General features: G+C 69.4%; 105 protein-coding genes and 1 tRNA gene (2 of these 106 cut by a window edge). 53 read left to right on the top strand and 53 right to left on the bottom strand.

Annotated elements, in window-relative coordinates; all coding sequences use genetic code 11:
* The 3 genes from FHW79_RS16645 to FHW79_RS16635 form a co-directional block, all read right to left on the bottom strand.
* Window positions 1-432, bottom strand: partial view of a TfuA-like protein gene (locus FHW79_RS16645; RefSeq protein WP_183179955.1) — the 5' portion only. 336 nt of this gene lie to the left of the window's left edge; the window shows 432 of its 768 coding nt (coding positions 1-432); the start codon lies at window positions 430-432; its stop codon lies off the left edge, out of view.
* Window positions 433-473: 41 nt separating this feature from the next.
* On the bottom strand, window positions 474-1736 hold the full coding sequence (locus tag FHW79_RS16640) for a YcaO-like family protein (protein WP_183179954.1): 1263 nt from the start codon (window positions 1734-1736) through the stop codon (window positions 474-476).
* Window positions 1737-1912: 176 nt separating this feature from the next.
* Window positions 1913-2107, bottom strand: a complete 195-nt coding sequence (locus tag FHW79_RS16635; RefSeq protein WP_183179953.1) for a hypothetical protein — start codon at window positions 2105-2107, stop codon at window positions 1913-1915.
* 243 nt (window positions 2108-2350) lie between these two features.
* On the opposite strand from FHW79_RS16635, the gene FHW79_RS16630 reads away from it, so the two are divergent.
* Window positions 2351-2659, top strand: coding sequence for a ribbon-helix-helix domain-containing protein (locus tag FHW79_RS16630; RefSeq protein WP_183179951.1), 309 nt, complete (start codon window positions 2351-2353; stop codon window positions 2657-2659).
* 42 nt (window positions 2660-2701) lie between these two features.
* Here the strand turns inward: FHW79_RS16630 and FHW79_RS16625 are convergent, their stop codons facing one another.
* Window positions 2702-5737, bottom strand: coding sequence for an adenylate/guanylate cyclase domain-containing protein (locus FHW79_RS16625; RefSeq protein ID WP_183179950.1), 3036 nt, complete (start codon window positions 5735-5737; stop codon window positions 2702-2704).
* Between the two features lie 360 nt (window positions 5738-6097).
* On the opposite strand from FHW79_RS16625, the gene FHW79_RS16620 reads away from it, so the two are divergent.
* Window positions 6098-6172 (top strand) — tRNA-Gly (locus FHW79_RS16620).
* A gap of 145 nt (window positions 6173-6317) precedes the next feature.
* Here FHW79_RS16620 and FHW79_RS16615 read toward each other — a convergent pair.
* Both FHW79_RS16615 and FHW79_RS16610 read right to left on the bottom strand, forming a co-directional pair.
* Window positions 6318-7325 carry an inorganic phosphate transporter gene (locus tag FHW79_RS16615; RefSeq protein ID WP_183179949.1) on the bottom strand — a complete coding sequence of 336 codons (1008 nt, stop codon included), beginning with the start codon at window positions 7323-7325 and terminating at the stop codon, window positions 6318-6320.
* 4 nt (window positions 7326-7329) lie between these two features.
* Window positions 7330-7983: a DUF47 family protein gene (locus FHW79_RS16610; RefSeq protein ID WP_183179948.1), complete on the bottom strand. Its 654-nt coding sequence runs from the start codon at window positions 7981-7983 to the stop codon at window positions 7330-7332.
* 238 nt (window positions 7984-8221) lie between these two features.
* Between FHW79_RS16610 and FHW79_RS33275 the strand changes: the two genes are divergently transcribed.
* From FHW79_RS33275 to FHW79_RS16595, 3 genes are all read left to right on the top strand, one after another.
* On the top strand, window positions 8222-9268 hold the full coding sequence (locus FHW79_RS33275) for a hypothetical protein (RefSeq protein WP_348984182.1): 1047 nt from the start codon (window positions 8222-8224) through the stop codon (window positions 9266-9268).
* A 71-nt stretch (window positions 9269-9339) separates the two neighbouring features.
* Window positions 9340-9837: a ribonuclease E activity regulator RraA gene (rraA, locus tag FHW79_RS16600; RefSeq protein WP_183179947.1), complete on the top strand. Its 498-nt coding sequence runs from the start codon at window positions 9340-9342 to the stop codon at window positions 9835-9837.
* A 44-nt stretch (window positions 9838-9881) separates the two neighbouring features.
* Window positions 9882-10415, top strand: coding sequence for an AAA family ATPase (locus FHW79_RS16595; protein WP_183179946.1), 534 nt, complete (start codon window positions 9882-9884; stop codon window positions 10413-10415).
* Window positions 10416-10422: 7 nt separating this feature from the next.
* On the opposite strand, the gene FHW79_RS16590 is transcribed toward FHW79_RS16595, so the two are convergent.
* The 4 genes from FHW79_RS16590 to FHW79_RS16575 all read right to left on the bottom strand — a co-directional run bounded on the left by FHW79_RS16590 (window position 10423) and on the right by FHW79_RS16575 (window position 13118).
* A complete protein-coding gene (locus tag FHW79_RS16590) occupies window positions 10423-10713 on the bottom strand; it encodes a hypothetical protein (protein WP_183179945.1) in 291 nt (96 codons plus the stop codon).
* A 124-nt stretch (window positions 10714-10837) separates the two neighbouring features.
* Window positions 10838-11269, bottom strand: a complete 432-nt coding sequence (locus tag FHW79_RS16585) for a DUF2023 family protein (protein WP_247884424.1) — start codon at window positions 11267-11269, stop codon at window positions 10838-10840.
* Window positions 11248-11730 (bottom strand): flavodoxin FldA, encoded by a 483-nt coding sequence (gene fldA, locus FHW79_RS16580; protein WP_103041405.1) that lies wholly within the window; start codon window positions 11728-11730, stop codon window positions 11248-11250. Before fldA ends, FHW79_RS16585 begins: the two co-directional genes overlap by 22 nt.
* A 182-nt stretch (window positions 11731-11912) precedes the next feature.
* Complete coding sequence (locus FHW79_RS16575) at window positions 11913-13118, bottom strand: MFS transporter (RefSeq protein ID WP_183179944.1); 1206 nt, start codon at window positions 13116-13118, stop codon at window positions 11913-11915.
* A 123-nt stretch (window positions 13119-13241) separates the two neighbouring features.
* On the opposite strand from FHW79_RS16575, the gene FHW79_RS16570 reads away from it, so the two are divergent.
* Entirely contained in the window at window positions 13242-14042 is an 801-nt protein-coding gene (locus FHW79_RS16570; RefSeq protein WP_183179943.1) for a helix-turn-helix transcriptional regulator, read from the top strand.
* Window positions 14043-14203: 161 nt separating this feature from the next.
* Here the strand turns inward: FHW79_RS16570 and acnB are convergent, their stop codons facing one another.
* Window positions 14204-16789: a bifunctional aconitate hydratase 2/2-methylisocitrate dehydratase gene (acnB, locus tag FHW79_RS16565; protein ID WP_183179942.1), complete on the bottom strand. Its 2586-nt coding sequence runs from the start codon at window positions 16787-16789 to the stop codon at window positions 14204-14206.
* Window positions 16790-17244: 455 nt separating this feature from the next.
* Here acnB and FHW79_RS16560 point away from each other — a divergent pair, with 455 nt between their 5' ends.
* The 5 genes from FHW79_RS16560 to FHW79_RS16540 all read left to right on the top strand — a co-directional run bounded on the left by FHW79_RS16560 (window position 17245) and on the right by FHW79_RS16540 (window position 21863).
* Window positions 17245-18936: a DUF2491 family protein gene (locus FHW79_RS16560; RefSeq protein WP_247884423.1), complete on the top strand. Its 1692-nt coding sequence runs from the start codon at window positions 17245-17247 to the stop codon at window positions 18934-18936.
* Window positions 18937-18975: 39 nt separating this feature from the next.
* Complete coding sequence (locus FHW79_RS16555) at window positions 18976-19401, top strand: DUF350 domain-containing protein (protein ID WP_183179941.1); 426 nt, start codon at window positions 18976-18978, stop codon at window positions 19399-19401.
* Window positions 19402-19432: 31 nt separating this feature from the next.
* Window positions 19433-20203: a hypothetical protein gene (locus tag FHW79_RS16550; RefSeq protein ID WP_183179940.1), complete on the top strand. Its 771-nt coding sequence runs from the start codon at window positions 19433-19435 to the stop codon at window positions 20201-20203.
* Window positions 20204-20311: 108 nt separating this feature from the next.
* On the top strand, window positions 20312-20479 hold the full coding sequence (locus FHW79_RS16545) for a hypothetical protein (protein WP_014197640.1): 168 nt from the start codon (window positions 20312-20314) through the stop codon (window positions 20477-20479).
* A 124-nt stretch (window positions 20480-20603) separates the two neighbouring features.
* Window positions 20604-21863 carry a pitrilysin family protein gene (locus FHW79_RS16540; RefSeq protein ID WP_183179939.1) on the top strand — a complete coding sequence of 420 codons (1260 nt, stop codon included), beginning with the start codon at window positions 20604-20606 and terminating at the stop codon, window positions 21861-21863.
* A 135-nt stretch (window positions 21864-21998) separates the two neighbouring features.
* Here the strand turns inward: FHW79_RS16540 and FHW79_RS16535 are convergent, their stop codons facing one another.
* Window positions 21999-23012 carry a DUF2125 domain-containing protein gene (locus tag FHW79_RS16535; RefSeq protein WP_183179938.1) on the bottom strand — a complete coding sequence of 338 codons (1014 nt, stop codon included), beginning with the start codon at window positions 23010-23012 and terminating at the stop codon, window positions 21999-22001.
* Window positions 23013-23120: 108 nt separating this feature from the next.
* On the opposite strand from FHW79_RS16535, the gene FHW79_RS16530 reads away from it, so the two are divergent.
* From FHW79_RS16530 to FHW79_RS16510, 5 genes are all read left to right on the top strand, one after another.
* Window positions 23121-23759, top strand: a complete 639-nt coding sequence (locus FHW79_RS16530) for a gamma-glutamylcyclotransferase (protein WP_183179937.1) — start codon at window positions 23121-23123, stop codon at window positions 23757-23759.
* 175 nt (window positions 23760-23934) lie between these two features.
* A complete protein-coding gene (locus FHW79_RS16525; protein WP_183179936.1) occupies window positions 23935-25878 on the top strand; it encodes a M1 family aminopeptidase in 1944 nt (647 codons plus the stop codon).
* A gap of 106 nt (window positions 25879-25984) precedes the next feature.
* Window positions 25985-26617 (top strand): SH3 domain-containing protein, encoded by a 633-nt coding sequence (locus FHW79_RS16520; RefSeq protein WP_247884422.1) that lies wholly within the window; start codon window positions 25985-25987, stop codon window positions 26615-26617.
* A 123-nt stretch (window positions 26618-26740) separates the two neighbouring features.
* A complete protein-coding gene (gene hypD, locus FHW79_RS16515; RefSeq protein ID WP_183179935.1) occupies window positions 26741-27880 on the top strand; it encodes a hydrogenase formation protein HypD in 1140 nt (379 codons plus the stop codon).
* A 143-nt stretch (window positions 27881-28023) separates the two neighbouring features.
* On the top strand, window positions 28024-29112 hold the full coding sequence (locus FHW79_RS16510; protein ID WP_040135044.1) for a TRAP transporter substrate-binding protein: 1089 nt from the start codon (window positions 28024-28026) through the stop codon (window positions 29110-29112).
* Window positions 29113-29171: 59 nt separating this feature from the next.
* Here the strand turns inward: FHW79_RS16510 and FHW79_RS16505 are convergent, their stop codons facing one another.
* Window positions 29172-29384 (bottom strand): hypothetical protein, encoded by a 213-nt coding sequence (locus FHW79_RS16505; protein WP_183179934.1) that lies wholly within the window; start codon window positions 29382-29384, stop codon window positions 29172-29174.
* A 258-nt stretch (window positions 29385-29642) separates the two neighbouring features.
* On the opposite strand from FHW79_RS16505, the gene FHW79_RS16500 reads away from it, so the two are divergent.
* The gene (locus FHW79_RS16500; protein ID WP_035678364.1) at window positions 29643-29876 is read left to right on the top strand and encodes a hypothetical protein; all 234 of its coding nucleotides are present in this window, start codon (window positions 29643-29645) and stop codon (window positions 29874-29876) included.
* Here the strand turns inward: FHW79_RS16500 and FHW79_RS16495 are convergent.
* Window positions 29867-30631 carry a glycosyltransferase family 2 protein gene (locus FHW79_RS16495; protein WP_183179933.1) on the bottom strand — a complete coding sequence of 255 codons (765 nt, stop codon included), beginning with the start codon at window positions 30629-30631 and terminating at the stop codon, window positions 29867-29869. The two genes, FHW79_RS16500 and FHW79_RS16495, sit on opposite strands and share 10 nt — an antisense overlap.
* An 82-nt stretch (window positions 30632-30713) precedes the next feature.
* Here FHW79_RS16495 and FHW79_RS16490 point away from each other — a divergent pair, with 82 nt between their 5' ends.
* Complete coding sequence (locus FHW79_RS16490; RefSeq protein WP_183179932.1) at window positions 30714-32387, top strand: tetratricopeptide repeat protein; 1674 nt, start codon at window positions 30714-30716, stop codon at window positions 32385-32387.
* Window position 32388: 1 nt separating this feature from the next.
* Here FHW79_RS16490 and FHW79_RS16485 read toward each other — a convergent pair whose 3' ends face one another.
* The 3 genes from FHW79_RS16485 to FHW79_RS16475 form a co-directional block, all read right to left on the bottom strand.
* Window positions 32389-32634, bottom strand: a complete 246-nt coding sequence (locus FHW79_RS16485) for a hypothetical protein (RefSeq protein WP_183179931.1) — start codon at window positions 32632-32634, stop codon at window positions 32389-32391.
* 114 nt (window positions 32635-32748) lie between these two features.
* On the bottom strand, window positions 32749-34911 hold the full coding sequence (locus FHW79_RS16480) for a tetratricopeptide repeat protein (RefSeq protein WP_183179930.1): 2163 nt from the start codon (window positions 34909-34911) through the stop codon (window positions 32749-32751).
* Between the two features lie 45 nt (window positions 34912-34956).
* A complete protein-coding gene (locus FHW79_RS16475; protein WP_183179929.1) occupies window positions 34957-35508 on the bottom strand; it encodes an RT0821/Lpp0805 family surface protein in 552 nt (183 codons plus the stop codon).
* A 151-nt stretch (window positions 35509-35659) separates the two neighbouring features.
* On the opposite strand from FHW79_RS16475, the gene FHW79_RS16470 reads away from it, so the two are divergent.
* The 5 genes from FHW79_RS16470 (at window position 35660) to FHW79_RS16450 (ending at window position 39877) form a co-directional block, all read left to right on the top strand.
* On the top strand, window positions 35660-37276 hold the full coding sequence (locus tag FHW79_RS16470) for an acyl-CoA synthetase (protein ID WP_183179928.1): 1617 nt from the start codon (window positions 35660-35662) through the stop codon (window positions 37274-37276).
* A gap of 184 nt (window positions 37277-37460) precedes the next feature.
* Window positions 37461-38204, top strand: a complete 744-nt coding sequence (locus tag FHW79_RS16465; protein WP_183179927.1) for a sulfite exporter TauE/SafE family protein — start codon at window positions 37461-37463, stop codon at window positions 38202-38204.
* A gap of 92 nt (window positions 38205-38296) precedes the next feature.
* Window positions 38297-39001: an ABC transporter ATP-binding protein gene (locus FHW79_RS16460; protein ID WP_183179926.1), complete on the top strand. Its 705-nt coding sequence runs from the start codon at window positions 38297-38299 to the stop codon at window positions 38999-39001.
* Between the two features lie 92 nt (window positions 39002-39093).
* A complete protein-coding gene (locus FHW79_RS16455; RefSeq protein WP_183179925.1) occupies window positions 39094-39498 on the top strand; it encodes a MerR family transcriptional regulator in 405 nt (134 codons plus the stop codon).
* Window positions 39458-39877 carry a carboxymuconolactone decarboxylase family protein gene (locus FHW79_RS16450; protein WP_183179924.1) on the top strand — a complete coding sequence of 140 codons (420 nt, stop codon included), beginning with the start codon at window positions 39458-39460 and terminating at the stop codon, window positions 39875-39877. Before FHW79_RS16455 ends, FHW79_RS16450 begins: the two co-directional genes overlap by 41 nt.
* 3 nt (window positions 39878-39880) lie before the next feature.
* Here FHW79_RS16450 and FHW79_RS16445 read toward each other — a convergent pair whose 3' ends face one another.
* Together FHW79_RS16445 and FHW79_RS16440 are read right to left on the bottom strand one after the other, a co-directional pair.
* Complete coding sequence (locus FHW79_RS16445; protein WP_035678432.1) at window positions 39881-40159, bottom strand: GNAT family N-acetyltransferase; 279 nt, start codon at window positions 40157-40159, stop codon at window positions 39881-39883.
* 43 nt (window positions 40160-40202) lie between these two features.
* Window positions 40203-40835 (bottom strand): trimeric intracellular cation channel family protein, encoded by a 633-nt coding sequence (locus FHW79_RS16440; protein ID WP_114858027.1) that lies wholly within the window; start codon window positions 40833-40835, stop codon window positions 40203-40205.
* Window positions 40836-41004: 169 nt separating this feature from the next.
* On the opposite strand from FHW79_RS16440, the gene FHW79_RS16435 reads away from it, so the two are divergent.
* Complete coding sequence (locus FHW79_RS16435) at window positions 41005-41703, top strand: pirin family protein (protein ID WP_183179923.1); 699 nt, start codon at window positions 41005-41007, stop codon at window positions 41701-41703.
* Window positions 41704-41739: 36 nt separating this feature from the next.
* On the opposite strand, the gene FHW79_RS16430 is transcribed toward FHW79_RS16435, so the two are convergent.
* From FHW79_RS16430 to FHW79_RS16420, 3 genes are read right to left on the bottom strand one after another with little or no spacing between them, the layout of a single operon-like run.
* Complete coding sequence (locus tag FHW79_RS16430; protein ID WP_183179922.1) at window positions 41740-42300, bottom strand: hypothetical protein; 561 nt, start codon at window positions 42298-42300, stop codon at window positions 41740-41742.
* A 58-nt stretch (window positions 42301-42358) separates the two neighbouring features.
* The gene (locus FHW79_RS16425) at window positions 42359-42784 is read right to left on the bottom strand and encodes a hypothetical protein (protein ID WP_183179921.1); all 426 of its coding nucleotides are present in this window, start codon (window positions 42782-42784) and stop codon (window positions 42359-42361) included.
* A gap of 14 nt (window positions 42785-42798) precedes the next feature.
* A complete protein-coding gene (locus tag FHW79_RS16420; RefSeq protein ID WP_145679287.1) occupies window positions 42799-43638 on the bottom strand; it encodes a TIGR02587 family membrane protein in 840 nt (279 codons plus the stop codon).
* Between the two features lie 163 nt (window positions 43639-43801).
* Between FHW79_RS16420 and FHW79_RS16415 the strand changes: the two genes are divergently transcribed.
* From FHW79_RS16415 to cueR, 3 genes are all read left to right on the top strand, one after another.
* Window positions 43802-44008 carry a heavy metal-associated domain-containing protein gene (locus FHW79_RS16415; protein WP_183179920.1) on the top strand — a complete coding sequence of 69 codons (207 nt, stop codon included), beginning with the start codon at window positions 43802-43804 and terminating at the stop codon, window positions 44006-44008.
* Between the two features lie 78 nt (window positions 44009-44086).
* The gene (locus tag FHW79_RS16410; RefSeq protein WP_183179919.1) at window positions 44087-46486 is read left to right on the top strand and encodes a heavy metal translocating P-type ATPase; all 2400 of its coding nucleotides are present in this window, start codon (window positions 44087-44089) and stop codon (window positions 46484-46486) included.
* Between the two features lie 11 nt (window positions 46487-46497).
* Window positions 46498-46947 (top strand): Cu(I)-responsive transcriptional regulator, encoded by a 450-nt coding sequence (cueR, locus tag FHW79_RS16405; RefSeq protein WP_183180022.1) that lies wholly within the window; start codon window positions 46498-46500, stop codon window positions 46945-46947.
* An 84-nt stretch (window positions 46948-47031) separates the two neighbouring features.
* Here the strand turns inward: cueR and FHW79_RS16400 are convergent, their stop codons facing one another.
* On the bottom strand, window positions 47032-47997 hold the full coding sequence (locus FHW79_RS16400; RefSeq protein ID WP_183179918.1) for an NAD-dependent epimerase/dehydratase family protein: 966 nt from the start codon (window positions 47995-47997) through the stop codon (window positions 47032-47034).
* Window positions 47998-48001: 4 nt separating this feature from the next.
* Window positions 48002-48652, bottom strand: coding sequence for an ABC transporter substrate-binding protein (locus FHW79_RS16395; RefSeq protein WP_247884421.1), 651 nt, complete (start codon window positions 48650-48652; stop codon window positions 48002-48004).
* Window positions 48653-48823: 171 nt separating this feature from the next.
* Between FHW79_RS16395 and FHW79_RS16390 the strand changes: the two genes are divergently transcribed.
* Window positions 48824-49918, top strand: a complete 1095-nt coding sequence (locus FHW79_RS16390) for a sulfotransferase (protein WP_183179917.1) — start codon at window positions 48824-48826, stop codon at window positions 49916-49918.
* Between the two features lie 118 nt (window positions 49919-50036).
* Window positions 50037-51077 (top strand): hypothetical protein, encoded by a 1041-nt coding sequence (locus FHW79_RS16385; protein ID WP_348984181.1) that lies wholly within the window; start codon window positions 50037-50039, stop codon window positions 51075-51077.
* Here FHW79_RS16385 and FHW79_RS16380 read toward each other — a convergent pair.
* Entirely contained in the window at window positions 50989-53676 is a 2688-nt protein-coding gene (locus FHW79_RS16380; protein ID WP_183179916.1) for an MMPL family transporter, read from the bottom strand. The genes FHW79_RS16385 and FHW79_RS16380 overlap by 89 nt on opposite strands.
* A gap of 172 nt (window positions 53677-53848) precedes the next feature.
* On the opposite strand from FHW79_RS16380, the gene shc reads away from it, so the two are divergent.
* The 3 genes from shc to FHW79_RS16365 are packed head-to-tail and all read left to right on the top strand — an operon-like array spanning window position 53849 to window position 56914.
* Window positions 53849-55780 carry a squalene--hopene cyclase gene (shc, locus tag FHW79_RS16375; RefSeq protein WP_183179915.1) on the top strand — a complete coding sequence of 644 codons (1932 nt, stop codon included), beginning with the start codon at window positions 53849-53851 and terminating at the stop codon, window positions 55778-55780.
* Window positions 55781-55804: 24 nt separating this feature from the next.
* Window positions 55805-56200, top strand: coding sequence for a DUF2141 domain-containing protein (locus FHW79_RS16370; protein ID WP_348984179.1), 396 nt, complete (start codon window positions 55805-55807; stop codon window positions 56198-56200).
* Between the two features lie 9 nt (window positions 56201-56209).
* Window positions 56210-56914, top strand: a complete 705-nt coding sequence (locus FHW79_RS16365; protein WP_183179914.1) for a hypothetical protein — start codon at window positions 56210-56212, stop codon at window positions 56912-56914.
* Here FHW79_RS16365 and hpnH read toward each other — a convergent pair.
* Together hpnH and FHW79_RS16355 are read right to left on the bottom strand one after the other, a co-directional pair.
* Window positions 56855-57982 (bottom strand): adenosyl-hopene transferase HpnH, encoded by a 1128-nt coding sequence (gene hpnH, locus FHW79_RS16360; protein WP_183179913.1) that lies wholly within the window; start codon window positions 57980-57982, stop codon window positions 56855-56857. The two genes, FHW79_RS16365 and hpnH, sit on opposite strands and share 60 nt — an antisense overlap.
* 215 nt (window positions 57983-58197) lie before the next feature.
* On the bottom strand, window positions 58198-58812 hold the full coding sequence (locus FHW79_RS16355; protein ID WP_183179912.1) for a hydrolase: 615 nt from the start codon (window positions 58810-58812) through the stop codon (window positions 58198-58200).
* Window positions 58813-59109: 297 nt separating this feature from the next.
* Between FHW79_RS16355 and FHW79_RS16350 the strand changes: the two genes are divergently transcribed.
* Window positions 59110-59544 (top strand): response regulator, encoded by a 435-nt coding sequence (locus FHW79_RS16350; protein WP_183179911.1) that lies wholly within the window; start codon window positions 59110-59112, stop codon window positions 59542-59544.
* A gap of 140 nt (window positions 59545-59684) precedes the next feature.
* On the opposite strand, the gene FHW79_RS16345 is transcribed toward FHW79_RS16350, so the two are convergent.
* Both FHW79_RS16345 and FHW79_RS16340 read right to left on the bottom strand, forming a co-directional pair.
* A complete protein-coding gene (locus FHW79_RS16345; RefSeq protein WP_183179910.1) occupies window positions 59685-60548 on the bottom strand; it encodes a hypothetical protein in 864 nt (287 codons plus the stop codon).
* Window positions 60548-61063: a hypothetical protein gene (locus tag FHW79_RS16340; RefSeq protein WP_183179909.1), complete on the bottom strand. Its 516-nt coding sequence runs from the start codon at window positions 61061-61063 to the stop codon at window positions 60548-60550. The genes FHW79_RS16345 and FHW79_RS16340 overlap by 1 nt, the downstream gene beginning before the upstream one ends.
* 335 nt (window positions 61064-61398) lie before the next feature.
* Between FHW79_RS16340 and FHW79_RS16335 the strand changes: the two genes are divergently transcribed.
* The 4 genes from FHW79_RS16335 to FHW79_RS16320 all read left to right on the top strand — a co-directional run bounded on the left by FHW79_RS16335 (window position 61399) and on the right by FHW79_RS16320 (window position 65893).
* Window positions 61399-62511, top strand: a complete 1113-nt coding sequence (locus FHW79_RS16335; protein WP_183179908.1) for a cobalamin-dependent protein — start codon at window positions 61399-61401, stop codon at window positions 62509-62511.
* A 39-nt stretch (window positions 62512-62550) separates the two neighbouring features.
* A complete protein-coding gene (locus FHW79_RS16330; RefSeq protein ID WP_183179907.1) occupies window positions 62551-63735 on the top strand; it encodes a HAMP domain-containing sensor histidine kinase in 1185 nt (394 codons plus the stop codon).
* Between the two features lie 133 nt (window positions 63736-63868).
* Window positions 63869-64561 (top strand): exopolysaccharide biosynthesis protein, encoded by a 693-nt coding sequence (locus FHW79_RS33270; RefSeq protein ID WP_183179906.1) that lies wholly within the window; start codon window positions 63869-63871, stop codon window positions 64559-64561.
* Between the two features lie 27 nt (window positions 64562-64588).
* Entirely contained in the window at window positions 64589-65893 is a 1305-nt protein-coding gene (locus tag FHW79_RS16320) for a hemolysin family protein (RefSeq protein ID WP_183179905.1), read from the top strand.
* Between the two features lie 22 nt (window positions 65894-65915).
* On the opposite strand, the gene rodA is transcribed toward FHW79_RS16320, so the two are convergent.
* Together rodA and FHW79_RS16310 are read right to left on the bottom strand one after the other, a co-directional pair.
* Window positions 65916-67088 carry a rod shape-determining protein RodA gene (gene rodA / locus FHW79_RS16315; RefSeq protein ID WP_183179904.1) on the bottom strand — a complete coding sequence of 391 codons (1173 nt, stop codon included), beginning with the start codon at window positions 67086-67088 and terminating at the stop codon, window positions 65916-65918.
* Window positions 67089-67226: 138 nt separating this feature from the next.
* The gene (locus FHW79_RS16310) at window positions 67227-69830 is read right to left on the bottom strand and encodes a TIGR02302 family protein (protein WP_183179903.1); all 2604 of its coding nucleotides are present in this window, start codon (window positions 69828-69830) and stop codon (window positions 67227-67229) included.
* Between the two features lie 278 nt (window positions 69831-70108).
* On the opposite strand from FHW79_RS16310, the gene FHW79_RS16305 reads away from it, so the two are divergent.
* Window positions 70109-70591 (top strand): hypothetical protein, encoded by a 483-nt coding sequence (locus tag FHW79_RS16305; RefSeq protein WP_183179902.1) that lies wholly within the window; start codon window positions 70109-70111, stop codon window positions 70589-70591.
* 33 nt (window positions 70592-70624) lie between these two features.
* Here the strand turns inward: FHW79_RS16305 and FHW79_RS16300 are convergent, their stop codons facing one another.
* The 4 genes from FHW79_RS16300 to argH form a co-directional block, all read right to left on the bottom strand.
* Window positions 70625-71044 carry a hemerythrin family protein gene (locus FHW79_RS16300; protein WP_183179901.1) on the bottom strand — a complete coding sequence of 140 codons (420 nt, stop codon included), beginning with the start codon at window positions 71042-71044 and terminating at the stop codon, window positions 70625-70627.
* Between the two features lie 89 nt (window positions 71045-71133).
* On the bottom strand, window positions 71134-72399 hold the full coding sequence (gene lysA / locus FHW79_RS16295; protein WP_183179900.1) for a diaminopimelate decarboxylase: 1266 nt from the start codon (window positions 72397-72399) through the stop codon (window positions 71134-71136).
* Window positions 72396-72581 (bottom strand): hypothetical protein, encoded by a 186-nt coding sequence (locus FHW79_RS16290; protein WP_145689979.1) that lies wholly within the window; start codon window positions 72579-72581, stop codon window positions 72396-72398. The genes lysA and FHW79_RS16290 overlap by 4 nt, the downstream gene beginning before the upstream one ends.
* Window positions 72578-73996 (bottom strand): argininosuccinate lyase, encoded by a 1419-nt coding sequence (argH, locus tag FHW79_RS16285; protein ID WP_183179899.1) that lies wholly within the window; start codon window positions 73994-73996, stop codon window positions 72578-72580. Before argH ends, FHW79_RS16290 begins: the two co-directional genes overlap by 4 nt.
* Window positions 73997-74035: 39 nt before the next feature.
* Between argH and FHW79_RS16280 the strand changes: the two genes are divergently transcribed.
* The gene (locus FHW79_RS16280) at window positions 74036-74695 is read left to right on the top strand and encodes a TlpA disulfide reductase family protein (RefSeq protein WP_183179898.1); all 660 of its coding nucleotides are present in this window, start codon (window positions 74036-74038) and stop codon (window positions 74693-74695) included.
* Between the two features lie 151 nt (window positions 74696-74846).
* On the opposite strand, the gene FHW79_RS16275 is transcribed toward FHW79_RS16280, so the two are convergent.
* The 6 genes from FHW79_RS16275 to FHW79_RS16250 all read right to left on the bottom strand — a co-directional run bounded on the left by FHW79_RS16275 (window position 74847) and on the right by FHW79_RS16250 (window position 79171).
* The gene (locus FHW79_RS16275) at window positions 74847-75443 is read right to left on the bottom strand and encodes a DUF4142 domain-containing protein (RefSeq protein ID WP_183179897.1); all 597 of its coding nucleotides are present in this window, start codon (window positions 75441-75443) and stop codon (window positions 74847-74849) included.
* Window positions 75444-75581: 138 nt separating this feature from the next.
* Entirely contained in the window at window positions 75582-76460 is an 879-nt protein-coding gene (locus FHW79_RS16270) for a 3-hydroxybutyryl-CoA dehydrogenase (protein ID WP_183179896.1), read from the bottom strand.
* A 55-nt stretch (window positions 76461-76515) separates the two neighbouring features.
* Window positions 76516-77454: an FAD-binding protein gene (locus FHW79_RS16265; protein WP_183179895.1), complete on the bottom strand. Its 939-nt coding sequence runs from the start codon at window positions 77452-77454 to the stop codon at window positions 76516-76518.
* 36 nt (window positions 77455-77490) lie between these two features.
* Window positions 77491-78240 (bottom strand): electron transfer flavoprotein subunit beta/FixA family protein, encoded by a 750-nt coding sequence (locus FHW79_RS16260; protein ID WP_183179894.1) that lies wholly within the window; start codon window positions 78238-78240, stop codon window positions 77491-77493.
* A gap of 145 nt (window positions 78241-78385) precedes the next feature.
* Window positions 78386-78955 carry a cob(I)yrinic acid a,c-diamide adenosyltransferase gene (locus FHW79_RS16255; RefSeq protein ID WP_183179893.1) on the bottom strand — a complete coding sequence of 190 codons (570 nt, stop codon included), beginning with the start codon at window positions 78953-78955 and terminating at the stop codon, window positions 78386-78388.
* 21 nt (window positions 78956-78976) lie between these two features.
* Entirely contained in the window at window positions 78977-79171 is a 195-nt protein-coding gene (locus tag FHW79_RS16250; RefSeq protein WP_145627479.1) for a twin transmembrane helix small protein, read from the bottom strand.
* Between the two features lie 143 nt (window positions 79172-79314).
* Here FHW79_RS16250 and FHW79_RS16245 point away from each other — a divergent pair, with 143 nt between their 5' ends.
* Window positions 79315-80760 (top strand): GH1 family beta-glucosidase, encoded by a 1446-nt coding sequence (locus FHW79_RS16245; RefSeq protein WP_183179892.1) that lies wholly within the window; start codon window positions 79315-79317, stop codon window positions 80758-80760.
* A gap of 29 nt (window positions 80761-80789) precedes the next feature.
* A complete protein-coding gene (locus FHW79_RS16240) occupies window positions 80790-81227 on the top strand; it encodes a hypothetical protein (protein ID WP_183179891.1) in 438 nt (145 codons plus the stop codon).
* 7 nt (window positions 81228-81234) lie between these two features.
* Here FHW79_RS16240 and FHW79_RS16235 read toward each other — a convergent pair whose 3' ends face one another.
* Window positions 81235-81495, bottom strand: coding sequence for a hypothetical protein (locus FHW79_RS16235; RefSeq protein ID WP_145627474.1), 261 nt, complete (start codon window positions 81493-81495; stop codon window positions 81235-81237).
* 253 nt (window positions 81496-81748) lie between these two features.
* Here FHW79_RS16235 and FHW79_RS16230 point away from each other — a divergent pair, with 253 nt between their 5' ends.
* Window positions 81749-82651, top strand: coding sequence for a peptidoglycan-binding domain-containing protein (locus FHW79_RS16230; protein ID WP_183179890.1), 903 nt, complete (start codon window positions 81749-81751; stop codon window positions 82649-82651).
* A 29-nt stretch (window positions 82652-82680) separates the two neighbouring features.
* Here FHW79_RS16230 and FHW79_RS16225 read toward each other — a convergent pair whose 3' ends face one another.
* From FHW79_RS16225 to FHW79_RS16210, 4 genes are all read right to left on the bottom strand, one after another.
* The gene (locus tag FHW79_RS16225; RefSeq protein WP_183179889.1) at window positions 82681-82923 is read right to left on the bottom strand and encodes a DUF1178 family protein; all 243 of its coding nucleotides are present in this window, start codon (window positions 82921-82923) and stop codon (window positions 82681-82683) included.
* A gap of 112 nt (window positions 82924-83035) precedes the next feature.
* Complete coding sequence (locus FHW79_RS16220) at window positions 83036-83497, bottom strand: cupin domain-containing protein (RefSeq protein WP_183179888.1); 462 nt, start codon at window positions 83495-83497, stop codon at window positions 83036-83038.
* Window positions 83498-83639: 142 nt separating this feature from the next.
* Window positions 83640-84332 carry an endonuclease III gene (gene nth, locus FHW79_RS16215; protein WP_183179887.1) on the bottom strand — a complete coding sequence of 231 codons (693 nt, stop codon included), beginning with the start codon at window positions 84330-84332 and terminating at the stop codon, window positions 83640-83642.
* Between the two features lie 221 nt (window positions 84333-84553).
* Window positions 84554-85960: a tetratricopeptide repeat protein gene (locus tag FHW79_RS16210; RefSeq protein ID WP_183179886.1), complete on the bottom strand. Its 1407-nt coding sequence runs from the start codon at window positions 85958-85960 to the stop codon at window positions 84554-84556.
* A 114-nt stretch (window positions 85961-86074) separates the two neighbouring features.
* On the opposite strand from FHW79_RS16210, the gene FHW79_RS16205 reads away from it, so the two are divergent.
* Window positions 86075-87349 (top strand): ABC transporter substrate-binding protein, encoded by a 1275-nt coding sequence (locus tag FHW79_RS16205; protein WP_183179885.1) that lies wholly within the window; start codon window positions 86075-86077, stop codon window positions 87347-87349.
* A 73-nt stretch (window positions 87350-87422) separates the two neighbouring features.
* On the opposite strand, the gene FHW79_RS16200 is transcribed toward FHW79_RS16205, so the two are convergent.
* Entirely contained in the window at window positions 87423-89216 is a 1794-nt protein-coding gene (locus tag FHW79_RS16200; RefSeq protein WP_183179884.1) for a tetratricopeptide repeat protein, read from the bottom strand.
* Between the two features lie 206 nt (window positions 89217-89422).
* Here FHW79_RS16200 and FHW79_RS16195 point away from each other — a divergent pair, with 206 nt between their 5' ends.
* The 8 genes from FHW79_RS16195 (at window position 89423) to FHW79_RS16160 (ending at window position 97678) form a co-directional block, all read left to right on the top strand.
* A complete protein-coding gene (locus tag FHW79_RS16195; protein ID WP_247884420.1) occupies window positions 89423-90256 on the top strand; it encodes a L,D-transpeptidase in 834 nt (277 codons plus the stop codon).
* Between the two features lie 98 nt (window positions 90257-90354).
* Window positions 90355-91224 (top strand): branched-chain amino acid ABC transporter permease, encoded by an 870-nt coding sequence (locus FHW79_RS16190; protein WP_183179882.1) that lies wholly within the window; start codon window positions 90355-90357, stop codon window positions 91222-91224.
* Window positions 91221-92210: a branched-chain amino acid ABC transporter permease gene (locus tag FHW79_RS16185; RefSeq protein WP_183179881.1), complete on the top strand. Its 990-nt coding sequence runs from the start codon at window positions 91221-91223 to the stop codon at window positions 92208-92210. The genes FHW79_RS16190 and FHW79_RS16185 overlap by 4 nt, the downstream gene beginning before the upstream one ends.
* Window positions 92210-92935: an ABC transporter ATP-binding protein gene (locus FHW79_RS16180; protein ID WP_183179880.1), complete on the top strand. Its 726-nt coding sequence runs from the start codon at window positions 92210-92212 to the stop codon at window positions 92933-92935. The genes FHW79_RS16185 and FHW79_RS16180 overlap by 1 nt, the downstream gene beginning before the upstream one ends.
* 152 nt (window positions 92936-93087) lie before the next feature.
* Window positions 93088-94800 carry a methyl-accepting chemotaxis protein gene (locus FHW79_RS16175; RefSeq protein ID WP_183179879.1) on the top strand — a complete coding sequence of 571 codons (1713 nt, stop codon included), beginning with the start codon at window positions 93088-93090 and terminating at the stop codon, window positions 94798-94800.
* Window positions 94801-94941: 141 nt separating this feature from the next.
* Window positions 94942-96063 carry an LPS export ABC transporter permease LptF gene (gene lptF, locus FHW79_RS16170; protein WP_183179878.1) on the top strand — a complete coding sequence of 374 codons (1122 nt, stop codon included), beginning with the start codon at window positions 94942-94944 and terminating at the stop codon, window positions 96061-96063.
* Between the two features lie 16 nt (window positions 96064-96079).
* Window positions 96080-97066 (top strand): glycosyltransferase family 9 protein, encoded by a 987-nt coding sequence (locus FHW79_RS16165; RefSeq protein WP_247884419.1) that lies wholly within the window; start codon window positions 96080-96082, stop codon window positions 97064-97066.
* A 135-nt stretch (window positions 97067-97201) separates the two neighbouring features.
* Entirely contained in the window at window positions 97202-97678 is a 477-nt protein-coding gene (locus tag FHW79_RS16160) for a flagellar biosynthesis regulator FlaF (protein ID WP_183179876.1), read from the top strand.
* A 107-nt stretch (window positions 97679-97785) separates the two neighbouring features.
* Here the strand turns inward: FHW79_RS16160 and FHW79_RS16155 are convergent, their stop codons facing one another.
* The 3 genes from FHW79_RS16155 to FHW79_RS16145 form a co-directional block, all read right to left on the bottom strand.
* Window positions 97786-99852, bottom strand: coding sequence for a hypothetical protein (locus FHW79_RS16155; protein WP_183179875.1), 2067 nt, complete (start codon window positions 99850-99852; stop codon window positions 97786-97788).
* A complete protein-coding gene (flgK, locus tag FHW79_RS16150) occupies window positions 99849-101255 on the bottom strand; it encodes a flagellar hook-associated protein FlgK (RefSeq protein WP_183179874.1) in 1407 nt (468 codons plus the stop codon). The genes FHW79_RS16155 and flgK overlap by 4 nt, the downstream gene beginning before the upstream one ends.
* A gap of 78 nt (window positions 101256-101333) precedes the next feature.
* Complete coding sequence (locus FHW79_RS16145) at window positions 101334-104741, bottom strand: flagellar hook-basal body complex protein (RefSeq protein ID WP_183179873.1); 3408 nt, start codon at window positions 104739-104741, stop codon at window positions 101334-101336.
* A gap of 314 nt (window positions 104742-105055) precedes the next feature.
* Between FHW79_RS16145 and FHW79_RS16140 the strand changes: the two genes are divergently transcribed.
* A complete protein-coding gene (locus tag FHW79_RS16140) occupies window positions 105056-105274 on the top strand; it encodes a hypothetical protein (RefSeq protein WP_348984178.1) in 219 nt (72 codons plus the stop codon).
* Here the strand turns inward: FHW79_RS16140 and FHW79_RS16135 are convergent.
* Window positions 105247-106701 (bottom strand): tetratricopeptide repeat protein, encoded by a 1455-nt coding sequence (locus tag FHW79_RS16135; RefSeq protein WP_183179871.1) that lies wholly within the window; start codon window positions 106699-106701, stop codon window positions 105247-105249. The genes FHW79_RS16140 and FHW79_RS16135 overlap by 28 nt on opposite strands.
* 66 nt (window positions 106702-106767) lie before the next feature.
* Between FHW79_RS16135 and FHW79_RS16130 the strand changes: the two genes are divergently transcribed.
* Window positions 106768-107100 carry a DUF1491 family protein gene (locus FHW79_RS16130; protein WP_183179870.1) on the top strand — a complete coding sequence of 111 codons (333 nt, stop codon included), beginning with the start codon at window positions 106768-106770 and terminating at the stop codon, window positions 107098-107100.
* 26 nt (window positions 107101-107126) lie between these two features.
* Here FHW79_RS16130 and FHW79_RS16125 read toward each other — a convergent pair whose 3' ends face one another.
* Together FHW79_RS16125 and FHW79_RS16120 are read right to left on the bottom strand one after the other, a co-directional pair.
* Entirely contained in the window at window positions 107127-109589 is a 2463-nt protein-coding gene (locus tag FHW79_RS16125) for an ATP-binding protein (protein WP_183179869.1), read from the bottom strand.
* Window positions 109590-109596: 7 nt separating this feature from the next.
* On the bottom strand, window positions 109597-110318 hold the final stretch of the coding sequence (locus FHW79_RS16120) for a 5'-nucleotidase C-terminal domain-containing protein (RefSeq protein ID WP_183179868.1). Its footprint extends 814 nt past the window's final position; the window shows 722 of its 1536 coding nt (coding positions 815-1536); its start codon lies off the right edge, out of view; it ends in the stop codon at window positions 109597-109599.

The following is a 110318-nucleotide window of genomic DNA, read 5'->3' as shown; positions in this document are numbered from 1 at the left end:
CGCGTCGGCCAGGGTGCGGCGGATGTTCACCATCGCCTCGGACAGGCTGGGATAGCCGAGTTCCGCCGGGCCGTGGATCACCGCCACCTCGTCGTCGTCCTCCAGCCGGCCGTCGCGGAAGGCTTCGAAGACGGCGCCGACTCCGATCATGCCGAAGGGGTGCAGTTCCGCGGCACGCAGGGCGCCCATGCTGGACGCCCCGAACACCGCCACGCCCTGGTGGATGGCGTGCAGGATCTCCTTGTGCCATACGGACGGGATGTTCTCGAAATAGCCGTCCACGATGCCGATCGCACGCGGTTTGCGCGCGCACAGCCGGATGATGTCGCCCTGGGCGACCGGCGGCAGATAGGTGGCGCCCAGAAGCCGGGCCGCGTCGGTGCGGGGAAGGGTTGGGCCAAGAAAGACGTAAAGGCCGTCCGGGGTCTGCATGTCAATCTCCGCCTTCGCTCTCGCGACACTGTAACCCGGCTTCAAACCCCGGCGACGGCGCGCGCCCGCGCGCCCATCGCATAATCCGGGGAGGAATCCAGCCCCTCAAGGCCGGGAATGACCAGACGGACCACGGCGATGCCGAACTCCGGCTTGGTCAGGTCCACCGCCACCACCTCCTCGATTCCGGCGGAGCGCAGCCGGTCGAGCTGGCCGGCCAGATCCTCCTCGATGGTGCGTCCGGCGAGGCTGGGGATCGCGGCGAAGTCGCGGCGCCCGGTCCCTTCGGCGATCAGCGCCGTCCAGCGTGCGTGCTGCGCCGGGTCGAGATGGCGTTCGTATTCGGAGCGGGGCATGTCGTCGCGGGCCCCGGCGATGAAGGTCAGCCGGCTCTGCGCCGCCTCGGTCAGGGCGCGGGACAGCGCGATCTCCGGCGCGGCGTGGCAGCCCATGCCCATGGCCGGGCGGATGCTGTGCTGCGGCGCGTCGTCCCGCGTCGCGATGCGGCAGAGAATGGCGGGCAGGCCGATGTCGCTGGTGATGTCCCACAGGCCGACCGCGACTCCCGCGTCGTCGAAGCGGTCGAGCAGCGAGCGGCAGACCGGGTCGGCGACGCTGGCGGGATCGATGCGGGTGGCGGCCTGGGCCTCCGGGGAGGTCAGGCGCCACAGGGTGGCGGCGTCGCGCTCGACCAGTTCGGTCATGGCGTGCGCGGTCGCCTCGGCGAGGCTGTTGCCAGAGGCCAACCCATTCGACCCGGCGAGGAAGCAGCCGGACCCCGGCGGCATCGGCAGCGTGAAGTTCAGATGCACCGTCTCGAAGGGCACCCAGATCCGCTCGCCGCCCAGCAGGTCGTTGCCCTCGATCCACAGCATCGGGGTGTGGGGGGTGAAGGCGCTGGTCGACAGCCGGGGCAGGCGGGTCACGTCGACCACCCGGTGGGTCCAGCGCAGCTCGTCGTAGCTGGCGTATTTCAGGGGCAGGGTGATGCGTTCGGCGTGGTAGCTCTCGATCGACTCCATGACTCCCGACGCCTTGGCGGCGGCCAGCGTCACGCCCTTGCCCTGGGCGACGGAGATGGAGCGGGAATTCGGCCGGGTCACCATCACGACCGGGATGCCGATGCTGTCAAGCCCCGTGACGTTCGCCACCCGCGTGATGCCCATGACGGGAAGAAGGGGGGCGACGCGGGCCAGCGTCTGGTCCGGCGTGGCGATCCGGTGGGTTCCGGTGGTGTGGACCTTCAGCGGCTGGTCGGACATGGCCGGATCCCGCGCGATGCCGCGGACGAAGTCGAGGGGCATGGGACAGGGTCTCCGCCGTGGAATGCCCGTGGCGAGCCGGAAGGGAACCGGCGAAGGACGAAAGCCGGGCGGGGACCGTGGCAGGCCGGCCAGGGAAAACACCGGCCGCCACGGCCCGAGGAAGAATGCCCGAAGAACAGGCCCGGACAACGGGCCTTTGGGGGGCGCCCCGCCGGTCAGAGGCCCGGGGTGATCGCGTGGCGGGCGGCCTCGTGGTCGTCGCTGTTGAAGGCGCGGCGGTCGCCGATGCGGGCGGCAACGGTCAGCGCGGTGGCCTGCTCGGCAACCTCGGTCACGCCCTGGGCGGTCACGGCGAAGAGACGGCCGTCGGCACCACGGATGAGGGCGGTCTGGTCGATGATGGCGGTCATGGGAGCAGCTCCTGGGCGTGGGTTTCGGGGGACCGCGAATACTGCGGTATGTCGAAACCTTGGCCGGAATGCCCCGTCCGGACTGTGAAGAACTTCACATGCCGGACGCCCAGTGCCCGGGTAAGAATCGCTTACACACGCACACGCGTATGGTCAGCCCCGGAAAAACAGTCCCGGAGAAACTCCGGTGGCCCGGGAAAACCGCGAGGCCGAGAACCGGCAAGCCGAGACAGGAGCGTACCGATGAAGTTGGACCGCCGCATTCCCCGCAGCCTCGACGAGATGGCCGACCTAAGCTCGCTCGCGGCTCCGCCCGCCGTGGTGACGCGCTCGCTGACGATCGGGGGGCGCCGTGCCAGCCTGCGGCTGGAGGCGACGATCTGGGACGGGCTTAAGGACATCGCCAAGTCCCAGGGAAAGTCGCTGGAGGCGCTGTGCGCCGACATCCACGATGGCCGGACGGAGGGCATCCCCTTCGCCACCAGCGTCCGCGTCTATGTGCTGAACCATTTCCGCAGCACCGCCACGGGCACCACCACGCTGGTGGCCTGACGCCTCGGCGGAGCCCTACCGGGTCACGCCAGCCGGGCCACCTTACACCGGACCGGACGCGATGAGGCAACGGCGGAAGGCCCCGCAGCGGTCGGCGAGCGGCATCATGGACAGTTGGCGGCTCATTGTCTCGGCAGCCGCCAGATGTTCCATGGCCTCATGATGCTGGCCGACGGCGGTGAAGGCCTGCGCCAGGGCGAAGTGCGACCAGCCCTGTTCGGACAGTTGGCCGGCGTCTGTCGCAATGCCCAGCGCCTTGGCGGCGCAGCCGATCGCTGTGTCGTGCTGCACCGTTTCCAGGGCGAGATCGGACATCCAGTTCAGAATGCGCGGCCTGGGCAGCGAATGGTTCAGGATGTGCGCCTGTTCCAGGCTGGCGTTGAGCAGCCTCGCGCCCTCCGCGGCACCGCCGGTGCGGGCAATGGCGTAGCCCAGCGCGCCCAGCGTGATCGGCTGGAAGATGTGCAGGCGCGTCGCCTCGGTGATCGTCACAGCGTCCTTCAGCAGCGGCAGCGCCTCGGCGAAGCGCTCGCCGATGATGTGGACCAGCGCCAGATGGACCTTCACCGACGACACGGAGAAGGCGTGCCCGACCTCTTCGGCGATGTCGAGCGCGTGGAGCATCACCCGGACGGCCTCGTCGTCGCGCCCCAGCTCGGCGAGGCAGCGGCCCTGGTAGGCGGCGGTGATGGCAACCGCCACCGCGGTCAGGCCGAACCGCGCGCGGGGGGCGTGGGCCAGCGCGAGGCTGCGCGCCTGCTCCAGCTTCTCCTGCGCCTCCGGAAAATGGCCCTTGTCCACCAACATGCCGCCCAGCCGCATCAGCCCCTGGATGCGCAGCTCCATCGTCCCCTGGTTGCCCAGATGGTCGAGCGCGCTGCGGCTGAGCGCGATGGCTCCGTCGAGCACGCCGTAGACCCACTGGAAGGAGGCTTTCAGCGAGGTTGCGCGGGCGTAGCGGATGCGGTCGCCGATGTCCAGCGCCATGTCCCGCGCCTCCTCCAGCGGGTCGCCGGCCAGCTGGCGCCCCTGCGGCAGCAGGACGAGGGGAATTCCGACCCACAGGTCGATGCGCCGCTGGGTGTTGCGGCGGGTGTCCGGCAGATGGTCCAGAGCCTTCAGCGCCTGTTCGTAGAAGCGCCCGGCGTCGAAATGCTTGCAGCGCATCTCCGCGCGCCGCCCGGCCCGGCGGCCATAGGCGCAGGCGAGCGGCCAATCCTCGGCGAAGAAGGCGTGATGGGCGATCAGCTCGGCCCGGTTGGGCAGGTTGCGGTCGGACCGCCGGCGCAGGGCGTGCAGAACCCGTCCGTGCAGCGGCTGGCGCTCCCGCTTGGTCAGGGTGGCGTAGGCGACCTCCTGGACCAGCGCGTGGCGGAAGGTCAGCTCCAGATTCGGCAACAGGCGGGAGCGGGCGAAGAAGCCGCTCTGTTCGAGCCGGGCCAAGGCCGCCGGCAATTCTGCGGCGGGGATCGGCGACACCGCGCGCAGCAGGCCGAGATCGACCGACGTGCCGATCACCGCCGCGTGCATCAGCACCCGGCGCGGGCCGGGCTCCAGCGCGTCGATCCGTGAAGCGAGCAAACCGTGCACCGTGGCCGGCAGAGCCATCCGGGCGTCGGCCCTGCCCAGTTTGTAACGGCCCGGGCTGCCGACGATGACCCCGGTGGTCTCCAGGGTGCGCAGCGATTCCTCCAGATAGAGTGGCACGCCCTGGCTTTGCGTGGCGACGCGCGCCTTCAGGTCGGCCAGCGACGGGCTGTGGCCAAGCCAATGGTCCAGAAACTCGTCGGCCTGCAACGGTTCCAACGGCTCCAGCGCGATTATGTGGACCGAGTCCGGCGCGGACCAGCCGCCCGGCGTGTCGGGCCGCGAGGTGACCAGGACGAAGACCCTGGCGTCCTCCACCCCCTCGGCCAGGGCGTCGAGCAAGCGGTTGGTCAGCCCACGCGTCCAGTGCGCATCCTCGACGAGGATCAGCAGCGGGCGTTCCACGGACAGCTCGCGGATCGCTGCGACCAGCCCCTCGACGCTGAAATCGGCCTTCTGCGCCGGGTCAAGTCCCTGCCACAGCGGGTGGACGGAGACTTGGCCGAGCAGTTCGCGCATCGCTTCGCCGGCCAATTCGCCGCCGTTGCGCGCGGCGGCGGCGGTGAGGCGCGCCACCGCCAAGCCATCCATGGCCGGGTCGTCCGCCGCTCCACAGACTGACAAAGCAAGGCAGCGGGCCGCCGCCTCCAGGTCGTCGGGGTCGCCCAGGCGGCGAATCGGGAACTGCGGCCAGATGGTGGTGGTGAAGGCGGCCGCCTCCGGGCTGCGCATCAACTCTCCGGTCAACCGGGATTTGCCGATTCCGGCCTCGCCGACCAGGATGGCGCAGGCGCCGCGGCCCCGCTCGGCCTGCCGCAGGGCGCCGGTCAGCACCGCCAGCTCGGGCTGGCGCCCGACGAACAGCGTGCCTTCGGCCGACAGCAGGTCCATCGCCGTGCGCCGCATCGCCCGCGCCGCCTCCAGCGCGAAGACGGTCACCGGCTCCGCCGTGGCGGACAGGCGCAGCGTCCCCGCCGGGCGGACGGTCAGGCCTTTGGGCACGAGGTCCAGCGTTTCGCGGCTCAGCAACACGCTGTTGGGGTGCGCCCGCTGCTGCAGCTTGGCGGCGACATGCACCGTCTCGCCCACCGTGCGGTAGTCGGTCCAGACGCCTGTCTCGATGATCTGGGCCACCACCTCGCCCGAGCTGATGCCGATCCGCATCTTGAACTCGTCCGAATCGATGGCCGAGCGGGCGATGTCCTGGGCGGCAAGGCAGGCGCGCAGCGCATGGTCCTCCAGCGCGGAGGGAGCGCCGAACACCGCCATGATGCCGTCGCCCAGCACCTGGGCCACCGTGCCGCCGTACCGCCCCACCGCGTCGGTGAGGATCTGCAGGATGGTGAGGAGGGTCTGGTCGGCCTCCTCCGGGTCGCGGCCCGACACCATGCTTGAGGATTCGACGATGTCGGCGAACAGGACGGTGACCACCTTGCGTTCCGCGCTGTTGCGCCGTGCGGATCCGCCATCCGGTCCGTCCGCTGCGGGCATGGGCCGGCACGACGCCTCCCAAGGTGCTCCCCGAGGCGCCGCTGTGGGCATCGATTGCGATTCGCCCAGGTCCATGTCCGTTCCGGCCATCGAAGCCCCCCTGCGGAGCGTCATCGGCATGTTAGAGGATACAATTTCGAATGCGCAGACATTCAAAACAAGGGATGGGCAATTTCACTCCAAGAGCCTCAGCCTAACATATGTTGGTATGTTTCCTCGTGCAATCGGCAAGGGGCGGCGTCCTCCTGTCTGCATTCCTGCGGTGCCCGATTCGTGGCGACGCACGGATTGGTGTCGTAAAAAATAGGCTTGCCTTGGCCATCGCCTGGGCGTATACGGGCGCTCCTCCGCTGGAGCGGCGCGGGCGTAGCTCAGGGGTAGAGCACAACCTTGCCAAGGTTGGGGTCGAGGGTTCGAATCCCTTCGCCCGCTCCATTTTTCAGCGCGGATGGTACGAAAAAGGGCGGCCTCCCGGGCCGCCCTTTTCGCGTTTTGCGCCGTGTCGCTGCGCTGTGTCGCCGGGGCGGAAGCCCGTGGTGGGCCCTTCAGCCCGCCGGCCCCGCCGGCCCCGCCGGGGGTATCACCACAGCGCCAGAGACAGCTCGTAGAAGAGCGCGCCGACCACGGCGGTCGCCGGCAGGGTGATGACCCAGGCCATGACGATGCCCTGCGCCAGACCCCAGCGCACCGCGCTGGTGCGGCGGGCGGCGCCGACGCCGATGATGGCTCCGGTGATGGTGTGGGTCGTGCTGACCGGCACGCCGAGCCACGTCGCGACGAACAGCGTGATGGCCCCGCCCGTCTCCGCGCAGGAGCCCTGGACCGGCTTGAGGTCGGTCAGCTTCGACCCCATGGTCTTGACGATGCGCCAGCCGCCGAACAGCGTGCCCAGCCCCATCGCGGCCTGACAGGTGATGACCACCCAGAAGGGAACGTGGAAGGTCTCCCCCAGCATGCCTTGCGAATAGAGCAGGACGGCGATGATGCCCATGGTCTTCTGCGCGTCGTTGCCGCCGTGTCCCAGGCTGTAGAGCGCGGCGGAGCCGATCTGGATGTGGCGGAACAGCCGGTCGACCGCGAAGGGCGTGCTGCGCCGGAACAGCCAGGACACCGCCACGATCATCACGCTGGCCAGCAGGAAGCCGACCACCGGCGATACGACGATGGCCGCGGCGGTCTTTGCCAGACCGGACACCACCACGGCGTCCAGCCCGGCCTTCGCCACGCCGGCCCCGACGAGGCCGCCGATCAGCGCGTGGGAGGAGCTGGAGGGGATGCCCAGCCACCAGGTGAAGACGTTCCAGACGATGGCGCCCATCAGCGCGCCGAAGATGACGTGCGGGTCGACCACCCCCGCCCCGACGATGCCGGTGCCGATGGTGGTCGCCACATGCAACCCGAAGAACAGGAAGGCGATGAAGTTGAAGAAGGCGGCCATGGCGACGGCGGTCCGCGGCGACAGCACGCGGGTGGAGACGACCGTTGCGATGGAGTTGGCCGCGTCGTGCAGCCCGTTGAGGAAATCGAAGAGGAGGGCGACGCCGATCAGCCCGATGAGGATGGGCAGGGCGAGGGTAGCGGCTTCCATGGGATCAGACCTGTTCGACGATGATGCCGTCGATGGTGTCGGCCACGTCCTCGCAGGCGTCGAGCACGCGTTCCAGCAGCTCGATGATCTCGCGTTGAAGGGCGTGGCGGTGGGTGATGGGGGCGTCGAGCCCGCCGCTCTCGTCGCGCAGCCGGTGCTTGGCCTCGCGCAGGAGCCGGTCGCCTTCGCTCTCGATCCGCGAGACCTCGGCGGTCATCGCGTGGAGTTGCTCGACGTGCTTGGGGATGTCGCGGAGCAGGGGGATGCCCGCGCTCAGCCGAGTGGTGCAGCGCACGATGGCGTCGGCCTGCGCGTGCATTTCCGGCGTGTAGTCGATGAAGCCCGCCTCGACGAGGTGACGCGCGGTCTCCTCGATAAGGTTGAGAACGTCGTCCATCCGCTTGCCGAGTTCCTGGATGTCCGAACGGTCGAAGGGCACGATGAAGGTGCGGTGGACGGCGAGTTGGATGTTCCTCTCGATGGCGTCGGCCTCGCTCTCGACTCGGCGGATGGTCTGGAACCGCTCCTCCAGGTCCTGGCCGCTGGCCATCATCGCCCGCAGCGCTTCGGCACCCGTGGCGACGGTCCGGGCATGGTCGGCGAACAGGTCGAAAAACCGTTCTTCGCGCGGCATCAGGGCCCGGAACAAATTCAGCATGCGTGGTTCTCCAACTTACGCCGGCCTGCACTGCTGGGGATCTCGCACGGACGCGCGCGAGCCTCAGCGTCGCGGCTGGTGTAACATCCCCGGCGCTTGTGGGGAGTCACAAAAGTGTCATGCCGGGCCGGCTTGCGGCGAGATTTCACGGGGGTGCCCGGCGGAAAGACCGGTGATTTGCCGCGGCGGGCCGCTTATCCTGCCGCCGACGGATCGGCAGCGGGGAGGTGGGTGGCGAGTGGCAGGGGAAAGACAGATCGGCCTGGAAACAATGATCGGCCTGACGGCGGCCATCGTTTCGGTGGGCGTCTCCTCGGCGAACGGCGCCGAGCCGCGCGTGGTGACCGTGCGCAGCGGATTCGAGATCCCCGAATCGCACCGCCGCGGCGACGAGCCGCTGCCCCACCGCGACGCCCTCCCGGGCGCGCCCTTCGATCCCCAACGCTTCCGCACGCTTCAGGACGGCCTGCGCGCGGTGGCGGAGGACGCGGCCGGGCTGACCCTGCGCTATGTGGAACAGCTCTACAGCTTCGGCGACCGCTACCGCGACCCGCACGAGCTGTTCGGCGGCCCGCGCTCGCTGGTGGTCGGCTATCTGGCGCTGCTGCGCGAGGCGCCGCTGCGCATCGACGGGGCGGAATGGCGCGGCCTGTACGAGTTCTTCCCCTGGGAGGACTGGCGCGAGTCGCCGCCGGCGCTGCTCGATTCGGTGATCCGCCCGGCGCTGGCCCGCTGGGTCGCCGCCGCGCCGGATGACCCCGCCCGCGCCCGGCGCGGTGAGCGCGCCCGCATGGCCTTCGCCCTGGACGGCGGGGAATGGGACTCCGAGCGGGTGCTGGAACGCTACGAGCTTCTCTACGAGGCCGGGCTGGTGGTGGAGGCGTTCCGCGACCACGACCTGGCCCGCCGGGCGGGGGTGGCGGAGCGCAGGGTGCGGCTGGAGATGCCGCGCGCGCTGGGCCGCCCGATGGCCCGCGACGGCCGCCGCGTCCTGGCGACGGCGCTGGAACGGCTGCGCGGCAAGCTGAAATACCGCCCCATCGTGTTCGAGCTGCTGCCCCCGATCTTCACCCTGCACCAGCTTCAGCAGGTGGTGGAGGCGCTGTCCGGCGAGCGGCTGCACAAGCAGAATTTCCGGCGGCTGATGATCTCCGGCGGGCTGGTGGAGCCGACCGGCCAGTATGAGAGCCAGACCGGCGGGCGCCCTGCCGAACTCTACCGCTTCCGCCGCAGCGCCATCCTGGAGCGCACCAGCACGGGTGCCATCGCCGCCCCGGAGGATTGACCATCGCCGCACTGCGGGTATTCTGCCGCTAACGCCAAGGCCACCAATGCCATGAAGGGGAGCGAAACCGCATGACCGATTTCGACAGCACCTGCGACCTTTACGACCGGTTCGAGAAGACCGCCCGCGTCGCCGACCCCGTCTTCCGCGATTTCGGCGGGCGTTGCAAATTCAGCGGCGCGGCGGTGACCGTGAAGTGCTTCGAGGACAATTCCCGCGTCAAGGAGACGCTGGGCACGCCGGGTCGGGGCAAGGTGCTGGTGGTCGACGGCGGCGGCGGCCTGCGCGCCGCCCTGATGGGCGACCTGATCGCCAAGGACGCGGTGAAGAACGGCTGGGCGGGCGTGGTCATCCACGGCTGCGTCCGCGACGCCGCGATCCTCGCCACGCTGGACCTCGGCATCAAGGCGCTGGCGGCGATCCCGCGCAAGACCGTCCGCAACGGCGAAGGGCAGAAGGATCTGCCGGTGACGCTGGCTGGCATCCGCATCAATCCCGGCGATCTCGTCTTCGCCGACGAGGACGGGGTGCTGGTGCTGACTCCGGAGGAGTTCGGCGCGACCGCGTGACGGGTGTGGAACGAGGCAGGCTCCGGCCCTGAAAAGAGTGGCGCATGTTGATCGTCTTCGGCGGGCTGCCCGGAACCGGCAAAACGACCATCGCCCGTGTGTTGGCGCGCCGGCTCGGCGCGTTTCATCTGCGGATCGATACGATCGAGCAGGCGATTTGCATGGCCGGCGGCGCCGACGGTGAGGCTGTCGGTCCGCAAGGCTATGTGGTCGCCTACGCCCTGGCCGGCGACAATCTTCGGCTGGGTGCCACCGTGATCGCGGATTGCGTCAACCCTGTCCGGATCACGCGCGAGGCGTGGCGCGCCACGGCGCTTCAGGCCGGGGTGCGGCTGGTCGAGGTGGAGGTTGTGTGCTCGGACCCGGTCGAGCACCGGCGCCGGGTCGAAACCCGTCAAAGCGACATCGCCGGGTACCGTCCGCCCTCCTGGGCTGCGGTGAGGGGGCGGGAATACGAGCCTTGGGACGGGGCGGACGCCGTCATCGACACGGCGGGGCGCGAGGTCGACTCCTGCGTCGCGGAGATTCTGGCGGTATTGCCGAGCCGCCCGCTCCACGAAAGCCGGCGCCGTCCGTGAGGTGGGATCAGCCCGCGACTTTCTCCCACCCCATCTTCTGGTACCGGTATTCCAGGATCGTCGGCGCCGCGCAGGCATAGCCGACCCAGACGCCCAACGTCATCAGGGCGCCGACCGGCCACAGCGGGATGGAGATGAGGATCAGCGCCGCGTGAATCGCGGCGTGCAGCCATTCGGCCTTTTTCGCGAAGTAGATGGGGCCGAGCAGAAAGGCCCAGAGGATCTCGCGGTTGGTCACCGCCTCACGCTGGCCGTTCGTGGGATTCTCGAACATCATCCCGGACGGAGCCGCCGCCATCCCTGCCTCCCCTTGGTTGTTTTCCATTCTATTTGGGGAGGCAGTCTGGACGACGGCGGCCCGGCCTGTCGAGGCCGAAACGGTCTTTTTTCCGGATGGTGGAGACGGTGTCCCGACGGATGGATCAGGACACCGCCCCCTCCCGCCCGGCTCCCTCCCTTCCGGCCCCCTCCCTTCCGGCCTGGGCCATGGCCAGGAAGCGCCGGCACTGCTGTTCACGGTCGTAGCCGAGCAGCGTGCCGAGGATGAAATCCTCCTCCGGCGTCAGCTGGTTCAGCGGCTTGCGCACGACGCTCCGCACCATCGCGACGCAGGCCGGGTTGCCGAAGAAGACGTTGACCTTGGCCTCGGTCACCGTCTGGACGTGGTAGTCGACGAACCGCTCCGCCAGCTTGCGGGTCACCGTGTCGGCGTCCCGCGTGCTGAGCGTCATCATGACCATGGGCCGGACGCCCTTGCTGTACTCGTACAGATGGTGCCCGAGCAGGTGGATGGGCATGGTCGACCCGTCCTGGGCCGATCGGTCAGGGGGCATCACGCCAATTGGCTGATCCATGCGGTGATCCGTTTGTCGGTTTGGGAGGACTGGTTGTCCTGGTCGAGCGCCAGCCCGACGAACCGCCCGTCGCGTTCCGCCGTGGAGCCCGAATGCTCGTAGCCGGTGGTGTCGGTGAAGCCGACGACGACCCCGCCTTGCGCCACCACCTGATCGTAGAGCGTGCCCATGGCGTCCACGAAGGACTCCGGGTAGGTCACCTGATCGCCGGTGCCGAACAGGGCAACCTTCTTGCCGTTCAGGTTGGCGGCCTTCAGCGTGCCGAAGTTGGCCTCCCAATCGCATTGCAGGTCGCCAACGCCATAGGTCGGCGCACCGAGGATCAGCAGGTCGCAATTCTCGAAATCCGCGGCGGAGGCGCGGGCGATGTCGACGGTCTTTCCCTGAATCTTCTTCGCGATGCGCGAGGCGACCGACTTCGTCGCGCCGCCGTCGGAGCCATAGATGATCGTGACGTTCATGGTCTCTCTCTGGGCAATCCTGTGGGCCAATCGGATCAGGGCCGGCAAGCAAAGGCGAGAACGTCCGGCCTGGGATGAATGATAATAAGAATCATTCGCATTTGCAATATGACCATGAACGGTTTGTGGGAATTCCGCGAAGGGGAGGCCGCGCCGCCAGGGACGGCGCGGCCTTCAGGGGCTCAGGAGCCCTTGTGCGGGGACACGTTGGGCAGCAGCGCGGCGAACAGGCCGAGCAGGGGAACGGCCGAGCAGGCCTGGAACACGAAGCCGATGCCCTTCCAGTCGGCCAGGACGCCGAGCCCGGCGGCGGCCATGCCGCCGATGCCGAAGGCCAGACCGAAGAACAGGCCGGAGACCATGCCGACGCGGCCCGGCATCAGCTCCTGCGCGTAGACGATGATGGCGGGGAAGGCCGAGGCCAGCGCCAGCCCGATCACTGCGCTGAGCGCGACCGTCGCCGTCAGCCCGACATGGGGCAGCAGCAGCGTGAAGGGCAGGATGCCCAGGATCGAGATCCAGATGACCGTCTTGCGTCCGATCCGGTCGCCGACCGGCCCGCCGATGATCGTACCCGCCGCCACCGCCGCCAGGAAGACGAACAGGCAGAGTTGCGCGGAGTCCGGCGCCATGGCGAAGCGCTCCATCAGGAAGAAGGTGTAGTAGCTGGTCAGGCAGGCCAGATAGACGTATTTGGACAGGATCAGCACCATCAGCACGGCCAGCGCCCGGTTCACCTGCCCGTGGGTCAGGCCGGGGTGACGGATCGCGGCGCCGCGGCGGACCGGGCGGGCGTGGTCGCTGCGCGCGTACCAGCGCCCGATGCCGGTCAGCAGGACCATGCCGCCCAGCGCGGCGAGGGCGAACCAGGACAGGCTTTCCTGCCCGCGCGGCAGGATGATGTAGGCGGCCAGCAGCGGCCCCAGCGCCGAGCCGGCGTTGCCGCCCACCTGGAACAGCGACTGCGCCAGCCCGTGCGCGCCGCCGGAGGCCAGACGGGCGATCCGCGACGCCTCGGGGTGGAAGACCGAGGAGCCGAAGCCCAGCAGGGTCGCCCCGATCAGCAGCGCCGCGTAGTTCGGCGCGAAGGCGAGCGTGACCAGCCCGATCAGCGACGCCCCCATGCCGATGGTCAGGGAGTAGGGCGCCGGCCGCCGGTCGGTGGCGAGCCCGATGATCGGCTGAAGCAGCGAGGCGGTGATCTGGTAGGTCAGGGTGAGCAGGCCGATCTGCGCGAAGCTGAGGTCGAATCCGCCCTTCAGGATCGGGTAGATCGCGGGCAGCAGGGACTGGATCAGGTCGTTCAGCAGATGGCAGACGCTGATCGTCCCCAGGACGGGCAGCGCCGTCCCCCCGGCCTTGGGCCGGGACAGGGTGGTGTCGGTCACGGAAGGAAGCCTTTTTTGGCGCTTGGTTTGCGGGCGGCGCGTTGCTTGGTGTGGAGCAACAGCCTATGGTGAGCTGCAACGGCCTGCCACCGCGGTCAGGCCGACTTCTTACGAGACTGGGCCATGGTCCGGAACCTGCGCATCGACACGGTCGAGGAGTCGCCCAGCCCGCTGATCGCCCTGGGGCAGGATCACGCCGACGGCACCTTGCTGGCCGCCCACACGCACCGGCGCGGGCAACTGCTGTCCGGGGCGACGGGGACGCTTGTGCTATCCACCGCCCAGGGGCGCTGGGTGATGCCGCCCCATTGCGGGCTGTGGATTCCACCGGGCGTCCCGCATGAGGTCCGCATGATCGGGATGGTCATGACGCGGAGCCTCTATCTGGCCCCCGCGCTGGCCGACACCATGCCGGCCCGCTGCGAAGTGGTGGCGCTGTCGCCCTTCTTCCGCAGCCTGATCGGGCGGGCGATCGACGTGCCGGTGGACTACGACCCGGAGAGCCACGACGGCGCGGTGATGGCGTTGCTTCTGCACGAGATGCGGCGGCTTCCGGTGGAGCCGCTGTCGCTGCCCTTTCCCGCCCACGCCGCCCTGGCGGAGCGCTGCCGGCGGTTTCTCCAGGAGCCGACGATCCAGGCGACGATCGAGGACTGGAGCGACGGGCTGGGCATGAGCCGCCGCAACTTCACGCGGCTGTTCCGGCGCGAGACGGGGCTGAGCTTCGTGGAATGGCGCCAGCAGGCGTGCTTGGTGTCCGCCCTGCCGCGGCTGGTCGCCGGGGTTCCGGTGACGACGGTCGCGCTGGACCTCGGCTACGACAACCCGGCGGCCTTCACGACGATGTTCAAGCGGACGCTGGGAGCGGCGCCGCGCGCGTATCTGGCGCAGGCTGGTGCTCATGGCGCGGAACGTTCGGCCTGAGGCTCTCTGTATCTCTGTGGTTCAAATGCCGAGACCAAAGAAGAAAAGCCCCGCCGGAGCAATCCCGGCGGGGCTTTTCATCAACGCGGAAGTCCTTGCACCCAGCCCCCCTCCCGACCTCCCCCCGCTTGCGCGAGGGGAGGGGAAGGAGTGCAGGTGGATCAGGCGGCGACCGTGTCGGCCACGTCCTGGAACTCCTTGATCTGGTCGAAGTTCATGTAGCGGTAGATGTCGCCGGCCTTCTGGTTGATGACGCTCACCTGCTCCAGATACTCGGCCGGGGTCGGCAGCTTGCCCAGCAGGGCGGCGACGGCCGACAGCTCGGCGGAGCCGAGATAGACGCGGGTGTCGATGCCCAGGCGGTTCGGGAAGTTGCGGGTCGAGGTCGAGATGGCCGTCGAGCCCTTGCGGATCTGCGCCTGGTTGCCCATGCACAGCGAACAGCCGGGCATCTCCATGCGGGCGCCCGACTTGCCGAGAACGCCGTAATAGCCTTCCTCGGTCAGGATCTGGGCGTCCATCTTGGTCGGCGGGGCGATCCACAGGCGGGTCGGGATGTCGGTCTTCCCGTCCAGGATCTTACCGGCGGCGCGGAAGTGGCCGATGTTGGTCATGCAGGAGCCGATGAAGACCTCGTCGATCTTGTCGCCGGCAACCTCCGACAGCAGCTTCACGTCGTCCGGGTCGTTCGGGCAGGCGACGATCGGCTCCTTGATGTCGGCCAGATCGATCTCGATCACCGCGGCGTACTCGGCGTCGGCGTCCGGCTCCAGCAGCGACGGGGAGGATATCCAGTCCTCCATCGCCTTGATGCGGCGGCCGAGCGTCCGGGCGTCCTCGTACCCGTTGGCGATCATCCACTTCATCAGGGTGATGTTGGAGCGCATGTACTCGATGATCGGCTCCTTGTTGAGCCGGACGGTGCAGGCGGCGGCGGAACGCTCGGCCGAGGCGTCGGACAGCTCGAACGCCTGCTCTACCTTCAGCTCGGGCAGGCCCTCGATCTCCAGGATGCGGCCGGAGAAGATGTTCTTCTTGCCCTTCTTCTCCACCGTCAGCAGGCCCTGGCGGATGGCGTAGAGCGGGATCGCGTTGACGAGGTCACGCAGCGTGACGCCCGGCTGCAGCGCGCCCTTGAAGCGGACCAGCACCGATTCCGGCATGTCCAGCGGCATGACGCCGGTGGCCGCGGCGAAGGCGACGAGGCCCGAGCCGGCGGGGAAGCTGATGCCGATGGGGAAGCGCGTGTGGCTGTCGCCGCCGGTGCCGACGGTGTCGGGCATCAGCAGGCGGTTCAGCCAGGAGTGGATCACGCCGTCGCCCGGACGCAGCGCGACGCCGCCGCGGGTCGAGATGAAGGTCGGCAGCTCGCGGTGGGTCTTGACGTCCACCAGCTTCGGATAGGCCGCGGTGTGGCAGAAGGACTGCATGACCAGGTCGGCGGAGAAGCCGAGGCAGGCCAGATCCTTCAGCTCGTCGCGGGTCATCGGGCCGGTGGTGTCCTGCGAGCCGACCGTGGTCATCTTCGGCTCGCAATAGGTGCCCGGACGCACGCCCTGGCCCTCGGCCAAGCCGACCGCGCGGCCGACCATCTTCTGGGCGAGCGTGAAGCCCTTGCCGCTGTCCACCGGGGAGGACGGCAGGCGGAACAGGGTCGACGGGGCGAGGCCCAGCGCCTCACGCGCACGGGCGGTCAGGCCGCGGCCGATGATCAGCGGAATGCGGCCGCCGGCGCGCACCTCGTCGAAGATCACGTCGGACTTGACGGTGAACTCGGCGATCACCGCGCCGTTCTTCAGCGCCTTGCCCTCGTAGGGGCGCAGCTCGACCGTGTCGCCCGTCTCCATCTGCGAGACGTCGAGTTCGATCGGCAGGGCGCCGGCGTCTTCCATCGTGTTGTAGAAGATCGGGGCGATCTTGGAGCCCAGGCAGACGCCGCCGAAGCGCTTGTTCGGGACGAAGGGGATGTCCTCGCCCGTCCACCACAGCACGGAGTTGGTGGCCGACTTGCGCGAGGAGCCGGTGCCGACCACGTCGCCGACATAGGCGACGAGGTTCCCCCGGGCCTTCAGATCCTCAAGCTGCTTGATCGGGCCGCGGACGCCGGCCTCCTCCGGCACGATGCCGGGGCGCGGGTTCTTCAGCATGGCCAGGGCGTGCAGCGGGATGTCCGGGCGCGACCAGGCGTCCGGGGCCGGGGACAGGTCGTCGGTGTTGGTTTCGCCCGACACCTTGAAGATGGTCAGAGTCAGGCTGGCCGGGACCTCGGGGCGCGAGGTGAACCACTCGGCGTCGGCCCAGGACTGGATCACCGCCTTGGCGTTGGCGTTGCCCTTGTCGGCCAGCTCCTTGACGTCGTGGAAGTAGTCGAACATCAGCAGCGTGGTCTTCAGACCGGCGGCGGCGGCCTCGCCGCACTCGGCGTCGCCCAGCAGGTCGATCAGCGGCTTGATGTTGAAGCCGCCGAGCATCGTGCCCAGCAGCTCCGTCGCCTTGACCTTGGAGATCAGCGGCGAGGTCTCGTTGCCCTTGGCGAGCGAGGCCAGGAAGGCGGCCTTGACCTTGGCGGCGTCGTCGACGCCCGCCGGGACGCGGTGCGTGATGAGGTCGACCAGGAAGGCTTCCTCGCCCTGCGGCGGGTTCAGGAGAAGGTCGACCAGCTCCTCGGTCTGCTTGGCCGAAAGCGGCAGGGCGGGAATTCCGAGCGCGGCACGCTCAGCGACATGCTGGCGGTAAGCTTCAAGCACGGTGCGGTCCTCTCATCCAAGGTTGCTCAACAGTCGTCCGATTCCCCGACCGGGGGCGCGCTCGCGGACCCGGCTTTTTGCCCTTGCGGCGTCTTGCCACGCCGCTGGTCCTACCATTCCGGAAGGAACTTCCGCGGAACGGAGATGTCTTACGTCGCCACCTTGGGAGTCGTCAAGTCAACGCTCCGCCTGCGACACGTTTTCAGGCGCCGGCCATAGAAGTGGTATTACAACTTGCTCCCGCCGGCCCTGTGGAAGGGTGGCGATTTCCTGAATTCCTCATGGTTTTTGCAATGATCGCCCCGCCGGGGTTTCTGCGCGGGCCGCCGCATCACCATGTCTACCCCGTCGGCGAAGAGGTTGGCCGGCGCAGAGGTTGATGGTGAACAATTGGGCATGTAGGGTGTTCTGGCCGGCATCCACGGCACCGCGCAGGCCTCATGCCCTCAGGCTCCATGCCCCTTCGACACCGGATCACCGCCCGGTTCCTCAGCGTCCTTCTGGCGCTGGCGCCGCTGCAACCGTTGCCAGCCGCCGCACCTGCGGCGGTGTCCGCCGGGCTGGCCGCGGCCACCGCCGCGCTGCTCTGGCCGCAGGCGGCGGAAGCGCGGGCCGGCGGGGGCCGAAGCTCCAGCGGCGGATACAGCCGTCCGTCCGTGCGCACACCGTCCTTCTCCACCCGCTCCGCCCCGTCGCGCGCGCCGTCCACCGGCAGTGGGGGCTACAGCCGTCCTCAGGGCGGGCCGTCCTTCGGATTTCCCGGCGGGGCGCCGTCCGGCGGCGGCGACGCGGGTGTGTCCCGGCGTTCGAGCGGCGAGGCTCTGGACCGCTACCGCGCGCAACAGCAGCAACAGCAGCAGCGGGAGCGCACCCCGCCGGTGGCCGCCCCGCCGCCCCGTTCCGGGCCCGGGTCCACGTCCGGGTCCGGCTGGGGCGGGGGAGGATGGCAGGGCGGCGGCGGTTCCGGCGCAGGCTGGGGGCAGCGGCGCACCGGCGGCTATGGCCCGGGCGGCTGGTACGGCGGCTGGCGCCCGCCGGGCTGGGCCTATGGCAGCCGTCCCAGCTTCGGCCTGTGGGACGGGCTGTTCCTATGGTTCCTGCTCGATAACCTGTCGCGCCCCGGCTACGCCGACTGGTTCCACAACCACCAGGGCGACCCCGGCTACGCGGAATGGCGCGCGGAGGCGGAGCGGCGCGCGCAGGACGACCCCGACCTGCGCCGCCGCCTGGACGATCTCGACACCCGCCTGCGCGCGCAGGAGGACCGGCCGCGTGACCCCGGCTACCTGCCTCCCGACATCCCGCGCGACGTCGCGCAGGCCGCGCCGGAGACGCCGCCGTCCCCGGCCGAGTCCAGCGGGGGGGGCGTGGGCACCTTGCTCCTTCTGATTCTGCTCGTCGGAGGGATGGTGGTGGCGGTGACCGTCCTGCGCCGCCGTTCGTCGGGTTCCCGATCCGGAGGTTCCGCCATGACCCGTTCGCCCTGGAGCAACGCCGCCAGCACCGCCGCCGGCATCGTGAAGGCCAAGGCCACCGGCGAGTCTTACGAACCGTCGCTGTTCCGCGTCGGCATGACGCTGACGCCCGATCCCACGCCCTTCCTGCTGGGCGGCGGCGCGATCAAGGCCACCGCGCCGGAGGGCGCCGGCTCGATGGTCAGCGTGGCGGCCGTCGGCACGCTGACGGGCGGCGGCGTGACGCTGCACCGGCTGTATCTTCCGGGCGGGAAGGGTTTCTACCAGCTTCATCTTGGAGCCGGGGGGGCGCCGGACGAATGTCGTTGGTTCTCCATTCTGGACGAGGTGCACCCCACCGACAATGACGAATGGGGTTTCTGGCTGGACCCCGGCGATGGGATGATCGGCTACCCGCAGTTCCAGACCAAGGACGGCAAGCTGTACGGGCGGCAGTGGTCGCCCGGCGCGTCCCGCATCGCCCCCGTCGCCTTCGACGAGACTCTGACCGACCACCGCGGCAGCCGCACCCGCCGCGTGACCGCCATGCTCTACGCGGCCCCCACCGGAGCCGCCGACCCGGCGCCCCGCACCGAATATGTGCTGGTCGCCGCGGTGGAGGACGGCGGCGAGGCGTGGGTGGAGGTCCGCGCCGGCATCGACGTCAACCCCGCCTCGCTTTCGCTCGCCTGAGTTTCCCGCCTCATCCCGCCAGCCCTTACGGAAGACACCATGGACACCAGCGTCGCGCAAATCCTGCAAGGCCTCGAATCGGGCCTGCCGCTGCTGCTGCTGCATTTCGGAGCGACCCTGGCTCTGTTCCTGATCGGGGTGGCCGTCTACGTCGCGGTCACGCCGCTGCACGAGCGCGAGTTGCTGGCGAGCGGCAACCAGGCCGCCGGCGTGGTGCTGGGCGGCACGATGGTGGCGCTGGCGATCCCGCTGGCGGCGACGCTGGCGACCAGCCTCGTCCTGGTGGACATCCTGATCTGGGGAGCCGTTGCGCTGGCGCTGCAATTGATTACCTTCCTGATCGCCATCCGGCTGTTCCGCGACCTGCGCACGATGATCGAATCCGGCAACGTCGCGGCGGGCACGGCGTTGGCCGGACTCCAGATCGCCATCGCGCTGTTGAACGCCGGAGCCATGGCGGGCTGAAGGCCCGCCGAACCAGAGAGGAACCGCAACCATGATCTCGTTCATCCGCAACCTCGTCGGGGTGAAGACCGATCAGGCCGTCCAGTCGGCGGTGGAAGCCCTGGTGCGCTGGGACCCGAAGGCCGCGACGGAGGCCGAACTGCGCACGATGGAAGAGCATCTGGACAGCCTCGGCCTTCAGGTCGCGCAGGCGCGCGCCGCCTATGAGAAGGAGCAGAAGGAGGCCGAGGCCATCCTTCAACTCTCCCGCCAGCGCATGGCCGCCGCCGAGCATCTGCAGCGCCAGATGGAGGCGGAAGCCGACGCCGGTCGCAAGGCGCAGCTCGAAAAGAGCCTGGAAACGCTGGTGGGGATGCTGGAGCAGATGGCTCCGGACATTGATCGGGAGGAGCGGGACGCCGTGGACGCGCGCGAGTTCCTGACCATGCTGGAGACGACCTACGCCGAGGCCGGCGGCAAGCTGAAGGCCGCCCGCAGCGCGTTGCAGCGGGCCGAACGGGACATGGGCCGCGCCGCCCAGCAGCGCGACATGGCCGAGCAGCGGGCGGAGGCGGCCCGGCAGGCGGCGGGGCTGAGCGGCGCCACCTCCAGCCTCGGCACGGCGCTGAAGGCGATGCAGGACGCGGCGGCCCGCGACCTCGCCCAGGCGGAGGCGTCCAGCGCCAAGGCCCGCCTGCTCAAGCCGTCCAAGCCGGAAGAGGACGATCCCAACATCAAGGCGGCGCTCGACGCCGCCACCGGAGCGAAGCCGGCGCCCAGCAGCCTGTCCGACCGTCTGGCCTCCCTGAAGAGCCGGCATTGAGGAATGAATAGGATCATCCTATCGGTAAGATAGGATGATCCGCATCGATCCTATCGAAATTCTCCGCCATGATGCGAGCGGTGAAAGTCTGCTCGGTGGAGGACGACCATGCGCAGGTCCATGGCGGAGCTGTTGAACGAACTGGAGCGGCACGGCGTGCGGCTGCTGCCGGGTGGCCGCCTGTTGGTGCCGGGCGACGTTCCGGCGCCGCTGCTGATGCGCGCCCACCGCAACCGCCGCGCCCTCAGCGCCGCTTTGGCGCCGCCGCGCGGTTGACGGCGCGCCTCATCCCGACCTTGACCCCAGAACGCGGAGCGTTGTTCCTGCGCGGACGGCGCCCCACGTCAATGCAACGCCCCCGATGTTCCGGGCGATCCCGTGCCCAACCAGGAGACCCTGTGTGACGATCCAACTGACCACCCTCGCCAACGGATTCCGCGTGCTGACGGACCACCTGCCGCATCTCGGCACGGTGACCAGCGGCGTCTGGGTCGGCGTCGGGGCGCGCAACGAACGGCCGGCGGTGAACGGCATCGCCCATTTCCTGGAGCACATGATCTTCAAGGGAACGGAAAGCCGGGACGCGCTGGGCATCGCGCTGGAGATCGAGAACCGCGGCGGCGAGTTCAACGCCTACACGGATTACGACGTCACCGCCTATTACACGCAGATGGCGGCCAAGCACGTCGACGTCTCCTGCGAGATCATCGGCGACATCGTCCTCAACTCCGTTTTCCCGGAGGAGGAGGTGGAGAAGGAGCGCGGCGTGGTCATCCAGGAGATTGGCCGCTACGCTGACGAGCCGGAGGACGTGGTCTACGAGGCGCTGCGCCGCACCGCCTTCGACGGGCAGGCTCTCGGCCGCCCGATCCTCGGCCCGAAGGAGAACGTCGCGGGCTTCGGGCGGGAGCATCTGTTCGACTATGTGTCCCATTACGACCCGCGCCGCATGGTCTATGTGGTGTCCGGCAACGTCGATCACGGCACCGTGGTGCGCCGGGCGGAGGCGCTGTTCGGTCATCTGACCGCCAAGGACGCCCCGTTCCACGAGACGGTCGTCAACAAGGGTGGGGCGGCGCTGCTCAAGCGCGACGCCGAACAGGTGCATTTCATGGCGGCCTTCCCCGGCGTCGGCACCGAGGATTCGGCGAGCTACGCGCTGCGCCACCTCGCCAACATCCTGGGCGGCGGCATGACCTCCCGCCTGTTCCAGGAGATCCGGGAGAAGCGCGGGCTGGTCTATTCGGTCTACGCGGCACCCATCCAGTACGCCGACGGCGGTGCGCTCAGCTTCTACGCCGGGACCGGGCCGGAGGAGGTGGCGGAGCTGGTGCCGGTCTTCTTCGAGGAACTGCGCAAGGCCCGCGATGGCGTGACCGCGGTGGAGCTGGAGCGGTCGAAGGAGCAGATGCGCTTCTCGGTCGGCAAATCGCTGGAATCGACCATGCGCCGTGCCGACCGATTCGCCCGCACCCTGCTGCGCACCGGCGAGGTGCGGACCATCGAGCAGATCTTCGAGCGCATCGACGCGGTGACGCCGGAAGATGTGGCGGCGGCGGCCAACCGCGTCTTCGCCGGCCCGATGGCGGTGTCCGCGGTCGGCAAGCTGGACCATCTGCCGTCCTACGAGGACATGCAGGGGATGCTGCAGGCGGCGTGAGGCTGTCGTGTAGCGACGTAGTGCCCCCACCCCGGCCCTCACCCGCTGGGCGGGGGAGGGAGATGACTGCGAAGTGCCCTCTGTCCCCTCCCCCGCCCAGCGGGGGAGGGTTAGGATGGGGGCGCTACGTTACCCCTACCAGACCACCACCGGCAGCGCCGCGACCTTCAGCGGCCCGAGGAACAGCCCGCGGTTCTGCACGGTGACCGGGGCGGTCAGCACCGGCTCGCCGTTCGGCCCGGTGGGGCGGGCCAGCAGGCCCAGCATCGTGCGGGCCATCGCCAGTTCCTTGGGCCGGAACATTCCCTGAAGCGCGTCCAGCACCGCCTGATACCCGCGCACCTCCGCGGTCAGCGCGGCCTGCGGCTGCAAGGCGGTGTCGAGCGCCAGCGTGCCGTTCATCGCCAGCTTCAGCGGCCCCCAATCCAGGTTCAGCCCATCGAGCTGGAGCGTGCCGCCGTCGCGGCTCCAGGCCGACAGGCTGACCGGTTCCGGCTTCGGCGGCTGGCCGAGGATGCGGGCGGTCAGCAGGAGGCGCTGCACCTCACGGCCCAGCGCGTCCGGCGCACCCTCGGGCAGGGTGGCCCCGCGCGCGTCCAGCGTGACGGACAGGCCGGTGTCGGTGTGGCTGGCCGGCGGCTCGGCGGGCTGGCTGGCGGTCAGGTCCAGGGCGGCGATGGGAATGGGCAGGGCCTCGGGCTGCGCCACGAGGTTGGTGAAGGCCAGCCGTGCCTCCACCGGCTGGCCGGTCAGGGTGAGGGCGACATGGCCCTGGCCGCCGTCGCGGGCGACCAGAGTGAAGGGCGGCTGGCTGGGCTGGACCACGGTCGCCCGCTGCTCGCCGGGAAGCGACAGCGCGATGCGCGTGTGGTTCCAGGGCGGCGCCTCCGCCACCAGACGGGCGCCCCGCCACTCCACGTCGCGGGTGGCGAGGTGTGGCGACTCCAGCGCGGCGCGGATGGTGAAGGGATAGCCGCCGACGCTCAACCCGCCATGGGCCACCACCGCGCCCGCCGCCCGCTGCTCGTCCATCCAGGCGAGCACGCCGCGCTCCACCGCCGAGGCGGCCTGCCACCACCACACCGAATAGGCGCCGGCCAGCAGGGCCAGGGCGAGAACGGCGAGGCCCAAGATCTTCCGAACGCGCATCTGTGGCATTTCCGTTTTGTGGCGCCCACCTTATAGCGGGCGGCCAGGGGCCGTGCTAGCATTCACCGTGTCGCCACCAGTCGGCGCACGCTGCATTACTTAAGGGTCATGCTGCTCGATACGCAATCGCCTGTTGCCGAGCTTACGGTCACCGCACCGGTGCAGCGTCCGGCATCCGCCGCCTCTTCCTGGTCCGCCGACATCGCCGTGACGCCCGGTGCCGACCTCTGGGTCTTCGCCTACGGCTCGCTGATGTGGAACCCGGAATTCCCCTTTCTGGAGCGCCATCCGGCGGTGCTGGGCGGCTATCATCGCCGCTTCTGCGTGTCCTCCCACCGCTACCGCGGCACGCCGGAGCGGCCGGGTCTGGTGCTGGGCCTGGACCGCGGCGGCTCCTGCCGGGGCATCGTCTTCCGCGTGGCGGCGGAGCGGGTGCCGGAGACCCTCGATTGCCTGTGGGACCGCGAGATGCTGAACCGCGTCTATCGGCCCAAGCTGTTGCCGGTGCGCCCGCGCGACGGCGGGGCGCCGGTCACCGCCTGCACCTTCGTGGTGGACCGCCGCCACCGGCAATATTGCGGCTGCATGGACGAGACCGCGATGGCCGAGCGCATCGCCTGCTGCCGCGGCGAGCGTGGTCCGAACCTGGACTATCTCGCCAACACGGTCGCTCATCTGGAGGCCATCGGCATCCACGACCGCGGGCTGTGCAGCCTGCTGAGCGCGGTGCGCGCGCGGCTGGGGTGACGGCTTCCGGTGTTGCCCCCACCCCGGACCTCCCCCGCTCTCGCAGGGGAGGGGACTGCCGCCGCTTCGCAGGATTCTCCCTCCCCTGCGAAGCGGGGGAGGGCCGGGGTGGGGGAAAGCGCAACACCCACACCACCGCTGGCGCGGCGCAGCCCAAGCCTTATATTGCAGGGCCATGCGCACCTTCCTCCTCGCCCTTCTGGGCATGCTCGCCGCCGCGCCCGGCTGGGCCGCCGGCCTGCATCATGACCTGACCGTCACGCTCGACCCCGCCGCGCGGCGGCTGGAGGTGGAGGATCGGCTGCGGTTGCCCGCCGGGACGCACCGGCTGATGCTGGCGCCGGGCTTGACGGTGGGGGAAGCGCTGCTCGACGGCAAGCCGGTCACGGTGCGCGGCAACGCCCTGCCGGTCACCGTGCCGGAGGGCGGCGGCGAGCTTCGCCTGCGCTACGCCGGGACCTTGCCGCCCCTGACGCCGGAGTCGCGCGGCGGGGGTGGTGGGACGGAGGGCGCCTACCTGCCCGCCGGCACCGGCTGGATGCCGACTTCCGAGAACGCGGAGCCTCCACCCTCCTGGCGCCTGTCGGTCCGGGTGCCGGCGCCCTTCGTCGCGGTGGCGACCGGGCGTCTGGTGGAGGAGGCGCGCGACGGCACGGGCTACACCGCGACCTTCGCGGAGGACCGCAGCGTCGAGGAACCGTCGCTCTTTGCCGGTGCGTGGCAGGTGACGGAGCGGATGCATGATGGATTGCGCCTGCGCACCTACTTCCATCCGGAGCAGGCCGCGCTGGCCGAGGAGTATCTGGACCTCAGCGCCCGGACCATCGACGCCCAGGCGGCGCGGATCGGTGCCTATCCCTTCGCCGGGTTTGCCATCCTGTCGGCGCCGCTGCCGGTCGGTCTGGGCTTTCCCGGCCTGACCTACATCGGGCGTCAGGTGATGCCGCTGCCCTTCATCCGCGCCCAGTCGCTGCCCCACGAGATCCTGCACAACTGGTGGGGCAACGGTGTGCGTGTCGGCGGGGGCGGCGACTGGCCCGGCAACTGGTCGGAGGGGCTGACCACCTTCATGGCCGACTATGCGGCGGCGGAGGGGCGCGGGGAGGATGCGGCACGGGCCATGCGGCTGGACTGGCTGCGCGACTACGCCGCCCTGCCGGCGGAGCGCGATTCCGCCCTGACCGACTTCCGGGCCAAGGTCCATGACGCCGCCCAGATCGTCGGCTACGGCAAGGCGGCGATGCTGTTTCACATGCTGCGCGCCGAGATCGGGGCGGACGCCTTCGACGCGGGCATCCGCCGCTTCTGGGAGGATAAGCGTTTTCAGGACGCGGGGTGGGGCGATCTGCGCCGCGCCTTCGAAGCGTCATCGGGACGGGACCTGAAACCCTTCTTCGCGCAATGGTTGACCCGTGTGGGGGCGCCGACGGTGGAGCTGGCGGAAGCGAAGGGGGATGGCGACGGCGTGGCGCTGACCCTGCGCCAGGGCGAGCCGGTCTATGGCCTGACCGTGCCGGTGGAGGTGCGGAGCGCGGCGGGGACGGAGCGCCACACCATCCGCCTCGACGGGCGCGAAACGACGGCGACGATCCGGACCGCCGCCGCGCCGCGGGCGCTGGCGGTCGATCCCGGCTTCGCCCTGTTCCGCCGTCTGTCGCCCGGTGAGGCGCCGCCGACCCTGCGCGACGTGACGCTGGACCAAGCAGCCACCACGGTGATCGCCGCCGACGGTCCGGCCGCGGAAACCGCCCGCGCGCTGGCCGAACGGCTGGCGGATGGCAAGCCACGCATCGCTGCGGCGGACCGCGCTGACCCTGCTGCTCCGCTCGCCGTGATCGGGACGGCGGGCGAGGTGGACCGGCTGCTTGCCCGGCTCGGCCTGCCACCGCTGCCGGACAGCCTCAAGGGGCGCGGCACGGCGCGGGCGTGGACCGCAAGAACGCCGCAAGGCCGCCCGCTGCTGGCGGTGGCCGCAGACGACGCGGCGGCGCTCCAGGCGCTGCTGCGCCCGTTGCCCCATTACGGCCGGCAGAGCTGGCTGGTCTTCGAGGGTGCCCGTGCCGTGGACCGCGGTGTCTGGCCCGCCGGCGACAGCCCGCTGCGTGTGTCTTTCGAGTAGTTCCGCCCGCCCGCCCTCTGTCCATGGAGCATACCCCGCCTTTGCCTGTTGTAGGGGGAAACGGCGCGCGACGCGCGCGTTCTGCGGGAGAATGCACATGTCTCGGATGACGAAGACTTTCCTCGGAACCCTGGCCGGCCTCGGCGTGGCGGCGGCGCTGGCCCTGCCCGCCGCGGCGGCCCCCGGCGACATCCACACGGTGACCGGCGAGAAGGTGAACCTGCGCGCGGCCCCGTCCGACAACGCCTCGGTCCGCTCCACCGTCACCCGCGGCGACGAGGTGATCGAGCTGAAGCAGGAGGGCAACTGGATCGGCGTGCGCTCGATGCGCACCGGCGAGGAAGGCTGGGTCTTCGGCGACCTCGTGAAGCGGCAAACGCCAAGCACTCTGGGCGGGGCGTCGTCCGCGGCGTCGGACGCCGGGTTCGGGCGAATCTCCTCGGGCTTCGACGGGCTGCTGGCCGGCATCAACAACCAGCTCGGCTACCGCTTCGCGGAGCGGGTGGAGCAGTCGGGCAATGGCGCGCTGCGCGTCATCCCGACCCAGGAGTGGCTCTACAACACCAGCCGCGAGGCCAAGATCTACGCGGCGCTGGCGCTCTACGAGATGTGGAAGAACCACAACAACGGGCGTCCGGTCAGCGTGGCGCTGGGCAGCCCCGGCTCCTCCGCCATAGCCATCGAGGATTCGGGGCGGGGGCCGGAGCTGTCGCTGCCCATGATGGGCGCCTCGAAGTAAGGGCCTTCCGCGGCGTGGCGGGCGTGATGCCGCCCCGCCGCGCCCCATTCTTGATCCGCATCAACGCCAGCCCTTCCCACCGCTGTCCAAATGCCGTCACGGCAGGCGGAAGGGACGGGTGCGATGAAGTACGTCGATGAATTCCGGGACGCGGCGCTGGCCCGCGGCATCGCCGCCGCCATCGCGCGCGAGGCGGCGACCGGGCGGACCTATCACCTGATGGAGTTCTGCGGCGGTCACACCCACGCGGTGTCCCGCTACGGCATCCCCGACCTGCTGCCGGGCAGTGTGCGGATGATCCACGGGCCGGGATGTCCGGTCTGCGTCCTGCCGGTGGGGCGGATCGACGACGCCATCGCCATCGCCCGCCAGCCCGGCGTGATCCTGTGCACCTACGGCGACGTGCTGCGCGTGCCGGGCTCGGGGCGGGTCAGCCTGCTGAAGGCGAAGGCCGAAGGGGCGGACGTGCGGATGGTGCTGTCCACCATGGACGCGCTGCGCATCGCCGAGGAGAACCCGGACCGCGAGATCGTCTTCCTCGCCATCGGCTTCGAGACGACCACGCCACCGACCGCGGTGGCCGTCCACGCCGCCAAGGCCAAGGGCCTCAAGAACTTCAGCGTCTTCTGCAACCACGTCCTGACCCCGGCGGCCATCCGGGGCATCATGGACAGCCCGGAGGTGCGGGAGATGGGCACGCTGCCGCTCGACGGCATCATCGGGCCGGCCCACGTCTCCGTGGTCATCGGCAGCCGCCCCTACGACTTCGTGGCGGAGACCTACGGCAAGCCGGTGGTGATCGCCGGGTTCGAGCCGCTGGACGTGCTCCAGGCCATCCTGATGCTGATCCGTCAGGTGAACGAGGGGCGGGCGGTGGTGGAAAACCAGTTCACCCGCGCGGTGACTCCGGACGGCAACCGAAAGGCCCAGCGGCTCGTCGCCGACACCTTTGAGTTGCGGTCCAGCTTCGAATGGCGGGGTTTGGGCGCGCTCCCCGACAGCGGCCTGCGTTTGAAGGAGGCGTTTGCCGCCTTCGACGCGGAGCGGCGCTTCGCCGTGCCGGGCCGCGCGGTGCCCGACCACAAGGGCTGCGAGTGCGGCGACATCCTGCGCGGCGTGAAGAAACCCAGCGATTGCAAGCTGTTCGGCACGGTCTGCACGCCGGAGAATCCGATGGGCTCCTGCATGGTGTCGGCGGAGGGGGGCTGTGCCGCCCATTACACCTACGGGCGTTTCCGCGACCACCGGTTGGCGGTGTCCTAATCAACGGTTTCAACCGCGAACCATTTGTCACGACACATTTCGTCGGGGAAGCTATTCGCCCATTGCACGGCTAACCTTTTGCGGGGGTTCGAAAGACGCTGATAGGTTCGTTCCTGAACAAAAGAACAGGAGGGGACTCCCGTATGAAACGCCGTTCGTTCCTTGCCAGCGCCGGTGTCGGCGTCGCGGCCAGCACGCTGGCGGCTCCGGCCATCGCGCAGAGCACGCCGGAGGTGCATTGGCGCCTCGCTTCCAGCTTTCCGAAGAGCCTGGACACCATCTACGGCGCCGCCGACGTGATTTCGCGCCGCGTCGCTGCCATCACCGACAACAAGTTCACGATCCGCCCCTTCGCCGCCGGTGAGATCGTCCCCGGCCTCCAGGTGCTCGACGCCGTGCAGAACGGCACGGTCGAGTGCGGCCACACCGCCAGCTATTACTATGTGGGCAAGGACCCGACCTTCACCTTCGACGCGACGGTGCCGTTCGGCCTGAACGCCCGCCAGCAGAACGCCTGGATTCTTCAGGGCGGCGGCATGGAACTGCTGCGCGAGTTCTTCAAGGGCTACAACGTCGTCAATTTCCCGGCGGGCAACACCGGCACCCAGATGGGCGGCTGGTTCCGCAAGGAGATCAAGACGGTCCAGGACCTGAGCGGCCTGAAGTTCCGCATCGGCGGCTTCGCCGGTCAGGTGCTGACCAAGCTGGGCGTGGTGCCGCAGCAGATCGCCGGCGGCGACATTTACCCGTCGCTGGAGAAGGGCACCATCGACGCCGCCGAGTGGATCGGCCCCTACGACGACGAGAAGCTCGGCTTCAACAAGGTCGCCAAGTACTACTACTATCCCGGCTGGTGGGAAGGCGGCCTGAACGTGTCGCTGCTGGTCAACCAGCAGAAGTGGGAAGAGCTGCCGAAGCCCTATCAGGCGGCCCTGGAAGCGGCCTGCTTCGAGGCGCTGGCGATCATGAACGCCAAGTACGACGCCGACAACCCCGCCGCCCTGAAGCGTCTGGTCGCCGGTGGCGCCCAGCTCCGTCCCTTCCCGCGCGAGGTGATGGAGGCCTGCTACAAGGCGGCGTACGAGCTGTACGACGAGACCGCCAAGAACAACCCGAAGTTCGCCAAGATCTACGAGCCGTGGAAGAAGTTCCGCGACGAGGAATTCCTTTGGTTCCGCGTTGCCGAGAACAGCTTCGACAACTTCACCTTTACGGCGGGGCAACGTCGTTGATCGAGGGCCGGTAAGGGAGGATCGGTGCGGCGCGTCGCAGCGCCGCACCGTTTCGGCCGCTACTGGGCGGCCAGTTTCTGGGACAGGCGTTGCAGATCCTGCGACGCCCGGTCGGCGATGCGCTGGGCGGCGACCAGCGTGTCCGTGAGAGTGCCGACGTCCGGCGCGATCTCTCCCGCCGCATTGGACATCTCGTCCAGGGCCTTCACCGCGGTGTCGATCAGGCGGATGACCAGCCCCGCGGGGCCGTCGGCGTTGTCGTACCCAGCCATTCCAAGTCTCCAAGGTTGCGCAACTCAGCCCGAACGACACGGGCACGAGTTTCCACGGCGGCCATGGGTTGCGCAAGCCGCTTGTTGCCACGTGTTTCCTCCTCCCCGGGGGCCATTCGGGTCGAGGCATGCCGCCATGGCGACGCGCATGGTTTGAGGACAGCGGCGTGCTTTGGCCTCGGCGTAAGGGATGTCGCCGACGCTGCCGACGCCCGCTTCTCCTTGCCGGTGGGGCCTCGATTGCGGTAGATATCGGGCATGGTTGAAACGCGACGCACCGGTGACCGCTCCAACGAACCGATCCGCTCCGAGGTCGGGGGCGGGCGAGTCGCATCGCCCGGCGCGGTCGGCGTCCGCAACCGGGCGGAGCAGGTCGGCGGCGGACGCCAGCGCATTCCCAGCGTCCGCGAGCTGGCCAGCCTTCTGGTCAACGGCATCCTGACGCTGCCGCGCAATTACCGCCGCGGCATGTATCTCGACGTTCAGGTCTGACCCGGCCTACCCCCCGTGTAAGGCGCGATCTCCGGCCCGAACAGGCGCTCCAGCAGCAGGGGCGGCAGTTCGTACTGCGGCAGGCACAGGCTGGTGCTGCGGGCGTGCAGGGTGTGCAGGCACAGCCCTTCGGCGTCCGGAAAGGCGGCGACGCGGAAATGCTCCCGCGCGCTCTTCATGAATGGGGCGTCCTCGCAGGCGTTGACCGGTGGGAAGCGCACCACCTCCCACACCGACCGCCGGTAGGCGTAAGAGAAGCCGTAGCCCAGCAGATTGTCGTCGGACGGCAGCGTCTCCGGCGCCTCCACATAGGCGCGGGTCGTCCGGCCCCAGCGATGGTGGGACCCGCCGCGCGCCGTGTCCCAGTAGCCGAAGGTTCCGTGCACCGCGCTGTGCAGGAACCAGCCGGACAGGGTCACCGCGTCGTGGCCCGCTTCCAACCAGCCGAGCAGCCGCTCCACATAGGTGGGCGCGTAGAAGTCGTCGTCGTCGAAATGGACGATGATCTCGCCGCGCGCGTGCTCGGCCAGGATGTTGCGCTTCTCCCCGACGGCATAGCGGCGCGGCGAATAGAAATACTTCAGCCGCGGCCCGGCGAGCGGCTGGAGATAGGCGGACGGGCGCGGGCTGTCGTCGAACACCAGCCATTCGATGTCGGGGACGGTCTGCGACAGCACGCGGGCGTGGCACAGCGGCAGGACGTCCTCCCGTCCCCAGCTTGGCGTGATGACGCTGACGAGCGGCCGGTCGGCCATGGTCTCTCCTCAAGCAACGGGTGACGCCCCGGATCGCAGCGCCGCATGGACTCCGGCCCGGCGGCGCGTGTAGACAGGCGGCATGGTGACACTTCGGGATGCCCTGGCCGCCGCGGTCGGCCACCATCAGGCGGGCCGGCTGGACGCGGCCCGGCCCCTCTATCATAGCATCCTGCGCAGCCAGCCGGGCCATCCCGACGCGCTTCACCTGTTGGGTGTTCTGGAAAGCCAGAGCGGCCACCCCGGCGCGGCGCTGCCGCTGTTGCGCCGCGCCGTGGCGCTGCTGCCCGGCGACGCCGATTTCCTCGGCAATCTGGCGCGGTCCCTGCGCGCGGCGGGGCAGCCCGAGGCGGCGGAGTGCGCCTTCGCCCGCACGGCGGCGCTCGACCCCGAGGATGTCCAGATCGCCTTCGCGCTGGGCTCGCTGCGGCTGGAGCGTGGGGACGCGGCGGGTGCGGCGACGGCCTTCGCCCAGACGCTGGCCCAGCGGCCCGACTTCGCCGAGGCGCGCATCAACCGCGCCAACGCCTTGGCCGCGCTGGGCCGGGCGGAGGACGCGGCGCGGCTGCGCCGGCAGGCCGTGGCCCTGGCGCCCGCCCTTCCCGACGCGCTGCACAATGCCGCCGTGAGCGCGCTCGCCGACGCCGGGCTGGACCGCCCTCTGTCGCACGCCCGGCGCCTCGACCCGGAATTGGTGGAGCGCGCGGGGCGCGCCCTGACCCGCGCGCACGCCGTCGATCCGGGGCATGGGGCGGCGGCGGACGCGCTGCTCGGGACGGCGCTTTCGCTCGTCCAGGCCGGGCAGGCGCCGGAATGGCTGTTGGACCGCGCCGCCCGCACCGCCCTGACGGTCCTGCGCCGCAACCCGCGCGACACGCGGGCGGCGGCCGTGGTCGCCTACCGCTTCTACCGGCGCGGACGGACGGATCTCGCCGCCCGCTTCATGGGGCGCGTCTCCCGGCGCTTTACGCCGTCAGAGGTGGAGGCGGATTTCGAACTGCGCCTGTGGTCGATGGTACGGGCTGGACGGCGGGGGCTGGACGGGCTTCCCGACGCGGACACCCTGCTGGACTCCTTCCCGTCGCTGGAACTGCTGGCTGAACCACCCGCCGGGAGCGGACCGCTGCTGGCGGTGTCCTGCGACGACGGCTATTACCGGCGCTTCGCCACGGGCCTGCTCGATTCGGTGGCGGCGGCGGGCGGCGGCGTGGCGGTCCACGTCCATGTCGTGAATCCCTCGCCGGAGACGCTTGCCGACCTCGCCCGGCGGCGGGAGCGCCTGCCGCTGGGAATCAGCCGGGAAGGAATTGACTTCGCGGGTTGGGATGAGCACCGCCGCACCACCTACTACGCCTGCATCCGCTTCCTGCGCTGGCACCAGCTTATGGCCCGCTGGGGGCGGCCCCTGCTGCATCTGGATGCCGATTGCACGCTGACCGGGGGGCTTGATGCGCTGGCGGCGCTTCTGGACGGAGCCGACGTCGGGCTGCTGCGCGACGCCCGTTGGCGCGGCCCGACGCGGGAGATCACCGTCTGCTTCGCGGCGTTCCAGCCGACTCCGCGGGGCCGTGCCTTCCTGGCGCTGACCGCGGCCTACATCGGGGCCTTTCTGCGGGAGGGGCGCGGGTTCTGGATGCTGGATCAGGCCGCGCCCTTCGCGGTGTTCGACGCGCTGCAACGGCGTGGGGAGGGGCTGAGTGTGCGCTGGTTCGACGTTCTGGACTTCCCCTGGGTCCGCTTCATCGGGGAGAAGTGACTCAGGAGGGAAGCCGGGCGCAACGGCCGTCCGGGCAGTCGCGGCAGCATTGCCCGCAGACGTCGTCCAGATCCACGGCAATGCCGTGCCGCTTGAGGACGCCCTGGGCGTAGGCGGAGTAAAGGCGTGCCAGCGCCCGCCGGTTGGCGGTCACCGTTTTGGCGGTCAGCGTTTCCGGCGCCAGCGTCGCCGCAATGGCCTGCTCCACGTCCTCGATGGCCGTGCGGACAGCCGAAAGGTTCAGCATCCAGGACTCCCTGGGCGTCACGACCCTTGATGAATCTGATATACAACATGTGACGAAAATTCAGTGACGAAACAACCCCCAATTTAGGAAATGGAGGCGTCCTATCCGGAAAGGCTAGGTTCCTTGCGTCAAATCCCGCAGAGACTTCGCCAAGGCTTTGGCCAGACCTTGCCCGTCGCACAGCGGTCCGGCCGCCATGCGCGGGCGCAGGGTCCGGCGCAGCGCCGCCAACCGATCTGTGTCGGCGGCCCAGGCGGCAGCGAGGCCCACATAATCCGCCGGGTCGCGGGCGACGCAGCCCTCCACCCCCACCACGCTCAGGAAAGCCAGGGAGTGGCGGCTGGAGAAGGTCTCGCCGGGCAGGGTGACGACCGGCACGCCCATCCACAGCGTCTCCAGCGTCGTCGTGCTGCCGGCGAAGGGGAAGGGGTCCAGCGCCACGTCGACGCGGGCGCACCAGCCCATATGGTCGCGGCTGCCGGTTGCCCCGGCCAGGATCAGCCGCTCCGGCGCGATGCCCACCGCGGCCAGTCGCCCGCGCCACTGGGCGGCGGTTTCCGGGCAGGACAGCGCCTTGGTCTTGAGCAGCAGGCGCGACTCGGGCAGGCGGGCGAGCAGGGCGGCCCAGGTGGACAGAACCTCGTCGGTCAGCTTGGTCAGGATGTTGAAGACGCCGAAGGTGACGGGCTGGCCGGTCAAACAGGGCGGCGGGCCGGGCTCCGGCGCGTCCGGCGGCGGGTCGTAGGCGATGAAGGCGCCGGGCATGCGCAGGATGCGCTCGCCGTAGAAGCGCTCCGCCCCCTCCGGCACATGGTGGGCGTCGGCGACCAGCGCGTCCATGGCGGCGAGCCCGGTGGTCGCCATGTAGCCCGACCACGCCACCTGCACCGGCGCCGGCTTGCGCGCGAAGACGCCCAGCCGCCCGCGGGCGTTGTGACCGGCGAGGTCGATCAGCACGTCCAGCCGGTCGTCGCGGATCAATGTTGCAAGTTCAGCGTCGGTCCGGTCGGCGACCGGCACCCAGCGCGCCGCCGCGGCGCGGAAGCGGTCGGTGAGGTCGTCCGTCTCCAACTGGTTGGCGTAGAGGGTCAGATCGACGCCGAACTTCGGCAGCGCCTCCACCGCCCGCACCGCGAACTGCCCCGCCGGATGGCGGCGGAAGTCGCCGGACAGGATGCCGACGCGCAGCGGACGGGAGTCATCCCGCAGCCTTGGCGCGTGCGAACCCCATTCGGCCCGCAGCGGTGCGCCGTGCACGGCGTCCCAACTCCGGTGTGCCTCCAGCACGCGGGCCAGCGTCACACCGGGGCGGAACAGTTCCAGATAGGCGCGGTTGGAGCGCACCTCGGCCAGATCGGGCCGCAGGGCCAGCGCGCGACGATAGCCGGCCTCCGCCCCGTTCAGATCGCCCTGCGTTTGGAGCACCAGCGCGAGGTTCGCGTGGGCCTCCGCCAGATCGGGGCACAGGGCGGCGGCCCGGGCGTAGGCGCGGCCGGCCTCGGCCAGACGGTTGCGCTTTTGCAGCGCGTCGCCCCGGCGGAGCGCGGCCTCCGCGAAGTCCGGGCGCACGGATTCGGCGCGGCGCGCCGCCCGCTCGGCGTCCATGGGGGCGTCGAGGGCCAGCAAGGCGGCCGACAGGTTGGCGAGGGCCGTGGCGTGGCCGGGGCGCAAGGCCAACGCCCGGCGCAAGGCCCGGTCCGCCTCCGCCGCCCGGCCGCGTTGCAACATCAGCGAGGCGCGGTTGGCGTGCGCCTCCCCGAATCCGGGATCGTCGGCCAGCGCGGCGCGGAAGGCGTCGTCCGCCTCGGCCAGCCGGCCGAGCGCCGTCAGCGTGTTGCCGAGGTTGAAGCGCGCCCGCGCGTAGCCGGGGCGCAGCGCGGCGGCCTGCCGGTAGGCGTCGGCGGCCTCCTCCAGCCGGCCGAGCCGGTCCAGCGCGTTGCCGAGGTTGTAATGGGCCTGCGCGAAGGCCGGGCGCAGGCGGATCGCCGCGCGGTGGGAGTCCGCCGCCTCGGCCGCCCGGTCCAGCGCGCGCAGCGCGCTGCCGAGGTTGTCGTGATAGTCGGCGACGGTCGCGTCGGCACGGAGGGCGGCGCGGATGCGCGGCTCGGCCTCCGCCGGGTGTCCGGCCTGGAGATAGACGACGCCCAGCAGATGCAGCGCGTCCGCATGGTCGGGCAGCGTGTCGAGGACGGCCTGATAGCCGGCGGCGGCTTGCGCCAGCCGCCCGGCCTGATGATGGGCCAGCGCCGCGGCCAGCACGTCCTTGATCGTCGCCATGCCCGCTTGTGTAAAGCATTTCACCGCATGGCTGAAGAGCGCGCGTCAGCTCACCATGCGCCAGCTGCCGTCCGCTTGACGGCAGGCGGTGCCGTAGCCCTGCTGGAGCTGCCCGCCGACCACGATGCTGGTCTGGAACTCCCGGCACGGCTCGCCATAGGGGCCGGTGCCGTCGCGGGTCGGGGTGTAGCTTCCCCAATTGCCGGTCTGCGGGTTGTTCCACTGCACGGTGGCGCCCGTCGGCGCCATGTAGGCCTGTCCCGCCGCCTGCTGCGCGTACATCAGGTCGGCACGGTCCATCGACTGGCCGGCGGCGTTGCCCAGCGCGGCGCCGAGCAGCGTGCCGATGCCGACCGCCACCAGCTTGCCGGTGCCGCCACCGAAGCGCGACCCGGCGAGGCCGCCGGCCACGCCGCCGAGCAGCGTGCCCGCCGTCGCCTTGTTGCCATAGCCGGGGGCGTAGCCATAGCCGCCACCGTAATTCGCCCCATACCCGCTGCCGCCATAGCCGTAACCATAGGGGCTGGCGCAGCCGGCCAGCAGGCCCACGGACAACACAACCGCAACGATCCCCTTGGCCTTCATCTCGAACCCCACGGAACGGAACCTGTTCTGACAAATTTGCCTTGATGAACATGGCAGCCCCGCAAACTATTCCGTCCGCGTGACGGATCGCCGCCGTTGCCCCTATGATGAAACCAAATGGCCGCGTCCAAGCGGCCGGCAAGAACCTGTCGGGAGGAAAAGCATGCTGCCGGAAGCGGACAGCTACGAGGGCCTGCGCGACCGTTTCGTCTGGTCGGTGCCGGAGCGTTACAACATCGGCGTGGACGTCTGCGACAAGTGGGCGGAGCGCGATCCGGACCGCACCGCCCTGATCCACAAGCGCCGCGACGGCGCGGTGGAGACCCACAGCTTCGCCGACATCCGGCGCCTGTCGAACCGCCTCGCCAACGCGCTGGCCGCCCATGGGGTGGCGCGCGGCGACCGGGTGGGCATCCTGCTGCCCCAGGCGCCGGAGACCGCAGTCAGCCACGTCGCCGTCTACAAGATGGGTGGCGTCGCCGTTCCCCTCTTCTCGCTGTTCGGGGTGGAGGCGTTGGAATACCGCCTCGGCAATTGCGGGGCGCGGGCGGTGGTGACCGACGCCGTGGGGGCGGCCAAGATCGCCCAGATCCGCGACCGCCTGCCCGAGCTGAAACTCGTCCTGCGCATCGACGAGGCCGGGGAGGGCGAGCTGGACTGGCACGCGCTGGTCAAAGCGGCGTCGGAGGATTTCACGCCGGTGGACACGGCGGCGGACGACCCGGCGGTGATCATCTACACCTCCGGCACCACCGGCCAGCCCAAGGGTGCCCTGCACGCGCACCGGGTGCTGCTCGGCCATCTGCCGGGGGTGGAGATCTCCCACGACCTGTTCCCGCAGCCGGGCGACCGCATCTGGACCCCGGCGGACTGGGCGTGGATCGGCGGGTTGCTCGACGTGCTGATGCCCGCCTGGCACCATGGCGTGACCGTCGTCTCCCACCGCTTCGAGAAGTTCGACGCGGAGGAGGCCTTCCGCCTGATCGCCGATTTCCAGGTGCGCAACGCCTTCCTGCCGCCGACCGCGCTGAAGATGATGCGCGCGGTGAAGGACCCGCAGACGCGCTGGAATTACAGCATGCGCTCCGTCGCCAGCGGCGGCGAGACGCTGGGGGCCGAGCTTCTCGACTGGGGCCGTCAGACCTTCGGGCTGACCATCAACGAGTTCTACGGCCAGACCGAGTGCAACATGATCGTGTCCTCCTGCGCCACGGTCATGCCGCCCAAGCCCGGCGTCATGGGCCGCCCGGCGCCCGGCCACGACGTGGCGGTGATCGATGGGGATGGCAAGCGCCTCCCGCCCGGCGAGATCGGCCTGATCGCCGTGCGCCGCCCGGACCCGGTGATGTTCCTGCAATACTGGAACAACCCGGAGGCCACGGCGGCGAAGTTCATCGGGGACTGGCTGGTCACCGGCGACCAGGGCGAGCTGGACGCGGACGGCTACATCCGCTTCGTCGGGCGTGACGACGACGTCATCACGTCCGCCGGCTACCGCATCGGCCCCGGCGAGATCGAGGATTGCCTGATCGGCCACCCCGCCGTCCGCATGGCCGCCGTGGTCGGTGTGCCCGATCCCCTGCGCACCGAGATCGTGAAGGCCTTCATCGTCCTCCAGGACGGCGTGCGGCCCAGCGACGAACTGGCGGCGGAGATCCAGGCCCATGTGAAGACGCGGCTGGCCGCCCACGAGTACCCGCGCGCCGTGGAGTTCGTGGACAGCCTGCCCATGACGACCACCGGCAAGATCATCCGCCGCGAGCTGCGGGGGCGGGGGTAACTCTCCAAACTTCTCTCCCGTCCCAGGGGAGGGAGGGACCCGCCGCACAGCGGCGGGAGGGTGAGGGTGCGGCCAAGAATAAGGCCTCGATCCTCGCGCGACCCTCACCCGGCGCCTTCGGCGCCACCCTCTCCCGAGGCGGGAGAGGGACGAAAAACAACAAGAAAAGACAACGGCCCGAACGATGGTGACGACATCCCTGCTCCTGCTCGCCGCGGCCTTCCTGGCCGGGGCGATGAACGCGGTCGCCGGCGGCGGCAGCTTTCTCACCCTTCCCGCGCTGATCTACGCCGGGGTTCCTCCGGTGGCGGCGAACGCCACCGGCACGGTGGCGCTGCTGCCCGGCTACGCCAGCGGCGTCTACGGCTACCGCCATGACCTGGAGCCGGTGGGCGGGGTCGGGCTGGTCACGCTGTCGGTGGTCAGCCTGACCGGCGGGCTGATCGGGGCGGCGCTGCTGCTGGTCACGCCGGACTCGGTGTTCCGCAGCATCGTGCCTTGGCTGCTGCTGGTCGCCACCGCGCTGTTCGCCTTCGGCGGCATGCTGGCGGCCCGGCTGCGGGCGGTGGGGCTGCACGGGACGGGGGCGATGCTCGCCACGCTGTTCGCGGTGTCGGTCTATGGCGGCTACTTCAACGGCGGCCTCGGCATCCTGCTGCTGGCGCAGCTGAGCCTGTTCGGGATGACCAACCTGAACGCCATGAACGCCCTGAAGAACCTGTTCTCCGCCGTGCTGACCGCCATCGCGGTCGCCGCCTACGCGGTTGGCGGGGCGGTGGAGTGGTCCTACGCCGCGCTGATGACCATCGCGGCGGTGGCCGGCGGCTATGTCGGGGCGCGGGTCGGGCGCAAGATCCCGTCGCGCATCCTCCGCGCCGGCATCATCGCCGTGGGCTTGGCGATGAGCGTCCTGTTCTTTCTGAAGTAGGTTGGGCTGAAGCAAAACCCGTTCGGTTCCGGCGGCGCCTGCGCTAAGGTGGCGGCCCTCCCTGTGATGGCCGCCACGACGCAAGACCCCGCATGCTGACCGTATCCGACCTCGACCTCTACTACGGCGACGCCCAGGCGCTCGACGGCGTGTCCATCGCGGTGGCGGAGGGCACGACGACCGCCATCGTCGGCGCCAACGGGGCAGGCAAGACCTCGCTGATCCGCACCATCTCCGGCATCCTGAAGCCGGCCCGCGGCACCATCCGCTTCCGCGGCAAGGACATCGCCGGCCTGCCCAGCCACGTCGTCTGCGACCTCGGCATCGGGCAGGTGGCGGAGGGGCGGCAGATCTTCCCGACGCTCAGCATCCGTGAGAATCTGGAGATGGGGGCCGTCATTCCGCGCGCCCGCGCCGGGGCGAAAGAGACGTTCGAGCGGGTCCTGACCCTTTTCCCCCGCCTGCGGGAGCGTCTGGAGCAGGCCGCCGGCACCCTGTCAGGCGGCGAGCAGCAGATGCTGGCCATCGGGCGCTGCCTGATGGGCAAGCCCGACCTGATCATGTTCGACGAGCCGTCGCTCGGCCTCTCCCCGACCATGGTGCAGGAGTTGTTCCGCACCATCCGCGCTCTCGCCGCCGAAGGCATGACGATCATCCTGGTGGAGCAGAACGTCGCCGCCTCGCTGAAGCTGGCGCAGCGCGCCTATGTGCTGGAGAACGGGCGCGTCGTTCTGGCCGGCACGGGCGAGGAGTTGCTGGCTGATCCCGCAGTGAAGCAGGCCTATCTCGGCCTGTGACGCGTCGGCGGCTCCGATGGCGGAATCACTCTTGACTTAGAGCGCGCTCGAACCCGTAGCGTCCTGTGCATCGTGATGAGAAGCAGACGCGCATGAAGATCGGAGCCCTCGCGAAACGCACGGGACTGACGGCCCACGCCATCCGCTACTATGAGCGGATCGGGCTGCTGCCCTACGCCGACCGGAACCAGTCCCGCCACCGCGATTACGACGCTTCGATCCTGACCTGGATCGAGTTTCTCGGCCGTCTGAAGACGACCGGCATGCCGATCCGCGACATGCTCCGCTACGCGGCGCTTCGCGAGGAGGGCGCCGGGACCGAAGCGGAACGGCGGGCGTTGCTGGAGCGGCACCGCGAGCGCGTGCGTGCCCAGGTCGATGAGCTGAACGCCTGTCTTCTCGTCCTCGATACCAAGATCGACGGTTACGTCGAAACGGAACAGAGGAAGACTGACGATGACTACACACCTGTCCAGGTTCGAAGAAAGCCGGCTTGAGCGCGGGCAACGGGCGCTTGCCGAAATCGACGGCGCGGCCGGCCACAAGGTGGTGGCGGCGCTGGCCGACATCGCGCCGGACTTCGCGACCTATCTGTTCGAATTTCCCTTCGGCGACATCTATTCGCGGCCTGGACTCGATCTGCGCTCCCGCGAGATCGCCACGATCGCGGCGCTCGCCGCCATGGGCAACGCGGCACCCCAGCTCAAGGTGCACATCGAGGCCGGATTGAACGTTGGGCTGACCCGCGACGAGATCGTCGAGGTCCTCATCCAGATGGCGGTCTATGCGGGGTTCCCGGCCGCTCTCAACGGGCTGTTCGCGGCCAAGGAGGTCTTCGCGGCGACCGACGGCCAACGGCCGCCAGGACCGTCGTAAGACCTACCGCGCCAGCAGGTCGTGATGCTCGCGGTGGCGGTGCATCCAGTTGGCGGCGTAGCCGCAGATCGGGACGATGGTCAGCCCCTCGGCGCGGGCGATGGCCATTACCCCCTCCAGCAGCCGCCCGGCCGCCCCGGTGCCGCGCAGGGACGGCGGCGCCTCCACATAGGGGATGTGCAGGATGGTGCCGCGGCGGCGGTAGGTCGCGAAGACCGTCTGGCCGTTCACGTCCAGTTCGAACCGGCTCATGGCCGGGTTGTCGGTCACGGTGTCGCTCATGCCCCTTCCAACAGCCGAAGCCTTTGGTTGTTCACCGCAAATGTCAGGAACCGGGGGCGCGCGGCGCGCTCCAGCCGCGCAGCACGCTGACCACCCGCAGCAGGAAGGCCGCCGCCGCCCCGGCGATGGCGACCGGCGCCTTCGGCAGGTCCAGCATCGCCCCGGCGATGACGATCGCCGCGCCCAGCAGGGCGGCCACCGCGTAGATCTCCTCGCGCAGCACGCGCGGCACCTCGGCCACCAGCACGTCGCGCACCAGACCGCCGCCGCAGGCGGTCAGCACGCCGAGCAGGACCGCGGGCAGCGGGCCCAGCCCATAGGCCAGCGCCTTGCCGCAGCCGGCCACCGCGAAGATGCCGAGGCCGGCCGCGTCCAGCACCATCACCGGCTTGACCAGACGGTTGATGAAGGGGTGGAAGAAGAAGGCGAACAGGCCCGAGGCCAGCGCCGTGATCAGGTAGCGTTCGTCCTGCATGGTGGCCGGCGGGATCGCCCCGATCAGCAGGTCGCGCAGCACGCCGCCGGCCAGCGCCGTCACCAGCGCCAGCACCATCACGCCGAAGATGTCCAGACGGTGCCGCACGGCCAGCGTCCCTCCCGTCAGCCCGAAGATGAAGATCCCGGTCAGGTCCATGGCGAGGAGGAGGGGCGAAACGTCGGGAATGATGGTGGGCATGATGGCGGTCGGCGGCGCTGGTTGAGGGGAGCCGTCATCATAGCGGTTTGTTGCGTCTCATGGAACAGATAAGCCGCAACTCCGGCAATTGTTGTTTTGCGGAAACGGGAGCACATTCCTCTCCAGACGAGGGGCCACAGGGCCTCGCAAAGAAACCGGAGGAGCAGAGATGATCACGATCCGCAACCGCGACGAACGGGGCGCCGTCAACATGGGCTGGCTGAACAGCAAGCACAGCTTCTCGTTCGGCCATTACTACGACCCGGCCCATATGGGCTTCCGCGCGCTCCGCGTCATCAACGACGACCGCGTGATCCCCGGCGCCGGCTTCCCCACCCACGGGCACGCCGACATGGAGATCGTGTCCTATGTGCTGGACGGGGCGCTGGAGCACAAGGACACGCTGGGCACCAGCTCGGTCATCCGCCCCGGCGACGTGCAGCGGATGAGCGCCGGGTCGGGCATCCGGCACAGCGAGTACAACGCGTCCAAGAAGGACCCGGTGCACTTCCTGCAGATCTGGATCCTGCCCAACGAGGAAGGGATGGTCCCCGGCTATGAGCAGAAGGCCTTCGAGCGGGAGGAGAAGCAGGGCCGCCTGCGGCTCGTCGGCTCCCAGGACGGGCGCGACGGCAGCGTGGTCATCCACCAGGACGTGGACCTCTACGCCACGCTTCTGGACGAGGGCGATAGCGTGACCCACGAGCTGCGTCCGGGCCGCCATGCCTGGGTGCAGGTCGCCCGCGGTCAGGTTCGGCTGAACGGCGCGGTCCTGAAGGAAGGCGACGGCGCCGCGATCAGCAATGAGAGCGCCCTGACGCTGGACGGCGTGGTCAGCGCCGAGGTGCTGCTGTTCGATCTGGCCTGACGGGCGGAAGGCCCTTGCCCCGTTGGGTGGGGGCCTTCACATCCCTTCCGGGACAGCCAGGCGGATGCCCATGCGGCGGGCCTCCAGCATGAAGGCGCGGGTCATCTGCACGAGGTCCGTCCGCCAGTAAAGCTGCTCCAGCGGGTTGTCGAGGAAGTCCTCGGGCAGCATGGCGTAGCAGTAGGTCTCCACCACGCGCCGGTCGGGCTGCCAGGGGTCGGTGCCGTCGCGCCAGCCGATGGTCCAGCCGGCGTGGCCGGCGCCGATGGCCCAGCGCTCGAAATGCGGGGAGATGGTGGCGCTGGCCACCGGATCGGCGACCGGCACCTGATAGATCGCCACGAAGCGGCGGACGTTCAGTTGCAGCCGCATCACCAGCGCTTCGTCGAAGGCGTCGACGCGGTACAGGCAGTCGGACGCCCCCTCGACGTGGCTGAAGCGCACCGCGGCCCGCCGTGCCGTCTCCAGCGTCAGGCCGGACGGCTGGTCGGCCAGCGGCGGCGATTCGTAATCCACGGCGCGCAGCGCCTCCACCATGTCGCCGGTCAGGAAAAGGCGGATGCGCTGCTGCGCCTCGTCGATGGTCAGGCTGGTCATCGCGGGGTCGGTGTCCTCTGTTTCCAGTGAAACGACAACAGGCCGGGACCCGCTTGGTTCAGGGCTCCACATAGCCGAGCACGCGCAGGCGCAACGCGTGTGCCCGCGGGTCGCGGTCGAAGAACAGGCCGCCCTTCTGTTCGGAGCCGGCGGGCACATAGTCGAACTCGGCCACCGAGGTTTCGAGCGCCTCGTCGCCCGCCATCAGCTGGCCCTCCACCTGGACCTTCGCGCCGGTCTTGCCGCCGTCGTTGGTGAGCCGGATGTGGGCGAGCCAGCGCGGGCCGGCGGGAACCACCTCCTCCACCACGGCGGTGATCACCGGGGGGCCGTTGCCGCGGGTGATGCCCTCGTAACCCAGCACCCCCACCGAGCCCAGGAACAGCAAGAGCCCCAGTCCCGACGAGATCCAGGCCAGCCGCGACACCGACGCGCTGCCGTCCTCGTCCCTGGAGGCGATGTCGTTCTCCCGGATGTCAGCCATCGGCGTCCCTCCCGTCACACGATCAGGCGGGCGGTGGCGGCGCCCAGCGCGCTGGGGAAGCCGAGCACCACTGTGGCGGTCACCAGCTCCATCATCGACAGGCCGGCGATCCGCTCGAAGGTCCACAGCAGATAAAGGCTGATCAGCAGGGCGATGCCGTAGCCGGCGACCGAGAAGCGGAGGAAGACGGACAGGAACCCGTCGTCTCCGGCGCTCTCCTGCCCAGCGAAGCCGACCGTGTAGACGAAGATGTGCAGTAGCCCCAGCGACAGCACCGCCAGCGCCACCGCGTGCCAGGGCGACATCTTGTAGGAGATCAGGATCATCTCCTCGGTCGGGGCGACGTTGAAGCCGACGAACAGCGCCCCCGCCCCCATCAGGAACAGCTCGCCGGGATAGCTGGAGCGGATGCGCCGCTCCCTGTCGGCGTCGTCCTGCTGACCGAGTTGCTTGCGCGCCAGCATGGCGCCGATGCTGGCCGGCACGGACTGGAGCGCGATCTTGCCGATGATCTCCGGCAACGGCTGGTCCAGACGCACGATGGCGAAGACGGTCAGCAGCGCCGCCGACATCAGAAAGCCGACGGCGAAGGCCGACAGCGCGTCGATCAGGTCGTCCTGCCAGCAAAAGGTCTCCTCGAACCCGGCGAAGTAGGACAGGCCGAACAGCACCGGCAGCGTCACCAGGATGAACAGGGCCAGCCGGAAGCGGTCCATGTAGAAGCCCAGCTCCCACATCTCCATGGTCATCAGCAGGGGCAGGGCGAAGATGATCGCCCCCGCCGCGGCGCGGGCAAGCGCACGGGCGAATTGGGCTTCGTCATGGAGAAAGCTGCGCTGGCGGGTGATGTCCATGGCCCATGAATGCGCGAGCGGAGCGGTTGGTTCCGGCGGTACCACGGCAGTGAAGGGGGCAGTGAAGGGGACCATGACCAGGACTGCGAAATTCCTCTTGACCTTCCAATCGTTGGAAGGCGGAAGCTGACGGCAACACACACCTTGTTGGAAGGAGTTCGTCATGGTTGCGTTCAAGGTTCCCGGCATGACCTGCGGCGGTTGCGCTGCCTCCGTCCGCCGCGCGCTCGGCGCCGTCGCCGGGGTCGAGGATGTGCAGATCGACCTGGACTCGAAGGACGTGCGCGTCGACGGGACGCCCAGCGCCGACGCCCTGCGGACGGCTCTGGAAAAGGCCGGCTTCGAAGCCGAAGGGCTTCCGGTCGCGTGACGGTTTTCGGCCCCCTTGACCTTCCAGCCATTGGAAGCCCTATCTGGGATGCCGGTTGACGACGAAGAAAGGACGATCATGTCCGCCACCACCACCGACCTCGACATCGGCATTTCCGGCATGACCTGCGCCTCCTGCGTGGGGCGGGTGGAAAAGGCGTTGTCACGCTTGCCGGGCGTTACCGGCGTGTCGGTCAACCTCGCCACCGAGCGGGCGCGGGTCGCCTTCGCGGGCGATCCCGACCCGCGGGCGGTGGCGGAGGCCATCGAAAACGTCGGCTTCGAACCGCAGAGGCAGGACTTCGACCTGACCGTCGGCGGAATGACCTGCGCCTCCTGCGTTGCGCGCGTCGAAAAGGCGCTGCTGCGCGTGCCGGGGGTGGAGTCCGCCGCCGTGAACCTCGCGACGGAGCGGGCGCACGTCACCGCCTACGCCGGGACGGTGGACGCCGCCCGGCTGGCCGAGGCGGTGGAGATGACCGGCTTCACCGCCGCCCCCGTCGCCGACACCGAATCCGCGGCGACGGCGGAGGACCCGGCGCAGGACCGCAACCGGCGGGACCTCCGCCATGTGCTGATCGCCGCCGCCCTGTCGGCGCCGCTGGTTCTCGGCATGGCGGGAGACCTGCTGGGTCTGAACCTGATGCTGCCGCCCTGGGCGCAGTTCCTGCTGGCGACGCCGGTGCAGTTCTGGCTGGGCTGGCGCTTCTACCGGGCCGGGTTCATGGCGGCGCGCGCCGGGTCGGGCAACATGGATCTGCTGGTGGCGCTCGGCACCTCCGCGGCCTGGGGGCTCAGCGTCTACATGATGCTGACGGCGCATCCGGGCCACACGCCGCACCTCTATTTCGAGGCGTCGGCGGTGCTCATCACCTTCGTGCTGCTCGGCAAGTGGCTGGAGGCCCGCGCCAAGGGCCGGACGGCGGCGGCGATCCGCGCGCTGATGCAACTCCGTCCCGACACCGCCCGCGTCCGCCGCGACGGCGTGGAGACGGAGCTTCCCATCGCCCAGGTGCGCGTCGGCGACCGCGTGGCGGTCCGCCCCGGCGAGCGCATCCCCGTGGATGGGCGCGTGGCGGAGGGCGCGGGCAGCGTCGACGAATCCATGCTGACCGGCGAAAGCCTGCCGGTGGAGAAGGCGCCGGGCTCCCGCGTCACCGGCGGCTCGATCAACGTGGATGGGCTGCTGCTGGTCGAGACGGTGGCGGTGGGTGCCGAGACGATGCTCGCCAAGATCGTCCGCATGGTCGAGGGCGCGCAAGCGTCCAAGGCGCCGATCCAGCGGCTGGTCGACAGGGTGGCGGCGGTCTTCGTGCCGGTGGTGCTGGGCATCGCCGCGGTGACGCTCGCCGGCTGGTGGATCGGCACGGGGAACGTCGAGACGGCGATCATCACGGCGGTGTCGGTGCTGGTCATCGCCTGCCCTTGCGCGCTGGGCCTCGCCACGCCCACCGCCATCATGGTCGGCACCGGCGCGGCGGCGCGCCACGGCATCCTGATCAAGGACGCGGAGGCGCTGGAGCGCGCCCACGCCATCACCGCCGTCGCCTTCGACAAGACCGGCACGCTGACCGAGGGCAGGCCCCGCGTCACCGATCTGGTGCCCGCGGACGGCGTCGAGGACGCGGAACTGCTGCGGCTGGCGGCGGCGCTCCAGAGCGGCAGCGAACACCCGCTGGCCCGCGCCGTCCGCGACCGCGCGGCGGAACAGGGCGTGGCGGCGGCGACTCCGGAGGGCTTCAAGGCGCTGGCCGGGCGCGGCGTGTCGGCCTCCGTGGAGGGCCGCGCCCTGCTGCTGGGCAGCAAGCGGCTGATCGCGGAGAACGGCCTGTCCGACCCGGCGCTGGAGGCACGGGCGGCGGCGCTGGAGTCCGCCGGGCGCACCCTGTCCTGGCTGGCCGAAACGGCGCCGGAGCGGCGCGTTCTGGGCCTCGTCGCCTTCGGCGACACGGTGAAGGAGAGCGCCCGCGCCGCCGTCCGCTCCCTGAAGGCGCAGGGGGTGGAGACGGTGATGGTCACCGGCGACGGTGCCGGGGCCGCCCGCGCGGTGGCCGCTGACCTGGGCATCGACCGCGTCTTCGCCGAGGTGCTTCCGGACGGCAAGGCCGAGGTGGTGGCGACGCTGAAGGCGGAGGGCCGGGTGGTCGGCATGGTCGGCGACGGCATCAACGACGCGCCCGCCCTGGCCGCCGCCGACGTCGGCATCGCCATGGCGACCGGCACCGACGTGGCGATGCACACCGCCGGGGTCACGCTGATGCGCGGCGATCCGGCGCTGGTGGCCGGCGCCATCGACGTGTCGCGCCGCACCTACTCCAAGATCCGCCAGGGACTGTTCTGGGCCTTCATCTACAATCTGGTCGGCATTCCGCTGGCGGCGTCCGGCCTGCTCAGCCCGGTGCTGGCCGGGGCGGCGATGGCGCTGAGTTCGGTCAGCGTCGTGCTGAACGCCCTGTCGCTGCGGGGGTGGAAGCCATGAGTGCGGGCGGCATGACCATCGGCGACGCGGCGAAGGCGTCCGGCGTCAACGCCAAGCTGATCCGCTACTACGAGTCCATCGGCCTGATCCCCGCGGCCGGGCGGACGGCGTCCGGCTACCGCGTCTATTCGTCCAGCGACGTCAACGTCCTGCGCTTCGTCAAGCGGGCGCGGACGTTGGGCTTCAGCATCGAGCGCATCCAGATCCTGGTCGGGCTGTGGCAGGACCGCAGCCGCTCCAGCGCCGAGGTGAAGCGCGTGGCGCTCGACCATGTGGCGGAGCTGGAGGCGAAGATCGCCGAGCTGCGCGCGATGAGCGACACGCTGAAGCACCTCGCCCACGCCTGCCACGGCGACGAGCGGCCGGATTGCCCGATCCTGCGCGATCTGGAAGAGGGCGGGGGAAGTTGTTGCCACGAGCCCCCACCCTGTCCCTCCCTTGCTGGGCGGGGGAGGGAATGAGGTTTGCGGGGGAGGCTCCCTCTCCCGCCCAGCGGGGGAGGGAAGGGGCCCGCGGCGAAGCCGTGGGAAGGGTGGGGGCAACACCTACCCCAGCGCCGCCCTCAGACTCGCCTCCAGCGGCCGCACCGTATAACCCAGTTCCCGGACCGCCTTGCCGCTGTCGAACCCACCGCCGCCCAGCGCCAGCCGGACGCCCGTCACCGATGCGGTGGGCGGGCGGCGCGTCACATGGTCAGACAGCCATTCCTCGACCCGCGCGGCCGCCAGCGCCAGGGCGGGCGGCACTGGATGGCGGCGGAGCGGCACCCGGCCGCACAGCCGGTCGATCCGCTCCGCCAGATCGCCCAACCCGATATCCATTCCCCCGAGGATGTAGCGCTCGCCGACCCGCCCGCGCTCCGCGGCCAAGATCATGCCCTGCGCCACGTCGCGCACGTCCACAAGGTTCAGCACGCAGTCGAGGATCAGCCGCGGCCCGCCGCGCTGGAACAGGCGCAGCATGGCGTTCGGCGGGGTGGGCAGCCGGTCGCCGGGGCCGATGGGCGCCGTGGGGTTGACCACCACCACCGGCAGCCCCTGCGCCGCTGCGGCCAGCGCGTCCTTCTCGGCCAGATACTTGGACCGGCAGTATGGACCGGCCAGCGCCTCCAGCCCCGGATCGGCGCTCTCGTCCAGCCGTCGAGGCGGCGGGTGGCCGATCATCACGGCCTCGGTCGAGCAGTGGACGAAACGCCTCAATCCCGTCGCCCGCGCCGCCGCATCAAGAACAACCCGCGTGCCTTGCCGGTTGACCCGGTCGAAGACGCTCGGGTCGCGGTCCCACAGTGTCGCGACGGCAGCGAGGTGATGGACCCGCTCCACCCCGTCCAACGCGCGGGCCACCGCCGCCGCGTCGAGGATGGAGCCGTGCCGGACCTCGACGTCCGGCGGCAGGCCGTCCGGCGGGTCCTGAAGGTCGAGGATACGCACCCGCTCGCCCCGCGCGGCCAGCGCCGCCACCAGATGCCCGCCGATGAAGCCGCCGCCCCCGGTGACGAGGGTGATGCCCATGCGCCTATGCTCCGCCGAGGATGCGGTCGGCGTTGCTGTTGAGGTCGCGCGTCAGGGCGGCCAGCCCGCCGCCGCGCAGCGTGTTCTGGAACTCCGAGCGCTGGGTGGCGAGCTGGCTGACCGTGCCCTTCGCCAGGACGTCGAGGATGCGCCAGCGGTCGCCTTCCGGACGCAGCAGGTAACTCAGCCGGACCGGCGCCTTGCCGGCGCGCACCAGATCGGTGTCGACCAGCAGCATCCCGCGCGGGGCGGGCCTCTCGCCGACGATCTCGAGCCGCTGGCCGTCGTAGCTGTCGAAACGGTCGACATACTGGGCGGCGCTGCGCCGGGCGAAGGCGTCCAGCGCCTGCCGCTTCTCCGGCTCGGCGGACTGGTCGAAATAGGGGGCGGCGGCGACCCGCAGAGCGGCCTCCAGATCGAAGGTGTCCAGCATCACCGGAAGGAAGCGCTGAAGTCGCGCCCGCGCCGGCTCCCGTCCCGCCGCCCCTTGCATCAGGGACAGGATGGCCTCGTTCAGCCGGGCCACGGTGGCGCGGGCGCCCGGCGTGGTGCCGGCTTGCTGGGCCACGGCGGGGACCGGCAGCAGGCCGGCCGCCAGGACGGCCAGCGCCAGCGCGGCGCGCATCCATGTCCGGCGTGAGATGGAACCAATCATCGCGGCGTTCCCATGCTCCTGCATTGGTCGTGGAAATCTGCCCGTTCGGGGCAAGCGGATTCAACCGTCCGTATGGGATGTAACAGCGTCCGGGCCGGTCTATCCTCCTGCGCGGCGCTGTCGAAGGGAGGTGTCCGGATGGGTGGACCGGCGAAGGGGCGAGAGGGATGGATGCCGATCCCGGACCATCCGCTGTATGGCTGCGACGCCATCACCCTGCTGAGCGTGCTGGCGCGCAACGGCCGGCCGCGGGGGCGTGGCTGGCCGACGGCGCTGGCGGCGCTGGCCTCGGCCATCGGGCGCGCGCCTTTCTCGCTGGCCGAGGCCGGGTGGGTGGCGGCGCGGCGGCGCAGGTCCGCCGGCCTGCCGCCGCCGGTCTTCATCCTGGGCCACTGGCGCAGCGGCACCACCCATCTCTACAACGTGCTGAGCCGCGACCCGCAATTCGGCATCATCGACCCCTTCGCGGTCGGCCTGCCCTGGGACATGCTGGGGCTGGGCTCGGTCCTGCGGCCGCTGCTGGCCCGCGCCCTGCCGGAGCGGCGCTACATCGACAACGTGCCGGTCAAGGCCGACAGCCCGCAGGAGGACGAGATCGCGCTGGCGAACATGTCGCCGGTTTCCTTCTACCACGGGCTCTATTTCCCGGAACGTTTCGACGAGAACCTGCGCCGCGGCCTCTACTTCGACGGCTGCACGGCGGCGGAGCGGGAGGCCTGGAAGCGCCGCTTCCTCTATTTCCTGGAGAAGGTGTCGATCGCCCAAGGCGGGCGCTGCATCCTGCTGAAGAACCCGGTCTACAGCGCGCGGGTCGCCATGATGCGGGAGATCTGGCCCGACGCGCGCTTCATCCACATCCACCGCGATCCGCGGGCGGTGTTCGTGTCGACGGTGGGCTTCTACCGGACGCTGCTGGCGCGGCTGGCGCTCCAGCCGCACGGGCACATCGACGTGGAGCGTGTGGTGCTGGACCACTACCCACGCATCATGCAGGCGCTGATCGACGACACGGCCGACCTCCCGGCCAACCGCTTCGCCGAGGTGCCGTTCGAACGATTCGAGCGCGCGCCGCTGGAGGAGGCGGAGCGGCTGTACCGGGTGTTGGACATTCCGGGTTTCGCAGCGGCGCGGCCGAAGTTCGAAGCGTATCTGGGGGCGGTGAGCGACTACGCGAAGAACCGCCACCGCCTGTCCGACGAGGGGCGGGAGCGGGTGGACCGCGAATGGGCGCCCTTCGTCGCGCGCTGGGGGGCCGGTGTGGCGTGAGGGGCGTGGGCTGCTGTGGAGTTTTGCCCCCACCCTGCCCCTCCCCCGCTGGGCGGGGGAGGGAATGTCGCCCTCCCCTGCGAAGCGGGGGAGGGAGGGGCCCCACGCAGTGGGGAGGGTGGGGGCAACGACCTTCCTCCTCGTCACCCTCCTCACCCACTCCGCCCAATCCGCCTGCCGCACCGTCTCCGTCACCGCAAACGGCGCCCCCATCATCGGCATCGAGGACATGGCGCTCGATGCCGCGCGCGGTCAGGCGGTGCTGTCCGCCTACGACCGCCGGGCCGGAACCGCGGGCGGCCTCTATCGGCTGAACTTGCGATCCCTTGACGCGCCGACCGTCGCCGTCACCCCGCTCGCCACCGGCCTGCGCCCGGCGGGCATCGACCTGCGCGCCGAGCCGGATGGCGCGCAGTCCCTGCTCGCCATCAGCCGCCACGAGGACGGATCGGCCACGGTCGAGCGCTACCGTCTTGACGGCGCCACCCTGACCCACCAAGGCACCACCGCCAGCCCCTTGCTCTGCCGGGCCAACGACGTCGCCTTCCTCGACGGCGACCGCTTCCTCTTCACCAGCAGCCATGGCGGCTGCGGCTGGGGCGCCGTGATCCGGGACAACGTCCTCGGCGGGCGGCACGGCTTCGTCGGTGTGGTGGACAACGGAACGGCCCGCGTCCTGATCGGCGGGATCGGCTTCGCCAACGGCCTGTTCCCCGAGCCGAGCCGCGACCGGCTGACCGTCGCCGCCACGCGGGAGGACGCGCTGCTCGTCTATCGCCTGTCCGATCCGCAGGCGCCGCCGCAACGCATCGCCGTTCCCGGCGGGCCGGACAATCTGACGATGGCCCCGGACGGGCGTCTGCTGGTGGCGCTGCACCCGTCGCCGTTCCGGCTGGCGCTGCACCGCTACGGCTGGCCGGGAGGGGGCTGGCCGGGCGGGACGGTGGCGCCGACCCGGATCGCGGCGCTCGGCCCCGCCGGGACGGAGATCCTGCTGGATGAGGACGGGCGGCGCTTCCCCGCCGCCACGGTCGCGCTCTCGTGGAACGGGCGGCTGATCGTCGGCTCGGTCACCGCGCCGGGGCTGCTGGTCTGCGACGAAGCCGCCAGCGGTGCCACAGGATCATCAGCGCCGGCAGGACCACCAGGGACGAAATGACCGTGTAGGTGATCGACACCGCCAGCAGCACCCCCATGCTCGACAGCCCGCGGTGGCTGGACAGAGCCAGCGTGGCGAAGGCGGTGCTGGTGGTCAGCGTGCTGACCAGGACGGCGCGCGGCGTGCTGGTCACCAGAAGCTCGATGCCGAAGGCGCTCTCCGAAGCGCCCTCCCGCACCAGATCCTGCCCGCGCGTGACCATATGGATGCTGCTCGACACGCCGAGCGCGAACAGCAGCGGGATGACGATCACGTTGGCGAAGTTGAAGGGGATGTCCAGCAGCCCGGCGGTCGCCATCGTCCACAGGGCGGCCAGCACCAGCGGCGCCAGGATCAGCACCATCCCGGTCACCGAGCGCTGAACGGCGACCAGCAGCAGCACCATCAGCACCAGCGTCAGCGCCGTCGCCTCCAAAAAGGAGGAGCCGACGACCCGGGCCGCCTCCGTCACCGTCACCGGGGCACCGGTGGCGTTGGGCGCCACGGCCAGCACCGCGTCGGCGAAGTCGGCCATCGCGCGGCTGTCGGAAATATCGTGGGTGGGCAGCACCTCGACGCGGGCGCGCCCGTCCGCGGCGATCCAGCGGGCCTTCAGGCTGTCCGGCACGTCGGCGGCGGTCACCGGCTGTTCCACCGCCATGCCCTCGCGCAGCCGGTCGAGCAGCGGCGGCACGCCTCCGGTCAGCGCGGCGTCGAGCGTGGCGAGCTGCTCCGGCCGGACGCGGGCCAGGGCGTTGCCGAAGCCCTGCACGGCGGCGCGCAGCTCAGGCGGACCGTCGCGCTTGTCCGCCAGATAGCCTTGCACCACGCCCATCAGCGCGGCGAAGGCCCGCTCCAGCCCGCCCTGGTCCAGCGCCGCCGTGGTGGCGGGGGCGGTCAGGCTGGGGCCGAGCAGCAGCGACATGTCGGCCAGGATGGGCAGCTTGGCCTCCTGGTCCTTGGGGATGAAGCTGGCGAAGGTGCGGACGCCGCCGGATTCCGGCAGGCGGCGCAGCCGGTCGGCCACAGCCTGCGCCGCCGCGAGGTCCGGCGTCAGGATGTTGACGGAATAGGGCGAGGTGCGCGGGGTGGTCGCCAGATCGCGGTAGGTGGCGACGGCCTCGGTCGTCTCGTCCTGCAGGTTCAGCGGGTTGACGTCCAGCCGCACCAGCGGCAGCGCCGCCATGGAGAGGACGGCGCTGGCTCCGGCCAATCCGAGGACGGCGCGATGGTGGCGGCTCACCCAGCCGGCGAAGCCGCGGTCCTCGCGCTCCGGCGCCGGGACGCCGGGGCCGGGGCGCAGCAGGACGATGAGGGCGGGCAGCAGGCTCAGGCTGATGAGCAGCGCCACCACCATGCCGACGGCGGAGATGACGCCGAACTCCGCCAGCCCCAGATAGGCGGTCGGCACGAAGGACAGGAAGCCGATGATGGCGCACAGAGTGCTGAGCACCAGAGCCGGCCCGACCGCCCGCACCGCCTCGATGGCGGCGGCCAGTGGCGGCAGGCCGCGGCGAAGTTCCTCCTGGTAGCGCAGGCCGAGATGCCCGCCGTAATCGTCGCCCAGCCCGAAGAACATCACCGCGCAGGTGACGGAGATCAGGTTCAGCCGCCCCACGGTCAGCGCCGCCGCCCCGGCGCTCAGCGTCAGGCCGAGCAGCAGGACCACCATGATGCAGGCGATCAGCCGACCCGACCGCATCCCGGCGATCAGCACCGCCGAAACCAGGATGAAGGACAGGATGGTGGCGACGCCGGCGCTGTTGGCGACGGTGTCCAGCTCGGTCTGGCGCAGCGGCACGGCGCCGGTCACCCGCATCTCCACGCCCTGGCCGGCCGGCTCCGCCATCACCGCGCCGATGGCCTCGTGCACCGCGGTCACCGCGGGCCGTCCGCGCCCGAAGGAGCTGTTGTCGAGGATGGGCCGGGCCAGGACGAAGCGGCGGTTGGCCGCCCGGTCCTCCTCGTCCGCGGCCTGCACCAGCCCGGTCCAGGACAGCGGCACGGGGCGGCCGTCCGCCACCGTCGCGCTGCTGACGGCCAACCGGTTCAGCAGTTCGGAGGGGGTGGCCGGCGCGCCCTCGTCCGCGTGGGTCAGGATCAGATCCAGCAGGTCGGCCAGTCCCTGGAGGTTCGGGGCGGCGTTCAGCGCGCCCAGCGCCGCCTGCGCCCCGGCCAAACGAGTGGCCAAGTCCTGCAATTTTTCCGTGTCGAGGAAGAGCAGGCCGTAGCGGTGGAAGTACGGGTCGGCGGACGGCACCTCCACCCCCGACAGCACGTCGGTTCGAGCGGACAGGCGTTCCACCAGACGTACGGCGGCGGCGTCCGACTGGTCGGGGGACGGGCTGTCCACCACCACGACGATCTGGTCGTCGGCGAAGGGAAAGGCCTGCCGGTACTCCTCGGTGTGTTGGCGGAAGGCGGTATCGGGTGAGATCATGTCCGACGTGCTGGTGCTCATCGTCAGGTTGTCGGCGGAATACCAGCCGGCCAGCACCGTCATCAGCACCCAGACGGCCAGCGTCACCTTCGGCCTCCGGCAGGACAGGGCGCCCAGGCCCCCGATCATGGCGCGGCCGAGGTCCGCCATCCGGCCCAGGACACCTTGCCGTTCTGTCACGCTGTACGTCTCCCTAGAAAGCGTACGCAGTCTGCCAGGACAACCTCTGGCACCCAACGTACGCTACTGTATGTTACTTCCAACCAATGGGCGAACCGCGGCACCTCATTACCCAGATACCTCCACCATGGGAAACACCCATGGAGAACACCGGGGCAAAGCGGGAGCGCCGATGCAAGACCACAACGCAAGCACAACCTTGCGGGTCCAACGGGCCGAGCCGTCGGCCAAGGCCGTGAGCGCCGCCGTGGCCGAGGCCACGGACGCTCTGATCCGCCGGCAGCAGGCCGATGGCCATTGGGTGTTCGAACTGGAGGCCGACGCCACCATCCCGTCCGAATATCTGCTGCTGCACCACATCCTGGACGAGATCGACCCGGAGCTGGAGGCGGGTTTGGCGGCCTTCATCCGCGGGCGGCAGGGCAGGGACGGCGGCTGGCCGCTGTTCTTCGGTGGCGCCATGGACATCAGCTGCAGCGTGAAGGCCTATTTCGCGCTGAAGGCGGCGGGGGACAGCCCCGACGCGCCGCACATGCGCCGTGCCCGCGAGGCGATCCTGGCGCGCGGCGGGGCGGCGCGCTGCAACGTCTTCACCCGCATCCTGCTGGCCCAGTTCGGGCAGGTGCCCTGGCGGGCGGTGCCGGCGATGCCGGTGGAGGTGATGAACCTGCCGCCCTGGTCGCCCTTCCACATTTCGCGCATCTCCTACTGGTCGCGGACGGTGGTGGTGCCGCTGCTGGTCGTCATGGCGCACCGGCTGCGCGCCCGCAACCCGCGCGGGATCGGCATCGCCGAGCTGTTTACCGAGCCGCCGGAGCGGGTGCGCAACTGGCACAGCAACAACAACCGCGGCGGCTGGGCCACGCTGTTCCGGGCGCTCGACGCGGCGCTGCACGCGGTGGAGCCGCGCCTTCCGGCCAATGGGCGCCAGACGGCCATCGACCGCGCGGTGCGCTTCGTCACCGAGCGGCTGAACGGGGAGGACGGGCTGGGCGCCATCTTCCCGGCGATGGTCAACGCCGTGCTGATGTTCCATTGCCTGGGCGTGCCGCCCGACCACCCGGACGCGGCGACGGCGCGCCGCGCGCTGCGCGGGCTGGTGGTGCGCCAGCCGGGGCGGGTCTATTGCCAACCCTGCCTGTCGCCGGTCTGGGACACCGCGATCATCTGCAACGCCCTGCTGGAGACCGGCAGCCCGCAGGCCCGCGCCGCCGCCCGGCGCGGGGCGGACTGGCTGATCGACCGCCAGATCCTGGACGTCGAGGGCGACTGGGCGTGGCAGCGGCCGGGGCTGGCGTCGGGCGGCTGGGCCTTCCAGTACAACAACGCCCATTACCCGGACACCGACGACACCGCCATGGTGGTGATGGCCCTGCAACGGCTGGACGCCGAGCGTTATGGCGAGCCGATCCGCCGCGCGCGGGACTGGATCGTCGGGATGCAGAGCCGCAACGGCGGCTGGGGCGCCTTCGACGCCGAAAACCAGCACGACTTCCTCAACCACATTCCCTTCGCCGACCACGGCGCCCTGCTGGACCCGCCGACCTCCGACGTGACGGCCCGCTGCGTCATGATGCTGGCCCGGCTGGGCGAAGGGCGCGACACCCTGCCGACCCGCCGCGGCCTGACCTTCCTGGAGCGCGAGCAGGAGAGCGACGGCGCCTGGTTCGGGCGCTGGGGCACCAACTACGTCTACGGCACCTGGTCAGCGCTCGAGGCGCTGAACGCCGCCGGGGTGCCGCACGCCGCACCGGCGGTGCAGCGCGCCGCCCAGTGGCTGCTGGCCCACCAGCGCGCCGACGGCGGCTGGGGCGAGGACGGCGCCAGCTACTGGGCCGGCAACCCGCGCGGCGAGGGGCCGGTGTCCACCGCCTCGCAGACTGCCTGGGCGCTGCTGGGGCTGATGGCGGCGGGGAAGGGCAACCACCCGGCGGTGGACCGCGGCGTCGAGTATCTGCTGTCGGCCCGCGACGCCGAGGGGCTGTGGAGCGAGCAGCCCTTCACCGCCGTGGGATTCCCGCGCGTCTTCTACCTCAAATACCACGGTTACGCCGCGAGCTTCCCGCTGTGGGCGCTGGCCCGCTACCGGGCCCTGAGGGTGTGATGGGGCGGGTGTGATGGGGCGGGTGTGAGAGCGGGCGCGGCGCTTCTGGCCGCGGCGCTGACCGTGACCGTCCAGGGCGTGCGCAACGGCGACGGGCAGGTCGTCCTGTCTGTTTGCGAGGAGGCGGCCTATCCGGCGGGGCGTTGCGCCGTCCGGGTCACCGCCCCGGCGGCGGCGGGGACGGTGCGTGTCGCCGTGCCCGACCTGCCGCCGGGGACCTACGCGTTGCGCGCCTACCACGATGAGAACGGCAACGGCCAATTGGACCGCAACCTTCTGGGCGTGCCGCGGGAAGGATTCGGATTTGGCAACGACGCTCCCGTCCTCCTGGCCCCGCCGAGTTTCCGTGACGCCTCCGTGACGGTGGGGGAGGAGGACGTCGAGACAATGTTGACGCTGCGTTACTGGACATCTCCATAGGGAGGCGTGATGGCCGCCGCGATCCTCACCGGCATGGCGTTGGAGGCCCGTCTCGCCCGGCGCAGCGGGCTGCCCGTCGCCTGCGCCACGGGGGACGCCGCCGCCGCGGTGGCGGCGCATCGCTTGCTGGAGGGGGGCGCCTGCGGAATCGTCAGCTTCGGCATCGCGGGCGGCTTGGCGCCCGGCCTGCGGCCCGGCTCGCTGGTCGTGGCGAGCGCCGTGGTCGATGAGGACGGCGCCGTTCTCGAGGCCTGCCGGCCCTGGCGGAACCGCCTGCACAGCGCCTTGCCGCAGGCCCATTCCGGCGCGGTGGCGGGCGCCCGGCTGCCCGCGGTGACGGTTGGGGACAAGGCGCGGCTGCGCGCTCTAAGCGGCGCGGCCGCGGTGGATCTGGAAAGCTTGGCCGTGGCGCGGGCTTGCCAGGCCTGGGGACGGCCCTTCGCCGTGCTGCGCGCGGTCGCAGACCCGGCGTGGCGGGCGCTGCCCGTGGCGGCGCTGGCCGGGCTGGATGGAGAGGGGCGCATGGACCCCGGCGCCGTTCTGGCACGGCTGGCCGCCGATCCCCGCCAGATCGTCGCGCTGGGCCGGCTGGCCTGGGACCTCGGCCGCGCCCTGGCGGCGCTCCGCCGCGCGGCGGGCGCCGTTCCGAGGGACTTATTCGGCGGCGGTCCGCTCGGCCTCGATCCGGCGCAGCGTGTCCGCGACGTGGCGTGAGAAGACCTCCTCCGCCGGACGCTGGCGATCCAGCGGGATCTCCGGCGCCATCGGTCCGTCCGTGCGCGGCCCGCGCAGGCTGACCGCCAGCGCCGACAGGGGATTGCGCAGCGTGTCCTCCACCGCGGTCGGCTCATAGCCGCTGTGAACCATGCAGTCGGCGCATTTCTCGTAATTGCCGGTGCCGTAGGCGTCCCAGTCCGTCTCCTCCATCAGGGCTTTGAAGGTCGGGGCGTAGCCCTCGCCCAGCAGGTAGCAGGGGCGCTGCCAGCCGAAGACGTTGCGCGTCGGGTTGCCCCAGGGCGCGCAGCGGTAGCTGCGGTTGCCGGCCAGGAAATCGAGGAAGAGGGACGATTGCGAGAAGCGCCATTTCCGCCCCCGCCCCCGTGCGAAGACGTCGCGGAACAGCTCCTTGGTCTTGCGGCGGTTCAGGAAATGCTCCTGGTCGGGCGCGCGCTCGTAGGCGTAGCCGGGCGACACGGTGACGGCGTCGATGCCGGCTGCCATGGCCTCGTCGAAGAAGGCGGCGACTTTTTCCGGCTCGGCCCCGTCGAACAGGGTGCAATTGATGTTGACGCGGAAGCCGCGCGCCTTGGCGGCGCGGATCGCCGCGACGGCGCGGTCGTAGACCCCCGGCTGGCAGACCGCCTTGTCATGCTCCTCCCGTCCGCCGTCGAGATGGACCGACCAGGTGAAGAAGGGGCTGGGGGTGAAACGGTCGAGCCGCTTTTCCATCAGCAGGGCATTGGTGCAGAGATAGACGAACTTGCGCCGTGCCACGATGCCGGCGGCGATGGTGTGGATCTCGGGGTGCAGCAGCGGTTCGCCCCCGGCGATGGAGACCACCGGGGCACCGCACTCGTCCACCGCGCCCAGGGCCTCCTCCACCGACAGGCGGCGGCGCAGGATCGGGTCGGGATAGTCGATCTTGCCGCATCCCGCGCAGGCGAGGTTGCAGCGGAACAGCGGCTCCATCATCAGCACAAGCGGGAAGCGCCGGTTGCCCTTGAGACGCTGGCGCAACACATAGGCGCCGACCAGCGCCGCCTGGATCGCGGGAACGGCCATGGCTACGCCTCTCCCGGACCGTGGTGGATCGCCGTCTGGTGGATCGCCGTCATGCGCTTATCCCTGCAATTGCGGTGCGCTCCAGTTTGGAACGTCCGAGGACGCACGGCAGGTAGGTTACTGTATGATACTTGCCGTGGTCCGGCGGGCAGGGCGTGTTTGCGGGGCGTACAGGGCGTACGTACGCCCTTTCGGTGCGGGGCTTGGCGTGGTGTTCAAGGCGGCGGCGGCTTGCGCCCGCTCCGCGCGGCTTTGGCCTTCTTGGGCTTGTTTTGCGGCTGGGCGAGGTGCTTCAATTCCTCGTACCGGTCCAGGAAAAGCGCGTAGGCGCGATCGGGGCCGATCGGGACGATCCTGTCCGGGTGGGCAGCGGGCAGATGTCCCCAATCCAGCCATGCGGGCGGCAGGAGGTCGCGCAATTCCGTGGCCATGCAGACGAGGTCGGCCTGCTTGATTGCCGGCACCTCGTCATCGAAGCCGAACCAGCGGCGCAGCGCGTCCTTGACCGGGTGCAGCCGCTGTTTGACGTAATCGCGGTCCAGCATCACCTTCACCGGCGAGGGCCAGTCGCCGAGGAACTCCTCGCAATCGTGCATCAGGGCTGAATAAGCCAGAGGCGGCGGCACCAGACGCGACACCATCACCGAGTGTTCGGCGACCGAATACCAGGGCCGGGCCGCCCCGCCCCAGCGCGGCTGCGACGACAGGCACTGGGCGATGTCTTCGATCGGCATGCCCGTGGCGTCCGGCGTCAGCAGGTCGAGGACGAAGCCGGACGGCATCAGGATGGCGGTGCGTCCATCCGGTCTTTTGAGAAGATCGAGTTGCATGGTGGATGGCTGTTCCGAAACCGCGGGCGGGGTGAGGGGCCATGTCCAGGAGCCGGCCCCGGCCGTCGGCCCGATCCTTCATCGGGCTGTGCGGGTTTAGCAGATCGCGGACAGGATGGACAACGGCCCCCGGCGCAGGGCCGCCATCGACCGCGACGCTCCTGTCGCCCATCCTTTCCGGAGGTTGCATGAATTACAAATTTTGCATCATTTTGAGGCTTCTCCGGCCGGTTCCAACGATGTAACGTGTGTTCGCATATCCCCAATGCAACGAAACGGATAGGGATGGCCGCGCCGATGCTGAACGAACCTGCGAAGGAGGGGGGGCTGAACCGCAGCATCACCGACCTGCGCGTCCTTCTGATCGAAGACGACGACTTCACCCGCCGGCTGATGAGCCGCCTGCTCCAGGATTTGAAGGTCCGCCAGGTGTGGGAGGCATCGGACGGGATGTCGGCGCTGGCCATCCTGCGCGATCATCCGGAAAAGGTCGACCTCGCCATCTGCGACCTGGAGATGCCGCGGATGAGCGGGTTGGACCTGCTGCACGCGCTGCGGACGGCGACGGGCAATCCGTTGGCTGATCTTCCGGTGATCGTCCTGACCGCCCACCGCGAGGCGGACACCGTCAAGCGGGCCATCGCTTACGGAATCTCCGGCTATCTGGTGAAGCCGGTGTCGAAGGCTGACCTTCAGAAGCGACTGACCTTCGTTCTTCAGAAGGGCCGTTGAGAAGCTTTTCCAGGCCGGGATGGTCGTCTCCAACGGTGTGGCGCAATGTGCCGCGGCTGAATCGCTGCTCAGCCGCGGCGTGACGGTGAGCCCACCACCAATCGCACGATCCCTCAATCAACGCTTCCGCGCGCCGCCTCTTACTTCTCCAAATCCAACAATGATTTTTTTATGTCGTTATAATTTTTGAACTCTTGGTCAAGATTTGGAAGTGATTTTAAAACTATTGACAGGTTTTGCATCAGTTCGTTGTGACGTATGTTTTCATTGATGGAGATGCAATTCATCGGCATGATTCCGTCGAGTATCTGTGATGTGGCTACGACGGTGCCATCCCCCTTTTCTTCACCAATTGGCATGAGGTAAAATGGTGGGGCATCGCCTCCCTCTTGTGATACCAGAGCGTATGAGTTTACCGTCATATGTTTGTCTGAGTATAGACAGATCTTGTTCGCTTTTGTTATTTCAGATATTCTTTGTACGATCCGGCTTGTGCTGTAGGACATTCCTTCGCTTGTTGGGTTGGGGAAAATAAGTGTCCCAGCTGTATCCATAATCTTGTCAGTCAGGGGCTGTTCGTTCAGAAGGTGCCGGGGAACCTGCAAGGATTCCTCGCTCGCGTTTCCGGACAGCGATCGGATCAGGTTTGCTCCTCGCAGAACCATCTGGCCGAGGGGCATTGAAGTCAGGAAATCAGCCAGATTTGCTTTTTCACTTCCTTTGAAGGGGCTCATGATCGATACAAGGTTGAATTGGCCTGCATCAATAATTTTTTTCAGAGTTTCCTGGAGTGCGGGGTCAACAAAGGACAGTTTCTTCAATGGCCCTTGCGGGCCGATTCTCTGTCTTCCATCCGCATCCGTCTCAATGGTCGTCATGAAATCCAGAATGCCTGTTTCGATGAACATTTCGATGTACATGGCGATGTGGTAAATAAGAATCCCGCCGTTGCTGTGGCCGCACAATGTAAGGCTGTTGATGTTTGGGCATCTTTGCAAGTCCATCAGTATTTCAACCGCCTTTTTAGGGCGACTTGCTCAATCGGCGCCATGAAGTTATATGGCATTATCGAAAATAGTGAGTTGTTCATTAAAAATGCCCGTTCAATCAAAACCGCATCGATGGGGTTGTATTTTGTGAACGGATTGAACAATCCTTGCTCTGCGCAAATATTGATAAACTCGTCCGGGTTCTGAGACATTTCGGCGATGGAACGCAGGTCTCTGAGCTTCTCTAAGGCGTTCTTCTTTAGTAACTGAATGCTTTTTCCCCTCCTTATCATATCAATGGCAAATGTATTTGCGTAAACATGCTGACGGCCGAAATTGATTGTGTTCAGGAATATTTCCAACCCGCGAAGATAATTCGGATTGCTTTTCGGTGTGTAGTCTGGCTGATTGATTCCGTCATTTCCCATCGGCGTCGCGAGGATGCCTGGAAGAAATGTAAGGTAATGTTGTATATTGATATGTTTTGGGGTGCCGATCATTGGGTTTAATTTTTGGCTGATCATCTTCATTCTGGAAAATCCTTCTGATTCGTTGAGGCTGGAGGACCGGATCGGCAGTCGGCTTGGTGAAGGCGAAAGTAAAGCGCTCGGCTCCCTCGACCCGGCATCCTTCCGTGCCGAATTCGTTACCGTGCTTTCAGGGTCTTCCTTTAAGGACGTGGCGGCCCGGGATTTGTGAACGAACCAACAACGCTGTCAGAAGCGGTTCATGGTGCGGATGGGTCGCGGCGCAACGGCCGGCCATGTTCCGGAAAGACGCCGATCGGCGCAGTCAGGCGTTGCAGGAACGGTTGGGAGGGCGCACCTTTCTTCCGAACATTCTTTCCAACTGGAGACGCTGTGCCATGCCGGGGACCGTCCGGCCCATTCCTGGACCGCTGCGGATCGCCTCGAATCCCATCGTGGATCGCCGTGATGAGTTGGCGCGCGCCATCGTCGCCATCCAGTTTGAGCGCTGGCCGGCGTTCTACGCCCGTTACGGCGAGGTCGGACGGGAGCGCTGCGTCGAGGATATCGGCTTCCACCTCCTGTATCTTGCGGAGGCGGTGGCGAGCGACAGCCCGGCGCTGTTCCGCGAGTATGTGGCCTGGGTCAAGATCCTCTTCGCCGGCATCGGCATTCCCGACGGGGAACTCGGCGAAAGCCTGGAGATTCTGCGCGACGTGGTGGCCGCACGGGTCGATTCCGCCACGGCGGCGCGGGTGCGCGCCTGCGTGGGGCAGGGGCTGACCGCGCTCCCCGGTCTGCCACGGGAAACACCGCCCTTCGTTCGTCCGGACGCGCCGCTCGGCGCGCTCGCGCGCTCCTACGTGGACGCCTTGCTGGCCGGCGACCGGCGCCGGGCGGCGGTGCTGGTGACGGAGGCCGCCGCCGGCGGGTCGACGGTGCCCGACCTTTACCTGCATGTGTTCCAACCCGCCCTGCGTGAGATCGGACGGCTCTGGCAGACACGGGCGATCACAGTGGCGCACGAGCATTTCGCCACCGCCGCCACCCAGGCGATCATGGGCCAGCTTTACCCGGCGATTTTCGCGTCCGAGCGGCGCGGCCTGTCCATGGTCGCCACCTGCGTCGGCGGGGAGCAGCGCGAGATCGGCATCCGCATGGTCGCCGACTTCTTCGAGATGGCCGGCTGGGACAGCCATTATCTTGGCGCCAACATGCCCATGGGCAGCATCGTCCAGGCCTTGCGGGAACGGAACGCCCGGATCCTGGCGGTGTCCGCGACCATCACCGCCCATGTCGGGCGGGTCGCCGCCCTCATCGCCGCGGTGCGCGCCGAGCCGTGGGAGCAACCGCCGCGCGTGCTGGTCGGCGGCTATCCCTTCAACCTCGTTCCGGACTTGTGGAGGAAGGTGGGCGCCGACGCCTTCGCCTCCGGTGCCGAGGAGGCCGTCGCCAGCGCCGAGCGGCTGATCAGCCCGGCGGCTCCCGACCGCGCCAGCGGAGTGGCGTGATGCCTGTGCCATGATGCGTGCGGCTTGAAGGGAAACGGCATGGATGGACTGGTTCTGACCTGCGACCACGACGGCCGGCTGCGCGCCCTGCACCGGGTGGGCGCCGGACTGCCAGGATTGACTGGAAAGCCGGGCACCCCCTTTCCGGTGCTGTTCGGTCCAGACGCCGTGGCGGGCGCGTTGGACCTGTTCAGCGGTTTGCGCAAGTCCGGCCGGGTGATCGATCAGCCGGTGCCCAGCCGGCTCGACCCCGCGGGGGTGTTCCATGTCAGCGGGCTCGGCGACGCGGATGGCCTGGTGCTGGCGGTGGCGCGGGCGCCCGGCGGGCTTCCCGCCCTGCTGGAGGAGATGGAGGCCTTGAACCCACGGCTGGCCCAACGGCTCGGGCCGCTTCGGGTGGCGGCGCCGGCGCCGGAGGCGATCAGCGTGGACGCGCTGTTCGACGAGATGACACTCCTCAACAACGAACTCGCCACCGTCCAGCGGACGCTCGCCAAGGCCAACGCCGAGTTGGCCGCCAGCAACGAGCAGAAGAACCGGTTGATGGGCATGCTGGCCCACGACCTGCGCACGCCGCTCCAGGTCGTCGTCGGTTTTGCGGAGTTGCTGGAGCAGCGGCTGGATGGGCGGCTCGAGGCGACGGAGCGCGCCTGCCTGGAGCGCATCCGGGAATCCAGCCTGTCCATGCGCCACATGGTGGAGGATGCGCTGTCCCTGGCGGCGCTCCAGGCCGGCCGGCTGCGGCTGGCGCGGCGGCCGTCGGATCTGGCGGCGCTGGTCCAGCGGAACGTCTCGATGAATCGCGTGTTGGCCGAGGGCAAGTCCATCACCATTGAGCTGTCCGTGCCCGAACGCCCGCTGCCCATGGCCGACATCGACCCGGCCAAACTGGATCAGCTTCTGAACAACCTTCTGTCGAACGCCATCAAATATTCCGAGCGGGGCGGGCGGGTCCGTGTCGCACTCGGCGAGGAGAGCGGCCGGGCGCGCCTCTGCGTGGCCGACGACGGGCGGGGCATTCCTGCGGCCGAACTGACGCAGCTCTTTCAGCCCTTCGCCCGCACCGGCCGGCTGGGCACCGAAGGGGAGGGGACGGTCGGCCTTGGCCTGTACATCTGCCGGTCCATCGCGGAAGGGCATGGCGGGCGCATCATCGCCGATTCGGTGCCGGGGCGCGGCTCGACCTTCACCGTGGACCTGCCAATGGTGGCATCATTCCCTTGAGAAACGGCATATTCCACAGACAGGCTGGCGCGCCGACCGGCGATGCTGTAAAAGGGGCCCTTACGATGTTGCGACGCGAAAGGTCCATGGGTTTACCCTTCCGCCGTTTCGGGCGGCCTCCGTGGGGAGCGCCGTGAACGACGGCCGACCTCCCGACACGTCCCCGGACCGTCAGGCTCCGGAGGACGTCGACCGCGGCGCTGCCGCGTCCACCGGCTTCCCGCCGGTGAACCCCGCTTCGGCGGTGCTGGATGATTTCCTGAACCACGACCATGGTGCGCGGATCGCGCTCGGTGATCTCGTGGGCATTTTGGGCGACCGCGCCTTCGGCGCCCTGCTTCTGATCCTGTCCATTCCGAACATCCTGCCGGTGCCGGGGCTGTCCACGGCGACGGGCCTGCCGATGCTGCTGATCGGCGCGCAGATCGCCGCCGGGCGCGACCGCCCCTGGCTGCCGCGCCGGCTGGCCGCCGTCACGCTCGACCGGGACGCCTTCCTGCGTGTGATCGCGAAGGCAAAGCCGCACGTCGACCGGCTGGAGCGGCATCTGCGCCCACGCCTGCCGCCGATGACCGCGCCGACGGCGGAGCGGCTGCTCGGCGTGGCCGTGATGATCCTGGCCGGAATCCTGGCCCTCCCCATCGTTTTCGGCAACCAGCCGCCGGCCTTCGCCATCGCGCTGCTCGCGCTGGGGCTGATCGAGAAGGATGGGGCCTTCGTCGTCGCCGGCCTCGTCGCCGGACTGATCGCCATCGTCATCGTCGCCGCCGTCCTGTTCGGTTTCGGGCAGGCCGGCATGCTGATCTTCGACAAACTGTCTTCATAAAGAGGGAGCGCCCGCGGGCTCGACGCCATGATCTGGGAAGTATTGGTCATCATTTTGCTGATCCTGCTGAACGCCTTTTTCGCGATGTCGGAAATGGCGCTGGTGTCGTCGCGACGCGCGCGGCTTCAGCAGATGGCCGAGGAAACGCGCAGCAAGGGCGCCCGCGCCGCGCTGAAACTGTCGGAGGACCCCGGCAACTTCCTCTCCACCGTGCAGGTCGGCATCACGCTGATCGGCATCATCGCCGGTGCCTATGGCGGCGCGACCCTGGCCGACCGGCTCGGCACGGTCCTCGACGCAAACGTCTCCTGGATCGCCCCCTACGGCCAGCAGGTCGGCTTCGCACTGGTAGTCGCCGCGATCACCTACCTGTCGCTGATCGTCGGCGAGCTGGTGCCCAAGCGCATGGCGCTGGTGAACGCGGAGCGCATCGCCGCCGGCGTGGCCGGCCCGATGAGCGTCCTGTCGCGCATCGCCATGCCGCTGGTCTGGCTGCTCGGCGTCTCGACCGAGGGGCTGATGAAGCTGCTGCGCCTGCCCACCGCGCGCGAGCAGACCGTCACCGAGGAGGAGGTCAAGAGCCTCATCAAGGAGGGCACGCAGACCGGCGTCTTCGAACCCGCCGAGCGGCAGATGATCGAGGGCGTGTTCCGCCTGTCCGACCGCACCGCGCGGTCGATCATGACACCGCGTCCGGACCTCGTGTGGATCGACCTCGACGATCCGCCCGACGCCATCGCCAAGGAGATCCAGGCCAGCGGCTATTCCCGTTTCCTGGTCTGCCGCGGCGACGTGGACGAGGTGCAGGGCATCGTGTCCAGCAAGGCGCTGCTCAACCAGGCGCTCCAGGGCCGCAGCTTCGACCTGCGCGAGGCCATGGTGGAGCCGCTGATCGTCCATGACGGCACCCCCGTCCTGCGGCTGTTGGAGCTGTTCAAGCAGGCCAGCATCCACATGGCCGTGGTGGTGGACGAATACGGCAGCGTCGAGGGCATCGCCACCGTGACCGACATCATGGAGGCCATCGCCGGCGAGATGCCCGAACAGGGGCAGGAAGGCGACGGCTTCGCGGTCCAGCGCGAGGACGGCTCCTGGCTGGTGGACGGCATGACCCCGGTGGAGGAGGTCGAGTCGCTGGTCGGCGTGAAGGGGCTGAAGGGCGAAGGCGACTACCACACCATCGCCGGCTTCATGCTCGACCGGCTGGGCCATGTCCCCACCGCCGCGGAGCATTTCCGCTGGAACGGCCTGCGTTTCGAGGTCGTCGACATGGACGGCCGGCGCATCGACAAGGTGCTGATCCAGGAGAACGGCGAGGTCTCGGAGGGCTGAGGTAGCGCTCCGACGAGCGGCGTCACAACTCGGTGACGCCGCTCTTGGGGATGCGGACCTCGCGGTGGACCGACATGCTGAGCAGAAGCCCCACCCCGATCATCAGCGTCATCATCGCCGACCCGCCGTAGGACACCAGCGGCAGCGGGATGCCCACCACCGGGATCAGGCCGGTCACCATCGACACGTTGACCATCACGTAGAGGAAGAACTGCGCGGTCATGCCGACCGCCACCAGCCGGGCGAACTGGCTGCGGCAGCTCAGCGCGATGACCACGCCGTAGATGAACAGCATCAGGTAAAGCGCCAGCAGGATCAGCGCGCCGACCATCCCGAACTCCTCCGCCAGAACCACGAAGATGAAGTCGGTGTGCTTCTCCGGCAGGAACATCAGCTGGCTCTGCGAGCCGGCCATGAAGCCCTTGCCGAACAGCCCGCCCGACCCCAGGGCGATCTTCGACTGGAGGATGTTGTAGCCGGCGCCGAGCGGGTCGGTCTCCGGATCGAGGAAGGTGTAGACGCGCTGTTTCTGGTAGTCGTGCAGAAATTCCCAGGCGATGGGGATGGCCGACAGGCCGCCGCCGATGACCACCAGGAACTTCCAGATCCTCACGCCCGCTGCGAAGAAGACGGCGCCGCTGCCCATGATCAGCAAGAGCGAAGTGCCCAGGTTCGGCTGCATCAGCACCAGCGCCACCGGGACGAAGACCAGCAGCAAGGGCGGGATCAGCAGCAGCGGGCGGCCGATCTGGTCCAGCGAGATGCCGTGGAAGTAGCGGGCCAGCGCCAGGGTCAGCGCCGGTTTCATCAGCTCCGACGGCTGGAGCTGGAAGAATCCCAGATCGATCCAGCGCTGGGCGCCCATGCCGATGCGGCCCATCAGCTCCACCGCCACCAGCAGGCAGAGCACGATCAGGAAGATGGCGTAGGCCGACTTCATCAGATGCCGCACGTCGACCAGCGCGATCATCAGCATCAGGACGAGTCCAGGGACGGCGCGCACGAGCTGCGGCTGCGCCCAGGGCTTCCAGTTGCCGCCGGCGGCCGAGTAGAGCAGGGCCACCCCGACCGACGTGATGATGCAGACCAGGAGCACCAGCCCCCAGTTGATCATGCGGAACTTGCTGCCGAGCGTCAGTTCCGGGCGCTGCGGGGCCAGCCCGCCCGACCCGTGGTTCGAAAGGACCGCGACCATGAGGAAACGTTCGTTGTGTCCGGGGGCGTCCGTGCCGGAAGGGCAAGCGGCGGCGCCTTGCGCGGCGGATACTGCACCAGCGCCGCCCTCCGGTAAAGCCGCCCGGCCGCCCCGCCTCAAAACGGCTTCAGCGGGCGGTCAGAACTGCTTCAGCAGGCGGTCGATGTATTCGCGCTCCATCTGCGGGCGGCCGTACTGGCCGGAGCGGCGGCGCAGCTCGTCGAGGATTTCGCGGGCGCGCTGGAGCTCGGCCTCCTCGGGGATCTTCACGTCCTCGTTGTTGTAGTTGCCGAAGCCGGAGGGGCGGCGGCCCAGCGGGTCGCGGTTGCGGCCCTGGCCCTGGCGCTGCTGCGCCTGTCCGGGCTGCTGCCCGCTCATCGCCGGACCCTGCTGGCCCATCATCTGCTGCATCATCTGCTCGGCCATCGCCTGCATGCCCTGCTGAAGCTCGTCCATCGCCTGGGTCTGCGGTGGCACGGCGGAGCCGGGCTGCCCCTGCTGGAGCGCCTGGCCGGCGTCGCGCATCGCCCGTTCGGCGCGGCCCAGCGGGCGGGGAATTTCGCCGCCCTGCTGTTCGCCCATGCGGCGCATCAGCTCGCCGAGCTGGCGGCGCAGCGCTTCCTGCTGTTCGGCCTGCTGCTGCATCAGCGGGCTGCCGGACTGGCCCTGCTGGCCTTGCTGCCCCTGCTGCGGACGGCCCTGGCGGTTGCGCGGCCCCGGCTGCTGGCCCTGCTGCCCGTCCTGCCGGCCCATCTGCTCCTGCGACTGGCGGAAGGTCTGGTCGAGAAGTTGCTGCTGCCGCTGCGTCAGCTCCTGAAGCTCGCGCATCATCTGCGCCGCCTCGTTCTGGCCCTGCTGCTGCATCTGGGCCATCGCGCCGTTGCGCATCTGCTCCATCATCTGCTGGAGCTGGGACAGCATCTGCCGTGCGGCGTCGCGGGCGCCGGTCTCGGCCATCTGCCGCATCTGCTCCATCATGCGCTGAAGGTCCTGGCGGTCCATCATCTGGTCGGCCATCTCCGGCGGCACCATGGGAATTTGCTCGCCGCGCTCCAGCGCCTCGCGCATCTGCTGCTCCATGGCGTCGAGGAACTTGTCGAGCGCCGCCTGAAGCTCGTCCATCAGCTTCTTCAGCTCCTGGTCGTCGGCGCCGCGCTCCAGCGCCTCGGCGAGGCGTTGCTCGGCGTCGCGCAGGTCGCGCTCGGCCAGCGACAGCCCGCCGTCCTCGATGCGCAGCGCGGTTTCCCACAAGAGTTGCTGGACGGCCGGAACCGATGCCGCCTCCTCGTCGAGCAGCAGGCGGTTCACGGCGGTGCGCATCGCCAGGAAGGCCACCAGATCGCCGCCGAACTGGCTGGGCCGGGAGGAAATCTCGGCCAGGGCGCGGGCCACTTCGATGCGGAGCTGCTGCGGCCGCAGAGTCAGCTTCTTACGCTCCTCCACGATGGCGCGGGCGACCGGGTGGTTGAAGACGCGCTCCGGCAGGACCATCGCCACGTCCTCCGTGCTGCCGGTCTGGCCGGCGCCGTCGAGCGCGGTCAGGCGGATGGTGACGTTGAGCCCGGCCCAGGGATGGGCGGTCAGGTCGTGGAAGGCGGCGTTGCGCGCCTCGCGCGGGCGGACACCGGGCAGGGCCAGCGGCAGCTCCAGCGGGCTGCGGTCGAGCGCCGGGGCCTCGCCCTCCGGCAGGTCCAGCCGGACGACGGCCTTGGCCTCGGCCAGCCCGTAATCGTCCTGCGCGGTGTAGTCCAGCCGCAGCGCGCCGCGCTCCCCCTTGGTCGGGGGGCTGGCGTAGGCGATGGTCGGCGGGTTGTCGGGAATGATCCGCACGTTCCAGCCGCCCAGGAGGGTGGACCCCTGGGTCACGGCGATGCGGGTGCCGTCCTCGATGGGCTGCTGGATCTGGAAGGTCGCGGAGTCCACCGCCTCGAAGGCGGCGGTCTTGCTGCCGGCCTCCAGCGACGGGGTGCTGCTGCCGCCGGTGACGCGGGCCAGCACGAGGCTGCCCTTGGGGACGGGCACGGGATCGGCGAGGCTGGGCGTGTGGGCGGGGTTGGCCGATTTCAGGAAGACCGGCGGCAGGCCGGTGTATTCCGGCGGCGTCACCCAGAGGTCGAGCGTCGCGACCGACGCCGTCGCCGTTCCGCCGAAATGCGGGGTGATGGCGGCGACAAGACGCGGCTTCCAGTCGCCCCAGGTCGCGCCGCCGGCAGCAATCAGCACCAGCGCCACCAACGCGCGCAGGGCGTAGCGGTCCTGGGCGGCGAGGCCGTCGGACAGCGGCATGGCGACGCGCAGCCGCCGCATGGCGGCGCGCACCCTCTCCTGGTGCAGGCGCCACAGCTCCGCGGCGACGGGGTCGTTGCCGGCGGGCGTGTCGCGCAACGCGTGGAGGGGGCGGTGGGGCAGGCCGCTGTCGCGCTCCAGCCGGCGGCGGGCCGCGTTCTCATCGGGCAGGCGGAAGGCGCGCAGCCCGCGCCATCCCGTCCAGCCGATGGCGGCGACGAACAGCAGCAGGGCCAAGGCGTGCAGCCAGCCCGGCAGAAGCAGGAAGACGTTCAGAAGGGCCAGGGCGAGAAAGGCCCCGGCGATGGTGATGGGCGCCCACAGCGCCGGCCACAGCCGTTCCCAGAGCAGGGCGGCGCGCGCCTGCCCCATGCGGAGGCGGGGCTCCCGCGGGGCGGGTGCGGGGGGCGCCTCCTTGCGCAGGGGGAACCGGAACCCGTCCTTGCTGTCGCTCATGCCGCTCTCCCGTCAGGTCAGGCACCGGGCGGGAGGAGAAGCCGCCGCCGGAACATCGTCAGGATATAGGCTCGGCTGCGCCGTCTGTCGCGGTCCGGCAGGCCGGTTCGCTACCGAAACATCGTGCCATGTCCAAAATATGGCAGGCCCAGGGATGGCACAGGGTGCGGCGCCATTTCCAACTCACGCCCCCAATTCACGGGCGCGGATGGTGGGGCGTTCTCCAGAAGGCGAGGCGCATCGCGCCCGTTCAACCTCACCTGATCAGGAGCGTCCCCATGCCAAGCCCCAAGAACTTCTCCACGGCGAACGCCGCTGGGGAGCGTTACACCCTCGACGTCGCCAAGCCGGGGAATGTTCTCGTCTATCGGTTCGCCGACAAGGCCAAAGCGATCGACTGGTGGTCGCGCCGCCGGAACGCTGTCGGCGGCGGCTTCGCCAAGCCCGGCGATTCGGCGTTGAACGACTGGGCGATCAAGCAAAGCTCGTTCGGCAGCCAGTCGGAGAACTCGAACGACAACCCTTTCCTGTCCGTCGCCACGGATTACGAGACGCTCTATGCGAGAGCCGAAGGGTGGGTGAAGAAAATTCTCGAGACGGCGCCCGACCTGGGAGTTTTCTCGGTGCCCTATGGCAAGCTTTATCGTCCGTCGCCGACCAAACCGCTGTCGAAGGAGGAAACCGAGTGGCTGTATTATGACGGGGACGCCGAACTCGTGTCGTATCTGAAGTCGTGGGCAGCCAATCCCTACAAGAAATAGGCGGCGTCCGGGATCGGTGCGGCGGCCCGGTCCTCAGGCCGTCGGGGCCACCGCGCCGGAATTCCCACCCCGTCCGTCCAGCCATTCGCCGAACCACTTGTCCATCACCAGGATATGGCCGCACAGCCACATCTCGACGTAGCTCTGGAGGAACTGCACGTCCTCCGGATCGTGGGCGCCGGAGTCGGATTGCCGACGGACGAAGTCGGCGAAGCTGTCGTGCATCTTCTTGTGCTTGGCGTAGTCGGGGTAGCCGACCGCGTGCATCAGCCCCTCCTCGCGGCGGAAGTGGTAAGCCGAATAATCGGCAAGCTCGCGCAGGAAACGGTTCGCGGACTCCCGCGTTTCTCCGGCGGCGATGGCCGCGCTGAATTGGTTGAAAAGCTGGAACAGGCGCCGATGGTCACCATCCACAGCGCTCTGACCGATGGCGTAGGCCGCGTCCCATTCCATGATGTTCCCCGCCCGTGTCGCGAACGGGAAATCATACGCCTTAAGGGTGGTTCTGTGCAGCGGTTATTGCGCGCCGGTACCGCCGTGGGTCAGTCCTTCAACCAGTCCGGCACGCGGTCCAGCGCCAGCAGCTCTTCCACCGACACGCGCGGGCGGATGACCGAGAACTGGTCGCCGTTCACCAGCACCTCCGGGATCAGCGGGCGGGTGTTGTAGGTGGAGGACATGACCGCGCCGTAGGCGCCGGCCGACAGGATCGCCACCAGCTCGTCCGGGGCCATCGCCGGCAGCGCGCGCTGGAGCGCGAAGGTGTCGCCGCTCTCGCAGACCGGGCCGACGACGTCGTAGGGCTCGGTGGCGGCTCCCCTGGCGGGTTCGGTCACCGGGACGATGCCGTGATAGGCCTCGTAGAGGGTGGGGCGGATCAGGTCGTTCATCGCCGCGTCGATGATGACGAAGCGGCGGTGCAGCCCCTGCTTCAGGTAGATCACCCGCGACACCAGGATGCCGGCGTTGCCGACCAGCGAGCGGCCCGGCTCCAGCGAGATGCGGCAGCCGAGGTTGCCGGTGATCGACTTCACCATGGCGGCGTAGTCGGCGATGTCCGGCGGCGCCTCGTGCTTGTAGACGATGCCCAGCCCGCCGCCGAGGTCGAGGCGGGTGATGTCGTGCCCGTCCTCGCGCAGGGCGTGGAGCAGCGCGGCCACCCGCTCGTAGGCGGCGCGGAAGGGGGCGAGGTCGGTGAGCTGCGACCCGATGTGGACGGCGATGGCCACCGGCTTGATGCCCGGCAACTTGGCGGCCTGGGCGTAGACCTCGCGCGCGTGGTCGTAGTCGACGCCGAACTTGTTCTCCTTCTTGCCCGTCGCGATCTTGGCGTGGGTCTTGGCGTCCACGTCCGGATTCACGCGGAAGGCGATGGGCGCGGTGACGCCCAGGCTGACCGCCACCTCCGACAGCGCCTCCACCTCCGGGATGGATTCCACGTTGATCTGGTGGATTCCGGCCTCCAGCGCGGCGCGCATCTCCTCGCGCGTCTTGCCGACGCCGGAGAAGATGATCTTGCCCGCCGGGATGCCGCCGGCCAGCGCGCGGCGCATCTCGCCGCCCGACACCACGTCGGCGCCGGCGCCCAGCCGGGCGAAGGCGCGGATGACCGCGAGGTTGGAGTTGGCCTTCACCGCGTAGCAGACGTCGGCGTCCTGCCCCGCGAAGGCCCCGGCGTAGGCGCTGTAATGCGCCTCCAGCGCCGCCGTGGAGTAGCAGTAGAAGGGCGTGCCGACCTCCGCCGCGATCTTGGACAGCGGAACGGATTCGGCGTGCATCACGCCGTTGCGGTAGGCGAAGGCGCTCATGGGAAGCGGGCTCCGGAGGACGGCTGACCGGGCTTGGGATCGGTCTTCGGGTTCGGGTAGGTGCCGGGGAAGCGGTCGGCTTCCTTGCCCTGCGGGGGATCGACGAAGCTCGGCTTCTTGCCGCAGCCGGCCAGCGTCAGCGCGACGGCGGCGGTCGCCAGGATCAGCAGCGGGCGCCTCACAGGAAGCGCTCCCGCGCCGCCGAGACGGCCTCGCGCACGCGGACGGGGGAGGCGCCGCCGAAGCTGCGCCGGCTGTCCAGCGACGCCTCGATGCTCAGCGCCGGGAAGACGGACTCGGTGATGCGCGGCTCGATGGCCTGCAACTCCGCCAGCGTCAGGGCGGTCAGGCCGACGCGCTTGTCCTCCGCCGCCTTCACGGCACGCCCGGTGATGTGGTGCGCCTCGCGGAAGGGGATGTTCAGCTCCCGCACCAGCCAGTCGGCGAGGTCGGTGGCGTTGAGGAAGCCGCGGTCGGTCGCCTCGCGCAGCGCCGGCACGTTCGGCTGCATGTCGCGCACCATGCCTTCCATGGCGGCGATGCACAGCGCCAGCGTGTCGTCGGCCTCGAAGACCGGCTCCTTGTCCTCCTGCATGTCCTTGGAATAGGCCAGCGGCAGGCCCTTCATGGCGACCAGCAGGCTGTTCAGGCTGCCGATGACGCGCCCGGCCTTGGCGCGCACCAGCTCCGCCGCGTCCGGGTTCTTCTTCTGCGGCATGATGGAGGAGCCGGTGGTGAAGGCGTCCGTCAGCTTGATGAAGCGGAACTGGGCCGAGCACCACAGCACGATCTCCTCCGCGAAGCGGGAGAGGTGCATGCCGCAGATGCTGGCGGCGGCCAGATACTCCAGCGCGAAGTCGCGGTCGGACACGGCGTCCAGCGAGTTGGCGGTCGGCCGGTCGAAGCCCAGCGCCTCCGCCGTCATGAAGCGGTCGATGGGGTAGGGCGTGCCGGCCAGGGCGGCGGAGCCGAGCGGGCACTCGTTCAGCCGGGCGCGGGCGTCGCGCAGGCGGCCGCGGTCGCGCCCGAACATCTCCACATAGGCCAGCAGATGGTGGCCGAAGCTGATCGGCTGGGCGGCCTGGAGGTGGGTGAAGCCCGGCATCACCGTGTCGGTGTGCTTTTCCGCCAGATCGATCAGCGCGGCCTGGAGCGCCTTCAGCCCCTGGTCGGCGCGGTCGAGCGCGTCGCGCACCCACAGCTTGAAGTCGGTCGCCACCTGGTCGTTGCGCGACCGCCCGGTGTGCAGGCGCTTGGCCGGCTCGCCGATCAGCTCGGCCAGCCGGGCCTCCACGTTCATGTGGATGTCCTCCAGTTCCACCTTGAAGGTGAAGGCCCCGGAGTCGATCTCTTCCTTGACCCGGTCCAGCCCTTCGCGGATGGCATCGGCGTCGGCCTGGGTTATGATGCCCTGGTGCGCCAGCATGGCGGCGTGGGCCTTCGACCCGGCGATGTCCTGGTCGGCCAGCCGCTTGTCGAAGCCGATGGAGGCGTTGATCTTCTCCATGATGGCGGCGGGACCGCGGGCGAAGCGGCCGCCCCACATCTGGCTGGCGGCGCGGTCTTGTGAGTTCGGCTTGGGCTGTTCGGCGCTCATGGCGGACACAATACGGATGGGAGGACGGGAAGCGTGAGTATGCGGACTTTGGCGGCCACCGCAATCTTTTGTGTGACGCTGGGCGGCGCCGGGCTGTGGATGGCGCTGGCCGGCCCGTCGGCCCCGTCGCCGCCCGCCGTGCTGACGCTGGACCAGCCGGCCAGCCCGGCCGCTCCCGGAGCGACGGCGGTGAGCCTGGACAAGTTCCGCTACATGGAGCCGCTGACGCCGGTGCCGGAACTGCCCTTCCTGGACGGCGAGGGGCGCCGGGTCGACCTGTCGGAGTTCAAGGACCGTCTGGTCCTGCTGAACCTCTGGGCCACATGGTGCGCGCCCTGTGTGAAGGAGATGCCGGCGCTCGACCGCCTCCAGGCGCAGTTGGGCGGCCCGGGCTTCCAGGTGGTGGCGCTGTCGGTGGACCGTGGCGGCAAGGATCAGGTGCAGCCCTTCTACCAGCGGACCGGCGTGAAGAACCTCGCCCTCTACCTCGACCCGTCGAGCGCCTCCATGCAGACTCTGAAGCTGCGCGGCCTGCCGACCACCCTGCTCGTGGACCAGGAGGGCCGCGAGCTTGGCCGCATCGAAGGCGCGGTGGAGTGGGACTCGCCGGAGGTCATCGCCTTCCTGCGCAAGCACATGGGGCAGGGTGGCGGCCCAAACCGCGACAGCCGCGGCGGGGTGGTGAAGACCGGCGGGTGATGCATCCCAAGTCCTTTCTCCCCTCTGGGGAGAAGGTTAGGATGAGGGGGCGGCCGCAGGCCGACCACGCCGGCTCATTGCAGAGCATGGACGCCCTTTCGGGCGCCGCCTGACCCTGAACCCTCTCCGCGGAGGGACGAGGGAATTCATGTCACTGCGACGATCCAGATGTCGCTGGCGGGGTAGCCCCCGGTGGCGCCTGGGTCTGTGGCGGGGCCGGGCCGCGCGCCAGTTCGGCCATGATGCCCCGCGCCTCCTCGAAATGGCTGTGCAGCATGGGCAGGGCGTCGCGGGCGAAGTCGCCCGTCTCACCGGCACGTTCGGCCTGAGCCTCGTACAGCTTGATGGCTCGGGCGTGGGTCTCCTCCTCCGCGGCCATGTAGCGGCGGTCGAAGGCTTCCTCCGGCGTGTCGCGCAGGCTGGACATGTGGGCGCGGGCGGACAGGCCCAATTCGCGCGGGATGGGGATGCCGTGGCGCAGCGCCATGCCGGCCAGCCGGTCAGTCTTCAGCCCGTGGTCGTCGGCCATGCGGCGGGCGAAGCGGCGGACCGGTTCCGTCTCCGCCCGGTCCTGGGCCAGTTTGCCCAGCGCCTGCTCGGCCATGCCGTCGGCCAGGGCCTCGGCGATGAAGTTGCGCTCCTGCCGGGACAGGGTGGAGGGAGGTGTCGGGGCGGAGCCTGGCGCCTGCGCCAGGACCGGGCCGGACAGGAAGGCCACAAGCATCGCCGTCAGGAAGCCGCGCCGCATTGCCCCCGTCCTTTCCGCTGTTCGCCCCGATCCCTGCGGGACGAACAGAGCGCAAGCGCAGCGGTTCCGCAAAAGAACGAAGCCCGCCCCGGTTTCCCGGAACGGGCTTCGCCGAAACGTCCGTTCGGAACCGCCGCGTCAGCGGGTCGGGACCGGCGGGTTCTTGGAGTAGTCGTAGAAGCCGCGGCCAACCTTGCGGCCGACCCAGCCGGCCTCGACATACTTCACCAGCAGCGGGCAGGGGCGGTACTTGCTGTCGGCCAGACCCTCGTAGAGGACCTGCATGACCGCCAGACAGGTGTCCAGACCGATGAAGTCCGCCAGCTCCAGCGGACCCATCGGGTGGTTGGCGCCCAGCTTCAGCGCCGTGTCGATGGCCTGGACGCCGCCCACGCCCTCATAGAGGGTGTAGACCGCCTCGTTAATCATCGGCAGCAGGATGCGGTTGACGATGAAGGCCGGGAAGTCCTCGGCCACCGCCGCGGTCTTGCCGATGTTCGCCGTCAGCTCGCTGATCGCGTTGAAGGTCGCCTCGTCCGTCGCGATGCCGCGGATCAGCTCGACGAGCTGCATCAACGGCACCGGGTTCATGAAATGCATGCCCATGAACTTGGACGGGCGGTCCGTCGAGGCCGCGAGGCGGGTGATCGAGATCGACGAGGTGTTCGTCGCGATCAGCGCCTCGGGCTTAAGGTTCGGGACCAGCTTTTTGAAGATCTCGCGCTTGAGCGCTTCGTTCTCCGTCGCGGCCTCGACCACCAGATCGGCGTCATGGAACACGGACAGGTCGGAACCGGTGGCGATGCGGGCGATCGCCGCCGTCTTTTCAGCCTCCGTCAGCTTCCCCTTCTGAACCTGACGGTCCATGTTCTTGGAGATTGCGGCCACCGACTTCTGCAGAATCTCCGCGCTGATGTCGGAGATGACGACCTCGTATCCCGCCAGCGCGCAGACATGGGCGATGCCGCTGCCCATCTGGCCGGCACCGATGATGCCAATCTTCTTGATCGTGGACATATGAGCTTTCCCGCTTGTCTTTTGGCCCGCTGGTCTTCCGAGGAGAACGGGTCGGTTACGCCTTGTCCAGCTCGGCCGTCAGCTCCGGCACCGCCTTGAAGAGGTCGGCGACGAGGCCGTAGTCGGCGACCTGGAAGATCGGCGCCTCCTCGTCCTTGTTGATGGCGACGATGACCTTGCTGTCCTTCATGCCGGCGAGGTGCTGGATGGCACCGGAGATGCCGACGGCGATGTACAGCTCGGGTGCCACGATCTTGCCGGTCTGGCCGACCTGGTAGTCGTTCGGCACGAAGCCGGCGTCCACCGCCGCGCGGCTGGCCCCGACCGCGGCCCCCAGCTTGTCGGCCAGCGCCTCCAGCAGCTTGAAGTTCTCGCCCGACTGCATGCCGCGGCCGCCCGACACGACGATCTTGGCCTGGGTCAGCTCCGGACGCTCCGACTTCGTCAGCTCCTGGCCGACGAACTTGGCCGAACCGGCGTCGCCCGTCCCGGCGATGCTCTCCACCGTCGCCGAGCCGCCGGTGGCGGCGGCCGCCTCGAAGGCGGTGGTGCGCACCGTGACGACCTTGATCGGGTCGGCGGACTTCACCGTGGCGATGGCGTTGCCGGCGTAGATCGGCCGCTCGAAGGTGTCGGCGGAGACCACACCGGTGATGTCGGAGATCGCCGCGACGTCGAGCAGGGCGGCGACGCGCGGCAGCAGGTTCTTGCCCTCCGACGAGGCGGCGGCCAGCACATGACCGTAGCCCTTGGCGAGATTGACGACCAGCGGCGCGACGTTCTCCGGCAGCGGGTGGGCGTAGGCCGCGTCGTCGGCCAGCAGCACCTTGGTCACGCCGGCCACCTTGGCGGCGGCCTCGGCGACGGCCTGGGCGCCCTGGCCGGCGACCAGAATGTGGACTTCCCCACCGATCTTGGCGGCGGCGCCGACCGCGTTCAGCGTGGCGGCCTTCAGCGCGGCGTTGTCGTGTTCGGCGATGACGAGAATGGACATGTCAGATCACTTTCTCTTCGGAGCACGCTGGCCCTATCAGATCGCGCGGGCTTCGTTCTTCAGCTTGTCGACCAGCGCGGCGACGTCGGCGACCTTGACGCCGGCCTTGCGCTTGGCCGGCTCGGCGACCTTGAGCGTGGTCAGGCGCGGCGCCACGTCGACACCCAGCGCGTCGGGGGCCAGCGTCTCGATGGGCTTCTTCTTGGCCTTCATAATGTTGGGCAGCGAGGCGTAGCGCGGCTCGTTGAGGCGCAGGTCGGCGGTGACCACGGCGGGCAGCGTCAGCTCCACCGTCTCCAGCCCGCCGTCAATCTCGCGGGTCACGGTGACCGAACCCTCGCCCGGCGCGACCTTGGAGGCGAAGGTGCCCTGCGGCCAGCCCAGCAGGGCGGCGAGCATCTGGCCGGTCTGGTTGCAGTCGTCGTCGATCGCCTGCTTGCCAAGGATGACCAGAGTCGGGCCTTCCTTGTCGACGAGCGCCTTGAGCACCTTGGCGACGGCCAGCGGCTGCGTCTCGGCGTCGGTCTGGACCAGGATGCCGCGGTCGGCGCCCATGGCGAGGCCGGTGCGCAGCGTCTCTTGGGCCGCCGTCGGGCCGACGGTGACCACGATGACCTCGGTCGCCTTGCCGGCTTCCTTGAGGCGGACGGCCTCTTCGACGGCGATCTCGTCGAAGGGGTTCATGCTCATCTTCACGTTGGCGGTCTCAACGCCGGAACCGTCCGCCTTGACGCGGATCTTGACGTTGTAATCGACCACCCGCTTGACCGGGACGAGGACCTTCATATCCCACCCTTTTCTTGAATTATGCAGGCGCACCTTCGCCGCTGGCGCCGAATCGGGCAGCTTGTGACAGCGCTGCGACCATAGGAGTTGACGTTTTGGCTGTCAACGCCGCCTACGCCGCAAGCGCGAAGGAGGCGGAATTGCATCAACGGTTTGCGCCCGGAACCCACAGCACGTCGGCAGCTCCGTTGGCGTTCAGTTTCCGGCCCAGCACGAACAGGTGGTCGGACAGGCGGTTGGCGTATTTCACCGCCGCCGGGTTGACCGGCTCCACCTCCGCCAGCTCGGTCATCAGCCGCTCGGCGCGGCGCACCACGGTGCGGGCCAAGTGCAGATGCGCCGCCGCCGGCGAGCCGCCGGGCAGGATGAAGGAGGTGAGCGGGGCGAGGTCGGCGTTCATCGCGTCGATCTCGGCCTCCAGCCGGTCCACCTGCGACTCCAGGACGCGCAGCGGCGGGTAGGGCGGGTCCGCCGCCTCCGGCGTGCAGAGGTCGGCGCCCAGGTCGAACAGATCGTTCTGGATTCGCGACAGCATGGCGTCGGTCTCCGGCTGGTCCGCGGTGTGCAGCCGGACCAGCCCGATGACCGCGTTCGCCTCGTCCACCGTGCCGTAGGCGGTGACGCGCGGGTCGTGCTTGGGCACGCGGCGCCCGTCGCCCAGCGAGGTCTGGCCGCGGTCCCCACCGCGGGTGTAGATGCGGGTCAGCTTGACCATGATTCCTGTGGGTGTCCTCAATCAGCCGTGGGTCAGGATGGCGAGCAGGAACAGCACGAGCGCCACCCCCTGGAGCGCCACGCGCATCCGCATCGCCCGGTTGGATTTGCGCGAATCGCCCTGTCCGCCGCGCGCCATGAAAAACAGCCCGGAGAACAGCGACGCCACGACGAGGCCGAGCGCCACGATCAGCAGAAACATGAAAAGTCCGTTCATGGCGCCATTCTACCCCACGGTCCAGGTTACGCCTACACCGGCCAATCCGGCTACACGGGCACTCCGATGATAGGCGCCTGTTGCGCTGACGCCCGGTCTTCTTACATTGTCGCGGACGACCCGGACGGCGAGAGGAATTCGGTATGCGGCGGCGGAGTTTCCTGAAGGCGGCGGCGGCCACCGGGCTGGCGGCCTCGGCCGGGGCCTTTCTGACCACGCGCCGTGCCGCGGTGGCCCAGCCGTCGGAAGTGCTGGCCGCCTTCCCCGACCGGTTCGTCTGGGGCGCCTCGACCTCCTCCTACCAGATCGAGGGGGCGGTGACCGCGGGCGGGCGCGGCCCCAGCGTGTGGGACACCTTCAGCCATTCCTTCGGCAAGGTGGCGAACGGCGACACCGGCGACGTGGCCTGCGACCATTACAACCGCTACGCCGAGGACGTGGATCTGATGGCGAAGGCGGGGATGAACGCCTACCGCTTCTCCGTCGCCTGGCCGCGCGTCCAGCCGACCGGCACCGGCCCGGCCAACGCCGAGGGGCTGGACTTCTACGACCGGCTGACCGACGCGCTGCTCGCCAAGGGCATCGCGCCCTGGCCCTGCCTGTACCATTGGGACCTGCCCCAGGCGCTTCAGGACCGCGGCGGCTGGACCAACCGGGACATCGCCGGCTGGTTCACCGACTACGCCCAGCTCGTTACCGCGCGGATCGGCGACCGCGCCAAGCACTGGTCCATGCTGAACGAGCCGTCCGTCCACGCCATCTTCGGCCATGGGCTGGGCGGGCACGCGCCGGGGATGACCGGCAAGGACAACTATTTCAAGGCGGTCCACCACCAGAACCTCGCCCAGGGCATGGCGCTGAAGGCGCTGCGCGCGGCGGGCGGCAAGGGCTGGCAGCTCGGCACGGTGCTGTCGCTTCAGCCGGTCTGGCCGGTCGGCGGGCTGGACGCCAACTACGCGGCCTCGCTGATGTGGGACGCGGTGTGGAACCGCGCCTGCCTCGACCCGCTGCTGCGCGGGGAGTATCCGGAGTTGCTGCGCGACGGCTTCGCGCCGCTGGTCAAGGCCGGCGACCTGGAGGCGATCCGCCAGCCCATCGACTTCCTGGGCATCAACTATTACAGCCGGATGCACCAGCAGCCCGACCCGGCGGGCCTGTTCGGCACCGGCTACGGCTCGCCGCCGGAAGGCACGCCGACGACTGGGATGGGCTGGCCGGTGGAGCCGGACGGCATCGCCGAGATCCTGATCGAGCTGAAGCAGGAGTACGGCAACCCGCCGGTCTATGTGATGGAGAACGGCGCCGCCTATCCCGAGCAGACCGGGCCGAAGGGCTTCGTCCAGGACAACGACCGCATCAGCTATCTGCGCCGCCACATGCTGGCCGGCCATCAGGCGCTGGAGGAGGGGGTCGACCTGCGGGGCTGGTTCGTGTGGAGCCTGCTCGACAATTTCGAGTGGGCCGAGGGCTACCAGCGCCGCTTCGGCCTGATCGAGGTGGACCGTCAGACTTTGGAGCGCCGCCCCAAGGCCAGCTACCGTTGGTACGCCGATGTGATCCGGAAGAAGGGCGTGCCGACCTCGGTGTAAGGGGGGGGTAAGAGGTTGGGGTTGCGATCATGGGGCCTGTTGCCGCCGTCCAGCCGACGCGCTTCGCCATCCAGAAAGCGCGCGGCAAGGGCTGGAAGACGCTGGAGGTCGGGGAGGACCTGGGCCACGCCCGCGCCCGCTTCGACCTGATGGTGCGGGTGAACCCGCGCGCCTATTTCCGCCTGATCCAGCTCGACCACAACGCCGGGGCCGGCGGCGACGGGATGGAGTTCAACTGGAAGCTCATCGAACTGCACGACCCGAACCAGGGGGGAGCGGCCGGGGCGGGGCGAAAAGCCGCTCCGGCGAGGGCTGCGCCCCGTTCCGCCAAAGGCAGGACCGCGGGCAAGGGGCCGCGACGACGGGAGAAGGTCCCGCTGCCCCTGAAATTCTACGCCGCGGTGGTGCTGGCCGGGCTGCTGATCGGCGGGGTGCTGTATCTGCGCTACGCCCTGCCGGCGCCGTGACGACGGCTCAATCGTCCGCCGTGTAGCCCTTGCGCCGCATGCACAAGGCGAAGATTTCCTTGCGGTAGCGGAATTGGGGCGTTTCCGGCAGCGGGCGGTAGGGATAGCCGCGCAGGCGCATGGTGTTGTCCACCTGCTCGATGCACTCGTCGTAGGCGGCGGTCGCCGTGGTCTCCGTGGCTGTCCACTCCCGGTAGGCCGGGGTGCTGCCGCAGGCCGCCAACAGCAGCGTTCCGCCCGCCAGGATCGCGTGTCTCAGAGTCGCCATGCCAGGGCCTCCCGCAATGCGCCCCATAATGTGCCATGACGGATCTATACCACGTTTTTGCGAGAGCATCGCTTGGCGGATGGGGAAGGGGCCAGCCCTTTTGGGTGCCGCCGGGGGAGTGGGGACCTGATGCCGCCGCAACGCAGGCGCACAAAAATCGCGCCCGGAAATCCGCCGCAATCTGGTAACACGGTTGCGCATCCACGATAGTGGGTGGGCGATGGTCGGTTGGCGTCTCGGACGGAGGATGGTCATGACGGGTGGTTCGCACCGCGCGCGCCGCGCGGTCGCGTTGGCTGTGGTGGTGCCGGTTCTGGCGGCGGGTCTGCTGGCGGGCGCTCCGGTTCGGGCGCAATCGACCGCGGACATCCAATGGGCCCAAACCATCCTGAAGGGCAAGGGCTACAACATCGGCGGTCGGGCCAACGGCCAGATGCACGCCGAGACCAAGGCGGCGCTCGGCAAGTATCAGGCCGCCCATGGACTGCCGGTGACCAACCAGCTCGACAAGGCGACCGTCGCCAAGATGATGGGCGAGCGGGAGGGCAAGGCCCCGGCGACGGTCGGGAACCTCGCCCAGCAGAAGGTCGGCGGCGGTGGTCCCGGCCAGGCGCCGCGCGAGCCGCAGCGCGAGGTGGTTCCCCGCGCCGCGCCAACCCAGCGGATCGACAGCGGGACCGGCAGCGTCGGCGGCGGCGCGCAGTTCAGCGCCGGCCCGCCCGCGACCAGCAGTTCGTCGTCGGGCGGCCCGTCCAGCGCCTTCACGTCGGCGCCTCCCGCCGCTTCCGCCACGGCGTCCTCGCAGGGACAGGGTCCGGTGCCGCAGGCGGCGCCACGGGCCAGCGTCACCGCGACGACTCCGTCCGGGCAGCCGGTCCCGGTGGTCGAGCCGGCGGCGGACAGCGGGTCGATGCTGCCGGGCTGGGCCGCCAACGGCGCCCGCTACGGCGTGATGGGGGTGATCGGGGCGACGGTGTTCGGCATCGGCTTCGCGTGGTGGCGCAGCGGGCGGGCCAACGCCGCGCGGCCGGCGCCGCGCAACGACGGCCCGCGCGACCAGCGCCGCGAGCCGAGCTTCGGCAGCGGCCGCCGTCGGGAGGAGCTGACCACCGGCGCCCTGCCGCCGCTCAGCAGCGGCGGGCGCGGGCGGCGGTAGGCCGCGCGGCCTTTTCAGTCCACTCCTGTTCAGGCCATCTGCGACATCGGGCACATGGCGTTGCCGCAGCCGGACGGGTTGCAGGCGGGCATCGGTGCGGGCGACGGCTTGGACGCGCCGACGCGCGGCGCCATGATCGCCTTCGCCACCTCGGTCCCGCCGCAGGACGGGCAGGACAGGCCCTCGGCCTTTTGAATGTCGTAATCGGCCATGTTCCTGAACCACTGTTCGAATTCATGGCCGCAGGCACAGCGCAGGGCGTAGAGGATCATCGCGGGGTTCCTGGATGGATTGGGCAACGGACGGGCGGCGACCATGGCCGAGCTTCGCCGCCGCCCGCGATGACGTGAATCAAGCCGCCGCGCTCCGGTCCGGTGAGCGGCTTTATTGCGGGCGCTCGGACAGGGCGACACCCTCTGCGCTGGGGTAGACCGACAGCAGCCGCACCGGCGTGTCGCTGAGGTTGCGGCCGCTGTGCCACGCCGCCTGCTCGATGTAGGAGTCCCCGGCCTTGTAGACCTGGGTCGGCATGCTGTCGCTGGCGATGGTCAGCTCGCCCTCCAGGATGTAGATGAACGGCGAAACGGCGTGCCGGTGGCGGATGATCTCGCCGCCCGGCGGCAGTTCGACCAGCCGCGCGGTTACCAGCGGCTTGCCGTCGGGATAGGCGAAGGCCTTGCCGTCCGCGGTGGTGGTCGCCTGAAGCAGGGTCTTGACAATCGGCCCCGGCGCCGCCGGCTTGTCCTGCGCCGAGGCCCCGGCGGCCAGAGCGAACAGCGTGGCGGAGGCGGTGGCGGTGGCGGCGTGACGAATGGCCGCCGTCCGCAAACGGGTTTTCACGATCATTGCGTGCGCTCCATGCCGTGGTCTCGAAAACAAGGCGGATGTCTGTCTGTGACGGCATGTTGAAAATGGAGAAGAAACACAATGAAACGCAACCGGGTGTCGCGGCCTGCGGCGAAGTGCGGCATCCCGATGTCGCGCCGCTTCAGCGGTGGGTCGTCACCCCCACCTGCCGGCACATGGACAGCATGGCGCAGGTCGAGCAGCGCGGGCGGTCGCCGGTGCAGATCCATTTGCCGAAGGGCACCAGCCGCTCGTTGATCTCCACCCAGTAGTGGCGGGGCAGCAGCTCCATCAGCGCGACCATGGTGCGCTCCGGCGTCGGGGCGGCGACGAACCCCCAGCGGTTGACGATGCGGTGCACGTGCACGTCCACCGCTACCGCCGGAATGCCGAACCCGACCGCCAGGGTCAGCGCCGCGATCTTCGGGCCGACGCCGTGGAAGGCCATCAGGGCGTCCGGCGTGTCGGGCACCTCCCCGCCATGCTCCGTGATGATCCGCCGAGACAGCGCCCGAATGTCGCGGGCCTTGGGTTCGGGAAAGGTCGCGCCGTCGAGCAGGCGCGTCAGCGCCTCCGGCGTCAGGGCGACCATCTGTTGCGGCGTCCGCGCCACCGCGAACAGCCGCTCGCACACCAGGATGGTCGTCTCGTCGCGCGTCCGCGCGGAGATCAGGCTGCCGACCAACTGCTCGAAGGGGCTGCTGTAGCCGCGGTCGCGCAGGGCGAACATGGCGGCCTTCGGGCGTCCGGCCACGGCTTGGCGCAGGCGCCGGAACGCCTCGTCGATGTCGAAGGGGTCCTTGTCGGCGAGCGGGGGCGCGGAGCGCAGAGGCATGATCGGTCGTCGGCGTGGTGAAGGGAGCCACACCGAAACAGCGGGCAGGGCAGGGTTGCTCCCCATTTCCCTTTGCAAGGCCGTACAATTTCAACGAATTAGAAAGTCTTAAATTAGAAGTAGCCGTGACCATGGCGACGGAGGCGCTCGACCCGTTCGACGTGGGCCAGTTCGCAGCGGACCAGTTCGCCTTGCACAAGGCCGGCTGACCGCCCCCCTTCCTACCCGGCGCTGGAGAACAGCGGGCGGCGCAGACGGCCGGCGGCGATCTCGGCGCGCAGCGCGGCGGCGTCCATGCCCTGGATGCGCTCCAGTTCCGCCTTGTTGGCGTCGATGAAGGGATTCCGGTCGGTGGAGTTCTCGGGCCGCGCGTGCTCCAGATGGTAGAGCGGCCCGGGCACCCGCTCGACCCGCAGGCCCAGCCGGCGCAGCCGCACCACGATCTCGTCGTCCTCGTAGCCCCAGGAGACGAAGCGCTCGTTGTAGCCGCCGGCCGCCAGCAATGCCGCCCGGTCGAAGAAGGCGCCGCCGCCCGGCGAATCGCGGTGCATCAGCGGGAAGCGCGGGCAGACCGCGTTCAGCGGCGCCGCCGACAGCGTGTGGCCGAAGCGGTGGACCTCCCGTCCCAGAATCCAGAAGAACAGCCCGTTGTAGGGAAAGGCCATGGCCGCCCCGCCGCGCACCGCGTCGCGGGCCAGCACATACTGCACGGGATCGACCACGACGTCGGTGTCGTGCAAGGCGACGATGGGGGTCTGCGCCGCCTCGACCATGCGGTTGAGCAGGTGGGCCTTGTGGGTGAAGGGCGTGTCGTTGCCGGTCAGGTGCAGGTGCCGGCAACGGGCGGCCAGTTCCGGCCCCAGCGCGTCGGTGACGTCGCTTGGCCCCGCCTTGTCCTCGCCGATCAGGACGGTGGTGTCGGCGTGCTTGAGGAGGAAGGAGACGATCCAGCGCAGGTTGCGCTTGCGGTCGGCGCTGTCGGCGCGGAAGGGGACCAGGACGGTGACGTCGCGCAGGTCCAGCCGCCCGCCCGGCCCGGCCCCGTCGAGGATCGCCCGGCGGGCGCGGTAGGCCGCGGCCTGCGCCGCCAGCCGGTCCCGCGACCCCTCGTCGCGCGGGTTGATGGCGAGGGCCATCTCGTAGAAGGACACGGCGGCGCCGGGGCGGCCCAGGTCGGCCTCGATATCGCCCTTCTGCCGCCAGCCGGGGACGAAATGCGGGTGGCGGGTCAGCAGCGCGTCCAGCACGTCCAGCGCCTCGCCGATGCGGCCAATGGCCTGCAACGCCTCGCTCAGATGGTATTCGGCGTCGGGAAAGTCGGGGCGCAGCGCCAGCGCGCGGCGGTAGGCGGCGATCGCCTCCTCCGTCCGCAGGTCGATATGGAGCAGGGCGCCGAGGTTGAACTGCGCGTCGGCGTCCCCGCCGTCCAGTTCCACCGAACGCGCGATCATCGCCATGCCGCGTTCGCGGTCGCCGCCCAGCGCAGCGAGCAGGCCCAGACGGTGCAGAGCCTCCGGGTTGTCGGAATCGGCGTCCAGGATTCGCCGGTACAGGTCCACCGCCTCGGCCTGCCGCCCGGCCTTCAGATGGTCGAGCGCGATGCCCAACGCCTCCTCGATGGTCGCCATTCGGTGGGGTCCGTTTCGTCCGTGTGTCGCCTTCCGGTGGATTCCACTTTGACACAAAGGCAATTGCGGGGAAATCATCCGCTTCGGGACCATGCCTCAGGGAAACACCCGATAATGAACGATCATCGCATCAGCAAGAATGGGTCCACGGGAGGACTCACCCGCCGTCAGTTCGGCACCGCCGCGGCCTCGGTCGCCCTCTCGGCCGGCGCGCTCGCCACCTTCGGCCGGGCGCCGGCCTTCGCGCAGGGCGCCGCGCTGAAGGTGGGCGTGCTGCTGCCCCGCTCCGGCCTGCTCGCCCAGGCGGGCCAGGCCTGCCAGCGCGGCGCCGAGATCGCGCCGGCCATCCTCGGCGAACTCGGCTACAAGGTCGAGATCCTGTCCGCCGACACCGAATCGAACGTGGACGTCGCCCGCTCGCGCGCCGAGAAGCTGATCAACGACGGCGCCAACGTCATCGTCGGCGCCTTCGACAGCGGCCAGACCGCCGCCGCCGCCCAGGTCTGCGAACAGCGCGGCGTGCCGCTGGTGATGAACATCGCCGCCGCCGACCGCCTGACCGAGCAGGGCTACAAGACCGTCTTCCGCAACTTCCCGACCTCGACCATGCTCGTCACCAACGGGCTGGCGCTGATGAAGGACCTGTTCGCGGCCAGCGGCGTCACCCCGAAGACGGCGGTGTTCCTGCACGCCAACGACACCTTCGGCATGGCGCAGAAGCAGGCGATGGACGCGCTGTTCCCGAAGCTGGACATGCCCTTCGGCATCGTCGACAGCATCTCCTACGACCCGAAGGCCCAGGACCTCGCGGTCGAGGTGGCCAAGGCCAAGGCGACCGGTGCCGAACTCGCCATCGTCACCACCCGCGCCAACGACGCGATCATGCTGGTGCGCGAGATGGTCAAGCAGCGCTGGGAGCCCAAGGGCATCGTCTCCCCCGGCTCGCCCGGCCTCTATGACGAGCAGTTCTACAAGGTGCTGGGCAAGTACGCCGACTACGCCATCACCAACCTGCCCTGGTACGACCCCAAGGCGGAGCTGACCAAGCGTGTCGAGGCGGCCTTCAAGAAGCAGTATCCGAACGACCGCTTCGAGGGCTACGCCTTCAACGTCGCCTTCACGCTGGAGGCGATCCTGGTCGCCGCCGACGCCTTCAAGCGCGCCGGCACCGCGGAGCCGGCCACCCTGCTGGAAGCGCTGCGCCAGACCAACCTGAAGGACAAGATGATGGTCGGCCCGGCCATCACCTTCGACGAGAAGGGACAGAACACCCAACTCGTCTCCGCCTGCCTGCAGAACCGCAACCTGCGCCCGACCGTGGTCCTGCCCAAGGGCTCGGCGGAGATGGAGCCGGTGTTCCCGATGCCGGGCTGGGGCAAGCGCGCCTGATCGACGGGGCGTTCGAGGGGAGGGGACGCGGTCGGAGCAGCCGCGCCCCCTCCTTTTTTTATGCCGTCTGGTTTTATGCCGTCTGGGCTTCCAGCGCGTAGGCGAGCAGCCGTTCCACCGATGCGCGGCGGTCGCCGGACGCGGCGAAGCGAGCGCGCGCCTCGGCGGACTGCCGGGCGTGGAAAGCCGCGTCGCCGGCCAGGGCGGCGGCGCGCTCCAGATAGGCCGCGTCGTCGGCCACCGTGAAGGCCGGCCCGGCAACCGTCGCCACGTCGCCTGCCGCGACGGTCACCACCGGAACCCCGTCGGCCAGCGCGAAGGCCGCGCTGCCGCCGCCGCCCTGGCGGCGCGGGTTCAGATAGGCGGTGGCGTGGCGGTGCAGCGCCCGCACGTCCTCGACGTCGCCCAGCGTGTGGACGCGGTCGGCGTTGCGCAGGGCGGCGATCCGCTGCGGCAGCGACTCCACGCCGCCGGCGACGGCGATCCGGGCCTCCGGCAGGCGGTCAAGCAGTGAATCGGCCAGCGCCAGGAAGTCCGGCCCGGCCTCCTGGTCGAGGCGGTTGCCGACCACGAGGAAGAGCGGCCCGTGCTCCGGCACGCCGAGTTCGGCGCGGCCGCGCTCCGGCCCGGTGGCCGGCAGGGTCCAGCCGAAGGAGAAGGGACGGAAACGCTCCGCCATGTCCTCCGGCCAGTCCTGGGTGGTGTCGGCCTCGCCATAGCCCAACACCAGCCGGGCCATCGACAGCGGCAGGCCGGAGGAGGTCGGCAGGCAGATCACCGGGCGCGCGCCGGAGAACAGGTCGGCCACCACGTTGGAGCCGCCGAAGGCGACGATGACGTCGGGGTCGAAGCCGTCCACATAATCGACAATGGCGTTCACCTTCTCTTCGTCGAAGCGCTTCTGCGGGAAGGACATCATGCGGACCCGCGCGCCGAAGGCGGCGATGACCTGCTCGCCGTCATACTCCTCAGTGATGTTGTAGGAGTATTCAGGCACGAAGCCGTTCTCGCCGGTGATCGCCATGGCGTTCGGGTTGATGATGACGACCTCGCGCCCGAATTCGTCCTGGAGGCGGCGCGCGAAGTCGAAGGCGTCCGCCGTCGGCTGGTGGCCGGCGCCGAGCATCTGGTTGGTGATCAGGGCGATCCGCGTGACCTCTCCGCGCGGCGTGGCGCGCTTCATGCGGCGGCGCAGATGGAAACGCAGCGCCGTCTCGTCCACCATCAGGCGGTAGTAGTCGGTGAGGTTCCCGGTGTGGAAGGCGCCGGCATCGCCGGACCGCGCCGCGCCCTGGAAGAGCTGCATCGCCATGCCCCAGAAGGCGTAATGGATCGACGGCACGGTGAAGCGCATCGGGTCTTCCAGGACGGCGTCCGTCAGCGCCTCGTAATGAGCGACATCGCCGTCGAGCAGGAACAGCAGCGAATGGCGGCGCATCACGTCGCCCATAGCGTAGGCCGCGTCGACCTCGGCGGCTGCGGCGCGGCGGGTCTCGTCGTCGTAGCGGCGGATCAGCCCGGCCAGCGCGCTGACGTTGCCCCAGCCTTCGCCCTCGTTGGTCAGCAGGGTCAGGGCGCGGGCGAAGCTCAACGCCGCGTCGCGGGTCTGGCCGGTGGCGTGCAGGGCGTGGCCCAGGTTGGCGTGCAGCAGGGGCGAGGTCGGGTCGCCGGCCACCGCCTGCCCGATCAGGTCCACCGCCTCCGCCGGACGACCGCCTTGCAGAGCCACGACGCCGAGCAGGTGCAACGCGTCCGGATGGCCGGGCGACGCCGCCAGCACCTCCCGGTACAGGCGTTCCGCCTCCGTGGTGCGGCCGGCGCGGTGGTGTTCGGTCGCAACGGCCAGCGTCTGTTCGATGGTGTCCATGGTCGGCGTTCCTGCTGCTTGGTCCCTGACGGCATGTTTACGCGCTTTTAGGGCGGATGCGCTGAACTTTTCCCATGCAGCGCACCGCGACATTCTTGTGGCATCTTGTCCCGACGGCAACCCTGGCGATTGCCCTAACGCTCGTTTCTCCCGGCGACTCCCGCGCGCGGGACGGCGTCACCACCTCCGAAGCCGCATCCGAGGTCATGCCGGCGCGGCGAATCGTTATCAGCCTCACGGAGCGCCGGCTTCATCTGCTGGAGGAGGGGCATCCGCCGCGGTCCTTCCCGGTCGCCATCGGGCGGCCCGGCGTGGCGATTCCGCTGGAGGACAGCCGGGTCCTGCGCAAGCGGCGCAACCCGACCTGGCACCCAACCGCCAACCAGCGCCGGGAGAACCCGGCGTTGCCAGCGTCGGTGCCGCCGGGACCGTCCAACCCGCTGGGCAAGTTCGCGCTCGACCTCGGCTGGACGGCCATCGCCATCCATGGCACCAACGATCCGGATTCGGTGGGCCGCCGGGCCAGCGGCGGCTGCTTCCGCCTGCTGCCCGCCGACATCGCCACCCTGTTCGAGATGGTGCCGGTCGGCACCCCCGTCCGAGTCGTCTCCGGGCCAGCCATCGTCCCGGCACCGCAACCCGCCATTGCGGTCGCCGTTCCGGCGGCTCTCCCAACCCTCACCCCGCCACCGTCCCCGCTTCCAACGGTTGCTCCTCCGCCGCTTCCCATCCTGCCCGACCCGCGCTGCGCCACGGCCGGCGCGCCGCTCCGCCGGATGATCTGCACGATGCCGGACTTGGCCGCGCTGGACGGGAGGGCGCGCGGGCTGCACCAACGCCATCTCGCCGCCCTGCCGGCGGAGCGCCGCGACGCCGCGGCCTACGCGTTGCTTCAGGAGGAGCGGCGCTTCGACGACCGCATCACCGCCCGCTGCTGGGTCCGCCGCGGCATGGAAGAGGACCCGGCGGTCGCCGCCGCCGCGGAGGCCTGCCTGCGCGACGCCCTGAACGTGCGGCTGGAGGAGGCAAAGCGCCGCTGAACGCCGCCAGCCCCGCACAGGAAACTTGTCACGACTACGAAGGACTGCTACGCCGCTCAGGCTTGGCGATCCGGGGCTTTCCCAAGGGCGAATGATGCATGCCGTTTGACTATTACCTGAACATCGCCGCGTCGGGCCTGCTGACCGGGCTGGTCTACGGGCTGGCGGCGCTCGGCCTGTCGGTCATCTTCGGCGTCGTGCGCGTGGTCAATTTCGCGCATGGCGAGATGATGGTCGCCGGCATGTACGGTGCCGTGCTGCTGGCCGGCCTGCTCGGGCTCGACCCGATCCTGGCGGCGCCCATCGTGGCGGCGGTGCTGTTCGCCTTCGGCTGGGTGCTGCAGCGCGGGCTGGTCAACCGCTTCGTCGAGCGGCCCGAGCACATGCAATTCATCCTGCTGCTGGGCATCGCGACGATCATCCTGAACGCCATGCTGATGCTGTTCGGGCCGGATTCACGCAACGTCATGGTGCCCTACAGCTTCGACACGGTGGAGATCGGGCCGCTGCTGCTCGACGCGGTGCGGCTGCGCGCCGGGGCCGGGGCGATCGTGGTGACGGTGGCGCTGTTCGCCTTTTTCCGCTTCAGCCGCACCGGCAAGGCCATCCGCGCCTGCGCCGACAACCCGCTGGGCGCCCGCGTCGTCGGGCTGAACATCGACAGGCTCTACGCGCTGACCTTCGGCATCGGCGCCGCGGTGGTGGGGATCGCCGGCGCGCTGATGACGCTGCTGGTCGATTCGCGGCCTCAGCTCGCGCCGGAATACACGCTGCTGAGCTTCATCATCGTCATCGTCGGCGGGCTGGGCAGCCTGCCGGGCGCCCTGCTGGGCGGCATGCTGATCGGCTTTTCGGAGGCGATGGCCGGCTTCCTGCTGGACCCCTCGCTCAAATCCCTCTTCAGCTATGGTGTGCTGATCGTGGTGTTGCTGCTGCGCCCGCAGGGCCTGCTGGGGAAACGGTCGTGACGGGGCGCGGGATCGTCCTTCTGGCGCTGTGCGGCGCGCTGCTGCTGGCCGCGCCGATGGTCGCCGACCGTTACGTCCTGTCGGTGCTGACCACGGTGCTGTGGTTCGCCTATGTCGGGCAGGCATGGAACGTGATGATGGGCTTTTCCGGCCTGCTGTCGCTGGGCCACGCGCTCTATGTCGGGCTGGGGGCCTACGCCAGCGCCGCGCTGTTCGTGCATTTCGGCATCGGCCCCTGGGCGGGCATGTGGGTGGCGATGCTGGCGGCGACGGCGGCGGGCTGCTTCATCGGCTTCCTGGGCTTCCGCTTCGGGGTGCGCGGCGTGCATTTCGCGCTGCTGACCATCGCCTTCGCCGAAGTCGCGCGCATCGGCTTCGACCACCTGCAGTGGTTCGGCGGCTCGGGCGGCTTCTTCATCCCGGTGGCCGGCGACGCCGGCAACGACCTGCTGAACCTGCGGGGCTCGCCGGAGCTGTTCTACTACGTGATCCTGGCGCTGGTGCTGGCCGCTCTGGCCCTGTCGCGGGTGCTGCTGCACAGCCGCCTCGGCTACCAGTGGCTGGCCGTGCGCGAGGAGCCGGAGGCGGCGGAGGCGGTCGGCGTCGACCTGTTCCGCGCCCGCATCGCGGCGGTGGCCGTGTCCTCCGCCCTGACAGCGCTGGGCGGGGTGTTCCAGGCCTTCTACTTCAACAACCTGTTCCCGGAGCAGGTCTTCTCCATGGGCCGTTCCATCGAGATCATCCTGCCGGCCATCGTCGGCGGCATCGGCACGCTGATCGGGCCGATCCTTGGCGCCTTCATCCTGACTCCGCTGGGCGAGCTGCTGACCTTCCTGATCGAGGCGACCGGCTTCGACCTGCCGGGCCTGAAGCAGCTGTTCTACGGGGTGGCGCTGGTGGTGATCGTCGTCTACCGCCCGGACGGGGTGTGGCCGTGGCTGGCCGACCGGCTGGGCCTCGTCCGCCGTCGCGGGGAGGACGCGTGATGGCGGCGCTCCTGGAGGTCGAGGGCCTGTCCAAGCGGTTCCGCGGGCTGAAGGCCGTCTCCAACGTCGGCTTCTCCGTGCCGGAGGGCCGGATCGTCGCGCTGATCGGCCCGAACGGCGCCGGCAAGACGACCACCTTCAACCTGATCGCCGGAGTCTTCCCGCCCGACGAGGGGCGGGTGCATCTGAAGGGCGCGCCGATCACCGGGCTGAAGCCCAACCGCATTTGCACGGCCGGGATCGGCCGCACCTTCCAGATCGTCAAGCCGTTCGGGCAGTTGTCGGTCGAGGAGAATGTGGTGGTCGGCGCGCTGGCCCGCGAACGGTCGGTGGCGGCGGCGCGCGACCATGCCCGCAAGGTGCTGGACCGGCTGGGGCTGGCCGATCAGGCCGCCCGCCCGGCGCGTAGCCTGACCCTGCCGGACCGCAAGCGGCTGGAGGTCGCCCGCGCGCTCGCCACCCGGCCGATCCTGCTGCTGCTGGACGAGGTTCTGGCCGGCCTGCGCCCGACCGAGGTCGACCGCATGGTCGAGGTCCTGCGCGACCTGAACCGGCGCGAGGGCATGACGATCCTGATGATCGAGCATGTGATGCGCGCCGTCATGGCCCTGTCCGACCAAGTGGTCGTTCTGGACCACGGAGAGAAGATCGCCGATGGGCTGCCCGCTGAGGTTGTGGCGAACCCCAAGGTGATCGAATCCTACCTGGGCGCCGAGGATCTCTGACCGGCTCTTCGCAACGGACGGTCCAAGTGCTGGAAACACTCCTTTAATGTTTGTTGGCCCATCATTCGTTCCCAGATAAGGGCAACGACCGACACAGCAACGTCCGGTCGAGAAAACAAGCGTCCGAAAAGGGTGCTGCAGGGGAGGAACGAATGAAGGCACTCGGCAATCTGCGGATTGGTCAGCGGCTGTCCATCGGCTTCGCGGCGGTGATCGCGGTGCTGGTGGTGACGGTCGGCACCGGCCTGCTGCTGACCGACAACGGGAAGACGCTCAGCCGTCTGGTGGCCGATGTCCGCATGCCGACGGCGCTGGCCGGGCAGGGCATCGTCGCGGCGGTCACCGCCACCAACGCGGCCATGCAGGGCTACTTGCTGACCAACCGCGAGGATCTGAAGCAGGAGCGCAATGTCGCCTGGGACCGCATCGACGCCCTGCGCCAGGAGCTGGATGGCCTGTCGGCCCGCTGGTCCGATCCGCAGGTGCAGGCCACCTGGGACGCGGTGAAGCCCCTGCTCGACCATCTGCGCCGCGATCAGGACATGGCCGAATCGCTGGGCACCATCGGCGACCAGATGGGGGCGCTGAACTCCCTGAACGACGACGCGATCCCGCGCGCCAACCAAGTGATGAGCCTGCTGGTCGGCGACGCCCGCTCCAACGACGCCAGCGGCCTGATCCCGCGCCAGCGCGCCCTGCTGCAGGCCGACACGGCGGGGATGATCCAGGGGGCCGACCGTCTGGTGATGATCCAGGCGGTTTTGCTGACCCTGGGGCTGCTGATCGCAGCGGCGGCGATCCTGCTGACCGCGCGTTCCATCGTGCGGCCGCTCGGCGCCATGACCGAGGCGATGCGGCGGCTGGCCGACGGCGACTCCGCAACCCCCGTGCCGGCCACCGGGCGGGGCGACGAGATCGGGCAGATGGCCAAGGCCGTGCTGGTCTTCAAGGACAACATGATCGCCGCGCGGCAGGCCGCGGAGCGTGAGCAGGCGGAGCAGGACGTCCGCGCCCGCCGCGCCCGCGCCATCGAGGAACTGACCGGGCGCTTCGACCGCGAGGCGGCGGCCGTGCTCGGCTCGGTCTCCGCCGCCGCGGTGCAGATGAAGGCGACGGCCAGCCAGCTCGCCGCGACGGCGGAGCAGACCACCCGCCAGTCGGTGACCGTGGCCGGCGCGTCGGAGCAGGCCAGCGCCAACGTGCAGACCGTCGCCACCGCCACGGAGGAGCTGGCCGCCTCGGTGCAGGAGATCGGCCGTCAGGTCGCGAGCAGCACGGCCATCGCGGACGAGGCGGTGCACAAGGCCGAGCGCGCCGACCAAGCGATGCGCAGCCTCGCCAGCGCCTCGGCGGAGATCGTCGCGGTGATCGACCTGATCACCCAGGTGGCCTCGCAGACCCGGCTGCTGGCGCTCAACGCCACCATCGAGGCGGCGCGGGCCGGCGAGATGGGCAAGGGCTTCGCCGTCGTGGCGGCGGAGGTGAAGGCGCTGGCCGACCAGACCACCCGCGCCACCGACGAGATCGCCGCGAAGATCGTCTCCGTCCGCAGCGAGACCGAGGGGGCGGTGGCCTCCATCGGCGACGTGATGGGCACCATCGGGCGAATCAGCGAGGTCGCTTCCACAATTGCCGCGGCGGTCGAGCAGCAGCAGGCGGCGACGCGGGAGATCGCCCGCAACATCCAGCAGGCTGCCGTCGGCACGCAGGACGTGACCTCCAACATCGCCGACGTGAACCGGGCGGCGAGCGAGACCGGCAGCGCCGCCCGCAACGTGCTGGAGGCCGCGGGATCGCTGTCCGATCAGGCGGACGGGCTGCGCAGCAAGGTGGAGGTGTTCCTGTCGGCGGTGCGCACGGCCTGATGCGTTGGGCCGGGGGCGCAGAGGGGCGACGCAGCGGGGCGACGCAAAAGTTCGGTGCGCCGGGGCGTCGGCCAGATCAACACTTGACCCGGACGCTCGAGCCCGTCAGCTTCTCGCCGGGCTCCCCCGTGACGCAAGCACATGAACCGACTGCAACGCTATCTCTTCCGCAATCTTCTGATCGCCCTCCTGTACTCCACGGCCGGCCTGACCCTGACGATCTGGCTGAGCCAGTCCTTGCGGCTGATCGAGATGGTGGTGGAAGCCGGGGCGCCGATGCGGGTGTTCCTGTGGCTGCTCGTCCTGACGGTGCCGACCTTCCTCGGCATCGTGCTGCCGCTGGCGCTGGTCGGGGCTGTGCTGTTCACCTACAACCGGCTGGCCACCGACAGCGAGCTGGTGGTGATGCGCGCCGCCGGCGTCGGTCCCTTCGCGCTGGCCGCGCCGGCGATGCTTCTGGCCTTCGGCGTGACGGTGGTCGTCTATGTTCTGAACCTGTGGCTGACGCCCGCCGCGCACCAGGAGCTGGTGCGCATGGAATACGCCGTGCGCAGCGACTATTCGCAGCTGTTCCTGCGCGAGGGCGTGTTCAACGAGGTGGGCGACCGCTTCAGCGTCTTCGTGCGCGAGCGCGACAGCGACGCCAACCTGCACAACGTGATCATCCATGACGGGCGCGTCCCGGAGAAGCCGGTGACGATCATGGGAGAGCGGGCGGTGATGCTGACCGGGTCGGAGGGCGCGCGCTTCGTCGTCTACAACGGCAACCGGCAGGAGCTGGACCGCAAGACCAACCGGCTCTCCCAGCTCTTCTTCGAACGTTACGCGGTCGACCTGAAGGTGCTGAGCAGCGCCAACGCCGAACGCTATCCGGACGCCCGCGAGCGTTCCACCGACGAACTGCTGCACCCGTCGCCCCAGATGGCGGAAGATCCGAAGATGATGCGGGACCTGTTGGCGGAGTTGCACCACCGCTTGTCCTCGCCCTTGCTGGCGCTGGTCTACACCCTGGTGGCGCTGGCCTGCCTGCTGTCGGGCGAGTTCAACCGGCGCGGCCAGTCGGTGCGGGTGACCACCGCGGTGCTCGTGGTGATGGCCATCCAGGCGGCCGTTCTCGGCCTGTCCAGCCTCGCCGCCAAGGTAACCGTGCTGGTGCCGCTGATGTATGTTCTGCCGGTGGCGGCGCTGGCGCCGGCGGCCTGGATCCTGTCGCGCAATCTCCGGCGGCGCGTGCCGCCCAGCGGCGAAGCCGCGGCGGGCTGAGGGGGCGGAGCGGGTCTTGCGCATCCTGTTCATCACCTCAAACCGGCTGGGCGACGCGGTCCTTTCCACCGGGCTGCTGGCCCATCTGAGCGAGCGCCATCCGGACGCCGCGCTGACCATCGCCTGCGGTCCCTTGCCGGCGCCGCTGTTCCGCTCGGTTCCAGGGCTGGAGCGGCTGATTCCCATGCCGAAACGGGCCTGGGCGCGGCATTGGGTCGACCTGTGGCGGGCCTGCGTCGGCACGCGCTGGGACCTGGTGGTCGATCTGCGCAACTCCGCGGTCGGCCGTCTGGTGTTGGCGAAGCGGCGGTTCTTCCACGCCCGCGCCCCGCATCTCCACAAGGTGGAGGAGATCGGGCGGGTTCTGGGCCTGTCGCCGCCGCCGCCCCCCCGCCTGTGGATCGACGCGGCGGCCGAGACGGAGGCCGACCGGCTGCTGCCCGGCGGGGCCGAGCCGTTCCTGGCGATCGGCCCGACCGCGAATTGGACCGGCAAGGAATGGCCGGCGGACCGCTTCGCCGACCTTGCAACGCGGTTGACCGGTCCCGGCGGGCGGCTGTCGGGCCGGCGCGTCGCCGTCCTGGCCGCCGGTCCGGAGCGCGCGCGCGCCCGACCGGTCCTGGAGGCGCTGGGCGAGCGGGCCATCGACCTGACCGGGCGCACCGATCCGATGGCCGCGGCGGCCTGCGTGCGCCGGGCGGCGCTTTATGTCGGCAACGATTCCGGGCTGATGCACATCGCCGCCGCCGCCGGCACGCCGACCGTCGGGCTGTTCGGGCCGGGTTTCCCGGAGACCTACGGCCCGTGGGGCGTGGCGGCGCGCACCGTGATCAGCCGGGTTCCGCGGTCCGAATTGCTGGCCCGCCAGAAGGCCGACCCGCAGGCCACCGGCCTGATGGATGGCATTTCCGTGGAGGCGGTCGAACAGGCGGCGGGAGAATTGCTCGGGACTGCAACGCCGGGACCCGCAATGACGAGCCCTTCCACAGCCGGACTGCCGTGAAGTCGTGACAAATCCTTGCAAATCATCGGAGACAGGTCCGTTAAGTTGACAAGGATTGAAGGATCGCTGACAATCCTTTTGGTCCGGACCTCATCCAGAATTGCTCTGTCCGGCGGCCTGTCCCGAGGGTTTGGAATGAAGCCGACACCGACATACGCGAACAAGCCGACCTCCGACAATCCCCGCGATGTCGAGGCCTGGGCTTTGGCGGAGGCGTCGCGACGCCTGATCGATGCCGGGCGCAGCCCCGTGAACGAAGAGACGCTCCGCGCCGCCCTGCAATTGAACCAGCGCCTGTGGACGATTTTCCAGGCCGCGATGACCGAAGAGGATTGCGGCCACCCGCCGGAGGTGCGGACCAACATCGCCGCCCTGTCGCTGCTGGTCGATCGCGAGACGATGGCCCGACTGATCGACCTCGACGTCTCGAAGCTGGAGACGCTCATCAGCATCAACCGGTCGGTGGCCAGCGGCCTGACCGCGCGCCCCGACACGGTCGCCCCGGGCCAGCCGGCGCCGGCTCCCCAGATGGCGGCGCGCGCCCCGATGGCCCCGCCGGTGTCCGCTCCGGACGGCCAGCCGCCGCGCCAGTCGCTGCGGATCTCGATCTGAGATCAGCGCGCTTCAGACAGAAAAAGCCGGCGCCCTTCGGGGCGCCGGCTTTTTCGTTTGGGCGGCGGTCTCCTCCTCGTCAAGGGGGAAGGAACCGCCGGGCCGCTTCAGGCGATGTAGTTCAGCAATGACAGCTTCTGGCGCTGGCCGGCGACCGTATAGGCAGCCTCCAGAGCGTTCATGGAGGTGCGCAGGCGGGCCGCCACCTCGGTCTCGTCGATGCCTTCGATGCCGGCGATGCGCTCGACCACCGTGGCCGACGCGGTGGTGTGGGCGGTCTTCTTCTCCTCCAGCGTTGCGAGGTCGGACGCCACTTTGGAATGGACCGAGCGCACCTCGTCCTTGGCCTGGGCCATCAGCTCCCGCGACTTGGTGATGTACTCCTCGTACTTGCCGGGGTTGGACGCGGCGACGTGGGCCATGCGGAAGGCGGCGATCAGCTTCTGGAAGGCACGGTCGTCGCTGGTGACGCCGTAGGTCAGCGTCTGGCCGTCGTCGATGGTGACCGCCGCCTTGTCCCACGCCTTGCTGTTCTGCCGGTTCGACATGTATTCCGAATCGTAGAAGGGCAGGTCCGGCGGGTCTACATAGGGCAGGTCGGTCAGGGCGTCGGCCTGCGACGGCAGGGTGGCGACCGAGATGGTGTTGTCGATCTGGCCGTTGACCGCCCGCACCGAGGTGGTGAACTGCTGCACGCGCGACGGATGGTTGGGGTCCATCGTGCTGTTGCTGGCCAACTGGATGGTCGATCCGTTGCCGGGGGCGTCGATGATCACCGGCGGGACCGGGCTGGTCTTCGCGAACTCGCCGCGCAGCATGTCGGCCACCTTCGACACGTCGGTGACGCCGTTGTTGTAGTCTTTCTCCGTGACGGTGTAGCGGACCGTGTATTGCTGGTAAGGCGGCAGGTCCTCCGGTTCGTCCGGATGTTCCGAGTAGTATTTCCGGTTGAAGGGGTCCTCCGGGTCGCCGACGGTGACGTTGATCTCGTAGGTGTCGCCGATGTCCACACCGTCGCCGGTCAGCGCGAAGCTGTCGATCTGATTGAGCCCGGTGCCGGCGGGCGCCGGCAGGGTGGCCGCCTGGATGGTCGTGGGCGCCGTCATCGAGTTGTCGATGTTCATCGAGTTCTGGACGCGCGCCTTCACGTCGAACTTCTGGCTCGGGTCTTCGCTGATCAGCGAGATGACCCCGTTGGCGGCGGACGCGATGATCGGCAGCTTCGGGTTGGCCGACTGGATCAGGCTGTTCAGCGTGCTGGCGACGAAGGTGACGGTCTTCGGATCGCCCGGCTGGACCTGATAGCCGAAGGGCTTGCCGTCGATCGACACCTCGAAGTAATCGTCGGCGTTGACCATCGACCCGTTCAGCGTCACGCGGGTGGACTGCGGCTGGGCCAGCAGGTCGCCGACCGGCTCCGTGCCGTAGCGCGAGCCGGCGAACAGGTAGCGGTCGCCGAACTGCTCGTTCAGGAGCTGCTGGATGTCGCGCAGCGCGCCCTCGACCCGGTCGCGCATGTCGTTGGCCTGCGGCCAGCTCACGTTGAAGGTGCTGCTCGACGCCGCGGTGAGCTGGTCGAAGCTCAGGTTCAGCACCGCGCCTCCGCCCGGGCCGCCGTCGATCTTGAAGTTGTAGCCGCCGCCATCGCTGGGGGGCACGGTCTTCAGGTTGATGGTGCGGGTGGTCTTGCCGCCCAGCCCGTCGGTCACCGTCACGTCGAACGAACCGTTGACTCCATCCTTCGACGGAGTGGAGGTCACGGTGTAGCGGGCGTTCTGGGTGAAGGTGGACTTGTCGCCGTTGACCGTCAGCTTCAGCGCGTCGGGATTGGCGTTGAAGGCGGAGGTGACGGTGGCCGGCCCCGGCTGGAACGGCATCAGGTTGCTGCTCTGCCAGTCCGTGGCCAGCTTCTCCAGGCTGTTCAGCACCGTGTCGGTCGCCTTGACGCGCGGCGACGCGGTGTTGATGTTCTGGACATAGGACTCGCGCTGGGTCAGCTCGGCGCGCAGGGCGAGCAGCTTCTGCGTCTCGGCGCCGTAGGCGTTCAGGTCGGTGGACTTCTTGCCGGTGGTCAGCTGCTCCGAGAGCGTGTCCACCTTGTTCTGGCCGTTGGTCAGGTTGCGAACCAGGCCAAGATACTTGGCATAGCTGCTGACTTGAGTGACGGAGCTCATCGGACGATCGCCTCCAGCGCGTCAAACATCGTGTTGGCCACTTGCATGACCCGTGCCGACGCGGCGTAGGAGGTCTGGAGCTGCTGCAGATTGGCGATTTCCTCGTCGATGTTGACGCCGGTCGTCGCGTGGTAGCGCTCCTCCAGGATCTGGCGGGAGTCCTTGTCCAGCGAGCCTTTGTCCATCGCGGTCTTGGCCGCGGACATCCAGCCGCCGGTGATGTTGCTGGTGATGGAGCTGAAGGACGCGCCCTCCAGCTTCAGCCCGTCGGCCTGGAAGCTGCGGCCCGTGGCGCTGAGCGCCGTCACCACGTCCTTCACGGCCGCGCTTTTCAGCTTCTTCGTGTTGTTCAGCAGGTTCTCGTTCACGTGGATGGTGAAGCGGTCGTTGCCCATGAAGAATTGCGTGCCCTCCTCGCCCGGCACCGTCTTCGCCTGATCGTAGGCGTCGCGGAAGCTGGTGGGCTCGCCGGGCTTGGTCGAACCGGTGAACATCTGCGCGTAGGCGTCGAGCTGCGAGCGCAGCTTGCGAATCACCTCGGTGGTCGGGTCGGCGCTGGCCGGCTGCGGCGGGGTCGCGGTGGAGCCGTCGGCGCGCAGGTTCATCAGCGCGGCGACCTTGCCCTCCTTCAGGTGCTGGTTGACGTTGGTGACTTGATTGCCCACCGTCAGGTTGATATTGCCGCCCTCATAGGAAAGATTTGCCGCCTGGCTGTCGACCAGGGCCAGCCCCGTCGGGGTGAAGACGGCGACGCGGCCGTCCGGGCGGGTCATCGTGCGCACGCCGACATAGGTGCTCAGCTCGCGGATCAGCCCGTCGCGCTTGTCGGCCACCTCGTTGCCGGCCGAGCCGTAGCCCTGCAGCGAGACGATGTTGTTGTTGATGCTCTCGATCTCCTTCAGCAGCCGGTTCACCTCGCCGACCGACTGGCCGAGATCGCCCTGGATCTCCCGGTCCATGTCCTCCACGCCTTGGGAGACGCGGTTGATCTCGCGCGCGAAAGTGTCGGCGGCCTGGACGAGCTGGTACTGCGCGACCTCGCTTTCCGGGGAGGTCTCCACCGCCTTCCAGGCGGTCTGGAAGGCTTCGGCGTACTGGTTCAACTGCGGCTTGCCGCTGGTCGTGCGCAGCAGGTCGCCCAGCTTCTGCATGTAGGACGAATTGGTGGCGGAGGTGCCCTCGCGCGCGGTCAGGTCCTGCACCTGGCTGAGCAGGGCGGAATCGACCTCGCGGCGGTACTGGGAGGTAAGGACGAACCCGTTGGAATCCAGCACGTTCGACACGGTGTGCCGGGTGCGGGTGGGATCGTCGGCGCGGGCGACGTTGTCCGAGACCAGCTTCACCTGGGCCTGGACCGCACGGAGGCTGGCCGTCGCGCTGCCGAGGGCGCCGAAGAGGGACATGGTCGTTGGACCTTTCGTCTGCGGGATAGGCCGGGCTGGGCGCGGGTCGCGCGCCCGCCCGCGTGGTCAGGACCGCGTTTAGCGCTTCAGGCCGAGGACTTCCTGGAGCATCTCGTCGGAGGTCGTGACGATCTTGGTGTTGGCGGAGTAGGTGCGCTGGGTGACGATCAGCTTGGTGAACTCGTCCGCGATGTCCACGTTGGAGGATTCCACGCTGTTCGCGACCACCGCGCCGGCCCCGTTGGTGTCGGGGTCGTTGAAGTTGGGCCGGCCGCCGTCGTCCGTCTCGATGTAGACGCCGCCCGCTTCGCGCTGCAGGGCGTTGGGGTTGTTGAAGGTGACCACCGGAATGCGCCCGATGGTGCGGCTGCGGCCGTTGTCGTAGTTCACGATCACGTCGCCGTTGTCGCCGTAGACCACCTCCTTGTACTGGCCGCGCGAGGCGCCGTCCTGCACCAGCTCGCGCACGTTGATCTCGTTGCCGGCGAACTGGGTGACACCGCCCGACTTGCCGATCTGGCCGAGGTTCAGCGTGATCTGCTGCGGGCCGAAGCCGTAGTCCACCGTGAAGGTCACGTTGGCGTCCGCCCCCACCGACTGGTTGGCCGAGGTCACGGCGTTTCCGGTGCCAGCCTTGGCGGTGCTGATGCTGGTGATGGTGCCGACGTTGCCGGTTTCCGTACCGAAGTTCAGCAGGATGTGCGCGGGCGTGTCGCCAGCCTTGCTTGCCGTTTCCAGCGTGAACTGGTCCTCTGCGGTGCCGGTCGCCGTCTTTGCGACGAGCTTCAGCACGCTGCCCTCGGCGCTGGCCGTTACCGGTAGGGAGGTGTTCTTGTTCACCAGATTGGCGAGGCTGGCCGCGATGGTCTCCATCGAGGTCTCCTCGCCCGTCGTGCGGTAGGTGATGGGGGAACCGTTGACGATGACCGTGTACTCGGCGCCCTTGTCGCCCGGTGTGCCGGTCAGCGTCACCGCTTCCGACTGCCGCACGCCCGCCACGTTGGAGGTGGTGGTGGAGGCGGTCAGCGTGCCGCCGGCGCCTTCAGCGTTCTGGATGCTCGCCTTCGCCTCGAATTTGCCGGTGACGGAGGTGTTGTGCGTGAGGGTCAGCCGGCCGCCCGATGTGGTGGCAACGACGTTCAGATTGGCGGCGTTGACGCGGTTCGCCAGTTCCTGCAGGACGCCGTTGATGTCCTCGAAGTTGCCGTAATTGGACTTGTCCACCTTCACCGAGATCGGCTTGCCGTCGATCGACACCGAATAGACGTCGCCGATGTCGATCTGCGTCTGTGGGTAGGAAAACTCCTGGCGCTGCCCGCGCGATTCTGACGGGGCACTGATCGTCGGGCCGGTCACACGGTTCGCGGTGGCGGTGGCCGGCGTCATTTCCTGTTTAACATCGATGGGCGTGCCGGGGTTGCGGGCGGTGATCTGCAACTGGGAGTTCACGACCGACGCGATGACCGGCGCCTGCGGCCGGGCCGAGTTGATCTGGGCGGCCAGCGCGTTGGCGATGCCGCCATAGGTTCCCATGGTTAGGATGTTATCGGCAGTCACCGAGACCGCGTAGGGCACGCCGTCCACCCGCACGGTGTAGCTGTCGCCCACCCGCACATTGTCGGTGGCAGTGATGTCCAGCTTGCTGCTGCTGACGGCCAGCGGCGTGTTGTTCGCCGAACCTGTCAGAACCAGCGCGCCCGAGGTGTTGCGCGAAGCCTGCACCGCCAACCCGGCGTCGTTGATCTGAGACACCAGATCGTTCACGACGCCTTCCATGTCCTTCAACGTGTTGATGTTCGAGTAGGAGATGGTTGTCTTGAATTCCCGTCCCAACACGTTGACGATGTATTGATCCGGCACCTTAAGGGCAGTCGACGCAGAGAAGGCGACTTGGGTGATTTCGGGCAGGGCGGCGGTGGTTGCCTGGGTGGTGGTCGCCGGTATTACCGAAAAGTCTACGGGGGTGGAGGCCGTGATCTCGTTCTTGCGGTTGTCGGCGTTGGTCACCCCATAGCTCGCCGTGAAGGTTTCCGTCGTGTTCGTGCCGTCCAGCACGAGTTGATTGGCAGTACCGGCTGGGACCGTGGCCGTTCCGATCAAGGCGTTAATGCCCAGCGGCGGCACGGCGGCATTGATTTGGGAGACCAAGTCGGCGACCACGCCGTTGACGTCCGCCAGCGAGCCGATGTTGGCCGAGGTGACGCGCGTTTTGAACTCAGTGCCCGCCACAGTGATGCGGAATTCATCGCCCACATCGATGGCGGAGCCAGTGAAGGTGAAGGTGCTGCGCTGGTCGCCGCTTGCCGAACCGGTCAGGTTGGTCGAGGGGCCGCTGATCGTGTTGAGTTGCGTCGCGGCACTGGTGACGGAACCGCTGACTTTGACTGGCGTGCCGTCCGCCATCGCCACCGTGATGCGGCGCGGGTCATTCTTGTCGACTTCGGCTCTGTAGGGGGCTGGCACTTGGCCAGCCAACGCCTCTGCAATTTCCGAGTATTTCGAATGGGTTCCAATGTTGGCGGCGGTTACCGTGAAAGAAATAGGGGGCTCGTTGTTGATGTTCAGAGTGTAGACGTCACCGATTCGGACATTGTCCTGCGAATCTCCGTTCGGGTAGTAATTGACGCGGCCTCCGATAGTGATCGACGAGGCCGGCGTCGAGGTCGTGCCGTTGACCAGCACTTGGCTGACCTGAGCCACCGGTGTCACACCGGCAACTTGGCTGCCTTTCGCCAGGGCGACGGCGCCCCCAGGGAAGGTGCCGGCGACCGGATGGGTCGAACTGCCCGGCGCGTCGATGCCCAGGCGCCACGCGTTGGCGGCGTCCTGGCGCCAGTTGAACTGGATGGTCCGGGCGTTGCCCTGGGTGTCGTAGACCTGGATGCTGGAGGACGGGATCGGCACGCCCGGCGTCGGGGTGGCCGGCAGGTTGGCGCCCAGCGTGATGCTGTTGGTCGACTGCGGCTTGTCGGTCAGGGTGTTGACCTGGAGCGGCTGCACCACGTCCTTCTTCAACTGGCCGGTCACGTCGTCGACGATCCAGCCGTTCAGCGCGAAGCCGGCGCTGTTCACCAGATAGCGGTTCTTGTCCAGTTCGAAGTCGCCGACGCGGGTGTAATAGACGTTGTCGGCGTTCAGCGTGCCGGTCTGGGTCTGCACCGTCTCGCCCTGCTGGCCGGGGCCGGTCAGGCCGCGGCTGAGCTTGGACACGCTGAAGAAGCCCTGGCCCTGGATGGCGGCGTTGGTCGGGCTCTGCACCTGGGTCAGGTTGCCCTGGATGTTGTTCATGAAGACGGGCGCCGCCGTCACGCCGCCCGGTGCGTGCAACCGCTCGTTGGATTGCAGCACCAGCGTCTCGAAGGCGGTGTTGACCCGCTTGTAGCCGACCGTCGAGGCGTTGGCGATGTTGTCAGAGATGTGACCGAGGGCCTTCGACTGCGCGCTCAGGCCGAGGACGGCGGTGGTCATCGAACCGAAGATGCTCATGGCCAGGGATCTCCAAACGGAAGGGCAAAAATCGTTGCCATTCGGGTAAGCAAGGACGATGCCAACTTCCGGGCTTTCTCTAACACACTGAATTTTATGGATAAGCTTCTGGGGCGACCACGCCGGCCCTCTTTTTGCCGCGCGCTGGGAAAAATTGGCCTAGCAGCCCGTGCGGGGGGAGGGAAGAAAGCTCCCGTCCGAATGATATGACCTAAGGACAGGGCATGGCCGGACGGGGCCTGCGGTAGAAGGGGGGAGGGGAAACGGGACACACACCGGCGGTGGGGCCGCCGGGGGAGGGCGGCTTGGACCGGGTGGAGCAACTTCTGATACCGTTGCTGGGGGCGGCCCTTCTGGGGCACGCGCTGAGCGCCGCTCCACTCCGCTTCGATCCGCCGGACCCGCGCCCCTTCGATGTGGCCGCCTTTAACGCCACCCTGCCGGCGATGGAGATGCCGGCGCTGCCGGCCGCGGTGCCTCTCCCAGCCTGGAGCGGGAACGATCCCTACGACTGCTTCTGCGGCGCCAACTGAACAGCGGCGAACCGCTCCAGCTCCGTGGCGACGGCGCGCAGGACGCTGTCCCAGTCGCCGGGGCGGGGTTGCCGGAACAGGCGCAGCGACGGGTACCAGGGGCTGTCCGCGCGGTCGAGCAGCCAGCGCCAATCCGGCGCGTAGGGCAGCATCAGCCATGCCGGGACGCCGAGCGCGCCCGCCAGATGGATGGTCGCCGTGTCCACCGCGATGACAAGGTCGAGATTCGCCAGGATGGCCGCGCTGTCGGCGAAATCGCGGACGCCCGCGGTCAGGTCGGGCAGGGCGGAAGGCCGGGCTGCCCCGGCGTCTCCGGTCTGCAGGCTGAACAGCCGCAGGCCCGGCGTGTCGAGCAGAGGGGCCAGCCGCGCGACGGGGATGGAGCGGTTGCGGTCGTTGCGGTGGTTCGGGTTGCCCGCCCAGACGAGGCCGACGCGCGGCCCCGTGGCCGTCCCCGTATCGACCTCGGCGATCCGGCGGCCCCAGCGCGCCACCTCGTCCGCCTCGGCGGCGAGGTAGGCGGGAGGAGCGGGGATGCTTGCCAAGTCGGTGCCGAAGGCGCGCGGCAGGCTCATCAGCGGGCAGTGGAGGTCGTGCGGCGCCGGGGCGGGGCCGCGCACCAGCACCTCGATCTCCGGTCCCAGCGAGCGCAGCAGACGGAACTGCAACGGGTGCACGTCCAGGATCACCCGGCCACCGGCGCGCGCCACCAGCGGAGCATAGCGGGCGAACTGGATGGTGTCGCCGAATCCCTGCTCGGCGTGCAGGAGGATGCGCCGACCGTCCAGCGGCTCGCCGGTCCAAGGGGGAGTGGACAGGCGGCGCGGGCGCCACTCGAATTCGTCCCATCCGGCGCGCAGGTCGCCCCGGACAAGCCGGCCGACCGCGCGCGCCAGATGCGCCTCGGCGTGGTCGGGCCGGGAGGCCAACAGGGCATCCAGGCAGGCGTCGGACTCCGCGAAGCGTCGCGCGTCACGCAGCACCACGCCGCGGTTGAGCGCGGTGTCCGGATGGTCGGGGCGCAGCCGCTCCGCCCTCTCCAGCCACGCCAGCGCGGCGGGGTAGTCGGCCAGCGCGTGGCGCACCGACCCCAGGTTGGTCAGCGCGTCGGCCAAGGCGGGGTCGAGGGCCAGGGCGCGGGTCAGCGCGGCGCCGGCCCGCTCCGCGTTGCCGAGGACGCGCAGGGCGCCGCCGAGGTTGGCCCAGGGCGACGCCGCGTCGGGGCGGAGGCGCAGCGAGCGGGCGATCAGCGACGCTGCCGCGCCATGGCCGCCGTGCTGCGCCTCCGCCACGCCGAGCAGATGCAGGGCGTCGGGCTGCGCCGGCTCCACCGCCAGCACGACGCGGTAATCCTGCGCCGCCTCGGCGAGGCGCCCGGCCATGTGGTGGTTGACGGCGGCGTCGAGAACGTCCAGGAGTGTCGCCATGCCCGTTGTCTACACCGGGGCCGTGCCGAAGGCGAGCCCCCGACCCTTCCCGGAGCGAGGATTTCCATGGACGACCGTCTGCCGACGCATCTCTGGGTGATGGCGCACATCCGCGCCGCCGACGCGGAGGGCGTCACGATGATGGTTCTGCGCAAGGGGGACCCCAGCCGCGGCACGGTCATCCTGAAACTGAACCGGCTGGACCGGACCTTCAACGTGCTGGTCCAGGTGCGCGAGGAGGAGCGGCTGCGCTGGTCGCGCGGCACGGGCACCGAGCCGGTGGACGAGGCCACCGCCGACGCCTACATCGCCCGCCAGACCCGCTACGATCCCGATGTCTGGGTGATCGAGGTGGAGGACCGCAAGGGCCGCCACTGGTTCGAGGGTGAGGTGCGCTGACCTCCCCTTTTCAGAGCGCCGCCTGATCACACCATCTCCGCCTTTCCCACCGTCGTCCCCGCCGTCGGTGTGACGCGCGGGAAGCGCAGGGTGAAGCGGGTGCCCTCGCCGGGAATGCTCTGCACGGTGATGGTGCCGCGCAGAGTGCCGGTGACGAGGTTGTAGGCGATGTGCAGCCCCAGCCCGCTGCCCCCGCTGCCGCGGCGGGTGGTGAAGAAGGGATCGAAGATCTTCGGCAGGATGTCCGACGGGATGCCCAGCCCGTCGTCGGCCACCGTCAGTTCGATCTGATCCTGCGGCAGCAGGCGGGCGGTGATGCTCAGCCGGCCCGGATGGTGCGGCGTGAAGGCGTGGGTCAACGCGTTGAGGACGAGGTTGGTCAGAATCTGCGACAGGGCGCCGGGATAGCCATCCAGCTCCAGATCGTCCGGACTGTCCACGCCGATGTCCAGGCCGGCCACGTCCTTGTAGGTCGGGCGCAGGCTGCGCAGCAGCTCGCCGATGTAGGTCTTCAGCTCGAACCGGCGGCGCTCGTCGCTCGACTGGTCCACCGCAACCATCTTGAAGCTCTGCACCAGATCGGCGGCGCGCATGCTGTTGGACAGGATCAGCCGCGCCATCTCCCCGCCGTCGGCCAGGAAGCGCTGGAACTCCGACTTCTTGATGGCCCCGGCGGCGATCTGGCGGGTCAGCTCCTCGAACTGCACGGCGAGCTGCGAGGCGCCGGTGATGGTGATGCCGATCGGCGTGTTGACCTCGTGCGCAACCCCGGCGACGAGCTGGCCGAGCGAGGCCATCTTTTCCGCCTGGATCAGGCTCGCCTGGGTTTCCTTCAACTCGCGCAGCGCCTGTTCGGCCGCATCGCGGGACCGGCGCAACGCCGCCTCCGCCTCGACCTCGCGGGTCACGTCCACGACGATGGACTGGACGGCGGTCTCCCCCTTCCAGTCGATGCGGCGGCTGGTCAGTTCGATCCAGCGCTCCGATCCGTCCAGCCGGCGGGCGCGCAGCCGCCGCCGCTCGCTGGGCAGGCCGGTGGCGACGATGTGCCGGTAGTTGTCCTCGACCAGGGGCCGGCTGTCCTCGGCGATGAAGTCGAGCACCGAGCGCACCCGCAGCGTGCGGTCCAGGCTGCTGCCCAGCATCTGCAGGAAGGCGTCGTTGGCGTAGAGCGGGCGGAAATCGCGGTGGATGATGATGCCCTGGATGGAACCCTCGACGAGGTCGCGGAAGCGCCGTTCGTTGTCGGCCAGATCCATCTGGCGCCGGTCGATCTCGTCGATGAAGTAGCGGATGGAGGCGGCGATGTCGGTGATCTCGTCGTTGCCCGCCACCGGTACGGTTGCATCGCTGCCGGACAAACGGGCCAGCACCGCGCCGTTCAGCGCGACCAGCCGCGAGGTGAGGAAACGCCGGAAGAACAGATGCACCAGGATGGCCAGCAGGATGGAGGCGCCGCCCAGCACCATCACCAGACGCGAGCGCTCCTGGATCATCGCCGCCAGATCGCCGGTGCGGTCGGTGGACTGGTCGTGGATGGTGTCGAACAGGGCCAGCGTGAAGCGGTCCACCGTCTCGACCAGGACGCGTGACTGGCTGGACAGCGCCTGGGCGCGGTTGCGCGCCTGCAGCCGCTCGGCGGAACTGTCGAACAGCCCGTCCGGCGCCACCAGGATCGCGGCGAGGTCGGCCCGGATGCGTTCCATGGCGGAGCCTTCCGGCTCGGGGGTGGCGGCGGCCAAGCGGCCCAACTCGGCCAGCGTGTGTTCGGCGTTGCGGCGCTCCACCCGCAACCGATTCAGATGGTCGGTCTGCATCGCCCCGGCGGCCCGCGCCATCAGCGCGCCCGCCCGCACCGCCCAGGCGCCCAGCGTTCCGCCACCGCCCGGCGGCGCTGTGGCCGGTCCGGTTCCGGGTTCCGCTCCCGGCAGCCGCTCCAGCGCGTCGGCGAGCTGCGCCAGGGCGCGGATCGCATCCGCTTGGCGGGCGCCGGCGTCGATCTGCCGCCCGACCTCCGCGTTCAGGTCGGCCACCGTCGCCGCCAGGATCAACAGGGTGGACTGGGCCTGCTCCAAAAGCCGCAGCTCGTCGCTTTCGCCGTCGCCGGCCGGCTCGCCTTGCTGGTGGAGGTCGCGCATGCGCTCGACCAACTTCCGCAGGAACTCCAGTTCGCTGATCAGCTCGTCGTAGATGGCCCGGCGCTGCGGGGTGGTGGCTGCCCCGGCCAGGACCGGCAGGCGGGCGACCAGCTTCTGGAGCGAGCCGCGCAGCTCCGCGCTGGTGATGACCTTCGGCAGGGTGGTCGAGGAAAGGACCGACACCTCCCCCCGGAACAGCTGGAAGGAGGACAGGGACACGACGCCGACCAGCAGGACCAGCATCGTCATGATGGTCAGGCCGATGGAGATGCGCAGCACGATGCCGGCGCGCGCGCGCCGGCGGCGCAGGGGGGCGTCGGCGCGGTCGGCGGAGGGCGGCGCGGCGTCCATTCTTGCGCTACCGCCGGACCGTCAGGCGGCCGTCCAGCTGCGGCGCGAAGCCGCCCGTCCGGGCGATCCGGCCGGCCAGGATGGTCGAGACGAAATCGGCGTCCCGATCGTCCACCAGCCGCGGGGCGGCGGCCAGCATCGCATAGCCGTCGCCTCCGCTGGCCAGATAGCTGCCGGTGGCCAGCCGGAAGCGGGATGTTGGTTCGACCGGTTTGCCGCCCACCGTCAGCGCCACCACCCGCTGGCCGGGCGGGCGGGACGCGTCGACGGTGACGCGGGCGTTGGACAAATGCGGGAAGCGGCCCTGCAACTGCTCGATCCCGGAGAAGCCGAACTCCAGCGCGTCGCGGAGCTGCTGCCCGGTGATCTCGATCAGCACGGCGGTGTCGTGGAAGGGGAACTCGGTCTGGATGTCCCGACGCGTCCACACCGTGCCCGCCGCATAGGCCCGGTCGCCGCGGAAGGAGCCACCGTTGATCAGCGCCACGTCGGCCTCCAGCGCCTCGCGCAGCGAATCGGCGACGGTGTTGGCGAAGGCGTTCTCGCCGGCGCGCACCGCCTCGCGCCGCGTGTCGATGGGGGTGTCCAGCCGGCCCACCTGCATGCCCAGCATGCTGTCCAGCCGGGCGCGGTAGGCCTTGGCCTGGGCGTCGAGAGCCGGGTCCGGCGCCACGGTGGCGGTGTCGATGGCGCGCACGCCGCTGCTCCACACGGTGCGCGTGGCGCCGC

Source organism: Azospirillum sp. OGB3 (assembly GCF_014192915.1).
In the GTDB taxonomy this organism is placed as follows: domain Bacteria; phylum Pseudomonadota; class Alphaproteobacteria; order Azospirillales; family Azospirillaceae; genus Azospirillum.
The sequence above is the reverse complement of the archived record's forward strand: the minus strand, read 5'-3'. Positions and strand labels throughout refer to the sequence as shown.

Excerpts from the sequence above, each read along its gene's own strand:
- FHW79_RS16640 (WP_183179954.1), bottom strand. The coding sequence starts at position 1,736 with ATGCCCCTCGACTTCGTCCGCGGCATCGCGCGGGATCCGGCCATGTCC.
- FHW79_RS16635 (WP_183179953.1), bottom strand. The coding sequence starts at position 2,107 with ATGACCGCCATCATCGACCAGACCGCCCTCATCCGTGGTGCCGACGGC.
- FHW79_RS16630 (WP_183179951.1), top strand. The coding sequence starts at position 2,351 with ATGAAGTTGGACCGCCGCATTCCCCGCAGCCTCGACGAGATGGCCGAC.
- FHW79_RS16625 (WP_183179950.1), bottom strand. The coding sequence starts at position 5,737 with ATGCCCGCAGCGGACGGACCGGATGGCGGATCCGCACGGCGCAACAGC.
- FHW79_RS16615 (WP_183179949.1), bottom strand. The coding sequence starts at position 7,325 with ATGGAAGCCGCTACCCTCGCCCTGCCCATCCTCATCGGGCTGATCGGC.
- FHW79_RS16610 (WP_183179948.1), bottom strand. The coding sequence starts at position 7,983 with ATGCTGAATTTGTTCCGGGCCCTGATGCCGCGCGAAGAACGGTTTTTC.
- rraA (WP_183179947.1), top strand. The coding sequence starts at position 9,340 with ATGACCGATTTCGACAGCACCTGCGACCTTTACGACCGGTTCGAGAAG.
- FHW79_RS16595 (WP_183179946.1), top strand. The coding sequence starts at position 9,882 with ATGTTGATCGTCTTCGGCGGGCTGCCCGGAACCGGCAAAACGACCATC.
- FHW79_RS16590 (WP_183179945.1), bottom strand. The coding sequence starts at position 10,713 with ATGGCGGCGGCTCCGTCCGGGATGATGTTCGAGAATCCCACGAACGGC.
- FHW79_RS16585 (WP_247884424.1), bottom strand. The coding sequence starts at position 11,269 with ATGGATCAGCCAATTGGCGTGATGCCCCCTGACCGATCGGCCCAGGAC.
- fldA (WP_103041405.1), bottom strand. The coding sequence starts at position 11,730 with ATGAACGTCACGATCATCTATGGCTCCGACGGCGGCGCGACGAAGTCG.
- FHW79_RS16570 (WP_183179943.1), top strand. The coding sequence starts at position 13,242 with ATGGTCCGGAACCTGCGCATCGACACGGTCGAGGAGTCGCCCAGCCCG.
- FHW79_RS16560 (WP_247884423.1), top strand. The coding sequence starts at position 17,245 with ATGCCCCTTCGACACCGGATCACCGCCCGGTTCCTCAGCGTCCTTCTG.
- FHW79_RS16555 (WP_183179941.1), top strand. The coding sequence starts at position 18,976 with ATGGACACCAGCGTCGCGCAAATCCTGCAAGGCCTCGAATCGGGCCTG.
- FHW79_RS16550 (WP_183179940.1), top strand. The coding sequence starts at position 19,433 with ATGATCTCGTTCATCCGCAACCTCGTCGGGGTGAAGACCGATCAGGCC.
- FHW79_RS16545 (WP_014197640.1), top strand. The coding sequence starts at position 20,312 with ATGCGCAGGTCCATGGCGGAGCTGTTGAACGAACTGGAGCGGCACGGC.
- FHW79_RS16535 (WP_183179938.1), bottom strand. The coding sequence starts at position 23,012 with ATGCGCGTTCGGAAGATCTTGGGCCTCGCCGTTCTCGCCCTGGCCCTG.
- FHW79_RS16530 (WP_183179937.1), top strand. The coding sequence starts at position 23,121 with ATGCTGCTCGATACGCAATCGCCTGTTGCCGAGCTTACGGTCACCGCA.
- FHW79_RS16525 (WP_183179936.1), top strand. The coding sequence starts at position 23,935 with ATGCGCACCTTCCTCCTCGCCCTTCTGGGCATGCTCGCCGCCGCGCCC.
- FHW79_RS16520 (WP_247884422.1), top strand. The coding sequence starts at position 25,985 with ATGACGAAGACTTTCCTCGGAACCCTGGCCGGCCTCGGCGTGGCGGCG.
- hypD (WP_183179935.1), top strand. The coding sequence starts at position 26,741 with ATGAAGTACGTCGATGAATTCCGGGACGCGGCGCTGGCCCGCGGCATC.
- FHW79_RS16510 (WP_040135044.1), top strand. The coding sequence starts at position 28,024 with ATGAAACGCCGTTCGTTCCTTGCCAGCGCCGGTGTCGGCGTCGCGGCC.
- FHW79_RS16505 (WP_183179934.1), bottom strand. The coding sequence starts at position 29,384 with ATGGCTGGGTACGACAACGCCGACGGCCCCGCGGGGCTGGTCATCCGC.
- FHW79_RS16500 (WP_035678364.1), top strand. The coding sequence starts at position 29,643 with ATGGTTGAAACGCGACGCACCGGTGACCGCTCCAACGAACCGATCCGC.
- FHW79_RS16495 (WP_183179933.1), bottom strand. The coding sequence starts at position 30,631 with ATGGCCGACCGGCCGCTCGTCAGCGTCATCACGCCAAGCTGGGGACGG.
- FHW79_RS16490 (WP_183179932.1), top strand. The coding sequence starts at position 30,714 with ATGGTGACACTTCGGGATGCCCTGGCCGCCGCGGTCGGCCACCATCAG.
- FHW79_RS16485 (WP_183179931.1), bottom strand. The coding sequence starts at position 32,634 with ATGCTGAACCTTTCGGCTGTCCGCACGGCCATCGAGGACGTGGAGCAG.
- FHW79_RS16480 (WP_183179930.1), bottom strand. The coding sequence starts at position 34,911 with ATGGCGACGATCAAGGACGTGCTGGCCGCGGCGCTGGCCCATCATCAG.
- FHW79_RS16470 (WP_183179928.1), top strand. The coding sequence starts at position 35,660 with ATGCTGCCGGAAGCGGACAGCTACGAGGGCCTGCGCGACCGTTTCGTC.
- FHW79_RS16465 (WP_183179927.1), top strand. The coding sequence starts at position 37,461 with ATGGTGACGACATCCCTGCTCCTGCTCGCCGCGGCCTTCCTGGCCGGG.
- FHW79_RS16460 (WP_183179926.1), top strand. The coding sequence starts at position 38,297 with ATGCTGACCGTATCCGACCTCGACCTCTACTACGGCGACGCCCAGGCG.
- FHW79_RS16455 (WP_183179925.1), top strand. The coding sequence starts at position 39,094 with ATGAAGATCGGAGCCCTCGCGAAACGCACGGGACTGACGGCCCACGCC.
- FHW79_RS16450 (WP_183179924.1), top strand. The coding sequence starts at position 39,458 with ATGACTACACACCTGTCCAGGTTCGAAGAAAGCCGGCTTGAGCGCGGG.
- FHW79_RS16445 (WP_035678432.1), bottom strand. The coding sequence starts at position 40,159 with ATGAGCGACACCGTGACCGACAACCCGGCCATGAGCCGGTTCGAACTG.
- FHW79_RS16440 (WP_114858027.1), bottom strand. The coding sequence starts at position 40,835 with ATGCCCACCATCATTCCCGACGTTTCGCCCCTCCTCCTCGCCATGGAC.
- FHW79_RS16435 (WP_183179923.1), top strand. The coding sequence starts at position 41,005 with ATGATCACGATCCGCAACCGCGACGAACGGGGCGCCGTCAACATGGGC.
- FHW79_RS16430 (WP_183179922.1), bottom strand. The coding sequence starts at position 42,300 with ATGACCAGCCTGACCATCGACGAGGCGCAGCAGCGCATCCGCCTTTTC.
- FHW79_RS16425 (WP_183179921.1), bottom strand. The coding sequence starts at position 42,784 with ATGGCTGACATCCGGGAGAACGACATCGCCTCCAGGGACGAGGACGGC.
- FHW79_RS16420 (WP_145679287.1), bottom strand. The coding sequence starts at position 43,638 with ATGGACATCACCCGCCAGCGCAGCTTTCTCCATGACGAAGCCCAATTC.
- FHW79_RS16415 (WP_183179920.1), top strand. The coding sequence starts at position 43,802 with ATGGTTGCGTTCAAGGTTCCCGGCATGACCTGCGGCGGTTGCGCTGCC.
- FHW79_RS16410 (WP_183179919.1), top strand. The coding sequence starts at position 44,087 with ATGTCCGCCACCACCACCGACCTCGACATCGGCATTTCCGGCATGACC.
- cueR (WP_183180022.1), top strand. The coding sequence starts at position 46,498 with ATGACCATCGGCGACGCGGCGAAGGCGTCCGGCGTCAACGCCAAGCTG.
- FHW79_RS16400 (WP_183179918.1), bottom strand. The coding sequence starts at position 47,997 with ATGGGCATCACCCTCGTCACCGGGGGCGGCGGCTTCATCGGCGGGCAT.
- FHW79_RS16395 (WP_247884421.1), bottom strand. The coding sequence starts at position 48,652 with ATGATTGGTTCCATCTCACGCCGGACATGGATGCGCGCCGCGCTGGCG.
- FHW79_RS16390 (WP_183179917.1), top strand. The coding sequence starts at position 48,824 with ATGCCGATCCCGGACCATCCGCTGTATGGCTGCGACGCCATCACCCTG.
- shc (WP_183179915.1), top strand. The coding sequence starts at position 53,849 with ATGCAAGACCACAACGCAAGCACAACCTTGCGGGTCCAACGGGCCGAG.
- FHW79_RS16365 (WP_183179914.1), top strand. The coding sequence starts at position 56,210 with ATGGCCGCCGCGATCCTCACCGGCATGGCGTTGGAGGCCCGTCTCGCC.
- hpnH (WP_183179913.1), bottom strand. The coding sequence starts at position 57,982 with ATGGCCGTTCCCGCGATCCAGGCGGCGCTGGTCGGCGCCTATGTGTTG.
- FHW79_RS16355 (WP_183179912.1), bottom strand. The coding sequence starts at position 58,812 with ATGCAACTCGATCTTCTCAAAAGACCGGATGGACGCACCGCCATCCTG.
- FHW79_RS16350 (WP_183179911.1), top strand. The coding sequence starts at position 59,110 with ATGCTGAACGAACCTGCGAAGGAGGGGGGGCTGAACCGCAGCATCACC.
- FHW79_RS16345 (WP_183179910.1), bottom strand. The coding sequence starts at position 60,548 with ATGGACTTGCAAAGATGCCCAAACATCAACAGCCTTACATTGTGCGGC.
- FHW79_RS16340 (WP_183179909.1), bottom strand. The coding sequence starts at position 61,063 with ATGAAGATGATCAGCCAAAAATTAAACCCAATGATCGGCACCCCAAAA.
- FHW79_RS16335 (WP_183179908.1), top strand. The coding sequence starts at position 61,399 with ATGCCGGGGACCGTCCGGCCCATTCCTGGACCGCTGCGGATCGCCTCG.
- FHW79_RS16330 (WP_183179907.1), top strand. The coding sequence starts at position 62,551 with ATGGATGGACTGGTTCTGACCTGCGACCACGACGGCCGGCTGCGCGCC.
- FHW79_RS16320 (WP_183179905.1), top strand. The coding sequence starts at position 64,589 with ATGATCTGGGAAGTATTGGTCATCATTTTGCTGATCCTGCTGAACGCC.
- rodA (WP_183179904.1), bottom strand. The coding sequence starts at position 67,088 with ATGGTCGCGGTCCTTTCGAACCACGGGTCGGGCGGGCTGGCCCCGCAG.
- FHW79_RS16310 (WP_183179903.1), bottom strand. The coding sequence starts at position 69,830 with ATGAGCGACAGCAAGGACGGGTTCCGGTTCCCCCTGCGCAAGGAGGCG.
- FHW79_RS16305 (WP_183179902.1), top strand. The coding sequence starts at position 70,109 with ATGCCAAGCCCCAAGAACTTCTCCACGGCGAACGCCGCTGGGGAGCGT.
- FHW79_RS16300 (WP_183179901.1), bottom strand. The coding sequence starts at position 71,044 with ATGGAATGGGACGCGGCCTACGCCATCGGTCAGAGCGCTGTGGATGGT.
- lysA (WP_183179900.1), bottom strand. The coding sequence starts at position 72,399 with ATGAGCGCCTTCGCCTACCGCAACGGCGTGATGCACGCCGAATCCGTT.
- argH (WP_183179899.1), bottom strand. The coding sequence starts at position 73,996 with ATGAGCGCCGAACAGCCCAAGCCGAACTCACAAGACCGCGCCGCCAGC.
- FHW79_RS16280 (WP_183179898.1), top strand. The coding sequence starts at position 74,036 with ATGCGGACTTTGGCGGCCACCGCAATCTTTTGTGTGACGCTGGGCGGC.
- FHW79_RS16275 (WP_183179897.1), bottom strand. The coding sequence starts at position 75,443 with ATGCGGCGCGGCTTCCTGACGGCGATGCTTGTGGCCTTCCTGTCCGGC.
- FHW79_RS16270 (WP_183179896.1), bottom strand. The coding sequence starts at position 76,460 with ATGTCCACGATCAAGAAGATTGGCATCATCGGTGCCGGCCAGATGGGC.
- FHW79_RS16265 (WP_183179895.1), bottom strand. The coding sequence starts at position 77,454 with ATGTCCATTCTCGTCATCGCCGAACACGACAACGCCGCGCTGAAGGCC.
- FHW79_RS16260 (WP_183179894.1), bottom strand. The coding sequence starts at position 78,240 with ATGAAGGTCCTCGTCCCGGTCAAGCGGGTGGTCGATTACAACGTCAAG.
- FHW79_RS16255 (WP_183179893.1), bottom strand. The coding sequence starts at position 78,955 with ATGGTCAAGCTGACCCGCATCTACACCCGCGGTGGGGACCGCGGCCAG.
- FHW79_RS16250 (WP_145627479.1), bottom strand. The coding sequence starts at position 79,171 with ATGAACGGACTTTTCATGTTTCTGCTGATCGTGGCGCTCGGCCTCGTC.
- FHW79_RS16245 (WP_183179892.1), top strand. The coding sequence starts at position 79,315 with ATGCGGCGGCGGAGTTTCCTGAAGGCGGCGGCGGCCACCGGGCTGGCG.
- FHW79_RS16240 (WP_183179891.1), top strand. The coding sequence starts at position 80,790 with ATGGGGCCTGTTGCCGCCGTCCAGCCGACGCGCTTCGCCATCCAGAAA.
- FHW79_RS16235 (WP_145627474.1), bottom strand. The coding sequence starts at position 81,495 with ATGGCGACTCTGAGACACGCGATCCTGGCGGGCGGAACGCTGCTGTTG.
- FHW79_RS16230 (WP_183179890.1), top strand. The coding sequence starts at position 81,749 with ATGACGGGTGGTTCGCACCGCGCGCGCCGCGCGGTCGCGTTGGCTGTG.
- FHW79_RS16225 (WP_183179889.1), bottom strand. The coding sequence starts at position 82,923 with ATGATCCTCTACGCCCTGCGCTGTGCCTGCGGCCATGAATTCGAACAG.
- FHW79_RS16220 (WP_183179888.1), bottom strand. The coding sequence starts at position 83,497 with ATGATCGTGAAAACCCGTTTGCGGACGGCGGCCATTCGTCACGCCGCC.
- nth (WP_183179887.1), bottom strand. The coding sequence starts at position 84,332 with ATGCCTCTGCGCTCCGCGCCCCCGCTCGCCGACAAGGACCCCTTCGAC.
- FHW79_RS16210 (WP_183179886.1), bottom strand. The coding sequence starts at position 85,960 with ATGGCGACCATCGAGGAGGCGTTGGGCATCGCGCTCGACCATCTGAAG.
- FHW79_RS16205 (WP_183179885.1), top strand. The coding sequence starts at position 86,075 with ATGAACGATCATCGCATCAGCAAGAATGGGTCCACGGGAGGACTCACC.
- FHW79_RS16200 (WP_183179884.1), bottom strand. The coding sequence starts at position 89,216 with ATGGACACCATCGAACAGACGCTGGCCGTTGCGACCGAACACCACCGC.
- FHW79_RS16195 (WP_247884420.1), top strand. The coding sequence starts at position 89,423 with ATGCCGGCGCGGCGAATCGTTATCAGCCTCACGGAGCGCCGGCTTCAT.
- FHW79_RS16190 (WP_183179882.1), top strand. The coding sequence starts at position 90,355 with ATGCCGTTTGACTATTACCTGAACATCGCCGCGTCGGGCCTGCTGACC.
- FHW79_RS16180 (WP_183179880.1), top strand. The coding sequence starts at position 92,210 with ATGGCGGCGCTCCTGGAGGTCGAGGGCCTGTCCAAGCGGTTCCGCGGG.
- FHW79_RS16175 (WP_183179879.1), top strand. The coding sequence starts at position 93,088 with ATGAAGGCACTCGGCAATCTGCGGATTGGTCAGCGGCTGTCCATCGGC.
- lptF (WP_183179878.1), top strand. The coding sequence starts at position 94,942 with ATGAACCGACTGCAACGCTATCTCTTCCGCAATCTTCTGATCGCCCTC.
- FHW79_RS16160 (WP_183179876.1), top strand. The coding sequence starts at position 97,202 with ATGAAGCCGACACCGACATACGCGAACAAGCCGACCTCCGACAATCCC.
- FHW79_RS16155 (WP_183179875.1), bottom strand. The coding sequence starts at position 99,852 with ATGAGCTCCGTCACTCAAGTCAGCAGCTATGCCAAGTATCTTGGCCTG.
- flgK (WP_183179874.1), bottom strand. The coding sequence starts at position 101,255 with ATGTCCCTCTTCGGCGCCCTCGGCAGCGCGACGGCCAGCCTCCGTGCG.
- FHW79_RS16145 (WP_183179873.1), bottom strand. The coding sequence starts at position 104,741 with ATGAGCATCTTCGGTTCGATGACCACCGCCGTCCTCGGCCTGAGCGCG.
- FHW79_RS16135 (WP_183179871.1), bottom strand. The coding sequence starts at position 106,701 with ATGGCGACACTCCTGGACGTTCTCGACGCCGCCGTCAACCACCACATG.
- FHW79_RS16130 (WP_183179870.1), top strand. The coding sequence starts at position 106,768 with ATGGACGACCGTCTGCCGACGCATCTCTGGGTGATGGCGCACATCCGC.
- FHW79_RS16125 (WP_183179869.1), bottom strand. The coding sequence starts at position 109,589 with ATGGACGCCGCGCCGCCCTCCGCCGACCGCGCCGACGCCCCCCTGCGC.